Annotated in this window: 99 protein-coding genes and 2 pseudogenes (1 of these 101 cut by a window edge); 59 read left to right on the top strand and 42 right to left on the bottom strand. The window is 61.0% G+C overall.

Annotated elements, in window-relative coordinates; genetic code table 11:
* The first annotated feature begins 130 nt into the window (after positions 1-130).
* The 3 genes from NLM27_RS18405 (at position 131) to NLM27_RS18395 (ending at position 4,391) form a co-directional block, all read left to right on the top strand.
* Positions 131-1,828: a cyclic peptide export ABC transporter gene (locus tag NLM27_RS18405; protein WP_254144652.1), complete on the top strand. Its 1,698-nt coding sequence runs from the start codon at positions 131-133 to the stop codon at positions 1,826-1,828.
* Between the two features lie 180 nt (positions 1,829-2,008).
* Positions 2,009-3,070, top strand: a complete 1,062-nt coding sequence (locus NLM27_RS18400) for a GNAT family N-acetyltransferase (protein ID WP_254144651.1) — start codon at positions 2,009-2,011, stop codon at positions 3,068-3,070.
* Positions 3,071-3,092: 22 nt separating this feature from the next.
* Entirely contained in the window at positions 3,093-4,391 is a 1,299-nt protein-coding gene (locus NLM27_RS18395) for a lysine N(6)-hydroxylase/L-ornithine N(5)-oxygenase family protein (protein WP_254144650.1), read from the top strand.
* On the opposite strand, the gene NLM27_RS18390 is transcribed toward NLM27_RS18395, so the two are convergent.
* Positions 4,388-5,224 carry a 4'-phosphopantetheinyl transferase superfamily protein gene (locus NLM27_RS18390; protein ID WP_254144649.1) on the bottom strand — a complete coding sequence of 279 codons (837 nt, stop codon included), beginning with the start codon at positions 5,222-5,224 and terminating at the stop codon, positions 4,388-4,390. The genes NLM27_RS18395 and NLM27_RS18390 overlap by 4 nt on opposite strands.
* A 145-nt stretch (positions 5,225-5,369) precedes the next feature.
* Here NLM27_RS18390 and NLM27_RS18385 point away from each other — a divergent pair, with 145 nt between their 5' ends.
* On the top strand, positions 5,370-5,765 hold the full coding sequence (locus tag NLM27_RS18385; RefSeq protein ID WP_254144648.1) for a hypothetical protein: 396 nt from the start codon (positions 5,370-5,372) through the stop codon (positions 5,763-5,765).
* A 49-nt stretch (positions 5,766-5,814) separates the two neighbouring features.
* Here the strand turns inward: NLM27_RS18385 and NLM27_RS18380 are convergent, their stop codons facing one another.
* The 19 genes from NLM27_RS18380 to NLM27_RS18290 all read right to left on the bottom strand — a co-directional run bounded on the left by NLM27_RS18380 (position 5,815) and on the right by NLM27_RS18290 (position 26,490).
* Entirely contained in the window at positions 5,815-6,441 is a 627-nt protein-coding gene (locus tag NLM27_RS18380) for an NAD(P)H-dependent oxidoreductase (protein ID WP_254144647.1), read from the bottom strand.
* Positions 6,442-6,447: 6 nt separating this feature from the next.
* Positions 6,448-8,022, bottom strand: a complete 1,575-nt coding sequence (locus tag NLM27_RS18375) for an isochorismatase family protein (protein ID WP_254144646.1) — start codon at positions 8,020-8,022, stop codon at positions 6,448-6,450.
* Between the two features lie 9 nt (positions 8,023-8,031).
* Positions 8,032-8,880 (bottom strand): MBL fold metallo-hydrolase, encoded by an 849-nt coding sequence (locus tag NLM27_RS18370; RefSeq protein ID WP_254144645.1) that lies wholly within the window; start codon positions 8,878-8,880, stop codon positions 8,032-8,034.
* A gap of 32 nt (positions 8,881-8,912) precedes the next feature.
* Positions 8,913-9,803: an amidohydrolase gene (locus NLM27_RS18365; protein WP_254144644.1), complete on the bottom strand. Its 891-nt coding sequence runs from the start codon at positions 9,801-9,803 to the stop codon at positions 8,913-8,915.
* Positions 9,800-10,921 (bottom strand): VWA domain-containing protein, encoded by a 1,122-nt coding sequence (locus NLM27_RS18360; RefSeq protein WP_254144643.1) that lies wholly within the window; start codon positions 10,919-10,921, stop codon positions 9,800-9,802. Before NLM27_RS18360 ends, NLM27_RS18365 begins: the two co-directional genes overlap by 4 nt.
* On the bottom strand, positions 10,918-11,799 hold the full coding sequence (locus tag NLM27_RS18355; protein ID WP_254144642.1) for an AAA family ATPase: 882 nt from the start codon (positions 11,797-11,799) through the stop codon (positions 10,918-10,920). Before NLM27_RS18355 ends, NLM27_RS18360 begins: the two co-directional genes overlap by 4 nt.
* 10 nt (positions 11,800-11,809) lie before the next feature.
* Positions 11,810-12,832, bottom strand: coding sequence for a xanthine dehydrogenase family protein molybdopterin-binding subunit (locus NLM27_RS18350; protein WP_254144641.1), 1,023 nt, complete (start codon positions 12,830-12,832; stop codon positions 11,810-11,812).
* A 1-nt stretch (position 12,833) separates the two neighbouring features.
* Entirely contained in the window at positions 12,834-14,426 is a 1,593-nt protein-coding gene (locus tag NLM27_RS18345) for a xanthine dehydrogenase family protein molybdopterin-binding subunit (protein WP_254144640.1), read from the bottom strand.
* Between the two features lie 9 nt (positions 14,427-14,435).
* Entirely contained in the window at positions 14,436-14,912 is a 477-nt protein-coding gene (locus tag NLM27_RS18340; RefSeq protein WP_254144639.1) for a (2Fe-2S)-binding protein, read from the bottom strand.
* A gap of 12 nt (positions 14,913-14,924) precedes the next feature.
* Positions 14,925-15,743, bottom strand: a complete 819-nt coding sequence (locus tag NLM27_RS18335; protein ID WP_254144638.1) for a xanthine dehydrogenase family protein subunit M — start codon at positions 15,741-15,743, stop codon at positions 14,925-14,927.
* 2 nt (positions 15,744-15,745) lie between these two features.
* Positions 15,746-16,189 (bottom strand): SRPBCC family protein, encoded by a 444-nt coding sequence (locus NLM27_RS18330; RefSeq protein ID WP_254144637.1) that lies wholly within the window; start codon positions 16,187-16,189, stop codon positions 15,746-15,748.
* A 2-nt stretch (positions 16,190-16,191) separates the two neighbouring features.
* A complete protein-coding gene (locus tag NLM27_RS18325) occupies positions 16,192-16,629 on the bottom strand; it encodes an SRPBCC family protein (RefSeq protein WP_157331006.1) in 438 nt (145 codons plus the stop codon).
* Positions 16,630-16,639: 10 nt separating this feature from the next.
* Complete coding sequence (locus NLM27_RS18320) at positions 16,640-19,543, bottom strand: flotillin family protein (protein WP_254144636.1); 2,904 nt, start codon at positions 19,541-19,543, stop codon at positions 16,640-16,642.
* A 25-nt stretch (positions 19,544-19,568) separates the two neighbouring features.
* Entirely contained in the window at positions 19,569-20,402 is an 834-nt protein-coding gene (locus NLM27_RS18315; protein WP_254144635.1) for a phosphoenolpyruvate hydrolase family protein, read from the bottom strand.
* Positions 20,403-20,405: 3 nt separating this feature from the next.
* Positions 20,406-22,616, bottom strand: a complete 2,211-nt coding sequence (locus NLM27_RS18310) for an ABC transporter permease (protein ID WP_254144634.1) — start codon at positions 22,614-22,616, stop codon at positions 20,406-20,408.
* Positions 22,609-23,391 carry an ABC transporter ATP-binding protein gene (locus tag NLM27_RS18305; RefSeq protein ID WP_254144633.1) on the bottom strand — a complete coding sequence of 261 codons (783 nt, stop codon included), beginning with the start codon at positions 23,389-23,391 and terminating at the stop codon, positions 22,609-22,611. Before NLM27_RS18305 ends, NLM27_RS18310 begins: the two co-directional genes overlap by 8 nt.
* Entirely contained in the window at positions 23,384-24,460 is a 1,077-nt protein-coding gene (locus NLM27_RS18300; RefSeq protein ID WP_254144632.1) for a branched-chain amino acid ABC transporter permease, read from the bottom strand. The genes NLM27_RS18305 and NLM27_RS18300 overlap by 8 nt, the downstream gene beginning before the upstream one ends.
* A gap of 1 nt (position 24,461) precedes the next feature.
* Positions 24,462-25,472 (bottom strand): branched-chain amino acid ABC transporter permease, encoded by a 1,011-nt coding sequence (locus tag NLM27_RS18295; protein ID WP_254144631.1) that lies wholly within the window; start codon positions 25,470-25,472, stop codon positions 24,462-24,464.
* Positions 25,473-25,662: 190 nt separating this feature from the next.
* Positions 25,663-26,490: an AraC family transcriptional regulator gene (locus NLM27_RS18290; protein ID WP_254144630.1), complete on the bottom strand. Its 828-nt coding sequence runs from the start codon at positions 26,488-26,490 to the stop codon at positions 25,663-25,665.
* Here NLM27_RS18290 and NLM27_RS18285 point away from each other — a divergent pair.
* Positions 26,392-26,610 carry a hypothetical protein gene (locus NLM27_RS18285; protein ID WP_254149065.1) on the top strand — a complete coding sequence of 73 codons (219 nt, stop codon included), beginning with the start codon at positions 26,392-26,394 and terminating at the stop codon, positions 26,608-26,610. The genes NLM27_RS18290 and NLM27_RS18285 overlap by 99 nt on opposite strands.
* A gap of 4 nt (positions 26,611-26,614) precedes the next feature.
* Here NLM27_RS18285 and NLM27_RS18280 read toward each other — a convergent pair whose 3' ends face one another.
* The 3 genes from NLM27_RS18280 to NLM27_RS18270 all read right to left on the bottom strand — a co-directional run bounded on the left by NLM27_RS18280 (position 26,615) and on the right by NLM27_RS18270 (position 29,854).
* A complete protein-coding gene (locus NLM27_RS18280) occupies positions 26,615-27,865 on the bottom strand; it encodes an ABC transporter substrate-binding protein (RefSeq protein ID WP_254144629.1) in 1,251 nt (416 codons plus the stop codon).
* A 203-nt stretch (positions 27,866-28,068) separates the two neighbouring features.
* On the bottom strand, positions 28,069-28,803 hold the full coding sequence (locus NLM27_RS18275; protein ID WP_254144628.1) for an SDR family NAD(P)-dependent oxidoreductase: 735 nt from the start codon (positions 28,801-28,803) through the stop codon (positions 28,069-28,071).
* A 10-nt stretch (positions 28,804-28,813) separates the two neighbouring features.
* Positions 28,814-29,854 (bottom strand): LacI family DNA-binding transcriptional regulator, encoded by a 1,041-nt coding sequence (locus tag NLM27_RS18270; protein WP_254144627.1) that lies wholly within the window; start codon positions 29,852-29,854, stop codon positions 28,814-28,816.
* A gap of 191 nt (positions 29,855-30,045) precedes the next feature.
* On the opposite strand from NLM27_RS18270, the gene NLM27_RS18265 reads away from it, so the two are divergent.
* The 9 genes from NLM27_RS18265 (at position 30,046) to NLM27_RS18225 (ending at position 39,762) form a co-directional block, all read left to right on the top strand.
* Positions 30,046-31,347 carry a sugar ABC transporter substrate-binding protein gene (locus tag NLM27_RS18265; RefSeq protein ID WP_254144626.1) on the top strand — a complete coding sequence of 434 codons (1,302 nt, stop codon included), beginning with the start codon at positions 30,046-30,048 and terminating at the stop codon, positions 31,345-31,347.
* A gap of 63 nt (positions 31,348-31,410) precedes the next feature.
* Positions 31,411-32,298, top strand: coding sequence for a carbohydrate ABC transporter permease (locus NLM27_RS18260; RefSeq protein ID WP_254144625.1), 888 nt, complete (start codon positions 31,411-31,413; stop codon positions 32,296-32,298).
* A 4-nt stretch (positions 32,299-32,302) separates the two neighbouring features.
* Positions 32,303-33,130 (top strand): carbohydrate ABC transporter permease, encoded by an 828-nt coding sequence (locus tag NLM27_RS18255; RefSeq protein ID WP_254144624.1) that lies wholly within the window; start codon positions 32,303-32,305, stop codon positions 33,128-33,130.
* A 7-nt stretch (positions 33,131-33,137) separates the two neighbouring features.
* A complete protein-coding gene (locus tag NLM27_RS18250) occupies positions 33,138-34,142 on the top strand; it encodes a zinc-binding dehydrogenase (protein ID WP_254144623.1) in 1,005 nt (334 codons plus the stop codon).
* Between the two features lie 6 nt (positions 34,143-34,148).
* Entirely contained in the window at positions 34,149-35,222 is a 1,074-nt protein-coding gene (locus NLM27_RS18245) for an ABC transporter ATP-binding protein (RefSeq protein WP_254144622.1), read from the top strand.
* A complete protein-coding gene (locus tag NLM27_RS18240; protein ID WP_254144621.1) occupies positions 35,219-36,178 on the top strand; it encodes a PfkB family carbohydrate kinase in 960 nt (319 codons plus the stop codon). The genes NLM27_RS18245 and NLM27_RS18240 overlap by 4 nt, the downstream gene beginning before the upstream one ends.
* Positions 36,175-37,212 carry a tagatose 1,6-diphosphate aldolase gene (locus NLM27_RS18235; protein ID WP_254144620.1) on the top strand — a complete coding sequence of 346 codons (1,038 nt, stop codon included), beginning with the start codon at positions 36,175-36,177 and terminating at the stop codon, positions 37,210-37,212. Before NLM27_RS18240 ends, NLM27_RS18235 begins: the two co-directional genes overlap by 4 nt.
* Positions 37,213-37,251: 39 nt before the next feature.
* On the top strand, positions 37,252-38,376 hold the full coding sequence (locus tag NLM27_RS18230) for a mandelate racemase/muconate lactonizing enzyme family protein (protein ID WP_254144619.1): 1,125 nt from the start codon (positions 37,252-37,254) through the stop codon (positions 38,374-38,376).
* A 207-nt stretch (positions 38,377-38,583) separates the two neighbouring features.
* A complete protein-coding gene (locus NLM27_RS18225; RefSeq protein WP_254144618.1) occupies positions 38,584-39,762 on the top strand; it encodes an acyl-CoA dehydrogenase family protein in 1,179 nt (392 codons plus the stop codon).
* Here NLM27_RS18225 and NLM27_RS18220 read toward each other — a convergent pair.
* A complete protein-coding gene (locus NLM27_RS18220) occupies positions 39,759-40,907 on the bottom strand; it encodes a GlxA family transcriptional regulator (RefSeq protein WP_254144617.1) in 1,149 nt (382 codons plus the stop codon). The genes NLM27_RS18225 and NLM27_RS18220 overlap by 4 nt on opposite strands.
* Here NLM27_RS18220 and NLM27_RS18215 point away from each other — a divergent pair.
* Positions 40,906-41,733 carry a dienelactone hydrolase family protein gene (locus NLM27_RS18215; RefSeq protein ID WP_254144616.1) on the top strand — a complete coding sequence of 276 codons (828 nt, stop codon included), beginning with the start codon at positions 40,906-40,908 and terminating at the stop codon, positions 41,731-41,733. The genes NLM27_RS18220 and NLM27_RS18215 overlap by 2 nt on opposite strands.
* A 36-nt stretch (positions 41,734-41,769) precedes the next feature.
* Here the strand turns inward: NLM27_RS18215 and NLM27_RS18210 are convergent.
* Positions 41,770-42,606: pseudogene (locus NLM27_RS18210) on the bottom strand (carbamoyltransferase C-terminal domain-containing protein); the annotation flags it as partial.
* A gap of 1,117 nt (positions 42,607-43,723) precedes the next feature.
* On the opposite strand from NLM27_RS18210, the gene NLM27_RS18205 reads away from it, so the two are divergent.
* The gene (locus tag NLM27_RS18205; RefSeq protein ID WP_254144615.1) at positions 43,724-44,101 is read left to right on the top strand and encodes a hypothetical protein; all 378 of its coding nucleotides are present in this window, start codon (positions 43,724-43,726) and stop codon (positions 44,099-44,101) included.
* A 55-nt stretch (positions 44,102-44,156) separates the two neighbouring features.
* Complete coding sequence (locus tag NLM27_RS43590; RefSeq protein ID WP_256569989.1) at positions 44,157-44,282, top strand: hypothetical protein; 126 nt, start codon at positions 44,157-44,159, stop codon at positions 44,280-44,282.
* 2,068 nt (positions 44,283-46,350) lie between these two features.
* Here NLM27_RS43590 and NLM27_RS18195 read toward each other — a convergent pair.
* Positions 46,351-46,623, bottom strand: coding sequence for a DUF1488 family protein (locus NLM27_RS18195; protein ID WP_254144613.1), 273 nt, complete (start codon positions 46,621-46,623; stop codon positions 46,351-46,353).
* A gap of 1,046 nt (positions 46,624-47,669) precedes the next feature.
* Between NLM27_RS18195 and NLM27_RS18185 the strand changes: the two genes are divergently transcribed.
* The 3 genes from NLM27_RS18185 to NLM27_RS18175 all read left to right on the top strand — a co-directional run bounded on the left by NLM27_RS18185 (position 47,670) and on the right by NLM27_RS18175 (position 50,273).
* Positions 47,670-47,912 carry a hypothetical protein gene (locus tag NLM27_RS18185; protein ID WP_254144611.1) on the top strand — a complete coding sequence of 81 codons (243 nt, stop codon included), beginning with the start codon at positions 47,670-47,672 and terminating at the stop codon, positions 47,910-47,912.
* Between the two features lie 182 nt (positions 47,913-48,094).
* Positions 48,095-49,222 carry a serine/threonine protein kinase gene (locus NLM27_RS18180; protein WP_254144610.1) on the top strand — a complete coding sequence of 376 codons (1,128 nt, stop codon included), beginning with the start codon at positions 48,095-48,097 and terminating at the stop codon, positions 49,220-49,222.
* 61 nt (positions 49,223-49,283) lie between these two features.
* Positions 49,284-50,273, top strand: coding sequence for a nucleotidyltransferase family protein (locus NLM27_RS18175; protein WP_254144609.1), 990 nt, complete (start codon positions 49,284-49,286; stop codon positions 50,271-50,273).
* A 62-nt stretch (positions 50,274-50,335) separates the two neighbouring features.
* Here the strand turns inward: NLM27_RS18175 and NLM27_RS18170 are convergent, their stop codons facing one another.
* Positions 50,336-50,725 carry an H-NS family nucleoid-associated regulatory protein gene (locus NLM27_RS18170; protein WP_254148860.1) on the bottom strand — a complete coding sequence of 130 codons (390 nt, stop codon included), beginning with the start codon at positions 50,723-50,725 and terminating at the stop codon, positions 50,336-50,338.
* Between the two features lie 699 nt (positions 50,726-51,424).
* On the opposite strand from NLM27_RS18170, the gene NLM27_RS18165 reads away from it, so the two are divergent.
* Complete coding sequence (locus tag NLM27_RS18165; protein WP_254144608.1) at positions 51,425-51,793, top strand: H-NS family nucleoid-associated regulatory protein; 369 nt, start codon at positions 51,425-51,427, stop codon at positions 51,791-51,793.
* Positions 51,794-51,855: 62 nt separating this feature from the next.
* Here the strand turns inward: NLM27_RS18165 and NLM27_RS18160 are convergent, their stop codons facing one another.
* From NLM27_RS18160 to NLM27_RS18150, 3 genes are all read right to left on the bottom strand, one after another.
* Entirely contained in the window at positions 51,856-53,334 is a 1,479-nt protein-coding gene (locus tag NLM27_RS18160) for an exopolysaccharide biosynthesis polyprenyl glycosylphosphotransferase (RefSeq protein WP_254144607.1), read from the bottom strand.
* A gap of 154 nt (positions 53,335-53,488) precedes the next feature.
* The gene (locus tag NLM27_RS18155; protein WP_254144606.1) at positions 53,489-55,501 is read right to left on the bottom strand and encodes a hypothetical protein; all 2,013 of its coding nucleotides are present in this window, start codon (positions 55,499-55,501) and stop codon (positions 53,489-53,491) included.
* Positions 55,502-55,575: 74 nt separating this feature from the next.
* Positions 55,576-57,909 carry an AAA family ATPase gene (locus tag NLM27_RS18150; RefSeq protein WP_254148859.1) on the bottom strand — a complete coding sequence of 778 codons (2,334 nt, stop codon included), beginning with the start codon at positions 57,907-57,909 and terminating at the stop codon, positions 55,576-55,578.
* A gap of 346 nt (positions 57,910-58,255) precedes the next feature.
* Between NLM27_RS18150 and rfbC the strand changes: the two genes are divergently transcribed.
* From rfbC to NLM27_RS18110, 8 genes are all read left to right on the top strand, one after another.
* Positions 58,256-58,813: a dTDP-4-dehydrorhamnose 3,5-epimerase gene (gene rfbC / locus NLM27_RS18145; protein ID WP_254144605.1), complete on the top strand. Its 558-nt coding sequence runs from the start codon at positions 58,256-58,258 to the stop codon at positions 58,811-58,813.
* Between the two features lie 13 nt (positions 58,814-58,826).
* Complete coding sequence (gene rfbB, locus NLM27_RS18140) at positions 58,827-59,885, top strand: dTDP-glucose 4,6-dehydratase (protein WP_254144604.1); 1,059 nt, start codon at positions 58,827-58,829, stop codon at positions 59,883-59,885.
* A gap of 7 nt (positions 59,886-59,892) precedes the next feature.
* The gene (gene rfbD / locus NLM27_RS18135; RefSeq protein WP_254144603.1) at positions 59,893-60,882 is read left to right on the top strand and encodes a dTDP-4-dehydrorhamnose reductase; all 990 of its coding nucleotides are present in this window, start codon (positions 59,893-59,895) and stop codon (positions 60,880-60,882) included.
* Positions 60,791-61,678: a glucose-1-phosphate thymidylyltransferase RfbA gene (gene rfbA, locus NLM27_RS18130; RefSeq protein WP_254144602.1), complete on the top strand. Its 888-nt coding sequence runs from the start codon at positions 60,791-60,793 to the stop codon at positions 61,676-61,678. Before rfbD ends, rfbA begins: the two co-directional genes overlap by 92 nt.
* Positions 61,679-62,246: 568 nt before the next feature.
* Positions 62,247-62,567 (top strand): hypothetical protein, encoded by a 321-nt coding sequence (locus NLM27_RS18125; RefSeq protein ID WP_254144601.1) that lies wholly within the window; start codon positions 62,247-62,249, stop codon positions 62,565-62,567.
* Positions 62,545-64,758 carry a peptidase domain-containing ABC transporter gene (locus tag NLM27_RS18120; protein WP_254144600.1) on the top strand — a complete coding sequence of 738 codons (2,214 nt, stop codon included), beginning with the start codon at positions 62,545-62,547 and terminating at the stop codon, positions 64,756-64,758. Before NLM27_RS18125 ends, NLM27_RS18120 begins: the two co-directional genes overlap by 23 nt.
* A gap of 107 nt (positions 64,759-64,865) precedes the next feature.
* Positions 64,866-66,182, top strand: a complete 1,317-nt coding sequence (locus NLM27_RS18115; protein WP_254144599.1) for an HlyD family type I secretion periplasmic adaptor subunit — start codon at positions 64,866-64,868, stop codon at positions 66,180-66,182.
* A gap of 24 nt (positions 66,183-66,206) precedes the next feature.
* Entirely contained in the window at positions 66,207-67,379 is a 1,173-nt protein-coding gene (locus NLM27_RS18110) for a hypothetical protein (RefSeq protein ID WP_254148858.1), read from the top strand.
* Between the two features lie 16 nt (positions 67,380-67,395).
* Here NLM27_RS18110 and NLM27_RS18105 read toward each other — a convergent pair whose 3' ends face one another.
* The gene (locus NLM27_RS18105) at positions 67,396-68,283 is read right to left on the bottom strand and encodes a glycosyltransferase family 2 protein (RefSeq protein WP_254144598.1); all 888 of its coding nucleotides are present in this window, start codon (positions 68,281-68,283) and stop codon (positions 67,396-67,398) included.
* A gap of 183 nt (positions 68,284-68,466) precedes the next feature.
* Between NLM27_RS18105 and NLM27_RS18100 the strand changes: the two genes are divergently transcribed.
* The 10 genes from NLM27_RS18100 (at position 68,467) to NLM27_RS18055 (ending at position 79,299) form a co-directional block, all read left to right on the top strand.
* On the top strand, positions 68,467-69,261 hold the full coding sequence (locus NLM27_RS18100; RefSeq protein ID WP_254144597.1) for a WecB/TagA/CpsF family glycosyltransferase: 795 nt from the start codon (positions 68,467-68,469) through the stop codon (positions 69,259-69,261).
* 3 nt (positions 69,262-69,264) lie between these two features.
* Positions 69,265-70,389 (top strand): non-hydrolyzing UDP-N-acetylglucosamine 2-epimerase, encoded by a 1,125-nt coding sequence (gene wecB, locus NLM27_RS18095; RefSeq protein WP_254144596.1) that lies wholly within the window; start codon positions 69,265-69,267, stop codon positions 70,387-70,389.
* Positions 70,382-71,644: a UDP-N-acetyl-D-mannosamine dehydrogenase gene (gene wecC, locus NLM27_RS18090; protein WP_254144595.1), complete on the top strand. Its 1,263-nt coding sequence runs from the start codon at positions 70,382-70,384 to the stop codon at positions 71,642-71,644. Before wecB ends, wecC begins: the two co-directional genes overlap by 8 nt.
* Before the next feature lie 38 nt (positions 71,645-71,682).
* On the top strand, positions 71,683-72,744 hold the full coding sequence (locus NLM27_RS18085) for a Gfo/Idh/MocA family protein (RefSeq protein ID WP_254144594.1): 1,062 nt from the start codon (positions 71,683-71,685) through the stop codon (positions 72,742-72,744).
* Positions 72,745-72,794: 50 nt separating this feature from the next.
* Positions 72,795-74,270, top strand: coding sequence for an oligosaccharide flippase family protein (locus tag NLM27_RS18080; protein ID WP_254144593.1), 1,476 nt, complete (start codon positions 72,795-72,797; stop codon positions 74,268-74,270).
* A gap of 27 nt (positions 74,271-74,297) precedes the next feature.
* Positions 74,298-74,810 carry an acyltransferase gene (locus NLM27_RS18075; protein ID WP_254144592.1) on the top strand — a complete coding sequence of 171 codons (513 nt, stop codon included), beginning with the start codon at positions 74,298-74,300 and terminating at the stop codon, positions 74,808-74,810.
* 106 nt (positions 74,811-74,916) lie between these two features.
* On the top strand, positions 74,917-76,086 hold the full coding sequence (locus NLM27_RS18070) for a DegT/DnrJ/EryC1/StrS aminotransferase family protein (RefSeq protein ID WP_254144591.1): 1,170 nt from the start codon (positions 74,917-74,919) through the stop codon (positions 76,084-76,086).
* Positions 76,083-77,084 (top strand): NAD-dependent epimerase/dehydratase family protein, encoded by a 1,002-nt coding sequence (locus NLM27_RS18065; protein ID WP_254144590.1) that lies wholly within the window; start codon positions 76,083-76,085, stop codon positions 77,082-77,084. The genes NLM27_RS18070 and NLM27_RS18065 overlap by 4 nt, the downstream gene beginning before the upstream one ends.
* Positions 77,081-78,244 (top strand): DegT/DnrJ/EryC1/StrS aminotransferase family protein, encoded by a 1,164-nt coding sequence (locus NLM27_RS18060; RefSeq protein ID WP_254144589.1) that lies wholly within the window; start codon positions 77,081-77,083, stop codon positions 78,242-78,244. The genes NLM27_RS18065 and NLM27_RS18060 overlap by 4 nt, the downstream gene beginning before the upstream one ends.
* Before the next feature lie 23 nt (positions 78,245-78,267).
* Complete coding sequence (locus NLM27_RS18055) at positions 78,268-79,299, top strand: glycosyltransferase (RefSeq protein WP_254144588.1); 1,032 nt, start codon at positions 78,268-78,270, stop codon at positions 79,297-79,299.
* 123 nt (positions 79,300-79,422) lie between these two features.
* Here NLM27_RS18055 and NLM27_RS18050 read toward each other — a convergent pair whose 3' ends face one another.
* A complete protein-coding gene (locus NLM27_RS18050) occupies positions 79,423-80,520 on the bottom strand; it encodes an acyltransferase (protein ID WP_254144587.1) in 1,098 nt (365 codons plus the stop codon).
* A 491-nt stretch (positions 80,521-81,011) separates the two neighbouring features.
* Between NLM27_RS18050 and NLM27_RS18045 the strand changes: the two genes are divergently transcribed.
* From NLM27_RS18045 to NLM27_RS18030, 4 genes are all read left to right on the top strand, one after another.
* Entirely contained in the window at positions 81,012-81,956 is a 945-nt protein-coding gene (locus tag NLM27_RS18045) for a glycosyltransferase family 8 protein (RefSeq protein ID WP_309144751.1), read from the top strand.
* A 114-nt stretch (positions 81,957-82,070) separates the two neighbouring features.
* Positions 82,071-83,021 (top strand): glycosyltransferase family A protein, encoded by a 951-nt coding sequence (locus NLM27_RS18040; RefSeq protein WP_254144585.1) that lies wholly within the window; start codon positions 82,071-82,073, stop codon positions 83,019-83,021.
* Between the two features lie 97 nt (positions 83,022-83,118).
* On the top strand, positions 83,119-84,606 hold the full coding sequence (locus tag NLM27_RS18035; RefSeq protein ID WP_254144584.1) for an O-antigen ligase: 1,488 nt from the start codon (positions 83,119-83,121) through the stop codon (positions 84,604-84,606).
* Positions 84,603-85,583, top strand: a complete 981-nt coding sequence (locus NLM27_RS18030) for a glycosyltransferase (protein WP_254144583.1) — start codon at positions 84,603-84,605, stop codon at positions 85,581-85,583. Before NLM27_RS18035 ends, NLM27_RS18030 begins: the two co-directional genes overlap by 4 nt.
* Before the next feature lie 68 nt (positions 85,584-85,651).
* Here the strand turns inward: NLM27_RS18030 and NLM27_RS18025 are convergent, their stop codons facing one another.
* On the bottom strand, positions 85,652-86,434 hold the full coding sequence (locus NLM27_RS18025) for an FkbM family methyltransferase (protein WP_254144582.1): 783 nt from the start codon (positions 86,432-86,434) through the stop codon (positions 85,652-85,654).
* 83 nt (positions 86,435-86,517) lie between these two features.
* Between NLM27_RS18025 and NLM27_RS18020 the strand changes: the two genes are divergently transcribed.
* Genes NLM27_RS18020 through NLM27_RS18010 form a run of 3 tightly spaced genes read left to right on the top strand, consistent with a single transcriptional unit; the run spans position 86,518 to position 89,746 of the window.
* On the top strand, positions 86,518-87,642 hold the full coding sequence (locus NLM27_RS18020) for a glycosyltransferase family 2 protein (protein WP_254144581.1): 1,125 nt from the start codon (positions 86,518-86,520) through the stop codon (positions 87,640-87,642).
* 17 nt (positions 87,643-87,659) lie between these two features.
* Entirely contained in the window at positions 87,660-88,853 is a 1,194-nt protein-coding gene (locus tag NLM27_RS18015; protein WP_254144580.1) for a glycosyltransferase family 4 protein, read from the top strand.
* Complete coding sequence (locus tag NLM27_RS18010; protein WP_254144579.1) at positions 88,850-89,746, top strand: right-handed parallel beta-helix repeat-containing protein; 897 nt, start codon at positions 88,850-88,852, stop codon at positions 89,744-89,746. The genes NLM27_RS18015 and NLM27_RS18010 overlap by 4 nt, the downstream gene beginning before the upstream one ends.
* Before the next feature lie 79 nt (positions 89,747-89,825).
* Here NLM27_RS18010 and NLM27_RS18005 read toward each other — a convergent pair whose 3' ends face one another.
* Positions 89,826-90,983: a 2OG-Fe(II) oxygenase gene (locus NLM27_RS18005; RefSeq protein ID WP_254144578.1), complete on the bottom strand. Its 1,158-nt coding sequence runs from the start codon at positions 90,981-90,983 to the stop codon at positions 89,826-89,828.
* A 253-nt stretch (positions 90,984-91,236) separates the two neighbouring features.
* Here NLM27_RS18005 and NLM27_RS18000 point away from each other — a divergent pair, with 253 nt between their 5' ends.
* The 5 genes from NLM27_RS18000 to NLM27_RS17980 all read left to right on the top strand — a co-directional run bounded on the left by NLM27_RS18000 (position 91,237) and on the right by NLM27_RS17980 (position 100,295).
* A complete protein-coding gene (locus tag NLM27_RS18000) occupies positions 91,237-92,205 on the top strand; it encodes an FkbM family methyltransferase (protein ID WP_254144577.1) in 969 nt (322 codons plus the stop codon).
* Between the two features lie 749 nt (positions 92,206-92,954).
* On the top strand, positions 92,955-95,498 hold the full coding sequence (locus tag NLM27_RS17995; RefSeq protein WP_254144576.1) for an Ig-like domain-containing protein: 2,544 nt from the start codon (positions 92,955-92,957) through the stop codon (positions 95,496-95,498).
* A 93-nt stretch (positions 95,499-95,591) separates the two neighbouring features.
* Positions 95,592-97,526, top strand: a complete 1,935-nt coding sequence (locus tag NLM27_RS17990) for a type I secretion system permease/ATPase (RefSeq protein ID WP_254144575.1) — start codon at positions 95,592-95,594, stop codon at positions 97,524-97,526.
* Positions 97,523-98,836 carry an HlyD family type I secretion periplasmic adaptor subunit gene (locus NLM27_RS17985; RefSeq protein WP_254144574.1) on the top strand — a complete coding sequence of 438 codons (1,314 nt, stop codon included), beginning with the start codon at positions 97,523-97,525 and terminating at the stop codon, positions 98,834-98,836. The genes NLM27_RS17990 and NLM27_RS17985 overlap by 4 nt, the downstream gene beginning before the upstream one ends.
* Before the next feature lie 847 nt (positions 98,837-99,683).
* Positions 99,684-100,295 carry a transglutaminase-like cysteine peptidase gene (locus NLM27_RS17980; protein WP_254144573.1) on the top strand — a complete coding sequence of 204 codons (612 nt, stop codon included), beginning with the start codon at positions 99,684-99,686 and terminating at the stop codon, positions 100,293-100,295.
* A 49-nt stretch (positions 100,296-100,344) separates the two neighbouring features.
* Here the strand turns inward: NLM27_RS17980 and NLM27_RS17975 are convergent, their stop codons facing one another.
* The gene (locus tag NLM27_RS17975; protein WP_254144572.1) at positions 100,345-101,346 is read right to left on the bottom strand and encodes a methionyl-tRNA formyltransferase; all 1,002 of its coding nucleotides are present in this window, start codon (positions 101,344-101,346) and stop codon (positions 100,345-100,347) included.
* A gap of 1 nt (position 101,347) precedes the next feature.
* Positions 101,348-102,313: a hypothetical protein gene (locus NLM27_RS17970; RefSeq protein WP_254144571.1), complete on the bottom strand. Its 966-nt coding sequence runs from the start codon at positions 102,311-102,313 to the stop codon at positions 101,348-101,350.
* An 811-nt stretch (positions 102,314-103,124) separates the two neighbouring features.
* Between NLM27_RS17970 and NLM27_RS17965 the strand changes: the two genes are divergently transcribed.
* Positions 103,125-103,346, top strand: coding sequence for a hypothetical protein (locus NLM27_RS17965; protein WP_254144570.1), 222 nt, complete (start codon positions 103,125-103,127; stop codon positions 103,344-103,346).
* 54 nt (positions 103,347-103,400) lie between these two features.
* Here the strand turns inward: NLM27_RS17965 and NLM27_RS17960 are convergent, their stop codons facing one another.
* The gene (locus tag NLM27_RS17960; RefSeq protein WP_254144569.1) at positions 103,401-103,742 is read right to left on the bottom strand and encodes an H-NS family nucleoid-associated regulatory protein; all 342 of its coding nucleotides are present in this window, start codon (positions 103,740-103,742) and stop codon (positions 103,401-103,403) included.
* Between the two features lie 1,052 nt (positions 103,743-104,794).
* Between NLM27_RS17960 and NLM27_RS17955 the strand changes: the two genes are divergently transcribed.
* On the top strand, positions 104,795-105,481 hold the full coding sequence (locus tag NLM27_RS17955) for a response regulator transcription factor (protein WP_254144568.1): 687 nt from the start codon (positions 104,795-104,797) through the stop codon (positions 105,479-105,481).
* Positions 105,482-105,540: 59 nt separating this feature from the next.
* On the opposite strand, the gene NLM27_RS17950 is transcribed toward NLM27_RS17955, so the two are convergent.
* The gene (locus NLM27_RS17950) at positions 105,541-105,813 is read right to left on the bottom strand and encodes a hypothetical protein (protein WP_254144567.1); all 273 of its coding nucleotides are present in this window, start codon (positions 105,811-105,813) and stop codon (positions 105,541-105,543) included.
* 248 nt (positions 105,814-106,061) lie between these two features.
* Between NLM27_RS17950 and NLM27_RS17945 the strand changes: the two are divergent.
* From NLM27_RS17945 to NLM27_RS17920, 6 genes and pseudogenes are all read left to right on the top strand, one after another.
* Positions 106,062-106,406, top strand: a pseudogene (locus NLM27_RS17945) (hypothetical protein); the annotation flags it as partial.
* An 845-nt stretch (positions 106,407-107,251) separates the two neighbouring features.
* Positions 107,252-108,202, top strand: coding sequence for a PDR/VanB family oxidoreductase (locus NLM27_RS17940; protein WP_254144566.1), 951 nt, complete (start codon positions 107,252-107,254; stop codon positions 108,200-108,202).
* 17 nt (positions 108,203-108,219) lie between these two features.
* Entirely contained in the window at positions 108,220-109,560 is a 1,341-nt protein-coding gene (locus NLM27_RS17935) for a Rieske 2Fe-2S domain-containing protein (RefSeq protein ID WP_254144565.1), read from the top strand.
* Positions 109,557-110,033 carry an aromatic-ring-hydroxylating dioxygenase subunit beta gene (locus NLM27_RS17930; RefSeq protein WP_254144564.1) on the top strand — a complete coding sequence of 159 codons (477 nt, stop codon included), beginning with the start codon at positions 109,557-109,559 and terminating at the stop codon, positions 110,031-110,033. Before NLM27_RS17935 ends, NLM27_RS17930 begins: the two co-directional genes overlap by 4 nt.
* A gap of 7 nt (positions 110,034-110,040) precedes the next feature.
* Positions 110,041-111,657 (top strand): ATP-dependent acyl-CoA ligase, encoded by a 1,617-nt coding sequence (locus NLM27_RS17925; protein WP_254144563.1) that lies wholly within the window; start codon positions 110,041-110,043, stop codon positions 111,655-111,657.
* Positions 111,658-111,659: 2 nt separating this feature from the next.
* Positions 111,660-112,388, top strand: a complete 729-nt coding sequence (locus tag NLM27_RS17920) for an SDR family NAD(P)-dependent oxidoreductase (RefSeq protein ID WP_254144562.1) — start codon at positions 111,660-111,662, stop codon at positions 112,386-112,388.
* Positions 112,389-112,470: 82 nt separating this feature from the next.
* Here the strand turns inward: NLM27_RS17920 and NLM27_RS17915 are convergent, their stop codons facing one another.
* The 4 genes from NLM27_RS17915 to NLM27_RS17900 form a co-directional block, all read right to left on the bottom strand.
* Positions 112,471-112,953: a MarR family winged helix-turn-helix transcriptional regulator gene (locus NLM27_RS17915; protein WP_148773390.1), complete on the bottom strand. Its 483-nt coding sequence runs from the start codon at positions 112,951-112,953 to the stop codon at positions 112,471-112,473.
* Positions 112,953-113,447 (bottom strand): MarR family winged helix-turn-helix transcriptional regulator, encoded by a 495-nt coding sequence (locus NLM27_RS17910; RefSeq protein ID WP_254144561.1) that lies wholly within the window; start codon positions 113,445-113,447, stop codon positions 112,953-112,955. Before NLM27_RS17910 ends, NLM27_RS17915 begins: the two co-directional genes overlap by 1 nt.
* A 156-nt stretch (positions 113,448-113,603) precedes the next feature.
* Positions 113,604-115,169: an indolepyruvate oxidoreductase subunit beta family protein gene (locus NLM27_RS17905; protein ID WP_254144560.1), complete on the bottom strand. Its 1,566-nt coding sequence runs from the start codon at positions 115,167-115,169 to the stop codon at positions 113,604-113,606.
* On the bottom strand, positions 115,166-115,343 hold the 3' end of the coding sequence (locus tag NLM27_RS17900; protein WP_254144559.1) for an indolepyruvate ferredoxin oxidoreductase subunit alpha. Its footprint extends 1,982 nt past the window's final position; 178 of the gene's 2,160 nt are visible here — the last part of the coding sequence; the start codon falls outside the window, past its right edge; its stop codon occupies positions 115,166-115,168. Before NLM27_RS17900 ends, NLM27_RS17905 begins: the two co-directional genes overlap by 4 nt.

Raw genomic sequence — 115,343 nt, 5'->3', positions numbered from 1 at the left:
AAGGCGGAAAAATAAGCTCTGGAAGAGCGGTGCCGCCATCATGTATTCGCATCACATCGGCACGGCTTGTTCTGATCGCGACGGGCCGTATAGGTTCGCTTCAGGTCCCCCTTCCAGCGCGGCTCTCACAATGAACTCACGAAGCGGCCTGACGGCGCAGATCCTGCATCTCCTGCAGCCTTACTGGCCGCTCGTGCTCGGCGGCATCGTTCTGGGTCTGGTTGGCGGCGCCAGCGTCGCGGCGTTGCTCGCGGTCGTCAATCACGGGCTCTATGCCACGCAGGCCGACGTCGTAACGCTACTTCTCGCATTCGCTGGCCTGTGCCTCCTGATCCTGATCGGTTCCATCGGCGCCGATATCAGCGCCAATTATGTCGGACAGCGGATCATCGCCGAGCTCCGCAAGTCGCTGGCTGCCAGGATCCTGGCCGCGCCGATCGATCAGCTCGAAATCTACCGGACGCATCGCCTGATCCCGGTGCTCACGCAGGATGTCGATACGATCAGTGATTTCGCGTTCTTCTTTTCGTCCTTCTTCGTGTCGCTGGTGATCGCGCTCGGCTGCATGGTTTACCTGGCGGTGCTGTCCTGGCCGCTTTTCCTGATCACGGGAGCCGTCATCGTCCTCGGATCGCTGGCGCATGGATATGCAAGGACGCGAGGCGTCCGCGGCTTCAGTGCCGCGCGCGATTCGGAGGATCAGCTGCACAAGCAGTATCGCGCGATCGCCGAGGGCGCCAAGGAGCTGCGTCTCAATCGCGTCCGCCGTCGGCGCGTCTATGTCGAGCAACTCCAGCGCACCGTCGACCGGATCAGCTCGGTGCAGATCAGATCGATCAATCTGTTCGTGACGGCGCGGGCGTTCGGGACGATGCTGTTTTTTGTCGTGATCGGCGTGGCGCTGACCTTGCGTCCGTTCCTGTGGCCCGACAGCCCTGCCGCGGTGTCCAGTGGCTTCGTGCTGGTGCTGCTCTATATGCGCGGACCCATTGATCAGGTCATCGGCATCCTGCCGGCGCTTGGCCGCGCCCAGGTCGCGATGCGCCGTATTGCGGAGCTCTCGGAGCAGTTCTCGTCCCCCGAGCACGATCTGCTGGCCACTGCTCCCGGTGCGCCGGGCAAGCTCGCGATCGAATCCATCGAGCTTCGCGGCGTCACCTATGCCTTTCGCGCTGTGCCGGGCAGCGATCCCTTCGTCCTCGGGCCGGTCGATCTGCTCGTTCGGCAGGGCGATATCGTTTTCATCGTGGGGCAGAATGGAAGCGGAAAGACGACACTCATCAAGCTGTTGCTGGGTCTATATGCGCCGCACGGTGGCACGGTGCTTCGCGACGGCCTGCCCGTCCTGACGGAGACGCGGGACGATTACCGCCAGCTCTTCACGACCATCTTCTCCGACTACTATCTGTTCGAGGATCTCATACGTGGAGAAGGCGTGGTTCCGGATGTCGCGGAGCGCTACCTCCAGCGGTTGGAAGTCGCGCACAAGGTCTCGGTCGAGAACGGCGTGTTTACGACGACGGATCTGTCGACCGGACAGCGCAAGCGATTGGCGCTGATGAATGCCTGGCTCGAGGAAAGGCCCGTCCTCGTATTTGACGAGTGGGCCGCCGATCAGGATCCGGCCTTCCGGCACATCTTCTACACGGAGTTGCTGCCCGACCTGAAGCGTCTCGGAAAGACCATCATCGTGATCTCTCACGACGATCGCTATTTCGGGATTGCGGATCACCTCGTGCGGCTGCGCGAAGGCAAGATCGTCGCGAGCGAAGCGAAGGCAGATAACGTCGCGGGGTCTTCCGCAGTTCCAACCGACGCGTCGCTTTAGACATATTGTGGCGAAGCGCGGGTGTTTTTTTGTCGCACGCGGTCGACAACATGCGATCCCATCTTGCGACAGGTTGTCAGATTTGTAGAGAATCTAATCTGCGTGTGCGCGCATTTCTTGTCAGCCTGTACGCGAGTGATTTACACCACGCGTCAACGATGATCGAGATGCGAGGGCCGGATGAACAAGGCTTCGGATTCCGGGACCGGACCTCGTGCGTTCCCGGTCGGCCCATATTCCGCTCTGACCGTGTTCCAGGAAGGCGATCGTCTTCGCGTCGTTGCCAACGACGTGACGGCGCTGGAACTGCGCCTTCGAGAGCGGATCGATCACCTCGATGTCCTGAATGCGTCGGAAGACCGTGAGCTTGCGGCACGGGCCGTATCGGCATCCGCCGAGGCGCTGTTCGCCTGGCGGCCGGGCGTTGATCGGCTCGTGCTGCATTTCCCCGATGGAGTATCGCTTGCGCGGGAGTTGATGGAGAGTGGCCTCGTCATCATGTCCGAGGAGCAGCTGGTGCTGTTTCCCGAATTGGTCATGCAGCGCCCCGATAATTGGCTGGTGAATCCCGGGCGACCGCCATTGCCTCAATTTCATGTCATGACGGACGGTCGGCGGCATCCGCGACGCGCCGTAAAACCGACCGGAAAAGTGTATGGCCGGTTCATTCCCTGGCTGTCGGAGGCCATCTCGTTTCGCGTGGCCGACCTCGAGAACGATCTCCACTTGTTGCACCGCTGGATGAACGACCCCCGCGTCGATGCGTTCTGGAACGAAGCGGGCGATCTCGACAAGCATCGACGATATCTGGCCGGCATCCTGGCCGATCCTCATATGCTGCCGCTCATAGGCTGCTTCGGCGATGAGCCGTTTGGCTATTTCGAGCTTTATTGGGCGAAGGAAAATCGCATCGCGCCGTTTTATGATGCCGGCGACTATGACCGGGGCTGGCACGTGGTCGTGGGCGAGGATGCCTTTCGCGGCCGTCACTACATCAGCGCGTGGTTGCCCTCGCTGATGCACTACATGTTTCTCGACGATTGCCGTACGCAGCGGATTGTCGGGGAGCCGGCGGCGGCGCATTCCCAGCAGCTTCGCAATCTCGAACGCTCGGGGTTTGCGAAGATCAAGAATTTCGACTTTCCCCACAAGCGGGCGACCCTGGTGATGCTGTTGCGCGAACGCTTCTTCGGCGATCGGCTCTGGCTTCCGGCAGCCGCCGGTCCGGCGGTCTCGTCCTAAAGCGCGAGCGGAGCGCGGCTTCATGTCTCATCAACTTGCGATCGAGCAGGACGTCATTGGCGTCGGATTCGGGCCTTCCAATCTCGCGCTCGCCATCGCATTGGACGAATGCGCGAAGCGATCGCGCCTGAAATGCGCGCCGCTGTTCGTGGAGAAGCAGCCACACTTCACCTGGCACGGTGGCATGCTGCTTCCAGGCAGCGACATGCAGATATCGTTTCTCAAGGATCTGGTCTCGTTGCGCGATCCGACCAGTCCCTTCACCTTCGTGAATTATCTGCACAAGCGTGGCCGCTTGCTGGATTTCATCAACTGCCGGACGTTCCATCCGAGCCGGGTCGAGTTCAATGATTACCTCCAGTGGGTGGCGGGCCATTTCAAGTCGCAAGCGGCTTACGGCGAAACCATCATCGCCGTCGAGCCGGTGATGGCGGGGCAGACGGTAACGTCGTTGCGGGTGCATTCACGTTCGCTCATCGGCGGCGAGACCGTGCGCCTCGCACGAAATCTCGTGGTCGCGGTTGGAGGCCAGCCATACATTCCGCAGGTATTTGGCAAGGCTGCTGATGACCGCAGGCTGCTGCATTCCAGCCGCTATCTCGACCTGATCGATCGCCTCGTCCCGCGTGATAGGGCCGTGCGTGTGGCCGTCGTCGGCGGCGGACAGAGCGCAACCGAGGTGACGGTCGACCTCCATGGCAGACGTCCCGAGGCGCGCATCGACCTGATCTTTCGCGCCCATGCCCTGAAGCCGTCCGACGGCAGCCCCTTCGTCAACGAGATCTTCAACCCTGACTATACCGATTTTGTCTACGCGCAGCCTGCCGAGCGGCGGGACGCAATCGTCCGCAACTTCCGGAATACGAACTATGCCGTGGTCGATTCCGATCTGCTGGATCAGCTGTACCGGCTGCTCTATCAGCAGCGCGTCGGTGGCGATGAACGGATCGGATTGCGTCCCCGCAGCGAGATTACGAACGTGAATGCGGGACCGAACGGCATCGAAATCGCCCTGGTCGACAAATTCCGTGGCGAAAGCCTTCGTTCGACCTATGACGTCGTGATCCTGGCGACGGGATATGACAGGGAAACGCCGCACGGGTTCCTCGAGCCGGTCCGCCGCTACATTCGCGATGCGGCGCTGGATCGTAATTACAGGCTCGTCACCAGCCCGGCATTCCGGCCGCAGATCCACCTCCAGGGCTACTCGGAATCCTCTCACGGCCTGAGCGATACGCTGCTCTCGGTTCTTGCCGTGCGTTCCCAGGAGATTGCGGAGTCACTGCTCTCGACAATTTCACGCCGGGAACTCATCGCCTAGCTCGCGGTGATGACGCGCCATTGCGCGGCCGTACCAAGTGCATCCGGCACGGCCAGCACGGCCGGAGACGATCCCGCATCGACGATCAATGTATGCGGTGAAACCGCAAGACCGACGCCTGCGGCCTTGAGGATTGCCTCCTTCAACGTCCAGTAGCGGAGAAAGTGACGGGATCGCAGCGCTTCGGGCGTTCTCGCGAGGGTCTTGCGTTCCTCCGGCGACAAGGCGATTTCGACCATGGCGTCCAGATCGGTTATTTGCCTGAGCGGCTCGATATCCACCCCGATGGGCATGTATGCCGCTGCAACGGTGACTGCGCCTCTGGCGTGGCTCAAGCTGAAGTCGAGGCCTGCAGGGGCATCAACGAGTCGCGGTTTACCCAGCGGAGATGTCTCAATTCGCATCCGGTCGGCTGCCTGCCCCGTCACGGCTGCCAACAGGAGGCGCGCGCCAGCGTGTGCGGCAAGATAGCTCATTCGATCTTCCGCGTGGCGAAACCGCGCAAGATGCCTGGATTCGTCGGCGTTGAGCAGCATCTTGGCTTCGTCGACACGGAGCGTTGCTTTGCTGCCGAACGTCGCGCTACGCAAGTGATGTGTCGCGCCCAGCCACAAGAGGATCTCTGGCGGATTCTGGAACTCGACTGGACCTCGAATACGCGGATCCGACAGGGATCGCAGGCGCAATTGACTGAGCGGAGCCGCAGACTTGACGGCGATCGACCAAACGAAAGTCTCGCTTGCAAGCGGTGCCGGCAACGCACTTATAAATGGTCCGCATTCCGCCTCCAGCTGCCTCATCTCCATGCATTCGCGATATCCGATGGACACCATTTGGCGTGTTCCGATATCGATTTGGAGCTTCCTCGATCTAGAACTTGTCTAATCGAGATCAACCGGGGCGTGTACAATGAGACAACGCTAAACGGCTCTGCTAGAGGTCTTCTTAGAACAATCTTTGGAATGTTTGCAGGTTCGGGTGGAACTGACGGTGAGGAAAGCCTTCGCTCTCAAGCAAAGCCACAGTCATTTGCCGGAGCGGATTGCAGTCATACTGGTTCACAGCCCGCTTGCGGCGCTGATCGGCAGAGAGCCGTTGACGCGCATGAACTATCTCCTGGAGATTGCATCGCTCCATACCAAGGCCGAACTTCTTGCTCAGCCAGGGCTGGGACGTTCGGGCGTGCGCCGGATCGAGAAGTGGATGGCCTTTCATGGACATCGCATGCGCGACGTCGATGAGAGCCTCGATAGCGTCATCTGCCATTTTGCGTTCCGGCACCCTCCGGTTCGGAAGGCCCTTCGTCGTTCCCTGTCCTTGTCGGCGATCTCGCCTCTGCGCCGGGAAAAGCTCTTGCGCGAAACGGCCCCATGAGGATTCGATCGGGGCGCACGGAATAACCGTACAGCCGCTCGCAGCTTCATCAGAACCGCGCAGCCATTGCGGCGAGGCGCTTGGATGCCCTGTCGCGGGCATCTCTAATGGGTTGCGATGGTCCGGTGGTCGGCCCGATCGCGACGAAGCGAACGTCGTTGATGCCGATGAAGCGAAGTACTTCCCGCAAGTAGGGTGTTGCCATATCGATGCGGCCGCGGTTCATGCCGGTGGAAAAATCGCTGCCGCTGGCGAGAACCACCAGTGTCGGCCGGTCCTTCAGCAGAGGGACATATCCCTGCGACGGATCGAATCGAAAGGTGAGCCCGGGCTGGACGATGACGTCGATGAACTGCTTCAGCTTGTAGGGGATGTTGAAGTTCCACATCGGCGTCGAGATCAACACGCGATCGGCCAGTGAAAAGCGCAACGCCAAGCGCTCTGCCTCGGCAAAACTGTCGCGTTGAGGATCGCTGAAGCCCGTACCATTCATGCGGGCATATTTGGCTTCGAGGATGGGACCGGCGAAGTCAGGCATCCGCTCGCGCCAGAGGTCCACGACGTCGATGTCCCAATCGGGATGGACCTGACGAAAGCCTTCGATGAAGACCTGCGCGCCGGCACTCGATTCGGAGTCGGGGCGGGGCGAGCAGGAAAGGTGCAGGAGCTTCGGCACCGCGTATCATCCCAGCGCCTTGATGACCGTGTCCGTCCTGGTCACGACGGCGACGTTCTGCATGGCAAAGTTGATGGAGGCGTTGTGCCAGTCGGCATTCATGGTCGAGCAGCAGTCCTCGGGCACGATCATGAAGTAGCCTTTGTCGGCGCCGGTCCGCGCGGTGTGCTCGACCGACATGTTGGTCCAGGCACCGGTGTTGATGATCATGTCGCGCCCGGTGGCTTTCAGGATCGTCTCCAGCCGCGTGCCCTCCCACGCGCTCATGCGCATCTTCTCGACGACGAAATCGCCGGGCCGCGGCTCGAGGCCGGACACGGGCGCCGCGCCCCAGCTTCCGCGCACCATCGCCCTGCTGTCGACGAGGCCCTCGAACAGCGGCGCATTCAGCGTGACGCCGGGCGCGCCGGGTTCGACGATGAACCAGACGTGGATGATGGCGACGCCGCGGGCGCGCGCGGTCTCCGCGAGACGGCGGACGTTCTCGATCACATGCTGCTGGCGCGCATGTTGGGGGGCGCCGGAATCGGCAAATGCGCCGCCATCCATGACGACATCGTTCTGGAGGTCCTGGATGATCATGGCGCAGCGCTGGGGATCGAGCCGCATCTCGCCTTCGGCGAGGATCGGTGCCGTGGGCGCGGCGCTCGCGCTTGCGCCGCCGCTACTTCGCCGGCCGCTCATATACGGCTCATGCCGCGGGCCGACTTTGGTCGGGATCGCGTACAGCGAATGGGTCGAGGTCAGGTACAGCGTGCGGAAATCCGGACCGCCCCAGGCGAGGTTGGCGACGAGTTCGGGCACGCGGACCTTGCCGAGCAGCTCGCCGCGCGGCGAATAGACCCAGACGCCGCCGGGTGCGGTGACCCAGACATTGCCGTGCTGATCGCACTTCATGCCGTCGGGCAGACCGGGTTCGAGCTCGGAGCGGATGCCGCTTGCGAACACGCGGGGATTGGCGAGCGAGCCGTCCGCATCGACATCGAAGACGCGGATCAGCGCCTGCACGGTGTCATTGACATAGAGCAGCCTCTCGTCCGGTGAGAAGCACAGCCCGTTCGGCTGATCGAACAGGTTGCGGTCGACGACGAGCTTCGGCTCGCTGCCGGGCATGACGCGATAGACGCCCTGGAAGCCGAGCTGGCGCGGTCGCTCGACGCCATAGACCGGCATGCGGCCATACCAGGGATCGGAGAAATAGATCGCGCCGGATGAATGTACGCAGACATCGTTCGGGCTGTTGAGCTCCTGGCCCTGGAAGTGCGAGGCCAGCACCTCGCGTCGGCCGTCCGGGCGTTCGCGGATCAGCGACGATGTCGCATGCTCGCAGACGATCAGATTGAGCTCGGCATCGTAGGTCATGCCGTTGCACTTGTTCGAGGGACGCTTGACCTCCGCGACGCCGCGCCGCGAATCCCAGCGCCGCCGCACGTCGCCCGGCATGTCCGAGAACAGGAGATAGTGATCGACGGGATGCCAGATCGGGCCCTCCGTGAAGTTGAAGCCGGTGCCGACCTGTGCGACCGGCGCATAGGGGTCGATCAGGGTCTCGAATTCGGAGCGCAAGGTGACGTGCGTCATCGGTCGATCTCAGGCTGGGAACCAGTTACGCTCCGGCAGGGACTGCACGATCGGTCCGGGGACCTGGTCGTGCAGTCGTCCGACGACATTGCCGCCTTCGATCTTGGCGGGACGGTCGTGCACCGGCAGCAGATAACGCGAGTTGCTCAGCAGCTTCTTGATCGCCGCCTTCTCCGCGCGCTTGCTCGTGCCGTGGTTGCCGGTGGTGCGTGGCTCCCAATCGTGGATTTCATTGAAGGGCGTCACGATCTGGTCGTTGAAGTCGTAGATCACGTCGCCGCAAATCGTGGCGATGCCGTCGGCGGTTTCAACGATGATGTTCATGGAGCCCTCGGTGTGGGCATTGGCTGCGTCGCAATAGACGCCGGGCATCAGCTCAATCGGGCCGGTGATCTCCAGGTCGAGGAAGCGCAGCGCGCTCTTGGTGTGCAGGCGGTCGATCAGGTGCTTGATGTCGGGCGCCGGATATTGCGGATGCATCAGGCCGGAAACGGAATATTCGAGCTCCTTGCGATTGAGGACGACGGTCGTGTTCATCGGAAACAAATCGTCCTTGCCGGCATGGTCGATGTGCAGATGGGTATGGCAGACGAAGCGAACGTCGCCCATGCGCACGCCGTGGCGCGCAAGCTGGTTCTCGATCATGTTCTCGTGGTATTGCAGGCCGCGCATGCCCAGCGTCCCCATGATCTGATTGGAGCGATAGCCGGTGTCGACCACGACCGGATATTTGCCGCCAAGGATCAGGAAGCCCAGGGTGAGAACGCGGCGGGTGCGGCCGCAGTCGCGACCGAGCACCAGGAAGCTCGATTCCAGCTCGATATCGCCATAGTCCAGGATCTTGATCTCCAGCGCCATTCGCGTCCCCTCCTGCCTCATTTCTGTAATCGTTACTGCCCAAGCCGGTAGACACGGCTCGCGGTGGTCCTGAAGATCGCGTCCTGCTGCGCCGGGCTGAACGGTGCGGCCGCTGCGCGAAACGCATCGACGAGCTCGCGATAGCTGGTCCACAATTTCTCGATCGGGAAATTGGAGCCGAACAGGCAACGCTCAGCGCCGAAGATCGCAACGGTGTCGGCAAGCACGGCGGCGATGTGCGCAGGATCGTTGCTATGGATGAAGGTGCCGAGCCCGGAGAGTTTCGACACCACGTTCGGGCAGGCCGCAAGCCGCGCCATGCCGGCGCGCCAGGCGGCGCGGCCTGCCGGCGAGGGGTCCTCGAGCATCCCGGCATGCTGGAGGATGAAGGTCACCTTCGGGCAAGCGTCGGCCAGCTCCGCGGCCTCGGGCATCTGCGGGGTGAACACCTGCAAGTCGAAGCTCCAGCCATAGTCGGCGAGATGCGCGACGTTGCGGCGGATCATTGGATCGGCGCAGAGATCGGGCCGGGCCGCAAAGCGGTAGAGCGGGTTCTCGTGCCAGTGCAGTTGCATGCGTACGCCGCGCACGAGCGGATAGCGCTTGAGGCGATCGAGCTGCGGCCGGACGTCCTCGACGGAGAAATTGGCATAAGCGACGATCGCGTGCGGCCAGCCATGCTCGTCGGCGGTCTGTTGCACCCAGGCGGCCTCGTCCTCGAAGCGGTCGTTGGCCCAGTTGGTCTGCACATACACCGAGCGGGTGACGCCAGTGCCCTTGAGATCGTCGAGATACTCCTGGATCGGATAATCGCTCCGGATCGGCTCGTAGGGACCGAAGATCCGCGGCTGCATCGGGCCGATCAGCCAGGGCAGGTCGGCTTGCCGCCAGATGTGATGATGGCCGTCGACAATATCGGTCACGCCGCTCTCCTTCGTCCCAATGCCAGAATGTGCGCGACGATCGACGCGCTCGAACCGCCATCCGCGAGGTCGTCGACGAAGCGCTCGATGGCAATGAGCGCCTCCGTCTGCGGGCGGAAGGCGGGGCTGGTGGCGAGCGGCGACAGCCAGCTCAACCGCCAGGCCCGCCGCGACAATTTTGCGACGGCGTCACGAAGTGCGTCGGGTTCACCGCGCTCGAGTCCGTCGGAGACGATCACCACGGCAGCACCCCGCGCGTAGCCGCCAAACCGTGGCACGCCGAGGAAGGCTTGTAGCGCGTCGCCGATGCGGGTGCCGCCGTCCCAATCGCTGACGAGGTGGGCGGCCGCGTTCAACGCCTGCTCGCGACGCTTCACCCGCAACGGACGGGTGACGCGCGTCAGCCGCGTGCCGAAGGTGAAGACCTCGACATTGGGCGCCGCCTGCACCAGCGCATGCGCGAGCTTCATGTTCTCTTCGGTGCGACTCTTCATCGAGCCGGACACGTCGATCAGCAGCAGTATTTTGCGTGGCCGCTGCCGCCGCTTGAGGTGGCCGAGCCGCAGGATCTCGCCGTCGCTGCGGACGGTGTCGCGCAAGGTGCGGCGAAGGTCGGCAAACGGTCCGCGGCGGGCGCGCATGCGCCGGTGGCCGCGCCGTCGCGGCAAACGCCTCGGAGCTTCACGCGCCAGGCGCCGTAACGCGTCCAGGGTCGACGTCACGCCAAAGCGGCGCTCGACCAGGGCCTCTGTTCGGGTCGCGGTGAGGCCCGACTCGCTGGCGTCGTCGGAGAGAAGCGGCTCCTCGTCGCCGCGGCCCTCTTCCTGGAGCCGGACCGTCTCGTCGTCCTCGCCCTCGTCGTCACGTCCGATCGCCTCGCTGCCGCGGAAATGGAGATCGAACAGCCGGTCAAAGGTGGCGCGACGTTCGGGCGGCGGAGCCAGCGTCGCCAGGGCAGCTTGTCGGACATCTTCGATACTGCCCGGGCCGAGCAGCTCGATCGCCGCCAGGAACGTCGTCGTTTGCTCCGGCGCCACGGCAAAGCCGTTCGCGCGCAGAAGCGGGACGAAGGCGACGAAGATGCGTGCGGCGCGCGGGAGTTGCGGCTCGATGCTCATGCGGTCGCCTCCGCGAGCATCGCGTCGAGCCGCGGCGAGATGAAATGCAGGTCTTCCTCGTCCTTCAAGGCTACGCCGATCGAGCGCTTGAAGGCATCAGGCCAGCGTGCGCCGCCCTTGTGCAGCAGCGTCGCGGCCTCGGCCCAGTCGACGGCCTCGGCGATCCCCGGCGCTTTGCTCAACGGCTCGCGCCGCAATTTCTCTACGGCTGCGACGACGGCGCGGGCCGTGGCCTCGGCGACGCTGGAGGCGCGCATCATGATGATCCGCGCTTCGCGCTCGGCCGTGGGATAGTCGATCCAGTGATAGACGCAGCGGCGGCGCAAGGCTTCGTGCAGGTCGCGCGTCCGGTTCGAGGTGAGCACGACCACGGGGCGCTCCGCCGCGCGCACCGTGCCGCGCTCGGGAATCGAGATCTGGAAGTCGGAGAGGAATTCGAGCAGGAAGGCCTCGAACTCCTGGTCGGCGCGGTCGATTTCGTCGATCAGCAGCACGGTGGAATCGGGCGCACGGAGCGCCGCGAGCATCGGCCGCTCGATCAGGAACGTCTCGCCATAGATGTCGATGCTCTCGTCGCCGGCCTGGCGGATCGCCAGCATCTGGCGCGGGTAGTTCCACTCATAGAGTGCAGCAGACGCGTCGATGCCTTCGTAGCATTGCAGGCGGATGAGGCGGCGGCCGAGCACGGCGGCGATGGCCTTGGCCGCCTCCGTCTTGCCGACGCCGGGAGCACCCTCGAGCAGCAGCGGTTTTCCGAGCGCGAGACCGAGATAGGCGGCGGTCGCAAGGCCCTCGTCGGCGAGGTAATAGGCCGCGCGAAGTGCCTTCTCCAGCGCCTCCGGGCTGTCGATGCCGACGATGTTGCTGCGGACCGCCACGGCCGATCCTCTAGCGCCGCGCCTGCGGGCGGGCGCCGCCCTGCGCCTTGATCGCGCGCAACACCCTTTCGGGGGTGATCGGCAACTCGTCGATGCGCACGCCGACCGCGTTGAAGATCGCATTCGCAACGGCAGGGAGGACGGGGTTGGCGCACATCTCGCCGGGGCCTTTCCCCCCGAACGGACCATCAGGGGCAGGACGCTCCAGCACTGCAATATCGTGCGGACAGATGTCGCCGGGACCGGGCATGAGATACTCGACGAAGTCGCGGGGGCCGTGAACGGGGTCAGGATAGTACGGCTCCGGCGTCTCGTAGAGCGCATGGCTGACACCCATCCAGGCGCCACCGACGAGCTGCTGCTCGACGAGCCGCGGGTTGAGCGCACGGCCGAGCTCATAGGCGGAGTCCATCCGGACCATCGCGACCTCACCGGTCTCATCATCCACCTCGACCTCGGCGACGAGGCAGGCATGTGCATAGCAGGTCGCCGGTGACATCTCGCCGGTTTCAGGGTCAACGTTGGACAGCGGCACCAGGAAGATGCCGCGGCCGGAGATGGTCTTGCCTTGCTTGAATTGCGCGGCGATCGCGACATCCTTGGTCGAGATCGAGCGATGCGGCGCGCCCTTGACATGGATGTTGCCACGCCCGTCAGTGTCGAGATCGGCCGCGTTGACCTCCAATTCCTCGGCCGCGGCTTCCATCATCACGCCGCGCGCTTCGCGGGCGGCAGCCATCACGGCGTTGCCGACGCGGTGGGTGCCGCGCGAGGCGAACGAGCCCATGCAATGCGGACCGGTGTCGGAGTCCGCCGTGTCGACATAGACGTCCTCGACGGGCACGCCGAGCGTCTCGGCGCAAATCTGCCGCGTCACCGATTTCATGCCCTGGCCGAGATCGATCGATGACAGCGCCACCGTGAACTTCCCGCTGGGATTGGAGTGGACCAGCGCCTGGCTCGGATCGCCGCCGAGGTTCATGCCGATGGGATAGTTGATTGACGCCATGCCGCGTCCGCGATGCCTGGTCATGTCAGCGTCTCCTGGTGCCAAAGACGGAGGAGAAGCGGGTGGCGCCGTGCGATGGGGCGGCCGGGCGCGGCGGAGGAGGTGGCGGCGCCGGCGGCGGTGGTTCGCGCGGCGGCTCTCGCGTCGCGGTCACGGGCGCGCGGTCATAGCTCGTGCGCTGCTGTGCGGGTACAGCGGGCCGCGCACGCTGTTCCGTTGGCGTCGGCGGGATTGCGGCGCGGCTGCCGCCGCCATCCTTGCGGGAGGAGGCGCGCCTGAACTCGTCGCGGATCGGCCATTTGGCCTTTTCGGCCGCGACCTGGACGCATTCGATCAGCGCCGTGTTCTTGGCCTCGCGCCGGTGCGCCTTCATGTCGCCGTCGCGATAGGCGTTGAGGATGCGGAACTCCATCGGGTCCATGCCGACGAGGTTTGCGAGCTTGTCCATCTGGCATTCGATGGCAAAGTCCATCGCGGTGACGCCGAAGCCGCGCATGGCGGTGGCCGGTGTGCGGTTGGTGAAGACGCAGTAGACGTCGCCGTAGACGTTCGGGATGGTGTAAGGGCCGGGCAGATGCGCGGCGCACTTCACCGCGGCATAGCTCGACAGTCGCGTGTAGGCGCCGCTGTCGAAATAGGCGCGGATCTTGCGCGCGACGATGCGGCCGTCGCGCATCACGCCGTCCTTGATGTAGATGCGCTCGGCGCCGCGCGGTGGGCCATACTGCATCTCCTCCTCGCGCCCGAATACGTAGCGGACGGGACGCCCGGTCAGCATTGCGCCGAGAATCGCGAGCGGTTCGGTCAGGGTATCCACCTTGCCGCCAAAGCCGCCGCCGACGGTGCCGCCGATGAAATGGAAGGTGTTGGAGGGGACGTCCAGGATTTTGGCGCAGGTGTCGACCGAGAAGAACAGCGCCTGGGTCGAGGTGTAGACGACGTAGCGGCCATTGGTGTCGGGCGCGGCAATCGCGCCATTGGTCTCGGTCGGCGCGTGCTCGATCGGCGACATCTGGTAGCGCTGTTCGAGCACGTGGTCGGCGGTCGCAAGCGCGGCGTCGGCATCGCCGAAACGCAAGCGCTGGTGATCGTAGACGTCGTGATAGATGAAAGCGTTCTTCGGATAGGTCTCGTTGACCACGGGCGCGCCGGGCTTGAGCGCATCCTCGACGTCGAACACGGTCGGCAGCGGCTCGTAATCGATCTTGACCTTTGCGATGGCCTCGAACGCCTCCCGCTCGCTGTCGGCGACGATGGCGAGGATCGGTTCGCCCTTGTAGCGGACCTTGTCGACGGCGAGCGACGGCTCGTCGTCCTTGCCGAAGTTGATCAGGCTCAGGAGCGTGTTGAGATTGACCGGCACATCAGTGCCGCGGATGATCCGGCGAACGCCGGCCGAGCGTTCTGCATCCGCGGTATCGATACGGCGCAGCCTTGCATGGGCCTGGGTCGAGCGTACGACCTTCAGGTGCAGCATGCCTTGCAGCTTGTGGTCGTTGAAGTAACTGGACGTGCCCGTGATGTGGCCGAGCATGTCCTGGCGCTGCGTGCCCTTGCCAATCTCCTTGAGATTGTCGTCGCGCTCGTCGGCGAAGATGTCCTTGCGTAGTTCCAGCATGGTCTGACCTCAGGCGCTGGCCCGGCCGCCGGCGGCGGCGAGGATGGCATTGATGATCGGCTCGTAGCCGGTGCAGCGGCAGATGTTGCCGGAGATCGCCTCGATCACGTCGGTCCGGCTCGGCGAGGGATTGCGGTCGAGCAGCGCCTTTGCGGCCATCAGCATGCCCGGCGTGCAGTAGCCGCATTGGGCGGCAAAATTGTCGGCGAAGGCACGCTGGAGCGGATGCAGGTTCGGTCCCTGCTTGAGGCCGTCGAGCGTCTCGACGGAGCGGCCGGCGACGGTCTCGGCGAGCGTCAGACAGGAGAGGTGGATTTCCCCGTCGATCAGCACGCTGCAGGTGCCGCAGCCACCCTGGCCGCAGCCGAATTTCGGCGTCATGTCACCGATCAGCTCGCGCAAGGCGACCAGAAGATTGGTGCCGCCGTCGACGAAGATCGCGACGTCGCGGCCATTGTGACGGAACTGCAGAGGTGTCTTGGACATGGCGATCCCCGTCTATTCCTGACCGGATAGCAAACGGCGCAGATGCACGCCGACGATCTCGCGGCGGTACCAGGCGCTGCCGAGCGCATTGTCGGATGGCGATGTTCCCTCGATTGCGGCGGAGGCGGCTGCATTGATGTTCGCGGCATCGAGCGTGCGTCCTTCGAGTGCACGTTCCGCCCCTTTGGCGCGGATCTGTGTTGGCGCCATCGAGCCCAGCGCGATCCGGGCGCCGGCAATGCGCCCGCCGCTCATCGGCAGATGCGCGGCCAGCGTGATGACCGAGCCGCCTTTCGGCTTGATGCGGGCGATCTTGCGATAGCGAAAGGCCTCCGCGCTGGCCGGCCGCGTGCAGGAAACCGAGAGCACCAGCGCGCCGGACTGTCGCTCGCGCGATTGCAGGAACTCCTCGATCGCAATGTCGCGGGCGCCGAAGCCGCCTTGCACGGCGACCGTGGCGTCGAGCGCCAGCAGCGCGACCGTGAAATCGCCATAGGGGTTTGGGGCGAACAGGTTGCCCCCGACCGTGCCCATGTTGCGCACGGCGGGGCCTCCGATCGAACGGGCGGGTGCGTGCAGGAAGGCGAGGTCGCGTTCGGCGAGGACGCGCGCGAAGCTGACGCCGGCTCCCAGCGTGATGCGCGGGCCTGACGCGTCGATCCGGGTCAGCGCCTGGTCGCTGGCGCGAACGATGGTCGATACCGACACGTCGCCCTCGTTGAGCGCCCGCATCACCAGCGTGCCGCCGCCGAGATAGCGCGCGCTACGATCCGAGGATAATGCCCCGGCGGCTTCGCCGGCACTGGCAAATGTTTTCACCGTTACAGCCATGGCTAGGCGGCCTCCTTCAGGTGGCGGCGGATTGCCTCGAATCCGGCCTGGTAGATGTCTTCCGCGACCATATGGGTGATGCGGTCGCGATCCTCCGGCTTCGTGGTGAAGCGCGATTCCCAATGCCAGAAAGTGCGGTCGCCATCGGTCACCGGCAACAGGCGGACATGAGCGACGTAGTTGAACATCGGCACCGGCGTATCGAGCAGGCAATAGCTGAAGGATTGTTCGAGGTCGGAGAGCGCGAGCAATTGCTCGCGCAGCTCGGAGCCATCCCTGAGCTTGAAGCGCCTGACGCAGCCGATCTTGTCGGCGGATTGCGCGCGCTCGATCGAGGAGGTCGCAACCGCCGGATGCCAGCGGTCGTGGCCGTTGAAATCGCGCAGCACGTTCCACGCCGCGTCCGTCGGGGCGTCCAAAATCGTGCTTTTGACGATATGCGGCACGCTTAGCCTCCGAACACGCGCTTCAGGGCGTCGAAACCGCCCTGGAAGACGCCGCCGCCGATATTGTTGACGAGCTCGGTTTCCCGCTCGGGCGCGCAGTCGAACTCGGCGGTCCATTCCATGAAGGTCTGGTCGCCGTCGGTGACCGGCGTCAGCCGCAGCGTCGCGACGTAGTTCTCCACGCCCATCGGCGATTCCAGGATCGAGTAGGTGCAGAACATGTCGTAGTCGGAGAGGCCAAGGAGCTTCTCGCGGATGCGGTCGCCATTGCGCAGGCGAAAATCCCTGACGCAGCCGATCTTGTCGGAGGGCTCGCCGCCCTCGATGCGGCTTTCCGCGATCGCCGGATGCCAGTTCGGCATGCCATTGAAATCGCGTACCCGCGCCCAGACGCGGTCGTTGCGGGCGTTGACGACGGTGGAGACGTAGACGCGGGCCATGGTTAAGACCTCAGCTTTTCTTTCTGGGCCCGCGCTCGGCCGGCGGCTCGCCGCCCTCGGCTGCAGGCGAGGAGGCGGCCGGCTTGTCGCCGCCACCGCCGCTCTTGCGCGCCGAATCCTTGATCCCCTGCATGTCGCGGGCCTCGCGGATCAGGCCCGGCATTTTGGCGAGACTGCCACCCTCGACGCCGATGTCGGACAGGATCGAGTCGATCAGCGGCGCCTGGACGCGGTAGCGCAGCGCCGAGTCGATCACCTCGTCGGTGGCGCTGCGGCCGCCATTGCCGCCATGGCCGTTACCGTTGAGCCCGTCGACCTGGAGGATGCGGATGCCCTCGATCTTCTCCATCGGCTTGACGCTCTCGCGCACGATGCCCTCGATCCGGTCGAGCAGCTTTCTGCGGAACAGCGAGTAGCGCGCCTGGTCGGTGAGCACGTTCTCAGCCTCGTTGAGCATCCGCTGCGCCTCGGCCTCGACCGCCGCGCGCACGCGCTCGGCCTCGGCCGCGATGCGCGTCTCCTCGGCCTGTTTCTCGGCGAGCAGCACCTCGACGGTCTTGCGGCGTTTTGCAATTTCGCTCTCGCGTGCGGTGATGACGCGCTCGGCGGCTTCGGTCGCGCGTATCCGTGCTTCCTCTGCGGTGGCACGTGCGGCCGACTCCTCCAGCGACTTCTGATGGATGGCGATGGCCTTCTCCATCAGCACCGTCTCGACGTCCTTCTCGCGGTTGACCTCGAGCTTGCGCAGCTCGCGCTCGCGGCCGATGCGGGCCTCGTCGAGGCCGCGGTCCGAGGCGATGCGCGCGCGCTCGACCTCCTCGCGGGAGGCGATCTCGGCTTCCTGCAGGGACTGCACGCGGGCGACCTCGAGCTGCTCGATGGCGCGGCGGCGTTCGATACGCGCAGATTCAAGGGCCTGCTCGCGCGAGACGTCCGTGGTCTCGACCTCCTTGCGCGCGACGATCTCGGCCTGCCGGACCTGGCGGTCAGCGTCGATCCGCTCGGACTTCTTGGTCGACAGCGCGATGACGCGGTCCTCGTCGGCGATCTCGATCGCCTTCTTCTGCTCAATGTTGAGCACCTCGCGCTTCTTGGAGGAGTTGATGCGCTCGGCCTCGAGCGCAAGGTCGACCGTGATGCGCTGGCGCTCGATGGCGTCGCGCCGCTTCAATTCGGCCGCCTCCAGGACGCCGGTCCGCTCGATTTCGAGCGAACGCGTGTCGCGCTCGGCCTGGATGCGTTCGGCCGCAACCGCCTTCTCCTGGGCGATGCGGGCTGCCTCGATCGCTTCGCGCGAGGCGATATCGGCTTCCTCGACGGCGCGGTTACGGGCGATCTCCAGCGAGCGGACGCGCTCCTCCTGTGCGATGCGCGTCACCTCGGTGGTCTCGCGCGCGGTGATGCCAGCGACGTCGAGTGCCTGGTTGCGCTCGATCTCGAGTTGCCGCGTGTTCTGCTCGGCGGCGATGCGCTCGGCGGCGAGCGTTCGCTCGCGGGCGATGCGGGCGGCCTCGACCGCGCGCTGCGCCTCGATCTCGGCCTCCTGGATGGTTCGCACCTGCTGGATTTCCAGCGCGCGGGTGCGCTCGTCCGAGGAGATGCGCTCGACATTGACAATCAACGTCTGGGCGATGCGGGCCTTCTCGGTAGCCTCGCGCGCGGCGATCTCGGCCTCGTCGACCGCGCGCGTCCGCTCGATCTCGCGGCGTCTTGTCTCTTCCTCGTTGGCAATACGGGCATCGGTGACGACGCGGTCCTGCTGGATGCGGGCTTTCTCGATCGCCTCGCGGGCCGCAATCTCGGCTTCCTCGACAGTGCGCATCCGCTCGATCTCGCGCTGGCGGACCTCGCGTTCCGAGGCGATGCGGGTGGTGTCGATCGAACGCTGGTTGGCGATGCGGGTCTTCTCGATCTCCTCGCGCGCCAGCAGCTCCTTCTCCTCGATGGTGCGGGTCCGCTCGATCTCCTTTTGGCGGGTCTCGCGCTCGGAGGCAATTCGGGCCTCCGCGATCGCCTGGTCGTTGGCGATGCGGGCGCGCTCGATGGCTTCGCGGGCGGAAATCTGCGCCTGTTCGGCCTCGGTCTCGCGCAGCGCCCGTTCGCGGGCGACTTCCGTACGCTGGAGGGCGCGGCGCATCTCGATGTCGCGTTCCTGCTCGAGGCGTGCGGTTTCGCTCTCACGCTCGATCTCGAGCGCCTGCCGTTCGGCTTCCAGATTGCGGGTACGGATCTTGATCATCGAGTCCTGCTCGATGTCGTTGCGCAGCTTGCGCCTCGCCTCGATATCCTCCATCAGCCGGGTCAGGCCTTCAGCGTCGAACCGGTTCGAGGGGTTGAAGAATTCGAGGTCGGTCTGGTCGAGATCGGTGATCGCGACCGATTCCAGCTCGAGGCCGTTCTGGGCGAGGGCCTCGGCGGCATTGGTCTTGACCCGCGCGACATAATCGCCGCGCCGCTCGTGCATCTCCTCCATGGTCATTTCGGAGGCGACCGAACGGATCGCGGAGATGAACTTGCCGGCCAGCAGTGCATGCAGCTGCCCGGGCTCCATGGTGCGGCGGCCGAGCGTCGCCGCGGCGATCGAGACGGCCTCGTCGGTCGGCTGCACCCGGACATAGAAGTCGGCCTCGATGTCGACGCGCATGCGGTCGCGGGTGATCACGGCGTCCTGCCTGGAGCGGACGATGCCCATCGGTAGCACGTTCATGTTGACCGGCGTGTAGTCGTGGATGAAAGGCAGCACGAAGGCGCCGCCATTGATCACCACGCGTTCGCCGAGGAAGCCGGTCCGGACGAACGAGGTTTCCTTGGAGGAGCGGTGGTAGAGCCAGTTCACGATGTAGACGCCGACCACGATCACGACGATCGCGACGATCAGCCAGAGGATCAATTCACCGACCAACATCCCCGACATCTTTCCCTCCCTCGTACCTTCGGCGTTACCGCGCGCCGATCGCCTTGAATTGACGCACCTGTTCCGTCAGCGCCCGTTCCACGGGCAGCCGCTCCATCGAGGACGCGCCGTAGAAGCCGTGGCAATGGCGGGTGTTCTTCATGACGAAATCGGCATCGGCAGGGTCCGCGATCGGACCGCCATGCGCCAGCACCAGGATATCAGGATTGACGCTGAGCGCAGCGGAAGCCCATGTGTCGATCTGCGCGGGACAATCCTTGAGCTTCGGTGCTGTCTGCGCGCCGATGCTGCCGCCGGTCGTCAGCCCCATGTGACACACGATGATGTCGGCGCCGGCGATCGCCATCGCGGCGGCCTCCTTCTCGCTGAAGACGTAGGGCGTGGTCAGCATGTCCTTGTCGTGCGCCTTGGCGATCATGTCGATCTCCAGCGCATAGGACATGCCGGTCTCTTCGAGATTGGCACGGAACGTTCCGTCGATCAGGCCGACGGTCGGAAAGTTCTGGACGCCGGCAAATCCGAGCGCCTTCAACTGGTCGAGGAAGACATCCATGTCGCGGAACGGATCGGTGCCGTTGACGCCTGCCAGCACCGGCGTTCTGGTGACCACGGGCAGCACTTCATTCGCCATTTCGAGCACGATGGCGTTGGCATCGCCGTAGGCCATCAGACCGGCGAGCGATCCGCGGCCGGCCATCCGATAGCGGCCGGAATTGTAGATGACGATGAGATCGACGCCGCCGGCTTCCTCGCACTTGGCTGACAGGCCGGTGCCGGCGCCGCCGCCGACGATCGGCTCACCGCGCCTCGCCATGTCGCGAAACGTCTTCAGGAGCGCTGCGCGTTCAAACCTGGCCATCGGTCACCTCGCTAGTCTCCGCCGCGCCCCGGCGCGGCCAAACAGGGTCCGGAACGCGCTGACGATAGTGGTGGCGAACTCGGGATCGTTGATGTTCTTGGGGACGCGAATGAGCTGGCGATTGCCGGTCTGCCGCACGTTGCGCTCCAGCGCACGGAACAGCGCGGCGTCGGCGTCCGGATCCCAGAACGGTTGCCCTCGCGCATCGAGCGCGGAAACGCCGCCTTCGGGCAGGAAGAAGCGCACGGGACCATCCATCTGGTTGAGCCGCTCGCCGATCCAGCGGCCCATGCGCTCGTTCTCTTCGGCCGTCGTCCGCATCAACGTCACCTGCGGATTGTGGACGTGAAACTTGCGGCCGCGGTAGCGTTCGGGAATGGTCTCGGGCGCGCCGAAATTGACCATGTCGAGCGCGCCGACCGAGCCGACATAGGGCAGGCGGCTGCGGATGATGGTACCGAGACGATCTTCCGTCGCAGGGAACACGCCGCCCATGAGGAGGTCACAGATCTCGGTCGTGGTAAGGTCGATGACGCCGGCGAGCTGGCCGGATTCGATCAGCTTCTCCATCGAGCGGCCGCCGACGCCGGTGGCATGGAAGACCAGGCACTCGAAATCGTCGCGTAGGTCAGCCGTGATCTTCTGTACCGCGGGTGTGGTGACGCCGAACATGGTGATACCGACCGAAGGCAGGCCGCCGGCCCCTTGCGCCGTTGCGGCGCGGGCATCGAGCCGCGCCTTGACCATGCCGGCGATCGCATTCGCGCCGTTGGCCAGCACCGCGCGCGAGATCGAGTTCAGCCCCTGCACGTCGGTGACCGAGTACATCATCGTGATATCGGCCGGACCGACATAGGGCCCGACATCGCCGGAGGCGACGGAGGAGATGATCAGCTTGGGCACGCCGACGGGAAGCGCGCGCATGCCCGGGGCGACCAGCGACGCCGCGCCGGAGCCGCCCGCCGAAATCACGCCGGCGATATTGCCCTGGCGCCGCAGCCAGTTGGCGAAGGCATCGGCCATCGCGGTCACGGCGGCCCCGCGGTCCGGTCCGAACACGGCGGAACCGCCGCGGCCGTGGTTCAGCGCGATCTCCTGCGCGGAGACATCACATGACGACTGCTTGCCGCTGGTCGAGACATCGACCAGGCGCGTGCGCAGGCCGCCTTCCGCGATGATGTCGCGGATGAAGCGCAGCTCCTGGCCCTTGGTGTCGAGCGTGCCGACGACCAGCACGGCGGGCGGACCGGCCGTCTGCGCCGTCACCGGCCCGCGCTTGCGCTGGGCCGTCTCGTCAAGCCGCGCAACTTGCGTCGAGAGTGTGCGCGCTGCGGCCTCGATGCGGGCGATCGGCACCGGTTGCGACCATCGGGTCGGGAGCGTCGGATTGGAGATGTAGATGCGGATTGGTCCGTCGCGGCGGGGCAGCGGCGCCGGTTTGGCTTCGACGCCGGATGCGGCGACGTCGATATCCGGCTCGAGCTCGGCGTGAAGCCCGACGCCGAGCAGGCGCTGCTGGAGCACGCGGTCCGCGGCGAGGCGGCCGGAATCGATGATGCGGTTGATGCGGCCGTTGACCATGATCGCGACGTTGCGCGAGATCGCAGTCGCGACGCCAATGTTCTGCTCGATCACGAGCACGGACATGTCGCCGTCCTCACCTAACCGCAGCAGCATCTCCTCGACCTGCGCCACGATGACGGGCGCGAGGCCTTCGGTCGGCTCGTCCATGATCAAGAGATGCGGATTGGTGAGCAGCGCGCGCGAGATCGCCAGCATCTGCTGCTCGCCGCCGGAGAGCTGCCCGCCGCCGTGATCCTTGCGCTCGGCCAGGCGCGGAAAGGTCTCGTAGATGCGCTCGACGGTCCAGGCGCCCGGCCGCATGCCGCCGGCGAGCCGCAGATGCTCGTCGACGCTGAGCGAGCGCCAGAGGCGGCGGCCCTGCGGTACATAACCGACGCCGAGCCGGGCGATCTGCGCCGGCGGCCGCCGCGTGATGTCCTCGCCGCGGATGCGGATCGAGCCGCCGCTCACGCCCACCAGACCCATGATCGCCTTGCACAGGGTGGTCTTGCCCATGCCGTTGCGGCCGACGACGGAGAACACGCCGCTCTCCAGCGTCAGATCGACCCCTTGCAGGGCGTGGGAGTGGCCATAGTAGACGTCGAGGCCGCGGACCTCGAGCGCAGCGCTGGTGCGGCGGGCCTCATTCATGGCCGCCTCCGAGATAGAGCTCCTGCACCTCGGAATCGGACTGGATCTCCTGCGGCAGGCCTTCCTTGAAGATGCGGCCGTTGTGCATCATCGTGACGCTCTCGACGACGCGCAAGGCGACGTCCATGTCGTGCTCGATGATGATGTAGCCGATATGCGCCGGCAGCGAGGTCAGGATCTCGATCAGCTCGGCCCGTTCGGTCGGTGACAGGCCCGCAGCCGGCTCGTCGAACAGGACGAAGCGCGGGGCGCCGGCGAGCGCGAGCGCGATCTCGAGCTGACGCTGCTGGCCGTGTGCGAGCTCGGCCACACGCTGATCCTTCACGGCGGCGAGATGCACGGCCTGCACGAGATTGTCCGCCGCGTGCATCAGGGCATCGTTCTGTCCCGGGCGCAGGAACGAGAAGCGTCCGCGCGAGACGCCGCGGCAGGCGAGGTAGACGTTGTCCTGCACGGTGAGGCCGGGGAACAGCGCCGAGATCTGGTAGGTCCGGCGCAGCCCGCGGCGAATGCGTTCATAGGGCGGGAAATGCGTGACGTCCTCGCCGAAGAAGCGGATGGTGCCGGAGGAGGGCGGGAAGTCCCCGGTGATGCAGTTGAACAGCGTGGTCTTGCCGGCGCCGTTCGAGCCGAGCACGGCGCGCCGCTCGCCCGGACGCACGGTGATGGTGACGTCAGTCAGTGCCGCCAACGCACCGAACATGCGCGTCACGCCGCGGAGCTCCAGCGCGGCGCCGGCGCCGACCGCGGAGAGGCGTTGAGCGACGCTATCCATGGCGGCGCCCTCCACCGGAACGGTCGGCGCCGCGGCGCTCGCGCCAGCGCTGCCACAGTCCGATGACGCCGTCCGAGGACCAGAACACGATGGCGAGGAAGCCAAGTCCAATCAGCAGCCGGAAGCGGTTGCCGTCGAGGCCGAGCCTGACCAGGAAGTCGAGCGCAAAGGTGCGCAGCAGCACGAAGATGAGCGCGCCGATGAAGGGACCGATCGGGCGCGTGATGCCGCCGACGACGGCGATGATCAGCACGTCGATGCAGGCCCCGACGCTGACCGAGCCCGGCGAGATCTGGCGGTAGTCCCAGACCTGGAGCACGCCGGCCAGGGCGGCCACGAAGGAAGCGAAAGCGTAGGCGGCGATGCGGTGCGCGTTGACGTTGAAGCCGAGCGCGGCCATGCGCCGCGGATTGTCGCGCACCCCCTGGAGCGCAAGGCCGAAGGGGGCTCGCGAGAGATATTCGACCGCGAAATAGCAGAGCGCCGCGACCGCGAGCACGACGTAATAGAAAGGTATGTCGGCGCGCCAGTTCACCCCCCAGAAGTGCGGCGTGGCCACGGTGTTGATGCCGGTATGGCCGTTGAAGATCGCCCAGTTCTGGTTGGTGAAATAGTAGAAGGCCGCGCCGATCGCGAGCGTGATCATGATGGTGTAGATGCCCTCGGTGCGCACCGCGAGCGCACCGCCGAGCGTGCCGAAGGCCGTCGCCAGGGCCAGCGCCATCGGGACCGCGAGCCACCATGGCCAGCCGAGGCTGATATTGGCGTTGCCGCTGACGCCGAACACAGCGACCATATAGGCCGAGAAGCCGGCGATGGTGAGCTGCATCAGGCTGACCATGCCGCCATAACCGGCGAGGAACATCAGGCTCAGCGCCATGGTGCCGAGGATCAAGGTGGAGGCGAAGATCTCGATCAGGAAGAAGCCGTTGGCGATCAGCGGCATGATCAGGAGAATAGCCGCGACGATCCAGGCCGCGGGATTGTTCACCTCCGGCCACGTCCGTGCCGGGCGCTGCGCCATTGTGGCGGGGCGTACGGCAACGCGGGCATCGTGGGCGAGCGACATCTCAGCGCCTCGCCAATAGGCCTTGTGGCCGGATGGCCAGCACAAGCACCATGATCAGGAAGGTCACGACGATGGCGTAGGTCGGGATGTAGACCGAGCCGAGCTGTTCGGCGAGACCGATGATGAGCGCGCCGAGCGCAGCGCCGGGGATCGAGCCCATGCCGCCGACGATCACGACGACGAGCGAGGCCAGCAGGAAGCGGATGTCTTCGCCCGGAGATAATGACTGGAAGGTGCCGCCGACGACGCCGGCGATGCCCGCAAGCCCCGCGCCGAGGGCGAACACCAGCACGAAGACGAGCTGGATGCGCACGCCGGTCGCAGCCAGGATATCGCGATCGTCGACGCCGGCGCGGATGATCATGCCGATCCGGGTGCGGTTGAGCGCGAGCCACATCGCCACACCGATGACCACGGCCGCGGCGAAGATCACGAGCCGCACCAGCGGATATCTGAGATAGACCGGCTCACCCGAGGATTTGATTGCCGTGACCAGCGGCAGCTCCACGGGGCCGATCAGCCAGTTCGGCGTCTGGATCTGGTAGAAATCGCCGCCGCAGGCCCACAGCATGAGGTCGGCGAATACGATCGAAAGCCCGATCGTCACCATGGTCTGCCTGAGATCCTGTCCCTCCATGCGGCGGAACACGATGACCTGGAGCAGGACGCCGACCAGGGCGGTCAGGATGAAGGCGACGATGAAGCTGAGGATCCAGGAGCCGGTCGAGGCGCTGATGGCGTAGCCGACATAGCCGCCGAACAGATAGAGCGAACCGTGCGCGAGGTTGACGTTGCGCATCAGGCCGAAGATCAGCGTGAAGCCGCTGGCGACGAGGAAGTAGAGGCCTCCGAGCGTGATGCCGTTGAAGACGGCGTTGAGGAAGACGCGCTTGCGGCCGATCGCCTCTTCGAGGCCCGGCGGCCAGACCGCGAAGATCAGCCAAAGCAAGACGGCAACAGCAATGATCGCCATCAGCGCCCAGGCAGGATGGCGTTCGACAAAGCGGCTCATGTGTGCCGCCCGCTTGGCCAAGCCGCATCCCGAAGGCCCATCGAATGCAGGTCAGACAGCCTCGCAGCGGCTGCTAGCCTCTTCATGAACGTGCGCTCCCGTCGTCGCGACCATCTTGGGATCGCGTTGCCCACATCCTAGCGGGGCCGGGAGGGGAACGTTTGATCGTGAGTATCTTTTCGCGCAGCGGCTAGGTGCGCAAAACCTTGGCTGCGCGACGATAATCGGTCGGAGCCATCCCGACATTGGCGGCGAAGAAGCGGGTGAAGCCGCTTTGCGAGGAGAAGCCGAGATCGAAGCCGATATCGGCGATCGGCGCCTCGCTCGCCACCAGCGCTTCGAGCGCCTGTTCCATGATCAGCGTGTTGAGATAGAGGTTCGGCGTGACGCCGGTCTGGACGCGGAACAGTCGGTAGAAGTGCGGCCGCGACAGGCCGGATTCCCGCGCGATCGTATCGAGCTCCATCTCGGCCCCGGGACTTTCCGACATCAGCCTGATGCATTTGCGCACACGGAAATCGGTCACGGCACCACTGGCGCGCGCATCGCGCGCGACCTCAGCCTGCTGCCAGCTTTCGTCGTAGCAGATGTCGATCAGCCGCCGCAGCTCTGAATCAAGGCTGGAGAGTGATGGTGCGCCGCACACGAGTGCGGCGGTCCGCCTGATGTGCTTGTCGAGGGCAGGCGTACGCCTGAACTGGGTACGGCCGAAACGTAAACGGTCGGAGCCGGATGCATCCGGCGCAAACCATTCTGCATTAACGTACAGTACGAAGAAGATCGCACCGCCGTCGAGATCAGCCGGCAGGAAGTTGTGCGGCTCCCACGGGTTGACGGCGACGACGGAGGATTCGGTCAGATCATAATGCCCGTTGGAGACATCAATGCATGCGGGCATGCCGCCAACATGGAAGATCAGATGACCTTCACGATGGGCGTGGATATTGAAAGGGCGGTTCAACTGATAAACCGTCGCCCGGCCGAACCGGCCGTGGAAGACGGCGAGCGCACGGCTCATGCCTTCCCCTCCCGAATGTTCTTGTCTTTTCCGCCAGCGTTCAACAACGCCGACGAGATTGCAAGAGCGGAGAGCGACCGCGTCAGCAAGTCGCTCTCCGTTTGCGCGTTGTCGGCGTGATGCGTCAGTACTTCTTACATTCCGGTACGGTGCGGCTTGGCAACCCGATTTTCGAGAAGACGGCCGGATCGTAGCCGAGGGTCTGGTTCACGTTCGGGATCACCTTCACGACCTTGCTGAACAGTGCGCCCTTGCCGTCGTCGACGACTTCGGTCACGAAGTTCGTGCCGATCGCCTGGCGGTTGGAGTCGAGCTTGATCTTGCCGTTCGGCGCATCGATCTCGATCTTCGCCAGTGCTTCCTTGAACTTCGCCTGGTTGTTCGAAAGGTCGCCATTGACCTGGCGCAGCGCAAGGATCAGCGCCATGGTTGAATCATAGTAGTTGGTTGCGAGCAGCGACGGGCTCGGGAAGCGCTTATTGGGCGGGAAGGCGTCCTGATAGGCCTTCACGAACTTCTGCCAGCCCGGATCCTCCCAGGTGTCGGCCTGGCCACTCGCCGCAATAGTCCCGATCAGCGCATTCTTGGCGTTGCCTTTGGATGACAGGATGGTCTGGTCGATCATGATGGAACCGCCCATCAGATGCGCCTTGCCGCCGGCCTGCTGATACTGGTTGAGGAAGTTGACGGCATCGGCGCCGCCGAGGCCGAGATAGATGGCGTCGACGTCGTCGGGCAGGGCGGCGATGACGGAGGCGAAGTCCTTGGTGCCGAGCGGCACCCATTGTCGGTTGGTGACCTGTCCGCCGGCGCCGCAGAATTCGAGCACGAGGCCGAACACCTGGGTGTAGATGAAGGAATAGTCCTCGCCGACGGTTGCGATCTTGCGATACTTCTTTTCCTCATAGGCGTATTTGCCGAGGCCCACCTGCCACTGCGCGCCGTCCATGTTGTAGCGGAAGAAGTTCGGGGCAGGATCGACATAGGTGGTTTCCTGCGCGCCGGACGCCGCATTGATGAAGGTCAGCTCGGGGTGGGTTTTTGCAAAATTCTTCACCGCGATGCCCTCGTCGCCGGAGAGCGGCGAAAGCAGGATCTGCACCTTGTCCTGTTCGATCAGCTTGCGGACGGCGCGCACGGCGGAGTCCGGCGTCGCGTCGGTCGAGGCGACGATGAATTCGAGTTCCTTGTCGCCGATCTTCTTGCCGAGGACGTTGAGGGCCGTCTGGTGGCCGCGCATGCCGTCCTCGCCGAGCACCGTGTAGGTGCCTTCGAGCGTCGCGGTCACGCCGACCTTGATCTTCTCCTGGGCGATCGCCGCGCTTGAAAGAAACAGGCTGCTCAGCGCAAGCAGCCCCAAACTGCATTTCGACATTGTGCTCCTCCCTGTGTCGTCGATTTGTCACCGCGCCAGCCGGCGCGACGCCCGCAGCTCGAAAGGCTTGCGGATTTGACAGGGAGGCTAGCCGAAGTCGGATGCGGTGCATGCGTTGACGTCCCGTCCGGCTTGACGGGCAGTCTCATTTTGGATGTTGCGGCGCAAATGGTTCTGCGGTGCAGCAGGTGATGGCTGTGGGATCACCCTGCGAGGAATCCACCGTCCACGGCAACGACGGTGCCGGTCGCATATTGCGAGGCCGGCATACAGAGGAAGGCGACAGCCCCGGCGATGTCTTCGGGCTGCCCCCAGCGCTTGAATGCGGTGCGGTCGGCGATGCGCTGATAATGGGCGCGATCGGTGCGGCCGGCGGCGTTGATGGCGGTCTCGATATAGCCGGGCGCGACGGCATTGACGCGGATGCCCTCTTCGGCCCACTTCAGGGCCAGCGCCTTGGTCAGCATCACGACGCCGCCCTTGCTGGCGCAGTAAGCGGGAATCCGTGGCAGCGCCAGCGTCGCATTCATCGAGGCGATGTTGACGATCGAGCCCCTCGTCTGCGCGAGCAGCGGATGGAACGCCATGCAGGTCCGGAACGTGCCGGTGAGATTGACGTCGATCACCTTCATGAAGGTCTCGATCTCGAACTCCTTGTCGCGGGCGAGAATGCCGGCGCAGTTCACCAGCGCGTCGACGCGCTGGTGCTGCCGCGCAAAGGACGTGACGGCCGCATCGTCGGTGATATCCAGTGTCGCGAGGGTGAGCCCGGCGCGCGGCTGCAGCAGCGTGCGGGCAAGATCGGCCTCGTTGGCGCCGGTCGCCGTCACCGTTGCGCCGAGCTCGCACAACTGGTTGCTGATCGCAGCGCCTATGTCGCCGGCGCCGCCGATTACGACGGCATGAAAGCCGGGTGCGAGGGAGAAATTCGAGTTCATCGGTGGGGTCTCACTTCAGTTCTTTCGGCGGCGGCGCCGTCGACTCGCGAACCACGAGCGAGAAGTCGATCTCGCGGTGCATGATGGTCTGCTCGCCAGCAAGGCTCCGCACCAGATATTCCCCGGCGCGCTGCCAGGTCTCTCCGGTCGGAACATGGATCGTCGTCAGGCTCGGCCGCAGATGACGGCTCCAGTCGAGGTCGTCGAAACCGACGACTGAAAGGTCGCGCGGCACGGAGAACCCGTCGCGCTCCGCCTCGAGCAGCACGCCATAGGCGATGACGTCGTTGCCGCACACCACGGCGGTCGGACGTTCCTTGAGGTTGAGGAGATAGCGCGCCGCCTCGCGCGCGTCGTCCAGCGTATAGGGCACCTCGACATGCCATTGCGGCGGAAGCTCCAGACCGTTCTCGGCGAGCGCACGGCGAAAGCCGGCGACCCGGGCGCTGGCGCGATCGTTGTTGCGCTGGAGCGCCGAGACGATTCCGATGCGGCGGTGGCCAAGCTCGATCACATGCGCGGCGGCGCGATGGGCGGCGGCTTCGTTGTCGGTGCCGACGCAGGGGTAGGGCCTGTCAGGCTGATAGATACCGACATTGATGAACGGCACCGCATTGTCGGAAAGCAGCTTGCGCAATCCGTCGTGATGGCAATCGCCGCGCAGCACGAGGCCGTCGACGCCGCGGCTGATGAGATTTCGCGCCTGCTGCAATTCGACGTCGAGATCATAGCCGCTCGTGGTCAGGAACAGCATGTAACCGACCGAAGACAGATAGTGCTGCAGCGAGGCGATGCCGCGCGCGAACATCGTGTTGTCGATGGTCGGCACGATCGCGCCGAGGGTGCGCGAGCGGCGCGACGACAGGATCCGCGCCGGCGCGTGCGGGATGTAGCCGAGCGCGTCGATGGCCTGTTCGATGCGCGCGCGCAGGGAAGGGCTCACCGCGTCGGGATTGTTGAGGGCGCGTGAGACCGACGCCGTCGATACGCCGGCGCGGGCCGCCACGGCGCGGATGCCTTGTTTCACGGATTTGGCGTTGGTCAGCCTCATGTATGTAACGTTACATCTTGCGTGAAGAACGAGCGGTAGCGGCATTGACGCGAATCTGCCGCAGATTGCGCGGCTTGTCCATCGCTTGACACGGTGGATGTGAGGTCTATTTTGTAACCGTTTTCAATTGGTGCTCAAACACGTTCAAAAGGGTCTGCCAGTTTAAGGCGGCCAGCCGGGAGGAGAGTTCGATGAAGGCCAGGATGCTCGCGACGCATGTCGCGTTGCCCGTTCTCGCGTTTGCCGCCGCCAGCACGCAGGCCCACGCAGCCGATTTCGACTGGATGAAGTTCAAGGGCAAGACGGTCACCTTTCTCGCCAACAACAATCCGGTCGCCCAGGCGCTGCTGACCTACAAGGCCGATTTCGAGAAGCTGACCGGCATGACCCTGAAGGTCGATGGCTATCAGGAGCAGCAGATGCGCCAGCGTCTGGTCACCGTCATGAATGCGAACAGCGACGAGGTCGATGTCTTTATGACGCTGCCCTCGCGCGAGGGTGAGCAGTTCGCCGCGGCCGGCTGGTACGGCGATCTCACCGCGATGGCCAAGACCGAGGTGGCCAAGGATTACGATCCGGCGGGGCTGAGCCAGGCGCTGCTGAAGGCCGCCACCTTCGGCGGCAAGCTGACCAGCATGCCGATGAACATCGAGGGCCCGATCTTCTATTACCGCACCGACATCTTCAAGAAGTGCGGCCTCGAGGCGCCGAAGACCATCAAGGAGGTCGAAGCTGCGGCCGCGAAGATCAAGACCTGCGACAGCGCGGTGACGCCGTTCGTCTCGCGCGGCCTCAAGCCTGCGATCGCCTATACCTTCAGCAACATGCTGCACAATATCGGCGGCAGCTACATTGCAGGCGGCAAGTCGAATCTCTGCTCGGCGAAGGGCAAGGAAGCGCTCGACACCTACAGCCGGCTGCTGCGCGACTTCGGACCGCCCGGCGTCGTCAATTACAGCTTCCAGCAGATTTCCGCGCTCTATCGCAGCGGCCGCGCGGCAATGTCGTTCGAATCCTCGAATGAATTGCGTACGGTGATGGAGGGCGGCGCGCGCCTGAAGGACACCGGCCTGTTGCCGTTCCCGGCGGGCGAGGCCGGCCAGGTGCCGACCACGATCGGCTGGGGCATGGCGGTGTCCTCGCACAGCAAGCAGCCGGAAGCGGCGTGGTATTTCGTGCAATGGGCGACCAGTCCCGAGGTGCAGAAGAAGATGGCGCTGCAGGGCATCGCCCCGCCGCGTCCGTCGGTCGCCAAGGACCCTGAATATCGCAAGTGGATCGACGAGGAGCCGGTCCGCAAGGAATGGCAGGCCGCGCTCGACGTGCTCGCCACCAAGGGCTCCTCCGAGGTCGGCTATCCCATCGTTGCGAACCCGGAATCGCGCGAGTTCATCGGGCAGGCGGTGCAGGATCTCATCCTGAAGCAGAAGCCGATCGAGCAGGCCTGCGCGGATGCCGACAAGGCGCTGGATGCGCTGATCGCCCAGAAGTAACGACTCAAAGGGCCGGCTGGCTTGCTGTCAGCCGGCGCCTCCCACTCCCAGGGAAACACACGCATGTCCGATGCGGCTGCGACGCTCACGCAGGACCGGCAGAAGCTGGAAATGTCGGCCCTTTCGGCGCCGGCCGTGATCTTCACGGTCGCGATGATCGCGTTCCCCGTCGTCTATACGGTGTGGCTCGGCTTCCAGAATTTCTCCTCGACCGGAAAGCAGTCCTTTGCGGGTCTTGCCAATTATTCCAGGCTGGTCTCCGACTACGAGTTCTGGCACGGCCTATGGGTCACGATCGCCCTCTATGTGCTGTCGCTGGCGCTGCAGCTCGTCTTCGGCGTCTGGCTGGCGCTCGTGCTGTTCCACGCCAAGCGCCTGCCGGGCATCGTGCGCTCGCTGTTCATCTCGCCCTTCATGATGCCGCCGGTGGTCGCCAGCATGATGTGGCTGGTGATCCTCGATCCCTCGCTGGGCGCGGCCAATTACATCCTGCAATCGCTCGGCCTGCCGCCGTCGGACTGGCTGGCCTCGCCATCGCTGGTCATTCCGACCGTCGCGCTGATCGACAGCTGGCAATGGACCCCTTACGTCGCCCTGATCGTGCTTGGCGGTCTGCAATCGCTGCCGCCGAGCGTCTATGAGGCCGCGCAGATCGACGGCGCATCGCCGTTCAAGACCTTCCAGCGCATCACGCTGCCGCTGCTGATGCCGACGATCGTCACCGCGGCGATCCTGCGCAGCGTCGATCTCCTGCGCTTCTTCGACATCATCTACATCACCACCCAGGGCGGCCCGGGCAACGCCTCGAACACGCTCAACATCTACGGCTTCCGGGTCGGCTTCGAGTTCTTCAACATCGGCTATGCCAGCGCCCTGATGCTGACGCTGACGGCGATCGTGTTCGGCGCCGTGCTCGCCTTCAACCGCCTGCGCGGCGCGGTCGCCTGGTGACGCCATGAACGACGCTGCCAACACCGATCGCTGGATCCGCTGGCTCAACACCGTGCAGCTCGTGCTGGCCGGCGTGCTCATCATGGCGCCGACGGTCTGGATGGTGCTGTCCTCGTTCAAGCCGTCCTTCGAGGTCACCGCCTATCCGCCGACGCTGTTGTTCACGCCGACATTGGAAAACTATGTCGAGCTGACGAGGACCACGCCGTTCCTGAGCTACGCGCTCAACAGCCTCATCGTCACCGTCGGCTCGACTGCGCTCGGATTGCTGTTCGGTATCCCCGCCGCCTTCGCCGTCTCGTGGACGCGGATTTCGTGGCCGGCGATCCTGACGCTGGCGGCGCGCATGGCGCCCGGCACGCTGTTCCTGCTGCCATGGTACGTCATGTTCCGGCAGGTCGGCATGATCGGTTCCTACACCGCGCTGATCCTCAGCCACGCCGTCATCACGCTGCCGATCGTGATCTGGGTCCTGCTGCCGTCCTTTGACGGCATCCCACGCAGCGTGTTTGAGGCCGCGCAGGTGGATGGATGCAGCGTCACGCGCATTCTCTGGCGCATCGCGCTGCCGCTGGTGGCCTCAGGTGTGGCGGTGTCGGCGATCCTCGCCTTCGTGTTCTCGTGGAACTACTTCCTGTTTGCGCTGGTGCTCTCCAATGGTGACACCAAGACGCTGATCGCGGCGGCCTTCAATTTCATCGGCGAGGGCTCGACGCAATGGGGCGCCCTCATGGCCGCGGCGACGCTGATCGCATTGCCGCCGCTGGTGCTGGCGGCCCTGGTTCAGCGCTGGCTGGTCTCCGGACTGACGCTCGGCGCGGTGAAAGGCTAGGTCTCTGATGAATGTATCACCCCGTCCGAATTCGATCATGCAAGCCGCGGTCTTCCACGGCAACGATCGCATCACCATCGAGAGCGTGGCGATGCCCGAAATCGGCACCAGCGAGGTGCTCGTGCGCGTCTCGCGCACTGCGCTGTGCGGGTCCGACTTCAAGCTCTGGCACAAGGGCGCCGAGTTCACCGCCGGCCATGAGATCTTCGGTGTGGTCGAGCAGCCCGGTCATCGCCTGCATGGCCGTCGCTGCGCCGTCTACATCCCCTTGCACTGCGACCATTGCGCCGCCTGCAAGCGCGGCGACACCCAGATGTGCCTGGAGGTCTCCAGCCTGATCGGCTGGAACAGGCCGGGCGGTTATGCCGAATACGTGCCGGTGCCGGAAAACTGCCTGCTGCCCGTGCCCGATGACATCGAGGACAGCCTCGCGCCGCTGCTACTCGACACCATCGGCACGTCGGGCCACGCCGTGCGCTTCGTCGGCCGCGTGGTGCCGCCGGCCGAGGCCGGGCCGGTGCTCGTGATGGGGGCAGGGCCCGTCGGCCTCGGCGTCGTGCTGGCGCTCCGCGCGCTCGGTTACCACGACATCTACGTCGCTGATCCGAACGGGGCGCGTCTCCGGATCGCGCAATCCTTCGGTGCCAAGGCGCATCCCGTCGGCGACACTTCCAAGCGCTTCGCCCTCATCATGGAATGCTCAGGCGCGCATGCGGCGCGCAACCTCGGCATCGAGCTTGTCCTGCCGCGCGGAGCCCTGGTGCTGGTCGGCGAGAACGCGGCGCCCTGGACCATCGAGGAAGGCAAGGTGTTCCGCCGCAAGGATTTCTACATGATCCGAACCTTCTATTTCCCGTTCCAGGATTTCGAGCCGAATGTCGAGCTGTTGCGCAGATACAAAGACGAATACCGCGTCCTCGTCGACGGCGAGTTCGGCCTCGCGGCTCTTCCCGAGAATTTCGCCCGCTTCGCCAAGGGCGAACTGATCAAGCCGGTTCTGGCGCTGGATTGAGCGATCATGGCTTCGATCTCGATCCGCAATCTCGTCAAGCGCTACGGCAATTTCACCGTGATCCCCGATCTCAACCTGGAGATCGCGGACCATGAATTCGTCGTCTTCGTCGGCCCGTCCGGCTGCGGCAAGTCCACCCTGCTGCGCATCATCGCCGGCCTCGAGCCGATTTCGTCGGGAGACCTCTATATCGGCGACAAGCGCGTCAATGGCGTGCAGGCCGCCCAACGCGACATCGCGATGGTGTTCCAGGACTACGCGCTCTATCCGCATATGAAGGTCTACGACAACATGTCGTTTGCACTGGAGCTGCGTGGAGTGGCGAAGGCCGAGATCGACGCGCGTGTGAGGCGCGCGGCTGCGCTTCTGCACATCGAGCCCTATCTCGACCGCAAGCCGAAGGAGCTCTCCGGCGGCCAGCGCCAGCGCGTCGCCATGGGCCGTGCCATCGTACGCAATCCCAAGGCCTTCCTGTTCGATGAGCCATTGTCGAATCTCGACGCAAAACTGCGCGGGCAGGTGCGGGCCGAGATCAAGGCCCTATCGCAGGAGCTGAAGACCACCATGGTCTTCGTCACCCACGACCAGATCGAGGCCATGACCATGGCCGACCGGATCGTCGTGCTCCAGAGCGGCACCATCCAGCAATACGACACGCCGGAGACGGTCTACGAGCGGCCCGCCAACCAGTTCGTCGCCGGCTTCATCGGCTCGCCCGCGATGAACTTTTTTCCGGTCGAATGGCGTCAGGAACGTGCTGTCCTCGCGCAAGGTGGAACGGTGTTGCCGCTGGACGGCGCGACCGCAGCCCACCTGAGCAAGGCTGGCAACGCCGTGCTGGGCATTCGCCCGGAACATTTTGCCGTTGCTCCTGATGCCGCCGATGGCATCGCCATCAATGTCAAGCTGGTCGAGCCGCTCGGCTCGGATACCCTGATCCATTTCGATCTCGCCGGCGGCTCCGCCATCGCGCGGGTCGATCCGTCGCTGCGGCCGAAGGTCGGCGATCGCCTCAGCCTGCGTCCGCAGCCGGGCAAGACCCATTTGTTCGATGCTTCCAACGGACAGGTGTTGCGGTGAGCCTGGCAGCCAACATCGGTGATCTGTCAGCGCTGGCGGACGTTGCGTCCAAAGCCAGGCCTGCGCATGTGATTTGCCTGGGCCTGTCCGCGCTCGACCAGGTCTGGCGCGTCGATCGGCCGTTCGCGGGTGGAAGCGAGAAGATCAAGGCCGTCGAATACGGCACGCTTGGCGGCGGCATGGCTGCCAATGCGAGTGTGGCCGTGGCAAAGCTCGGCGCGTCCGTCGCGTTCTGGGGACGGGCAGGGAATGACGCCGCGGGCCACGAGATGAGGTCGGCCTTCGTGGCCGAGGGCGTCGACGTCGAGAATCTCCGCCTGTTTCCCGACGGCCGCTCGTCCGTCTCCGGAATCATCGTCGATAGTTCCGGAGAACGCCAGATCGTCAATTTCCGCGGCCTCTATCCCGAAGCCGCCGATTGGCTGCCGCTGAAAAGCGTCGCCCGCGCATCGTCCGTGCTGGCCGATCCGCGGTGGGTCGAGGGCGCCGCGACGCTGTTCCGCGAAGCGCGAGCGCGCGGCATCCCGACCGTGCTCGACGGCGACATGGCCGACGCCGAGGTGTTCGAGCGGCTGCTGCCGCTGACGGACCACGCCATCTTCTCCGAGCCCGCACTCACGTCCTTTGCCGGCTCGGCCAGCGACGGCTCTCTCGCAGCATTGGCGCGTTTCGGCTGCCGCGTTATCGCCGTCACGCGCGGCGAGGACGGCGTAAGCTGGTACGAGAATGGCGAGCTGCACCGGCAGGCGGCCTATGCCGTCGACGTCGTCGACACCACAGGCGCAGGCGATGTCTTCCATGGCGCGTATGCGCTGGCGATCGGCGCCGGCCTCGACGTGCGTGCCGCCATGGCATTTTCGGCGGCCACGGCCGCCATGAAATGCCGCCACGCCGGTGGCCGCAACGGAATCCCCGATATCAACGAGTGTCTTGCATTCATGAGGACGACGCCATGAGAACGATTGGAAAAAACCGCGGCCTGGCACGGCTTGCCGATGCGGACGGCCACTTTCGCATGGTCGCGCTGGACCAGCGGCCGCCGCTGTTCGACGCCATTGCCAGGGCGAAAGGCATCACTCGGGAGCAGGTCGAATATTCCGACGTCACGGCAGCAAAGCGCCTTCTCGTCGAGAACCTTGCGCCGCATTGCAGCTCGATGCTGTTCGATCCGAATTTTGCCGTGCCCGCGGCGATCGACTTGTTGCCGCCGCGCTGCGGCCTGATCATGACTCTGGAAGAGCACCGCGTCGAAGAGACTGCAGGCGGCCGCAAGTCCCGCGCCATCACCAATTGGAGCGTGGAGAAAATCCGCGCCATGGGCGGGGATGCCGTCAAGGTGCTGGCCTGGTATCGGCCGGATGCCGATGCAGCGGTGAATGAACATCAGAAGAAGTTCGTCCGCGAGATCGGCGAGGAATGCGCCCGCCACGACATTCCCTATGTCCTCGAGCTGCTGGTCTATCCGTTCCTCGGCAGCGCCAATCACACCGCCGACTATGTGGAATCGCCCGGCAAGCTGCCCGGCCTCGTCATCGATAGCGTGCGCGAGTTTGCCAAGGCGGAATACGGCGTCGATCTCCTCAAGCTGGAGAGCCCGCTTGCGGCCAACGGCCTGCCGGCCCGCGACGGCAGCGCGGAAGCCAAGGCCGCGCAGAAGGAGTTCGATGCGATCGGCGACATCTGCCGTGGGCGCAGCATCCCTTGGGTGCTGCTGTCGGGCGGCGCTGCCCCCGAGAAATTCGAGCGCGTTCTCGACTACTCCTATGCCGCAGGCGCAAGTGGCTTTCTCGCCGGCCGCACGATCTGGCTCGACGCCGTCCTGAAGAATTTCCCGGATCGCGCGGCGGTGGCGGCCAGCCTGCGCAAGGATGGCCTCGGCGTACTGGAGCGGCTCAACCAGCTCACCACCGCCAAGGGCACGCCGTGGAAGGCGCGCTTCCCGGGGTTCACCGATATCAAGCAGGAAGGTGACTTCGCGCGCGCCTATTGAAATGGTAGCGGTTCCGCGTGGTCTCGCAGGATCTGCAATATGACTGACAGCTTTACCATCCGCTCGATCCAGGCGTTCTGCTATCGCTATCCCCTGGCGACGCCGGTGGTGACGTCGTTCGGCAAGATGCTCAACCGTCCCGCCGTCTTCGTTCGCGCTGTCGACGAAGACGGCGTCGAGGGATGGGGCGAGGCCTGGTCCAACTTTCCTGCTCCAGGCGCGGAGCATCGCGCCCGCCTCGTCAACGAGGTGCTCGCGCCGGGTCTTGTTGGGTGTAAATTCGACGATCCGGCTCAGGCCTTCGAGACGCTGACTGAGGGTACCGGGGTGCTGGCGCTTCAATGCGGCGAACCGGGTCCGTTCGCGCAGGCAATTTCGGGCATCGACCTTGCACTGTGGGACCTCTCCGCACGCCGCCAACGGTTGCCGCTGTGGCGGCTGCTCGGCGGACAGTCGCGCACGATCAAGGTCTATGCCAGCGGTATCAATCCCGGCGGGGCCGCCCAGACGGCGGAAGCGGCGCTCAGGCGCGGCCATCGCGCGCTGAAGCTGAAGGTCGGCTTCGGTGCTGAGACCGACCTCGCCAATCTCGCCGCGCTGCGCGGGATTGTCGGCGCCGGCATGCTTGCCACCGATGCCAATCAGGGCTGGTCAGTTGCGCAGGCGATGGAGATGCTGCCGCGCCTTGCCGAGTTCGATCTGCGCTGGCTGGAGGAGCCGCTTCGAGCCGATCGGCCGCGCGAGGAGTGGCGCAAGCTGTACGCTGCAGCGAAGATGCCGATTGCTGCCGGCGAAAACATCTCGAGCGTCGAAGCCTTCAAGGACGTGCTGTCCGAAGGCGTGCTCGGCGTGGTTCAGCCCGACATCGCGAAATGGGGCGGCCTCAGCGCCTGCGCCGGGCTGGCGCGCGACATCCTGAAGGTGGGCAAGATGTTCTGTCCGCACTATCTCGGCGGCGGTCTCGGCTTGCTTGCGTCCGCGCATCTGCTGGCCGGCGTCGGAGGTGACGGCTGGCTGGAAGTCGATGCCAACGACAACCCGTTGCGCGATCTGTTTTGCGGCCCGGTCCTGAACGTGAGGGAAGGCACAGTCGAATTGGGCCAAGAGCCGGGGCTCGGGGTCACGCCTGATCTGTCGTCTATCGAGCGCTATCGTACCATTTAGGCTCTGGAGGCACATCGTCCTTGGTGGTCGACGCATCATCCACCCACGTCTCGCGCAAGAGCTCGGCGCCTTGACAACGTCTTCGGGGAAGGAATACTTTAGGCTTAAAACAATAATTGGCGCTGGCTGAATAGGCGGCTTCGATCGCAGGCACGTCACGAAACATGCCGGCCGTCCGGCAGACCCCCCGACCTTGTGGAGCGACAGATGAGCTCACCGGCAAAGACAATCTCGCGCGACTGGCTGGACTGGCCGTTCTTCGAGCCGCGTCATCGTGCAGTTTGCGAGGCGCTCGATCGCTTCGTCACGCAGGGGGGTCTTGAGGCGGTCGACCACAGCGACGTCGACGGCGCCTGCCGCAAGCTCGTACGCGCGCTCGGTGCGGCAGGGCTGCTCGACTGCGCGGTTGCGGCGCCGGACGGTGACGTCGCCAGCATCGATTCCCGCTCGATCTGTCTGTCGCGCGAAACGCTCGCCTTTGCCGATGGCCTTGCCGATTTCGCCTTTGCCATGCAGGGCCTCGGATCCGGCGCGATCGCGCTTGCCGGCTCGGCGGAGCTGCGAAACGCCGTGCTGCCGAAAGTCCGTTCAGGCGAATGGCTGGCGGCCTTCGCGCTTTCGGAGCGGGAGGCGGGCTCGGACGTGGCGGCGATGACGTGCACGGCGCGCGAGGACGGCGACAGCTACGTTCTGGAGGGCGAGAAGACCTGGATCTCGAATGGCGGGATCGCCGACGTCTACACGCTGTTCGCGCGAACCGGGGAGGCGCCGGGCGCGCGCGGCATCTCGGCCTTCGCAGTGTTTCCGGATGATCCCGGCTTTGGCGTGGCCGAGCGCATCGATATCATCGCGCCGCATCCGCTTGCCACCTTGCGTCTGGATAATTGCCGCATTCCGATCAGCCGCCGCATCGGGCCGTCAGACGGCGGATTCAAGATTGCGATGCAGACCCTCGACATCTTCCGGTCCTCGGTGGCCGCAGCGGCATTGGGATTTGCCAGACGAGCGCTGGAGGAAGCGCGAGTGCACGCGCAGACACGGCGCATGTTCGGGACGACGCTGTCGGACCTGCAGTTGACCCAGTCCGCACTCGGGGACATGGCGACTGAGACAGATGCCGCGGCGCTGCTGACCTACCGCGCCGCCTGGCGCCGCGACGTCCAGAAGCTTCCCACCACGCGTGAAGCGGCCATGGCAAAACTGGCCGCGACCGAAACCGCCCAGCGGGTCGTTGATCGCGCGGTGCAGATGTTTGGCGGTCGCGGCGTGCGCAAAGGCGAGATCGTCGAGAGCCTGTATCGCGAAGTCCGGGCGCTTCGCATCTACGAAGGGGCGACCGAGGTTCAGAAGCTGATTGTCGCGCGCGAGCTTCTCAAGTCGCGCTAGTCCAGGCTTCTGGCGCGCCCAACTTTCGCCTTGGCAAATCCTCGCGTGCGGTGTGCTTCATGCGTCCCGGAGGGCGCGGCGCCATGGTCCCGCTTGCGCACGGCACGCGAGGCCCGCGCACCGGGTGTCTTCTCTCGATGCAAGAGCCTGCGAAGCGTAGAGGGATCGGCATATCCAACCTTCTCCGCGATTTCGTCGAGGCTCAGCCGTGTGGTCTCCAGAAGCTCCATCGCCTTGTCGACGCGCAACTTCTGGACGAATCTCACCGGCGAAAGCCCCGTCGCGCGCTCGCATCGGCGCGCAAAGGTGCGCGCACCCAGTCCCACAGCCTTTGCAAGTTCGGAGATTGTAAAGGCCCGGTGCAGTCGCGCCCGCGCCCAGCGCTCCGCGCGCGAAACGCGATCGTCCGCGGCGGTGAGAAACGATAGCGCCATATAGCGCGATTGCGATTGCCTGCGGTCCAGCAGGAGAAACCGGGCGCAGCTGTCCGCGAGGTCTGGTCCGGCATGGCGGGCAATGATCGAAAGCATCAAGTCCAGTTGAGCCATTGCCGCACCGGCGGTCGTTACGCGCCCGTCGGTCATCACCATCGCATCCGTGTCGAGCGTCACCTTTGGAAAGAGCTGCCGAAACAAGGGCGCGAGCCACCAGGTCGTGGTTGCGCGACGGGCATCCAGCAGCCCGGCGCTCGCAACCAGGAAGACGGCCGAACAGGAGCTGGCGATCTCAGCTCCGGACCGAAAGGCTGCGCGGAGAGCCTTCCTGGCCCTTTCGGCATCCCGTCGTTGCAATCCTTCGCGAATGAGTTGCTCATCCATCCAGGCCAGCCCGGGGACGATCACGACGTCTGCAGGTCCATTGGCGCCTTGCTTCGAGGGCAGCCTTGCAAGCCGCGTTGCCCACCTTGCCCCGGAGCCGGACATTCTGACGTCAAAGCAGGGTGGTCGTCCCGCCTTTGCACGAATGCCGTTGGCCACGGCGATCAATTCGACGGTGATGGCGACACTGGCCGCGGAGGCTCCTTCCAGGACCAGAACGTCAAGGAGCGGCATGGCAAAATAGACCCGATTAATGTCATTTTTGACACTTGTCGAAGTCAATGCCCGGGAAATACCGTTTGCGCAACCTTTTCCGGAGGACGACATGAGTGATGCGCTGCTGAAGCCTGACGATCTGTCCGATTTCAACCAGCGGATACTCTCGTTGGAGGGCGCGGCAAAGCCGGTCTATGTTGCGGGCCAGGGACCCGCTGTCATCGTCATGACGGAGATGCCGGGCATCAGCCCGCACGTTGCGCGTTTCGCCCGCTGGGTTCGCGACGCCGGCTTCCGTGTCTACATGCCGTCGCTCTTCGGAAAGGATGGCGACGTCCCCGACGCGGAGACTGCAGCCGGCGTTTTCAGGCGCGCGTGCGTCAGCGCTGAATTTCGCGCGCTCGGCGGCGGATCATCGAGCCCCGTATCCAACTGGCTGCGGGCGCTCGCCAGGCTGGCTCATGACGAAAGCGGGGGGGCGGGCGTCGGAGCCATCGGCATGTGCTTCACCGGCAATTTTGCGCTGAACATGATGCTGGAGCCGGTCCTGCTGGCCCCCGTGCTGTCCCAGCCGTCGCTCCCGCTGGACAATCCCGCCGGCATCGAGAGCTCCGCTGACGATCTGACGCAAGTCCGTTCAAGGCTCGAACGAGAAGACCTGACCGTCCTAGCTTACCGATTTGCGGGCGATTCATTCTGCCGCGCCGAACGGTTCGCCGCCTATCAGGCCGCGCTCGGCGATCGCTTCGTCGGTCGCGTCTTGCCTGACGCGGCCGCGAACACCGGGCCCAAGCCGCCGTTCTTCGAGCAGTTCGTCAAGACGCCCCACAGCGTCGTCACGGTTCATCTCGTTGATGAGGCAGGGCAGCTCACGCTCGCAGCCCGGGACGAGATTCTCGCGTTCTTCCAAAGGCGCCTGAAAGCCGGATCGGCCTGATGCTCCGGCGGTGAGCCACGATGCCACGCCGGCAGTTCAGTCAAGCGTGAAGGCAGCGCTGTAGTCGCGTTTGAGCGCGGGATCCTGCTGCTCTTTTCTCAGTATGCAGTTGCCGACCACCAGCATGTCGAGCTCATTACCCATGAAGCAGCGGAAGGCATCCTCCGGCGTGCACACGATCGGTTCGCCGCGAACGTTCAAGCTGGTGTTGACCAGCACCGGGCATCCCGTGAGCGCCTTGAAACGCGACAGCAAGCGATGGAAGCGCAAATTGGTGTCGGCGCTCACCGTTTGGATGCGGGCGGAATAGTCGACATGCGTCACGGCGGGGATCGTCGAGCGCACCACGTTGAGCTTGTCGATGCCGAACAATGCCTGCTCGTCCGAGCTCATCATGTGACGCCGGTCGCTCCTGACGCCGGCAACCAGAAGCATGTACGGACTGTCGCCATCGAGCTCGAACCAATCCGCAACGTCCTCGCGCATAACCGCCGGCGCAAACGGCCGAAAACTCTCGCGAAACTTCACCTTGAGATTGAGGTTCTTCTGCATGGAGGGCGAGCGCGGATCGCCCAGGATCGAGCGTGCGCCGAGCGAGCGCGGACCGAATTCCATCCTGCCCTGAAACCAGCCGACCGCGAGCTGGTCGGCCAGGGCCGCCGCTGTCGCCTCGATCATTGCATCTTCACTGAGCACATCGAAGCGGCCGCCGGCGACACGCAGCCGCTGCTCGATCACCTCCTGCGAGAATTCAGGTCCGAGAAAGGCGCCGGACATGCCGTCGCCGGCCGCGATGCGGCGCGGTTGTTCTCTGAACTGATGGTAGGCCGCGAGTGCAGCCCCAATTGCACCATGAGTCGGTGATGCCACGGGCAACGCCTGGAGCTCTGCCGCCAGAGAGGAGAAATCGCATCTGTATGAGGCCATGATTCAATTGCACTCCTACTGACTGCGTGCCCCCTAACGAAGCGAGGTGAAAACTGCCGCGACGAACCAGTTCCCTCGATCCAAAAAGAGATGTGGGCGATAGATTTGCCAAACTGACTCTTGCGGCGGCCAAACTTCTACCCAGCGCCAAGGCTGCGACGCGTGGTGCGGGCAGCGACAAAAAAGAAGAGATAGGCGATGAGACGCTGTTGATCAGACTGCACAGTTGGTGCCCTAGACGAAGCACAGTACGTTTTGGGGGATTTGCGGGACGAAAAACTCACCTGCTTCCCGGCGCTTGCCCGAAAGCAGCTCTGGTCGGCGTCAAAAAGCTGGCAGCGCACCGATCTGCAGTTCGTCCGCACCATGGGGCGGCCAGATCAAGTAAATGGAGCGCGCCTTAATACATTCCGCCGTGTCGTGAGTGGAGAACTGCTCAAGGACGACGCTTGCGCGCAGTCCTTGATCGTCAGAGCTTAGAGACCGAGCCGCAAGTCCGTCGCGGGTCGAACTTGGTGCTAGCGCCGCATACAGAAAGTCCGATCGCTTCAGGCGCGGCTGCCACACCCGAAACGACGGTGTCTGGAAAAATCAGTTAGTTAAACAAGATAAATAAATTAAATCTTTTCAGGCTAATTTATTTAGATTATAGATGTGTCAATTGTGTCGGCAAAGGCGCAAGGATCTCGGAAGAGACGTCTCCGGCGTCCCCTGCTTAGCCCCCGGAGGCAGGAGACGTTTCTCCGGGTGCTTGAGGTGATGAGGACCGGAGCCACTGGGGCCCTTTCCGGAGGGGCTGGTGGGCTTCGTCGTGTGATTTCTTTGAAATGTCGCCTCCGGCCAATATCCGTCCGAGCAAATCTAGCTCGGGAGCGCCGCTGCAGCCGGGATGAGACAGCATACGAACCGGTCGCTAGCACGCCGTGGTGCTGTTGAAGGAGCGAGTAACCGAGCAAGAAGATCAGTCCCCACGGAGCGACGAATATAGCTTAAGGTATATTCTACATATTTTCGAATGGCTTAAGCTTTGAATTATATCGCTTCGTTAAATTAAGGTACCCCCATGTCGATGCGCTCATTGCCGAGCACACATCTTGCCACACTCAATGGACTGGATTTCGAGCAGGCCCAAACCTTTCTTTTCACTCCAAAGCTCGAAAACGCGCGCACCTTGACTCGTCATTCGGAGAAGAGAGTCAGGCGTGGGGCCAACCCACCGAGCCGACGGGGTGCCCTCCAGGAACGGCTGGACAAGGTCGAGCGTGAAATCGAAATGTACATTCAAATCGATGGATCTGAGAAAGCTCGGTTCAATCGCGAGTCTTATCTATGGACCGCGGAAGATCGAATTGAGTGGCAGGAAACACAACTTGGCAATGCAGAACGCCTTCAAGAGCTACTTAAAGAGCGCAGCGATCTGCAAGAGCAGCTTCGACAGTAAAGGCGTATGACTTTCCAAGCTCACGGCAGGGAATAAGCAGCCTCGAGAGGCTCGTATGAGCAATATCAAAGAATCCATTCTCCGCGCGATGCCCCAAATGCTGTTCTTTGCAGGGTACGCGGCAATATTTTTGTTCGCGGTGCATCTCTACGTCTCGCTGATGTGGGGCGCGAGAGAATGAGTGACGAAGGCGGACGCGGCGTTTCCTCGTTTTGACTGGCGAAAAACCTGTCGAGTGGGCCACTTCAGGGCCAATGGCAGGCCGTGATGATTCCTTCCGCAGCAAAGTTGGCTCGCGACCCAACGCTCGGTAGCTCGACGCAGCTGAAGGGCAAGCAAGAGCTGCTAGGATCGGCGAAACTCCACGGTGCGCCGCTGGAGCGACACCCTGGCCTCGAAGCCGGCAAGAAGCCAGGCCTGCGATTGCGTATGTCCGGCCCTAGCGCTCTCGTTTCCCCACCAGGCGTTGAACCTGTAAGCCGAGGCCGGTAACGGCCGCCCAAGAATGTCTTCAACTTCGGAGAATGTGAGCATCACCGCTGGTCTCGGCTCGCTCTCCAATCTTTTTCGCAATGGATCGTAGACGGACATAAGGCGGCCGCGCACGTAATCTCTCCTTAAATCTGGGTGTGGAGTGGATGTCCTTTGTTTCTGGTTGCGATCAGCCTCAACCGGGCGAGGCGCTGACAAGCCTCGGAATGCCTCTTGGGAGATGCCAGGTTTTGCCATCGCAAACTCTTGCTAAAATACTGCGTTTTAAATACCTAAATTTGGGGCCTTACCAAGATAAAAGCCAGAGAAATCGTCTTGCCGATTGGAAATAAAGGGCGAGCACAATTGACGTTGACGCCGGTGGTTAGAAGGATGCGCTGTCAGCATGCAGCGGTGTGGCGGAGAGGCGGCTCCGGCTTCAGGGGGGCTTTGAGGGCTAGACCGGAGCCGCTCCGCCAGCTCGGCGGCGAGCTGACAGGATTTCAAATATCCTTTGGCCGTTACGTTCCCACTGGGAACGTTAACGTGGAAAAGTTTTCAAGCCGTCGTTCGCGGTATTTGTCCCCTTGGCTGGCAATTTCGGAGACAGGGCGGCGTGTGCCGCGACGAAGTGGCCTTCATTTGAATCGGCGAACCGAGCGAAACGGTAATCGCGAGTCGTTCCTTCATCCCAGTCAAAGGTTTTCGCACTCGCGTTAACGAGCCGTAGATCCGGCAAGCGTCGATCGCGAGAAAAGATCGGGATTAGGCCCGTAGAGTTGAAGCAAGGATGTTTAATAGTGCTGACGATCTTATTTAATTAAAAAATTTAAGACTTAATTTGGACGAAATGCATCGCGCTCTCTATGGCGGGGCGGGGCTATTAAACCCGGAGTGCTGCATGTTCGACCGAATAGTAATCGCGTCAGCATTCGTGTTAGCGACGTCCGTTTCTTCGGAAGCGCGCCCTCTGCGCGCCGTTTCCCCGCCCGAATGCAACGTGAGTATGCCCTGCGATTTTTCATCTTTGGAGGCGCATACGCAAAGAGTTATTGGGCCGGCGCAGCGTTTACAGCGATATCCCGCTCGCAGCCTGCGGATGTCTGTCGCCAGCTCAGATATGTCTGGGACTAAGATCGTCGGTGGTCGCCCTGCCGGATGCCCTCGCTCATTCTGTGGGTGTGGTGCGGCGATACGGGTGTTTGGTCGCATCGTGCCGGAACTGAACCTCGCGGCCAATTGGCTGCGCTTTCCCCGCTCCTCGCCAGCACCGGGAATGGTTGCCGCGCGACGTGGGCACGTCTTCGTGCTGGAGCGGCACATCGGCGGTGACCTTTGGATGGCGTACGATGCTAACTCGGGCGGGCACACAACGAGAATCCATGCGCGCTCCCTCAAGGGGTACACCATCGTCAATCCTCATTCAGCTTAATGGCATTGCGTAGTGGTGCTCTCGTAGGCGAGGGGCTGGTGAGTTTCGGCTCATCGGCCTTCAAACTGTGTCTAGGGGAAAGCTGCATGATGAAGATCGAACGGCCGTACTGGCGAATGCAAGCAGCACGGTTCGGCTGCATCGCCAAGGAATCCCAGTAAAGGCTCCGGAATGCCAATGCGGCTTTCCTGTAGCAGGCGATATGTTCGACGATGATCGCTGCGAGCCGGCAGGGCAGCCCAAGGTCGTGCCGAGGTAACTCATCTCCGGAAGTCAGGAATCTTGCCACTGACGGAACGGTACGGGGCCTGTTTTCCCGGGCGGCTCGCCGCTTGATGGGGCGCGACTAGGGAAGGGGAGTGAGCTGGTAGGTTGAAACAGTGGGCGAAATTTGTCCCTTATCGTAGTTCTGACTGGCGATAGCCTCAATGGCGTCGCGGTGCCTTTGAAAGGTTGCGTGGAGGTCATTCTCATCGGCACCGTCGGCTATGGCGCGATCCGTCAATGCCCCCGACTCGACCTTGCAGAGTACCCGTTTGTCGCCATCGAGCATGACAAAGAGGATCTGCGAGAGTTCGTCGGTTGCAACTTTTCCAAGTGGGTCTGGCCGAAGTGGCATGGCAACAGCCTCCATTGATAACCGCACGACTCGATCCTATCCGCGTGGACGAGCTGGGCCCTTCCACGGATACCAGGAAGAGAGAATGCGATAAAACTCAGAAGCGCGATTCCAAAAGTGTATCCGCCCGAGCGCGCATGCTGCCGTCAGTTCGGCTCCATATATAGGCGCCGAAGATGTTCGGTGATCAGCATGACCGCGCGGCACCGAACATCTTCACAGTCGATCGACCGGCTCCTCGACCCAGGCCTCGCGAGCGAACCAATTGTGATTGGCGCGACAGACCGGACAATGAGTATTCCCGAAAAACACCACGCTTCGCAGAAACGTCTCACGATCGGATATGATGCCGGTGGGAATAACGCGATCGGTCTGGGGGCATTTGACCATAATCATACCCATGTAGATCGTCCCTGAATATTATTCACTGATGAAACGAAGGCAGGCCGGTAGTCGGAGTGCGAGTGCTAGCTATTTGGGGCCGCGTGCACTGAAACGCTTCCTGGTCCATAAGGAGGGCTGTCCATGATGGTGCCTTGCCAGATTGACCGGACCGCTGCTTGAGCGATTTCCTGAAAATTGCGGTCTTGGCTGGGCAGCTCGTGTGCGGTGATTATGCGATCGCCCTTGGATATCTCTGAAGCGCCTATGGAGGCCTTCAGACCGGATGCGGTCGCGGTGTCTAGGTCGCCGTACCCGGCGAAAACCATGATGGCGCACACGACAGACGTATCGACCGACCCGAGCACGAGCTCACTCCGTTTACGTAATGCTTGAATATTCACATTAAAAATTCGATTTGCAAATTGAATTTACCATGCGGTTCAATTTAACTTTCGCCAAGTTGGACAGTGATACTGTTGGATCTATTTGCCGCTGCGACAACAAGGCTCATGACCATCCGAACGCCTCTTTGTATCGCAGGAAATGCCGCAGGTTCAGCCATAAGAGCAAAATTTTTGTTCATTTTAAATTATAAATACCGTTGTTAATTTGGTCCGATGACGTAAGCTATTTTTCTAAATTCGTTCGGTTGGGAGGGAACGATGTTGGAATCAATTCAAAAGAAGCGCAGCTCCGGCTTTACTGTCCAGCAATTGGCAAAGATGCGCGAGGAACTAGTAAGTATCGGCGAAAAGGAACGCGTTCTTAGGGAGCGTAGCGCTTGTCGGGAACTCTATCGGTATCTCCTGGATGCTCATCGTCTAGCTGCGTGGCCAAATGCTCATGAAGAAGTGTTGGAGATTCCACCAACTGGAAGGGGCGAAAGCAATCAGCTCGCCGCCTGATCGGGGAGGCGGTTTCCAATAAAGCGAAGTGGTGTTTGCCCGCACCGAGCATTGGGCCTGCATCGCTAGCCAAACTGTTTTTCTAGTCTGAGGCGGCTGTTCGTCCGATCGAAGGCCGTGAGGGGTATACTGCGGGCCTCCTCGCCGCTGACTCGACCCAGTGACGAGACTGATCCGCTCATGTGGCTGAAGTCGTGTTGGAAAAATCTTCCGCAGACGTGTTGTTTAAGCCGGCGGTCGATGCAGTCTTTGCGCTGCTCGATGGCCGGCCGGTGCTGTTCAGTGGAGCAAGACAAAAGATCTATCAACTGGACCAGGTAGGTGGCTTTATCTGGTGCAAATTGGCGCAAGGCGCTTCTCTGGCTGCTGTGTATCACGAGCTGGGCAAGCTGGACGTTGTTGAGCACGTCGCGCGCCAGTTCGTGCGGCAGGCCATAGACACCTGGATCGACCAGGGGCTGCTGGACATCGACCGGCCAGTGTCGGCCAATTGCGCCTTCTCAGCGATGTTGGGGCGGCATCGTATCAGTGTCCGAGCTGAAAACTGGGACCTCCTGCAGCGGTTGGTCTCGCTATTTTGTGCTTCGGGCAACGAGGAAGGCCAAGGCGATATCGCGATCGTGGCGATGATGCTGGACGATCAGGTGCTCTTCGGCGGAATTGACGCGGGCATCCATAGATGCGGAGTCGAGGCACTTGCACCTACACTCAAAGCCCACCTCACCGATCGGCTCATCCGAAGTGATCGATGGGTCTTCGCTCTCCATGCTGCGTCTCTTGTGAAGGCCGGGGCTGGCTTGCTGTTGTGCGGCGAGCCGGGAGCCGGCAAGTCGACACTTTCACTGCAGTTGGTGGACGCGGGATTTCAATATGCCGGCGATGACGTTGCGCTGATCGAGAGTGATGGCACGGCCTGTGGAATCCCGTTTGCTCTCACCCTTAAGGAAGGGTCGTGGGAGTGGTTGTCGGTATTGCAAAGCAATTGGGACGGCGTCACGCATCGCCGAGCCGATGGCGCCGAGGTGCGATATTTGCCAATTTCGAACGCGCACAACGGAAGTCTTGCTGTGGGCTGGATCATTTTCTTGAACAGAGTCGCGCAAGGTTCGCCGGAGCTGACCGCCTTGGATCAGCTCGATTCGATGAAGCGGCTCATTGAGGGCGCATTTGCCGCCGACGGAAAGCTGTCTCAGGCCGGCTTTTCCGCGTTGAAGCGGATTGTTTCTGGTGCACGATCATTTCAGCTTACTTACTGCGAGGCAGTGGAAGCTCGGGAGCTATTGGCGGACTTGTGTAATGGGAAAGCATAGTGCGGCACTGATAAGCCTCTGTGATTGCTTGCGAGGCGCCCCGCCTGCGGATGTGGATTGGATGTCCGTAATCGGTCTCGCGAACGAGACCCTGACGACGCCTGCCCTTATTGACTTCGTTGACCAACACGCATCCGTGCTGCCTGAGGACGTCAGCGCATATGTCCGCCAGATCTATCGCCGAAATGTTCAACGCAACGAGCGGTTGGCGGATCAATTGGAGGAAGCTGTCGTTGCGATGAATGGTCGCGGAATTACGCCGGTGCTACTCAAGGGGGCGGCGACACTAGCTGCCACGCCCGAGCGGCGAGGTGTTCGACTGATGTCCGATCTGGATATTATGGTCATGCCGGACGAAGCTGAAGATGCAATTTCTGCTCTTCGCGCAATTGGCTATGAGATTCATGCTCAGGCTTCTCGCGAAAGCCGGAGATGGTTTGTCGAACTGATCCGATCGATCGATGTCGGCGCCATCGATCTGCAGCAGGCCGTTCCTGGCCCTGCGTACTGCTACCGCGACGCTGCTCTCAGCCATTGCGTCCCCATGTCGCTGGGGCGGGGAAGCGTGCGAATTCCGGCGCCCACGTACCGAGCACTCATGCTAATCATCCATGACCAGTTTCAAGATTATGGCTATTGGCTTGGCGACCTAGATCTGCGGCATTTGGTCGAATTGCGCGATCTGAACAGTTCCATCGGGGGGCTCGACTGGAAGGAACTGACCTCCCACATCTCTGGCGGATTGATGAAGAACGCGGTCGAAACGCAGCTGTTTGCTCTCGCTGAGCTGCTTGGAGTCGAGATCCCGCAGGCGCTGCGCTCCCGATTGATTCCGCGTTTGCAGTTCATTCGTCAATTGATGCAGGCGCGCTTTCCGGGCTCACGCGTGCCCTTCCTTGCGATGACAGTCCTGGATCTCAGAAATTACCGGCGAGAGGCGTCCCTTGGCTACGCGCAGAGCGCGCGCCGCGGGTCGTGGTCGATGCCAAAAGCGAACACCATGCATTTTCTATTGAAGATGGCCACCGCGGTTCGTGCGGGAAAGGTCTAGGGTGGTCGATGGTGACGTTGGCCTTAGAGGTGAGCGGTCGAACCTTCGCAGTGGTTGCAGCGCTAGGAATGCTCTCGACCGCCAGCACTCCGATCCGTCGGTTCGCCATTCTCGGGGATTCTGAACTCCTCCAGCGTATGGCCGGATTGGAGGGCGGCTACTAGCCAGCGAGGCTGCTTACCGCGTCCTGACCAAGTCTCTGTCGGCTGGAGCGGGTTGCAGTACTTCGGCATGACCTTGGGATACCTGCGGCGCGCCGGCGGCTGGCTTGTCCCTGTCTGAGCCGCCCCGCCTTCAGTTTCGCTGAACTGGTCCGACTGGTTGAGCTGCGCGAGGCGTTTTTCTAGCTCCCGCTTTTCGGCTGTGATCTTTTCGGCAAGAATCTTCGTTAGCTCCTCGTGGAGGAGCCAAAGTTCCTCAAAATCCATGGCTTCGAGATCCTGCCTGCGCATAGCATTCTCGTCACCGTTCGACTGACCGGTCATTCATCTATCATCCTCCAAATTGACTGAAGTCAGGGTTGAATTTGACGACGCAATAAATTCATTATATGGTATTTAATAATTATTACGATGATTATTTTATTAATAAGCGTCAGAAAGCTAGAGGCTAAAGGCGCATAGTGGAGGAATGATCTTGATCGAGTATCCTCTTGAACGTCTTCAGGATTCGGTAAGCCGGTTTATCGTTCCCTCGGCTGCATTATCAGACATCCAGGCCCTGAGGTCCCAAATCGAACTCCGACGGCGCGCGCTCAGGGATATCGAGGTCATCCGCTCCCGTTTGCGGCTGTGGGACGGTCGGGCAACTACAATGGTGTCTCGACGGGGGAAGGGAGGGTCCACTCGCGGTGGACATTTGGCGAGGCTGCGGCGTGGCAGGTCGTTCGCGCGGCCGAGTTAGTCTCGTCCCTTCAAGTGGGCCGTGTCGCTTGAACGGTTCCGCGGCTACATCTCAGACGTGCAATTAACGCCCCTCCGCGGTTTAATTGTGCGGATTGCTATTTTTCCGGCTTGATTAGTTCGCGCGGCGCAGTTATGTGGGCGCGAGTTTCAGCACGGTTCCACGTATTTTTTTGTGAAAATTCGACTCCCCGACTTGATTAATGTTGACCGGAACATTATCAGTTGAGCACAACTATACGGTGGACCATGTCAGCAAAGAAACTCGAATTAGAATCCATGTCCCTTGACGATCTCTGGTCGCTTCATGAGGAAATCAGCGGGATCTTGTCTGACAGGATCAAGGCGGAAAAGCACGAATTGGAGAAACGCCTGGCCGCACTTGGGGGCGGGATGGCTTCTTTGGCGGACTCAGGTGCGTCAGGCCTAACTCAGACCGGCAAGCCGAGGCGTAAATATCCGCGCGTGCTGCCGAAGTATCGGAACCCGCAGACTTCCGAAACCTGGTCAGGGCGTGGCAAGCGGCCTCGGTGGTTGGTTGCCGCGATGAAGTCCGGCAAGCGGATTGAAGAGTTTCGCATCGGGGATGCGGGGCAGAAGCTCCGTCAGCGGGCCTGACCCGATCGGCAATGCTCAACAGGATGGTAGGGGTAAGCGGCGCTGCTCGATTGATCGTGCGGCTAGTAGGCATTGCGCCCCCGCAACAGCTCCACCGGAGTTCGCAGCAGGATTGCGAGATCGAGCCGAAGGCTCCAATTATCGATGTACCAGAGATCGTATTGTACACGCGTCTCCACCGTGACTGCCGTGGGCGTCGGGCCGCGGCAGCCATGGACTTGGGCCCAGCCGGTCAATCCCGGCCTGACCCTGCGGCGAAGGGCGTAGCTCCGCACGAGCTTGTCAAATTCTCCGTCGTGAGCCAGGGCGTGGGGACGTGGGCCTATCAACGACATGCTGCCGTCGAGAACATTCAGCAGTTGTGGCAGTTCATCGATGCTTGTCCGGCGCAACCATTTGCCGATGCGGGTGATGCGTCGATCCGTGCGGTTGGCTTGAAGGATCATGGGTCCGTCCTCGAGCACATGCATCGTCCGGAATTTGCGGATCAAGAAGATCCGGCCGTTGAAGCCGCAGCGTTGCTGCCGAAAGAATATCGGACCGGTTGAGTCCAGCTTGATCGCAACCGCGACTAGAGCGAGCAGCGGGGCAAAGATCGCCAGGGCGAAGCCCGCGCCGATAAGATCAATCATTCGCTTGGTCGCGCATTCCAGCGGCGTGAGGGGGCCACGCTGCAGTTCTACACAAACGGCACTTCCAAGTTTCCGCGTAGGATGTCGAAGCAATTCGGATGTCGTGCCGACCGGCACGAACATGATCGGGAACGGCAATACTCGCAAATCGGCAACGAAGGCTCGCAGTTCGGGCCATCGCTCCGGGTCGGCTTCCACCACCACCTGGTCGAGCTGGCAATTGCGAATGTAGTCAATCACACGGGCCGTGAGCCGCCTTCGACAGGCAGGACCGAAGCCAACCGGAGGCAAGCTGAACCGTCCCTTGACGCAATAGCCCTGCATTGACAGGGTTTCGGACAACCCCGCGTTTTTCGACAGTGGTTGATCGCTGATCAGAACAATATTTGTGTTGGCGAACTTTCTGCCGCTCAGGCCCCTTCCGAGCAGCGCCTTGACTCCCCACCGCTCGGCCACAAGCAAGCCCAGGGCCAGGACGGCGAAAAGCAGGAAAAGCAGGCCTCCGTGCTGAGAAGTCCCCGGGCGGACTGCTAAGCCGTATACAGCCCAACCGAAGGCCGACAGTGACATCCAAGCTATAGAGACAGCGCGTATCTGGTTTCGGAGGACGAGGAGCTCGACTGGCTGATAAAGGCCGCGGGTCTTCAGCAGACAAACAAGACAAGCTGCACTGACCAGCGCCAAGCCAACAGCGTCACTCAAGTTGGCCGCGGCTTGCCCATTCTGAACCTGGTACAGGAATGTGGAAACGACGCTGGCAAATAGAATGATGGCAATATCCGCACAGAGCGCCACGTATTCGACCGCGTCATAACGAAGAGGCCATTTGTGCTGGCGGAATACTGGCGGCTCGGGACTGACCTGATCGGCAATCTCACGATCAGGGAAATGTCGGTTCACGAAATTCATCGCCGTGGCCCTGAAATTTAATTATTTAATTATTAATAATTAATTGAATTTATCAAGTGCAAAATCATGGTTCCAGACGGTTAATTTGGCCGTGCGCCGCCTTGTCGCGGGATCCACGATCGCCCGTCGAGCCAAAGATCGCTGGCTCAGGATCTTATCGCGAACCCGGCCTGGAATTCCGCGCGCGCACTTGGTCGAGGTATGTCGGATCCTGCTCTGAAATTAGGCCCTCGAGATAGGTCTTACCGTCGGACGAGGCTGACCGGTACGCGCTCGCAAGCGCCGGCCTGAGGGCAGGCCGATGCGTAACGACGAGGCTCACGTCGCGCTTGATCAAGTCGCGAAGTTCGGGCTCCCGTACCACAGCATCTGTAGCGAGCGCGACGGATACGCGTAACGGAACCAGATCCAAATCATTGGGCGCAGTATAATACGACATCTTGAGCATCGCTGCCGTGCTGGACTGGGGCGAATTGTGCTTGGACGCTGCCGCGAGCATGAGCCAAATGTCGCCGCGGAGAGGCGATGAGTGCAATGCGCGAGTAAGCGCATTCGAAGGCACTGGAAGAGCCGTCTTTTGCTCGTTCACAGGAGGGGCCGAAATTCCGTTGGAACTTGATCCCCCTCGGGTCGACAAGTCTTCACGCGATGCCGCAATCGAAGCCGGCTTCGATATCCCGTTCGGCCATGCTGCTGTGGTCGACACAGCTGTCGACAAAGGGGATTGACCACCGAGAGACCACTCGGGGAAGACCATCCATAGTGCCTGCATGATCAACGTGATCCCTAGCACCATCAGGGTAACGCGAGGCCAAGCGATGGCAAGCACCAACGCGAACTTCGGGCGAGACGCTGGAGCTGGACCGGCAGCCCGGTCGGAAGCCTCTTTCGATTCCAACGATAGGGCATCACGACCTGCGCCGGGGATGCTCTGGCCGAACGCCAGCCCGAAAAGCACGGCGACCGAAAGCGATGCGCCAAAACCCAGAATTCCATGATCGGCAAAGGCCAGTATCGTCAGCGCAATTGAAGCTGCCGCACCCAAGGCTGGATACACGTAATCGTAGGCCTGCGACAGAGAGCGCCTGATCAGAACACAGGCGCCGAGCGTTGCAACAACCAGGACGCCGAAGAGAAAGGCCCACCCCATGTCTATAACGATCGTGGCGGCAGCGGTTGGCCTCTCGCGCGAGGCGCCGCCTCCAACATCCCGGTAAATCGGCAAAAGGACCGTCGACGCGCCCGCACCGGATCCCGCCGGCCCGACGTCCTGCAGCATCCGCTCGGTTGCGGTCTGGCTGCTCGTCGACAACGCGATCGTCGGGTCGCTGTTCGTTCTGAGCGGCATGACGGTTAGAGTGGCGATGAAGATGATCGCGGCGGCGGCGAGAACGCCAGCGGAACCCCACAAACCCAAGAACCACCTGCGAATCGCGAACACCGAGAGCAGGAGTCCTGATCCGAGGAGGGCGGCAACAACGGCGGCCAAGTCGGCCCGGATGAGCAGCGCGGCCACACAGACAATCATTGTGATGATCGCGGCGGACAGAGCAGGGAGCGGGGCTGGGACAATTGTTCCTGGCCGACTGCGTCGCCGCAACTGATCGACCGCGCGCATCGCTGCCGCACAGGACAGCAAGACGCCGAGCACTGCGACGGTTGAACCATCGGGGCCAGCGGCACCAATCGTTTCCTTGCCGAACCACATAGCTGTAGCAATTGTGGTTACCGCCAGCAGGAGATGCAGGACTTGCGCTGCGCGAATTCGGTCAAGCGTGATGACCGCAGTGACGAAAGCAGCTGCGAGCACGGCGCAATACTGCACGAGCGAGAACATGGTCGCCCCAGTATCGACTGTGATTATTTCAGCGAGGGGCTCGTTCAAGGCCACCGATGCAGTTGCCCAGATGGGATTGCCGAGTGTGCCCATGGGCATCGGCACTGCCTGTAGCGCCATCAGAAACGCCGGAGCTGCAAGCGCAATGACGATGCCAGGCCGGAGCAGCTTGGCGACCCCGAGAGAGGTGGGTGGCGGAAAAATTGCCACCGTCAGCGCCGCTATTGCAAGTACGAAGGCTGCCAACACCCAGATCTGCAAGGTTTCCGGCATTGCGAGCGCCGCGGCGATCGCCACCAATTCGGCCAACATGACAAGCCGGACAATCATGAAACACCATCGTGTGGTGCGGCCACTCCGCTGATCCGCTGGCTGGAGAACGTGATGGCCGCTAGGAGACAGCCTCAAGAACCCGACAGACCGTAACGGATGTAGTGGCTGTCATGATAGTAGTAGCTCCGATGACCGTCATATCGAGCCATTGCTTTGGTATCCGTTTTGCTGAGAACCGCCCCGATCAACGATTCGTGGATGTTGGGGGCCGTGTGTAGTGCGTGCTGCACGACATCGATTTTGGTCCGGCCCCATTCAACGACAAGGATGTAGCAATCTATGAGAGATGAAGTGGCTCGAACATCGACCAACGGGGTCAGGGGAGGAAGGTCGACGATGACGTAGTCATATTCGGCCCGCAAACGGTCGAACAGCTTGCTTATCGCGTCGGCGCAGAGAATTTCGCTGGTGTGAAGCAGAGGTCCCCGCCGCACGGCGGGTAGAAATGCAAGATTGGTCGTCGGATCCCGCCAGATTGCATCGGCGAGCGACCGGCTGCCGTTTGCAACTTCGAGGATTCCGCAGCCCGCCTTGGGCGCGAGGATGGAAGTCAGTGAGGGATTCCTGAGGTCGCAATCGACGATGATGGCTCTCTTGCCGGTGTGTCCAATCAATTGCGCAAGCGAGGCTGCAATTGTGGTCTTTCCCTCATTGGGTAAGGCCGAGGTAATGCCGATGACCTGCGAGGAGATTTTCGCCGGATTGTGGTCGATGGCCAGCTTGATAGAACGAATTGCCTCGGTGTATCGAGAAAGGGGCATCCCGACCACGGTCCGATGGATCGCAGTTGGGGACGAAACTATTCGTTGCTGAACATCATCATCGGTTTTCTGGAGTCGAACTGGTGGCTTCGGAGATTTACGAGCCGGCAACAGCGGGACCAGAGATAGACAAGGCAATTCCAGCACGGTTTCCACTTGCGAAGAGGTCCGAAAAACGCGGTCCATGAGGTCTCTGAGGAGCGCTAGGCCGATGCCGACCGCGAGACCGCCGAACATGCCGAACGCCAGCACCAGCCTTGTTTTTGGCTTGCTCTTGGTCGGCGGCGGCGAAGCGGGAAAAAGCATCCGCGTTTCTGAGACGGGAAATGTCTCCTGCTGCGCGGAGCCCATATAACGCTGCAAAAAGGTCTCATACAAGGTACGTAAGCCCTTTGCCCGGCTTTCCAGATCCTTGATGGTTAGCTCAGCAGAATTGACCGAACGGGACTGCGAAACGGCCTTGGACAGCTGCTTTTCGATTTCTTCCTGGCGCTGTTTGGCGAGTTCGAATTCGCTTCGGCTGACTTCGGCAAGTCGTCGGACTTCGTCGAAAATGGAGACACGAAACTCCCGAATCCGGTTGCGAACATTGACGACTGCCAAGTGGTCGCGACCGACCCTCGCCGTCAACTCGGCCTCACGCCGGGAGAGCTCCAGGTACTGCTGACGCAGCCCCGTAATGATCGGACTGTTGAGCCCATCGCTCCCGATAGCATCCAGATCGACCAGCGAGGACGACTTCTTCGGATCGGAGGCAAGAAGGGTTTCATAGCGAGCCAACTTGGCTGTCGCCTCAGATGTCTGGGTGCGTGCGGCCGCCAACCGATTGTTGATTTCCGTGATCTGCTGCTCGGTGATTGGCTTTCCATCCAAGGAAACAATATTGTTCTGAGCCTTGTAGATGTCGACTGCACGTTGTGCGGCGAGAGCTTGGTCACCGAGCTCGCGCAGCCGCTCCTGCAGCCAGCTTGTTGCCCTGCGATTGGCGTCGAATTTTGCGTTGAGCTGGTCGGCAACGTAAGTATTGGCGACCGCGTTGACAATCTCCGCGGCGCGGACAGCGCTGCTCGAGCTGAAGCCGATCTCAATGATGTTGCTGTGCCCGACTCGTCCCGCTGAAAGTCGGCTGAGAAATGCGTCTACGATGGCATCTGATGGTTCACCTTGCGTATTGGACGGCGCGTCTTTCTTCGATCCAGTCGAGGCCAATGACCGAATTCGCTGCCAGAGCGACTGCATAGATGGCCCTGATGCACTGAAGTCCGGATCGCCGGTCAGTTTCAGCTGGTCAATTACCGCAACCGCAGTGGCCTTCGATCTCAAGAGCTGAAGCTGGGTCTCGATCTGATTGAGATCGAAGGCCGGCTCGGCGAGGAGCGATTGCTGCTGAACAAATTGAGGCCTTGGATTGGCCAATAGGATCTGAACCTGCGCCTCATAGGTTGGAGGCACCACTCGGAGATAGAGCAGGCTGGCTGCAATGGCGAGCGCAGCAGTGACAAGGATAACAAGATACTGGCGTCGTAGGAGGCCGATAGCGAAATTGATGATCTCGCTGATACCGCCGCCGCTTGTCTGGGCGGGTTGAGCGAGGTTCACCGGCAGCCGTAGTCTATCCGTGTGTTGAAGATTGTTTTGAAGCATCACGTACCTGTCGACGGTGGGTCACCTTTGCGGCCGCCCGCCCGCAGGCCGCATTTAAGGAAACTCGCGGGGCAGGCGATTATATATCTTATAAAAATCTTCTTGCCAAATTAAATAAATCATTTATTAATCGCGACAAGATTGAAAATGACGTCGTGGTTAGTTCGTCCGGCTTGATGCCGATAAATGATAGATTTTTCTGTGACTTAAGCCGTGACCAATATTTCTCGCCGAAAATAATGTGAACGTTGGGGAGCGAGTTGGGAGCGCGCGGATTAATTATTTCGTATTGCCGCTCGCTGTATCGAAACTCGATCCGGATTTAAACGGGGCAGGAGAGTGCCTAATGCTGGAATTGCGATCCTTGGCGATCCCCGATGTCAAAGTAGTTCGCCCAGATCGGTTCTCCGACGCCCGCGGATACTTCTCCGAGACCTTCCAGCGATCGACCTTTGCGGAGAAGGGGATTCTCCATGACTTCGTTCAGGATAATCAGTCCAGCTCGGATCGTATCGGCACGGTGCGCGGCTTGCATTTCCAGCGAGCGCCATTCGCCCAGGCGAAGCTGATACGGGTGTTGAGCGGCGCCATTCTCGACATCGCAGTGGATCTCCGGCGTTCATCGCCCAGCTTTGGTAAGCACATCGCCATCCAGCTGGATAGTGAAAGCGGCGAGCAGTTGTTCATTCCGAAGGGCTTCGCGCATGGTTTCTGTACGCTGCAACCCAAGACCGTCGTCCTGTACAAGGTAGACCAGGTCTACGCCCCGAGCCATGACGGTGGCGTCTATTGGGCTGATCCAGCACTAGAGATCAGGTGGCCCGTGACAGTCTCAGAGGCGCAGCTGTCGCCAAAGGACCAGCTCCTTCCTACGCTCAACCAGGTTGGTTACGTTTTCGACTAGTGGAGACGAGTAGATGCGCATCTTGGTGACCGGCGGGGCGGGCTTTATCGGTTCTGCGGTGTGTCGTCGTTTGGTGCTGCAGACTGGGGCCGCAGTGATCAACGTCGACAAGTTGACATACGCAGCCAATCTGGCTTCGCTCGCGAGCCTGGAGAGGCTGGAGCCCTATGCGTTCTTGCAGTCCGACATCTGCGATCGCGAGGTCATGGATATCGCGTTCGCCGAATACGAGCCGGATGCGATCATACATCTGGCCGCCGAAAGCCACGTCGATCGTTCAATCAACGGGCCCGACGCATTCGTCAACACCAATATCGTCGGCACCTACACGCTATTGGAGGCTGCCAGAACCTACTACGAACGTCTGCCGCTTCCGAGGCGGAAGCAATTTCGTTTCGTTCACGTATCGACAGACGAGGTCTACGGTTCACTGGGAGCAGACGACCTGTTTCGCGAGGACACGCCCTACAGACCGAGCTCACCGTACTCGGCGAGCAAGGCTGCATCGGACCACCTCGCACTTGCATGGTTTAAGACCTACGGTTTGCCGGTCATCGTATCGAACTGCTCGAACAACTACGGGCCATACCAGTTCCCAGAAAAGCTCATCCCGCTGACGATCCTCAATGCCATCGACCGGAAGCCTCTACCGGTCTACGGCGACGGCCGAAACATTCGCGATTGGCTTCACGTCGATGATCATGCCGCTGGCTTGATAAGACTGCTGCACGAAGGGAGGCCGGGCGAGAAGTATAATTTCGGCGGAAATGCCGAGCGATCCAACTTGGACGTTGTCTCCCGGGTTTGTGAGGTGCTGGATCGGCTATCTCCGGGCGCAATAACGAGACGATCTCTCATCACGTTCGTGCCGGATCGTCCAGGACATGATGCGCGCTATGCAATCGATGCGTCGAAGGCACATCGCGAACTCGGCTGGGAACCGACGAGGACCTTCGAACAGGGGTTGGCCGAAACTGTCGGTTGGTACCTCAAAAATCGTGCATGGTGGGAGCGCGCTCGCCGCGGTGTTTATGATGGCTCGCGTCTCGGTCTCCTGGCCTCCCAACACTGAGGTGAAGATGACAGATCGACCCCTCTTAATTGCCGGCCGGAATGGTCAGTTGGCAAAGTGTCTTCGTGATCTTGCTGCAAGGCGCGGTCTGCCTGCGGTCGCTCTCGGGCGCCCGGAACTCGATCTAGAGAACCGCGAGGGGATCGACAAGCTCATCGGGTCTATCGCGCCGTCTGCAATCATCAATGCGGCCGCATATACGGCGGTCGATCGGGCCGAGTCGGAAGCGGCGAGAGCGTTCAGTGTCAACCGCGATGGCGCGGCGGCGTTGGCGGACGTCGCGTGGCAAATGAATATTCCGCTGATCCATCTTTCCACCGACTATGTGTTCGACGGTGCGAAACCCGATGCATACGACGAAAGTGACATTCCCGCACCGTTGAGCGTCTATGGCGCGTCGAAGCTGGCCGGTGAAGCTGCTGTATTGGCAGCGCACCCGCTCGCGACCGTGATCAGATGCTCTTGGCTTTACAGCCCTTATGGCAGCAATTTCGTTCGAACGATGCTGCGGCTATGTGAGACGCAGGAAATTGTAAGGGTCGTCCACGACCAGCATGGCAATCCGACCTCTGTATTCGACCTCGCGGAGGCTGTCCTTCGGATCGCAGAACGGTCGGTAACGGACGATCGCAGGGCGACGGCCGGCATCTTTCATCTCGCGGGTCAAGGCGAGACGAACTGGCACGACTTCGCGCAGGCAATCTTCTGCGAGCGTTCCCGTCGTGGAGCGAAGATCCCGGTGCTCGAGGCGATTACGACTGAGGAGTTTCCGACCGCTGCGCGCCGGCCTCGGAACTCGCGCCTGGACTCATCCAAGGCCGAACGCGTGTTTGGGATTCGATTGGCACCTTGGCGCCATTCACTGAAGGCTTGTCTGGAGCAGATGGTGGGAGAAGGAGAAGTCGATGCTGAAGGGAATCGTGCTGGCCGGCGGCAGCGGAACGCGCCTCTATCCGATCACGCGCGTGGTCAGCAAACAGTTGCTCCCGATCTATGACAAGCCAATGATCTATTATCCCCTGTCGACGCTGATGTTGGCAGGAATTCGCGAAATCCTGATCATCACCACGCCCTCAGATCGGTGTCAGTTCGAGCGGTTGCTGGGTGACGGCAGCCAATGGGGCATTCGGCTCAGCTACGCGGAACAAATCCGTCCTGCCGGTCTCGCGGACGCCTTCATTATTGGTGCCGATTTCATCGGAAGCGATCGTGTGGCGATGGTGCTTGGGGACAATATATTCTTCGGCGATGGCCTGAGCGATTTGCTTGCCAGGGCGGCAGGACGCGAGGAAGGCGCAACGGTTTTTGCCTATCACGTGCGAGACCCAGAACGATATGGCGTGGTTGCGTTTGATGCGGCGGACCGCCCGGTATCGATCGAGGAGAAACCCAAACGGCCGGCTTCGAACTGGGCAATTACGGGGTTGTATTTTTTCGACAATCGCGTTGTCCGCTACGCTCGTCGCGTCGAGCCGTCCTCACGCGGCGAGCTCGAGATTACCGATCTTCAGATGCGTTACCTTTCGGCAGGTGCGCTCCACGTTGAGCGCATGGGGCGGGGGTTTGCCTGGCTGGACACCGGTACGGTCGAGTCTCTCATCGATGCAGGTACGTTCGTGCAGACCCTGGAAAAGCGGCAGGGAATGAAGATTGCCTGTCTCGAGGAAGTCGCCTTCAGGCTCGGCTTCATCAATCGTGATCAACTTCTTGCGCTGGCGCAACCGCTGGAAAAGAGTGGCTACGGAAAATATCTGAGCGACATCACGGCGCTGCCGCAATTCGCTTCGCAATAGCGCTTAGCCGGTCGGGAAGTTATTTTAAATGTGCGCGGGTAAATGTTTGACGGCCGTTTTAAATAGAATTAAAATGTTCGTCGATAATCTATTTAATTGGTATGGCCATGCTGGATCAAAAGGCGGGCGTCTTTGGCCGGGAAGCTGGGGCCGCTCTTCCGGGGGGAGCTATTCCCGTTCTTTGGCAGGAATCGCCGTTTTTCAATGCATTGGCGGGCTTCGATCCGCCCGGCCTTTGGGCTCCGCCGTTTGCTGATCCGCGAGCAGGCGGGTTGCGCAGGGGGCCTCCTCTCGCACTTCTCGTTGGTGGCGCCTCGGTCCTCGACCAGTTGTCTCGGGCCGGCTCGGACGATCCGTCGGACTTGGGCGGGGATATGCCACCGCCTTCTCCACGTCTTTCCAGTCGCGATTGCCCGCTTTGCTCTCGGGTTCAGCAAGCCTCGTGGCGTCCCAACTGTGTTCGCAGGCGGGACGGGAAGCCTGTTTCCGACCAGCACCTACAACTCAACGAGCTATGGCGTTGACGTCGTTTTTAGACCGCAGCTAGCGGCAGCATAGGAGACGCAGGATGCACGCCGAACTTTATACCGATGGAATCGAGGAAATTACCGTCAGCGGAACCATCGTCCGCATCGATCTGGTCAGTCTTTCACCGACGGAGCGTGACGCCAACAATGTCCCCAAGCGGGTGTTTTCTCAGCGGCTGATCTTCTCGGTCGAATCCTTCGCCAATTCAGTCGATGTGATGCAGAAGGCGCTGCAGGGACTGGTTGATGCCGGCGCGGTCCGGCGGAATCCGACAGCTGAGTCGCGCAGCGATGCGTCGGGAGTGCGTGATGCGCTGCCGCCCAACACACGGTCTCTGAATGTCTCTTCGAATTTCCGCTGAAATCGACGCCACTGGCGATGCAAGGGACCGGGTTGCGGATGCGCCCGGACTGGCTACGCAGACGGCATTGGAATGCCTGTCCAAGATCTCCGGACATCATGGCATCGATCTGCCGGTTGAACGCCTGAAGCATGCCTATGCCGTTGCCGGCCCGCCTTCGTTGAATCTTCTGTTGCGCATGGCGAAGGATGCAGGCCTGCGCGCGAAAAACACGAAACTGGACTGGGGTGCGCTGACGCGCCTCGGAGAAGCCTATCCGGCGCTGGTTCGGCTCGCCAATGGCAACTGGATCGTGGTTCTTGGTGCGGAACGGGGAGCTGAGGCTTCTGAGGCCGTCTGTGTCTTCGACCCGCTCGCCGACCGCAAGCACGAAGTCTTGGTTGTCGACCGTGACCGCTTCTGTGCCCAATGGGCAGGTGACACGATCCTGATCAAGCGCGAGCAGTCGACGCTGGATGGTCGGAGGAGTTTCGGTCTCCGGTGGTTCGTACCGGAACTGCTTCGTCAATGGCGACTGTTCAGGGACGTCGCGATTGCGGCCATCCTGCTCTATGCTTTGGGCCTGGTCGTTCCGATCTTTTTCCAGCTCGTCATCGACAAGGTTTTGGTGCACGAGAGCTTCACCACGCTCTACGTACTTGCGGCAGGAGCGGCCATAGCACTCGTCTTTGACGCGATCTTCGGCTTTCTGCGGCGCTACCTTCTGCTTTATGCGACCAACAAGGTCGACATTCGAGTTGCCACAAAAACGTTCGCGCATCTCCTCGGGCTGCCGGTCACTTTCTTCGAGCACATGGCCGCGGGGGTTCTGGTCAAGCACATGCAACAGGCGGCGCGGATCCGCGAGTTCCTGACCGGGCGGCTATTTTTGACGAGCCTCGATGCGCTTTCGTTATTCGTCTTCCTGCCGGTGCTTGCGCTCTACAGCGTCAAGTTGACCCTCATGGTTCTGGCCTTTACCGCCGCGAGCGGTGCTGTCGTTGGCCTGCTCATGGGTCCTTTTCGGCGACGTCTTTACGATCTTTACCAGGCGGAAGGTGCGCGGCAGGCTCTGCTCGTCGAAACAGTTCACGGCATGCGCACCGTGAAGTCGCTCGGGATGGAGCCGGTGCAGGGCAGGGTTTGGGATAGCCGCTGTGCACAGTCCGTGACCATGCGCTTCGGTGTCGAGAAGATTTCTGCAGGGGCCCAGGCGCTCACTGGATTTCTCGAGAAGATCATGACGCTTGGGATCATCGCTGTCGGAGCACTCGATGTCTTCGCCGGCGAAATGACTATCGGCGCGCTGGTCGCCTTTAACATGTTGGCTGGCCGGGTCTCCGGACCACTGGTCCAGCTCGTGACCATGGTGCACGAATATCAGGAAGTTGCTCTTGCCGTGAAGATGCTCGGCGAGGTCATGAATCAGACGCCCGAACGTGATGGTAGGAAAGACGGGCTGCGGCCCGACTTCGCCGGAAAAATCGAGTTCGACAGTGTTTCCTTTCGTTACGGAGCCGAAGGAGCGCCGGCACTTGATGATGTCTCCTTCGCCGTCGAGCCGGGTTCGATTTTCGGGATCGTGGGCCGGAGCGGCTCTGGCAAGACGACGCTCACGCGGCTGATTTCGGGCATGTATCCGGTGCAGCAGGGGCTCTTACGTATCGACGGCTATGATGCGAGGGAGCTCGACCTGGCGCACCTGCGCCGAAACCTCGGGATCGTCTTGCAGGATAATTTCCTGTTTCGTGGGACGGTCCGCGACAATATCGCCTGCGTAAAACGTGACGCGACCTTCGCCGAGGTCGTCGCTGCGGCCCAGCTCGCAGGAGCCGACGAGTTCATCGAGCGGTTACCGCGTGGCTTCGACACCATGCTCGAGGAAGACGCCGCTAACTTGTCCGGCGGGCAGAAGCAGCGCCTCGCGATTGCAAGGGCCCTGATCGTCAATCCGCGGATCTTGATTCTCGATGAAGCGACGAGTGCCCTCGACTCCGAAAGTGAAATGATCATCAGGCGCAATCTCCGCCGTTTGGCGGCAGGGCGTACCGTCATCATCGTCTCGCATCGGCTGTCGATGCTGACCGAAGCGAGCCAGATCCTGGTGATGGATCGCGGCCGGATCGTCGACGTGGATCGCCACGACCACCTCCTGTCGAAATGCACCATCTATCGGCATTTGTGGAACCAACAGATGAAGCAGATTGCATGAAGGAGCCAAGGCAATCACGCGCGGATGCGAAGCGGGACGGTCCGGTCATCGCCAGAACGGTCGAGCGACGGCGAAAGCTGTTCAGGTCGGCGCCGAGGCGGGCGCCAGTGATCGACGAATTCCAGTCCGATGCAACCGAGGTCGAGCAGAAAGCGCCGCCGCGGCTCGCTCGTCTCACCCTCTACGGGGTACTTGCACTGATTGCCTTCGCGGTCATCTGGGCATGCATATCGCAAGTGGAGATGATCGTCACGGCGCAGGGAAAACTGACCACGACACGTCCCAACCTGGTCGTGCAGCCGCTGGAAACGTCGGTCATACGCGAGATTCATGTCAAGGCCGGTGATCGCGTCAACCGTGGCGACGTTCTGGCGACCCTCGATCCGACCTTCTCACAGGCCGATTTCGATCAATTGCGCGGCAGAGTGGCTGGGTTGGATGCGTCGATCGATCGTCTGGGCGCCGAATTGAACGGGGCCGAGTATGCCGTCAAGGACCTGACAAATGCGGACCAGATCCTGCAGGGAAAGTTGTTCTTGCAGAGGAAGGCCGCCTATGAGGCGCAGCTCCAGAACTACGACGCCCAGATCGCTTCAGCTCGAGCCAATCTCAAGACAGCGCAAGACGAAGAGGGGGTTCTCCTACAACGGCTCGACACGATGCGTTCAATCGAAGCCATGCGCACCTCGTTGATGGACAAGGAGGTCGGTTCGAGGCTCAACTTTCTACTCTCTCGCGATGCGCGGCTCGAGGTTGAGAGCAATTTGGCGCGCGTTCGTGGCAGTATCGCCGATACTACGCATCGGCTGGAAAAGGCTCGCGCTGACCAGAAGGTTTTCACCGAGGAGTTTCGCCGCACCGCCTATCAGGAACTGGTGGAGACCGTGCCGAAGCGCAATAGCGCAACGGAGGAATTGAAGAAAGCCGAACTTCGCCGACAGTTAATCGTCCTGCAGGCGCCGGCAGATGCTGTGGTGCTGGACATCGCGAACCGGACAGTCGGCTCAGTGGTTCGCGAAGCGGAAACGCTGTTTGTCCTGGTTCCGCGTGACGTGCCGCTTCAGGCGGAGGTCAACGTCGAGGGACGGGATATCGGTCAGGTGGCGCTCGGGCAGGCGGTTCGTATCAAGTTCGAAGCGTTCCCTTTCCAGAAGTATGGAACTGCAACAGGAGAAGTCCGCGTCATCAGTCAGGACACGTTCTCACCGGATCCGAAGGCCGAAGGTGCGCGTCACGCGCCAGCTCCCTATTATCGCGTACTGGTCGACTTGTCGGACATGCACCTTCGGCTGCCGGCCGAGCGCATTCAACTGATCCCGGGTATGGCGGTGACGGCCGAACTGAAAGTCGGCAAGCGCACCGTGATTTCCTATTTCCTCTACCCATTGCTACGCGGATTGGATGAAAGCATCCGAGAATACTAACCCGACTTGGGATGGCGATTGACCATGATGATTAGTCCGAATTTTGGAGTGAAGCTCGTGGTGCCCACGACAGCGAGCAAGCTCTCGCAGAATTCTCCACTGGTGAACTATGCACTCGACGGTCTGGAACGTTGTTGGCTACCTGAGCACCGCCGGTGGTCGCATATTTACCATCTCGATGGACGCTCTTCGCCTAACGAGTCGGTACCGAGCAGTGACGTATTCTATACCCTCAACGTTCTGCTCGGGATGTCGCGCATCTGCGAAGTGCCAGATGGCATTGACCTGCCTGAAATATTCCATCGTAACGTTCTTCAACTCACGAAGCTTCCGGTGCGCAAATATACCTTCGGTATGGCGCTATGGAGCGGCGCCGAGCTTGGCCTCGAGATACCGGACCCCGTCAAATGCGAGCTGAGAGCCATTCTTGCCGATGAATCCCAGTGGAAGAGCTTCCGTGCCCAGGATCTTGGCATGCTGCTCACGGGGGTAGTGGCCCAGGCGAGGGCGGGGGAGAATGAGTGGTGGCACTACGCCAGGCCGCTTTATCGTTTCTTGAAGGAACGCTTCCACAGCGAGTCGGGATTGTTCTTCGATGCGCCGTTCGGCCTTCGGCGCCGCTTCTCGTCCTTTGCGACGCAGACATATCTCTCGATCGCCTGCTATCAATATGGCGAATTCGCCGGCGAGGCGTCCGCGCTCGTCATGGCCGATACTTGTGTGCGCAATCTTATTGCGCTTCAAGGCCCACAAGGGGAATGGCCCTGGTTTTTCGACGCGATGAGCGGCCGCGTTCTTGATTTCTACGAAGTCTACTCGGTCCATCAATATGGAATGGCTCCGGCACTGCTGGAATGGGCCGAGCGCTTTGGGCAGAGGGGATCGCGGGACGCCCTGGTCAAGGGCTTCAACTGGGTATTTGGCCATAACCAGCTTGGCCAGGCCATGCTCGTGCCCGAGCTGAACCTGACCCTCCGATCGCAGGTTCGCAAGGGTGAATTGACAACAAAGGCGCCGCGGATATTGCGCGCACTGAAGAACGCCTGGACCGGAAACGAGGCGAAGCTGATCGACGGTACTGACGTGGAAGTTAGGCTTGAATGCCGCAGCTACGAACTAGGTTGGATCCTGTGGTCATTTGGCCGGCGCACTGACTTGCCGGAGCTGACCCACAATTGTGCCTTTGGCGGTGCCTGACAGGATTGTTGTTTCGCTAACGATTCCAAGCGACCGCTCGCCGGCCTCGTAGATGTGTGAGCATCGTCATGGCGCGGTGGACCCGGACGGCACACAATACGGCGATAGCTTTGAGGCGGACGCCGGTACCATGTAGGCGATCGCTGGTGAGTACGGTCACAGCGCTTGGCGCGAGGGATGCGAAGACAAGCAACGCTTGCGCGATCCAACGCAATTGCCAACTAGGCTTTCCTTCCGCCATGTTTCGATAGTGCGCGATGTGTCGATCCCATTTGGCGTAGAGCTCTTTGAGAGAGCTCCGGGCCGGATGGAAGACGATCATTTCGGGGATGTATCGGAATCGAAGCCCCGCGCGCAGCGCCCGTTCCCCCCAATCCATATCTTCGGCGACGTCAATGCCTGCAAAGGGGCCGACGCGATCGAAGTCGCGGCGAAATACCGCCATGTTGCCCGTGCCGGAATAGCCGTGGCGCTCGATATAGAGCTTGAAGCGATACGCGAAGACGCTCTCGTATGCCGCAATGGCATCAAGCTCCGCATTTTCCGGCTGCCAGATGCGAACGTCGCCTCCGAGAACGGTGCCTGCCGGCGATAAGGAACACCATTTCATCACGCTGCTCAGCCAAGCCGGATGGGCTCTACAATCGGCATCGATGAAGGCCAGGATCTCGCCATTGGCGGCCGCGACGCCGGCATTGCGCGCCGGACCGGGGCCTGAACGCGGTTCGTACTGCAGCCGTACACCGGGATGACCGGCTACGACGTCCACCGGCGGCGCGGCCGAGCCGTTGTCCACCACGATGATCTCGAATGCGTCCCTACTCAGGGTCTGTGCGTCCAGGCTGCGCAAGCAGGCTTCCAGCGCATCAGGTTGGTTGAGATGGGGGATGATGACGGAAATCATCAGTTAAATCCTTCATTTAATTCTGGCTGGAGGTTTGTCTGCTCATTTGGCGTCGGCCTCGTGTTTTGCCGCAGCATTCGCTCGATTTAAAACTTGCAATTAAATGCCGCGTGCGTATTATCTCAATAATAATGTTAAATGCCAACTTTAAAATTGATCGAATTTTCTAGGAGTTAGGTTCCGATGCGCGCCTCATTTCTGGGATGCCCCGTTGACCTGCTGACGATGGCGGAAACAGTCGATCTGGCCTGCGGTGCCATGCGTAGCCGGCGACGAGTGCAACATGTGGCGCTCAACGTCGCCAAACTGGTCAATATGCGATCGGATCCCGTACTCGCGGCCGACGTTGCCAACAGCGATGTCGTCGGTATCGACGGGATGGGAATTCTTTGGGGCGCGCGAGCGCTGGGACTTCCGGCGGCATCGCGGGTCGCTGGCGTCGATCTCCTTGCCGAGTTGCTCGCGGCATGTGCGCAGGAAGGTTTTAAGCCCTATTTCCTGGGCGCCACTCCCGCGGTTCTGCACCAAGCCCTGCAGGTCGCATGCAAGAGGCATCCTTCACTTGCCTTTGCGGGCTGGCACGACGGTTACTTCAAGCGCGAGGAGGAGAATGACGTCGTCCGTGACATCCAAACCAGTGGGGCTGATTGCCTTTTCATCGGCATGCCGACGCCTCGGAAGGAGCGCTTTCTCGCCGCCCATCGCGACGATCTCGGCGTACCCTTCATCATGGGGGTGGGCGGGGCGTTCGACGTTCTAGCAGGCACCGTGCGGCGCGCGCCGGTGCAGCTTCAGAAGCTCGGTCTCGAATGGCTGTACCGCGTCTATCAAGAGCCGGGCCGGATGTGGTGGCGATACGCCAAGACGAACACGGTGTTTGCGGGCGTCCTAGCGCAAGCAGTCATCAGGCATTTGATTCAGCATGCGCTCGACGCGCCGGGCGCCGTGCCGCCGGGTCCGAGCCGGATCGGAGGTTGAGGCGTGCGCAAGCATTTTTTCATCCTTCTGGGAACACGGCCTGAGGCAATCAAGCTCTTTCCGATCATCAACCGGCTCAAGGCGGAGAAGAGCAAGGATATCTCCCTGACGATCTGTGCGACGGCACAGCATCGACAGTTGCTTGATCAGGTGCTGAAGCTGGCCAAGGTGGTCCCTGACTTCGACCTGAACGTCATGACAGCCAATCAGACGCTGGATCATCTGACCGCTCGGCTGCTCGGGCAGATCGGCGAGCTCCTCGAGAAGGTCAAGCCCACCAGGGTCATCGTCCAAGGCGACACGGCGACAGCCATGGCGGGTGCACTGGCATCCTATTATCACCGCATACCGGTCTCGCACGTCGAGGCGGGACTGCGCAGCGGCGACATCTTCGCGCCGTGGCCCGAAGAGGTGAACCGCAAGATCGTTGGTTCGATCGCCGATCAGCATTTTGCTCCCACAGAGCGTGCCGCGCGCGCGTTACGTTCTGAAAATGTTTCGGATGACCGCATCCACGTCACCGGCAACACGGTGGTGGATGCTCTCATTCTCGCGAAAGCCATGGTCGAATCCGATCCAGGTCTGTCGAGCCGCTGGGACGGCATCAAGCAGCGCCATGGTAATCGACGCATCATCCTGGTGACCTGCCACCGCCGGGAAAACTTCGGAGGCGGCGTCGTCAACATCGTGAACGCGCTGGAGACGATCCTGCGGAGGGAGGACGTTGCTGTGGTGCTTCCCGTGCATCCGAATCCGAACGTCCGCGACCTGTTTGCGTCCCGGCTGTCGGATCACCCGCGCGTCGTTCTTATTTCCCCTCAGGAATACACTGATTTCGTGAGCCTGCTGTCGCTGTCGCATTTGGTCCTGACGGATTCGGGCGGCGTCCAGGAGGAGGCTCCGACCTTCGGTAAACCAGTCCTGGTGATGCGCGATACCACCGAGCGCCCCGAAGGGGTGGAGGCGGGAACGGCACGGCTGGTTGGTGCGAACTACGACAGGATCGTTGGGGAGACCTTTCGCCTGCTCGACGATGACGAGACTTATGCTGCCATGGCGCGTTCGCACAATCCATTCGGTGATGGTCACGCGAGCGAGCGGATTGTGAAGGTTCTCCTCGATGCCTGAATTTCGAAAGATCAATGTCGTTGGACTTGGCTATATTGGGCTGCCCACTGCCGCATTGATTGCGAGCCGAGGGCTGCAGGTGGTCGGCATAGACACCAATGAGCGGATTGTTGAGACGGTTGCATCTGGCAAAATTCACATTGCCGAGCCCGATCTCGACGGTCTCGTCTCCAAGGTCGTGTCGAGTGGCGCTCTGACGACGTCCAGAACGGCACAGCCGGCCGACGTTTTCATCATCGCAGTACCGACGCCGATCGATCGCGAGAGCCGTCCCGACTTGTCGAGCGTGAATGCCGCAGTCGACAACATCGTGGATCTCCTCGCGCCTGGCAATCTTGTCATTCTCGAATCGACATCACCGATTGGGACGACCGAAGCCATCGCAAAGCGGATCGTCGAGCGCAGGCCGGATCTCCGCATCGGAGTGAACGGCAAGGAGGACGGAGCGATCTACGTCGCTTACTGCCCCGAGCGGGTGCTGCCGGGACGGATATTGACCGAGCTTATCAACAATGACAGGTGCATCGGCGGCATCACGCCGACCTGCACCCGGCTCGCTCAACGCTTCTATAAGATGTTCGTTCGCGGTGCTTGCGTCGGCACGACGGCGCGAGCGGCCGAGCTGGTCAAGCTGACGGAAAACGCCTTCCGCGATACCAACATCGCATTTGCCAATGAACTCTCGCTAATTTGCGACAGGTTCGACATCAATGTCTGGGAGGTGATCGATATCGCCAACCGCCACCCTCGCGTGAACGTATTGCGCCCCGGACCGGGAGTGGGTGGGCACTGTATCGCAGTCGACCCTTGGTTCATCATCGACTCTGCCCCCGATCTCGCACGCGTGATGCGAACGAGTCGGGAAGTGAATAACGCCAAGACGCTCAAGATCATCGAGCGCGCAGAGGCGCTGATCGACGATCACCCCTATGCGAGCGTCGCCTGTTGCGGACTGACATTCAAAGCCAACGTCGACGATGTGCGTGAAAGCCCGGCCATGGAGATCGCGACGCATCTCGCGGCGAAATATGGCGAACGAATCAAGGTTGTCGAACCGAATCTGCGACGTCTTCCTCCTCAGTTGGCCGATCATCGTGTCGCGTTCGTGAACATCGATGAAGCTCTGCGCAGTTGCGAAATCGCGGTTCTTCTCGTCGATCATGATGAATTCAAGATGGTGCCGTTGGCGGAACGCCGGCACCTGGACGTCATCGATACGCGCGGCATATGGCAGGATATGCCGGCGCGGACATAAGACATAGAGGCGTAACTCTCAAAAGGGTCGAGGTTAGCATGCAAGATGGCCAGCTGGGAATCGGGGTCGTGGGATATGGCTATTGGGGCCCCAATCTCGTCCGCAATTTTTCGACCAACCCCGCCGCGCGCGTCGTCGCCGTAAGCGATTTGGACCCAGGTAGGCTCGGTGCAATAAAGCAGCTTTACCCGGCGGTGCAGACGACCGCGCGCTATGAGGATCTGCTCAAGAATCCCTCAATCGAGGCAATCGCAATCGCGACGCCGGTGCACACACATTACGAGCTGGCGATGGCGGCTTTGAGGGCCGGCAAGCACGTATTGGTCGAGAAGCCCCTCGCACCGAGCGCGGAGCAGGCCATGCTCCTGATCGAAGAGGCCGACCGGCGCGGATTGACGCTGATGGTCGACCACACCTTCCTCTATACCCCAGCGGTTCAGAAAATTCGTGAGCTACTGCTGAAGAGAGAGCTCGGAGACATCTATTATTACGATAGCACACGCTCGAGCCTGGGCTTGTTTCAAAAAGACGTAAACGTGATCTGGGACTTGGCGGTGCACGATATCTCCATCATCCACCATATCTTCGATGAGGAGCCGGTTGCGGTCTCGGCTACTGGGTCGTGCCATGTTGCAGGCTCGCCGGAGAACATGGCGCATATCACTTTATTCTTTGCCAACGCATGCGTGGCCCACGTGAGCGTCAACTGGCTCTCGCCTGTCAAAGTGCGCCAGACGTTCATTGGCGGCAGCAAGAAGATGATCGTTTACGACGATCTCGAGCCGACCGAAAAGATCAAGGTTTACGACAAGGGAATCACGCTCGATGCGAGCAGCGAGGATGCACACCAATTGCGAATTGGATATCGCGCCGGCGACATGTGGGCTCCGCATATCTCGCCTCAGGAGGCGTTGCAGACGGAAGTCGGGCATTTTGTCGATTGTGTGCGCACCGGTAACCAGCCGATTTCCGGCGGCGTCTCCGCATTGCGTGTGATTGAGGTGCTGGAGGCGGCGTCGCGCTCGATTGCCGCGCAGGGCAAGCCAATCCCCCTCAAGCAACCGCATCTGGTTCGGGAGCGCGCCCGGGCGACGGCCTAAGTCGTGATGCGGGCAGGCACTGCTATCAGCCGAAAGACGACAGTTTCACGATGAATTCGGTCCAACGTTCCATTCTGTTTTCGGCGGCCGATCGCTATGGCAGCCTTGTCCTGTTCGTTGTGGCGACTGCGGTCCTTTCCCGCTTGTTGTCGCCAGCGGAATTCGGAGTCTATGCGGTCGTCAACGCCATCGCACTGGTGATTGCGGCCTCCTTCCAGGAGTTCGGAGGCGGAAATTATCTGATTCAGAAGCGCGACTTGACGGCGGAAGATGTCCGCTCGGCCTTCACCATCACGTTCGTCATTTCGGGCGCAATTGCTGGTCTTCTGTTCCTCGCCGCGGACGGTCTGTCGCAGTTGTTCGCGCAGGACAGCCTCAAGGGAGCCATCGAGGTCTCGGCCCTGAACTTTCTGCTCCTGCCGGTGTCCGGAACGATTTCTGCCTTGCTACGAAGAGACATGAAATTCGGAACGTTGGCCATTTGCAACTTGGTATCTGGTGTGGCGGCGGCTCTGGTCTCGATTGGACTTGCGATAGCAGGGTTGAGCTATATGGCCCCGGTCTGGGGTGGTCTGGCAGGAACCGTGACCCTGACTCTGGCGCTATTGGTAGGCCATCGAGATCCCAGCGCGCTGCGTCCCTCGCTTCTCGCCTACCGCGACGTTGTCAGTTTTGGCCTTTATTCCAGTGGGGTCAGCGTCATCAATATCTTCTACAACTTGGCGCCCCAGCTGTTTTTGGCTAAAATCCTCGACTTTGCATCCGTCGGTCTGTACAGCCGCGCGATCAATTTGACGCAGGTTTTTGACAGGCTTGTCACGCAGGTCCTGAACCCCGTCATCATGCCGGCGATTGTCGCAAGGCGCCAAGCCGGGGAGGACTTGAAGGTCGTTTACCTTGAGTCGATCCAACTGCTTTCCGTCGCGCAATGGCCTTTCCTGGTGTTCGTCGCCTTCATGGCCCGGCCGATCATTGCGATTTGGCTCGGTCCGACCTGGCTGGAGATCGTGCCGCTCGTGCGCCTGCTGTGTATTGCGAACATGGCACTTTTTGCGGCGTGCTTGAGTTATCCGGTCCTCGTCGCCGTTGGAAGCGTTCGGGATGCGTTGATCTCCTCCTTCATCTCGCTACCGCCGTCGCTTCTTGTCGTTCTGGGCGCATCCTTCTTTGGCGTGCAGGCAGTGGCCGGAGCCGCACTCTTGACGCTGCCTTTTCAGGCGGCGGTCGCGATTTACTTTATCAGCCGGCACCTACGCTTCGGGCTAAAGGATCTAGTGCAGGCGCTGATGAGGAGCGTACTCGTGACGGCGGCAACTGCATTCGGCCTCGCCGTCTGTACGGCGTTGATGGCGGCTGGATTGCTGACGCCCCTGGCTGGGCTCGCGTTGGCAACGTGCGCTGCGGCGTTTTGCTGGTGGCTGGGACTGCTACTGACTGGTCACCCCTTGCTGCATCAGCTTCATCAGGCGGTGGCGGGTCTTGCTCGCATTACGCCAAGGCTGCGACTATCGCGTTCGCCCCTGTAAAGCCTTGCAGTTATTCTGGAGACGAGGATGCCGATTACAAGTGATGTACAGCTTGGCCGCGATGTCAGGATCTTTCACCCGGATCTGGTCAATCTTTATGGCTGCACGGTCGGCGACGAGACCAGAATCGGCACTTTCGTCGAAATCCAGGCGGGTGCCACGATCGGAGCACGCTGCAAAATTTCGTCCCATAGCTTCATCTGCGAGGGAATCACGATTGAGGACGAGGTGTTTGTCGGCCATGGGGTGATGTTTACGAACGACAAGCATCCAAGGGCGACCACGGCGGATGGCCGGCCTCAAGGAGCCTCCGATTGGACGTTGCAGCGCACTCGTGTCTGCAGAGGAGCATCCATCGGCTCGAATGCAACAGTTCTGTGCGGTGTAACGATAGGCGCCGGCGCGTCCGTTGGTGCCGGGGCAGTAGTGACCAGGGACGTCCCGCCGGGCGCGATTGTCGCAGGAGTGCCTGCGCGACGGTTATTCGCTGAGGAAGAACCGGTTTTGCGGCGCGAGCGCATTGTTGGGCAAACGCCGTAAACCATTTAGAGCGGCGATCCGCGCACGCATACTTTTATCTTGATTTAATCGAATAATAAATTTAAATAATTTAAATCGCTCAAGCCCCCACCTGAAAGATTTGACCTTGATACCATTTCTGGATTTGAAGGCCCAATACACCCAAATCAAGCCTGAGATCGACGCCGCGGTGGCGCGGGTCATCGGAAGCGCGCATTTCGTGCTCGGTCCCGAGGTGACGGCGTTCGAGGAGCGCTTTGCCGAGTATTGCCAGACCGCTCATTGCCGTGCGGTGAACAGCGGTACGTCGGCACTGCACCTTGCGCTGCTCGCGGCCGGCATTGGCCCGGGCGATGAAGTCATCACGGTTTCGATGACCTTCGTTGCGACGACGGCGGCCATTCTCTACAGCGGTGCCAAACCGGTGTTCGTCGACGTCGATCCCGATACATGGACGATGAATCCTGCCTTGATTGAGGCTGCGATAACGCCACGGACGAAGGCGATCATGCCGGTTCACCTGCATGGACAGATGGCCGACATGGATCCAATCATGTCGATTGCCCGCCGTCATGGTCTGGTCGTCATCGAGGATGCGGCGCAGGCGCACGGTGCGGAATACAAGGGGCGCCGCGCCGGTTCGATCGGCGATCTCGGGTGCTTCAGCTTCTATCCCGGCAAAAATCTTGGCGCGTTTGGCGAGGGTGGGGCAGTCGTAACCAATCAGCCCGATCTCGTGCGCCGCGTGTCGCTGCTGCGGGACTGGGGTCAGGAGGCCAAGTACAAGCACGTTGTTGCCGGATACAATTACCGCATGGACGGCATCCAGGGCGCGGTGCTGAACGTCAAGATGAATCATATTGATTCCTGGACGGACGCGCGCCGTTCGCTCGCCGAGCGATACGATCGATTGTTGTCAGATATTCAATTGGCTTGCCCCCAGCCGCCCCGGTACAGCCGCCACGTCTATCACGTGTATGCCGTCAGGTTGTCGCGGCGCGACGACGCGCTCAGATCGCTGCGGGATGCCGGCATCGACGTCGGGATCCATTATCCGGTTCCGGTTCATCTGCAAAAGGCATACGCCGAGCTTGGCTATCAGCCTGGCGATCTCCCCGTCACGGAGATGCTCGCGAACGAGTTCCTCTCGCTTCCCATCTATCCGGAGCTGTTGCCGGAGCAGGTTGCCGAAGTCGTCTCCACTCTAAAGAGGGTGGCGCCGCTGGAGTTCGCACGGGGTGTTGACCGCGAGCGGGATCAAATTCCAGCAGAGCCCAGCAATAGGAGGGCGTCTTGATCGATCTCAAGGGCAAACGCATTTTGGTTACGGGCGGAGCGGGGTTTATCGGCTCCCATATCGTCGATCAGTTGTGCGACGAAGGCTGCATCGAAATCGTCGCCCTCGACAACATGGTGCGAGGACGGCCGGCGAATCTCAAGCGAGCGCTGGGACGCGGACCGGTGCGGCTGGTCCACGGCGATATACGCGATGGCAAGTTGATGGGAGCCCTGGTTAAGGCGGCCGATATCGTATTTCATCAGGCCGCGCTGCGTATCACGCACTGCGCCGCTGAACCCCGCCTGGCCAAGGAAGTCATGGTGGATGCCACGTTCGATCTGCTTGAGCTCTGCGTCAAGCACGACGTCGAGAAGGTGATCGCAGCGTCTTCCGCATCCGTGTACGGCATGGCGGAGGAGTTTCCTACAACTGAGCGACAGAATCCCTACGACAACCGAACTCTTTATGGCGCGGCAAAGGCGTTCAACGAAGGCCTGCTTCGTACTTTTAACGACATGTACGGCCTTGATTACGTGGCGTTCCGTTACTTCAACGTCTATGGCAGCCGCATGGACATTCACGGGCGCTACACCGAGGTGCTGATCCGCTGGATGGAGCGGCTCGAAGCCGGTTTGCCGCCGGTCATTTTTGGCGATGGCCAACAAACCATGGATTTCGTGCACGTGCGCGACATTGCCCGTGCAAATGTACTGGCAGCCCGGGCAAAGGTGACCGACGAAGTGTTCAACGTGGGTAGCGGTACCGAAACGAGCCTGGCGCAGCTTGCTCAAGCCCTTGCTTCCGTGATGGGCCACCCCAGACTGACGCCCGAGTTCGCGCCGGAGCGCTCGATTAATCCGGTGCCGCGCCGGCTGGCTTCGACTGGAAAAGCGGAACGTCTGCTGGGTTTCCGCACCACTGTCTCGCTTGAGCAGGGGCTTGCAGATCTCGTTAAGTGGTGGCGCGCTGAACGCGAGCTCACTGCTGTGGACCAGGGACAGGCGGCGGCATCATGATACCGATCGCAATGCCACTCCTTGCCGAGGAAGAGGCCGAGGCGGCGCGAGCAGCCGTCCTCTCCGGCTGGGTGTCACAGGGCCCGCAAGTGGCCGCCTTTGAGCGTGAATTTGCCGCTTTCGTCGGTGCGCCTTTTGCATGCGCTGTGTCCAACTGTACGACGGCCCTGCAGCTTGCTCTGGCGGCTCTGGACATCGGACCAGGCGACGAGGTCATCACAGCAAGCCATTCGTTCATAGCAACGGCCAATTCAGTCCGAAATCAGGGTGCCATTCCGATCTTTGTAGACGTCGATCCGGAGACCTACAACATAGACCCGGGCCGGCTAGCGGATGCGATTACTCCGCGCACCCGCGCGATCATCGCGGTTCACCAGATGGGAATGCCCTGCGATCTGGAAGCCCTGACCGCTTTGGCGGATCGGCATGGCGTCACCCTGATCGAGGACGCGGCCTGCGCTGCCGGCAGCGAGATCCAGATCAAGGAGAACTGGGAGCGGATCGGCAAGCCGCACGGACGGATCGCCTGTTTTTCTTTTCATCCCCGCAAGGTGATCACGACCGGCGAGGGCGGGATGCTGACCACTGCGGATGCCGAGCTTGACAGCAAGTTCAGGCTCCTGCGCCAGCACGGGATGAGCGTTCCCGACACGGTGCGGCATGGCTCTTCCCAGGTGATCTTCGAAGAGTACCTTGTTTCCGGTTACAACTACCGGATGACCGACATGCAGGCCGCGATCGGGCGTAAACAGCTGCAGCGGCTGCCGGAACTGGTGGCACGCCGCCGCGCTGTCGCGGCCAGATATACCGAACTGCTTGGCAACCTTGAAGGTTTGAGGCTGCCGGCTGAGCCCAAATGGGCCAGATCCAACTGGCAAAGCTATTGCGTTCGCCTCCCCAACCGTCTCGATCAGCGCTCGGTCATGCAGAATTTGCTTGACCAGGGGATCGCGACGCGTCGCGGCATCATGTGTTCGCATCGCGAACCGCCTTACGCGACGGCGGCGCGGCGCCATGACCTTCGCCACTCAGAACTCTCACAGGATCGTTCGATCCTTCTGCCAATTTACGCGCAGATGAGCGAGGACGATCAAGCGCGGGTCGCGAATGCTTTAATGGAAGAGCTTCGTCCTCGAGTGCAGTCGGTGATCGCGATTTGATTTGATGAACTGAATCAGACCAGATGGCCAAGATCGATATCTTTGTTCCCTGCTACAACTATGGGCGCTTCCTGCGAGCATGTGTAGACAGTGTTCTTGAGCAGTCGGTTCGCGACTTGAGAGTCCTCATCATCGACGATGCGTCGTCTGATGATTCCTTATCGGTAGCCAGGGAATTGGCGCAGGCCGATTCCCGCGTCAGCGTCATCGCGCACCCGGAGAACAGAGGTCACATCCGGACGTACAACGAGGGCATTGAATGGACTGCGGCCGACTATTGCTTGCTGCTGTCCGCGGATGACCTGCTGGTTGGCGGCGCACTCGAGCGGGCCGTGGAAATCATGGACGCGAATCCAGACATCGTTCTAACATACGGAGAATGTGTAGCATGGCATGATGATCTTCCGCTTCCGATCATCGAGCCAATTCAGAAATACACTTGGACGCGCCGTGACCTCCTGAGCGAAATGTGCGCCACCTCAATGAACACCGTTCCAACGCCGACGGCGATCGCTCGAACGCGCGTCCAAAAGGCCATTGGTGGCTACCGGCCGTCGCTCCCGCACGCCGGCGATTTGGAGATGTGGCTTCGTTTCGCGGCAAGTGGCTCGGTCGCGCGTATTAATGCGGTGCAGGCAATCTATCGAAAGCACTCTACCGCGATGTCCAACGCGTATTTTGCTGAAATGACGTCTGACTATCGCCAGTGTCAACTCGCGTTCGAAAGCTTCTTCAATGAATATGAGGATCGTCTTGGTGCCTCGCACGGCTTGAGAAAGCTGTCTAGTCGCGCGTTGGCCGAGCGAGTATTCCGCCACGGGATCGGCTTGCTGCGCCGGGGCCGCGTCAACGACGGCCTCCGCCTCATGCGCCAGGCTATGGCTATGGACCGCAGGCTGCGTTACCTTCCTCCACTCTGGCGAGTGCTGAAGATCCCGGGCGAGGACGGCCGTCGATGGGCTTTGTCCGTCATCAGAAGAATGCCGGGTATGCTGTCAGGGCGGTCGCCTGCAACATCGAAAATTTCGCTTCCGCCCGAACGGCATAGCGGCTGAGGATCGCGCCGATCTGACAAGACAGTCAAGCCGGTTAGCAATGCTCTCTGCGGTTCGGCCCGGAGATGGAATCGGACATGCGCCGAGCACAACCTGATCGGCAATCTCCGCGGGATCGGCAGATCATCCTGCGATTGGTGTTGGCTTGGTCCGTGCCTGCAACGAACGAAGTTGCTTGTGAGTGATCGCCGGCCTTTCAACGAAATGCCAGGACAACGCCGCAGGGACAACGGTCAGGCAAAATCCAAGCGCGAAAGTGCTAAACGGTGAAATGGTAGGCATTGCCGCGATCAGCGCTTGTTGTATGGGAAAAGCGTAAATATAGATGCCATACGAATAATCCGGAGCAGATCTGGTCCACGCGATCCATTCTCCATCGGGAACAAACGCGAGCCACATCGCCGCATATGCAATTGTAATGCTTGCGACGGGAGCAAAAAGGGGCGTTCCAACGCTCGCTATCATCACCGCGAGCAACCCAACAACTACGACGAACTTGAGCGGCAGTCTGTGTCGAAGATCGCTGTAAAGCCCGCCCAGTTGGAAGCACATGGTTAAACGGGCGAGTTCATAGGCCATCGCCAGCTTGCCTTCTGACGGATGGACGCCGCGAATATCGAGGAAAATGAGCGCTAGCGAGCTCGCCAGAATGCCGGCAACCAGGAACCTCATTCGTCTGCCTGGTACCTTAAGGAGGCCAGTCATGCCGATGGCGGCGACGCACACGTAGCAGAAGACCTCATAGCGAAGCGTCCAAAGAGACCCGTTTACGGCTTCATTGGGGTTGTCGACAAACACACCAGGTAGTTCGTATCTTACGGCGATAACACTGAGGCATCCCAACAGATACTGGAGCGTTCGATAGTCAACGATGTACTGAAAAAAGGGCAATGTGGAAAAACTGGCTCCCAACACCAATACAGTGGTGACCAACATCACGAATAGGCCCGGAACGATCCGGAGGAAGCGAGCCCAGAAGAATGATAGTGGGGAAGGATTTCGCTCCCAGCTCGCGAAGATCAGATAGCCGGAAATGACGAAAAAGAGGTTCACCGCATACCAACTCAGCGCCCGGCCGGTGAAGTAAAACGCCCAATCGTGCTGTACCGCGCCCGTAGGAAGCTCGTATCCGTGAGACAGGACGACCAAGCTTGCTGCGATTACTCGCAAGATATTGAAGTTATTTCTGTTACGCGCCTCGAATTTAGATTCGCGGTCCATGTCAAGCTCAGTACCCTTGAAGCGGTGCAGCGATCCTTGGGGCGGACCCGACTTGCATTCGGACGAACGGCCACGAAGGGGCTCTAACTCTATTCTCTTGATGAGCTTGCATCCCGGGCTCAGGCGGTTCATTCGGTTGATCGCACCGGCTTTACGTCAGCGCTTAAGCAGGTCGGCATTAGTTACCTTCGCAAATTAAAACAAAAATGGGCCCAAAAAACAAGGCTTTCATTTATTCTGACTTAATGCTAATTAAAGTGCGATTTTTGAATATTAACGGAAGTGGATTGGTTGGATTTAATTATCGAAGTATTGCGGCGTCCGGGGGGCTTGGAGTGAGCCAAGTCAGCTGGCGCTCAAGCTCAACATCGGGTGCGAGACCAGCGGTGGCTCGGAGCGCGGCAAATGATCATACCATGAGCATTGAAAAAATTTCCCGGTATTGCGGTCGATAGCAGTCATTCCTGGTCGGAAGCCACGTAGGTCATTGGATGAAACTGGAACAGATGCGATGTCCAATCGTGCTCGCTTGTGACAGGCGGTATGCCATGCCACTTGCGACGACCCTCCGATCGATTGTGGAAGCACGCAAAAGCAGCGAACCGTTCGAGTTTCATGTGCTCGTCGACGGTCTTTCCGAGCGCGTTCGAGGAAGGATATTCGATTCCCTTCCGCCTGGCTCCGCGTCGATCCGCTGGATCGAAGTGGACTTGGAGGCGTTCCGGGATTTCTCGACACTTAGCTACATTTCAAGAGCCACCTATGCCCGGCTCCTCATCCCGCGCATCTTCCCGGATACGGTCTCCAGGGTATTGTACCTAGACTCCGATCTCCTCGTGCTCGACGACCTACGGGCGCTGCTGGCAATAGATCTTGAGGGTAAAGTTCTTGGAGCGGTCTTGGACGGTCTAGATTCTGAGCTGAAAAATCAAACAATTCGGCTACCGGTCCCGCGGGTGCGAGATTACTTTAACGGCGGAGTACTTCTGATAGATCTTCGCCAATGGCGAAAGGCGAAGATCTCCGAAGCCGCGCTGGAATATCTCAAGCGTTGTCCTGAATCGCCCTTCTCGGATCAAGACGCACTGAATGTTGCGTGCGATGGTCTTTGGAAAAGACTCGACTCGCGATGGAACTATTTAGCTTACAACGAAAAACTCGACGTCTCCGAGTTAACAGGCGACCACAAACCCAGCATCGTGCATTTCACAACCTGGAAGAAGCCTTGGAAAGCTGAGGCTTCAAATGCGAACGCCGCGTTGTACGACTCCTTTCGAAGCCGCACGCGATTCCCGCGCAGCTCCATGAACAAGATGGAAGACGCCCTGCGAGTCGGTTGGTCCCGGATAAGGGCCTTCCAGGAGACAAGACGAGGCGAACCAGTTCTCTCACGCGATATGGTCGATCGTCAGGTTGGTCCAAGTAGCTTCAAATAGCTGAACAGTTCTTTGTTGATTTGTCGATCATGAGGTTGGCTAATGGCAGTACTCCCAGACAATCGTGACGCTGTAAGGAGTGACGCGCCTCAAGAACCTCTCGTCACGGTTCTGATGTCTGTCTACAACGCCGGGGAATATCTTCGGCCATCGCTCTTGAGCATCGTTAACCAGACATATCGGAATCTGGACATACTGATCATCGATGATGGCAGCACGGATGGCTGCTTCGAGTCAGTTCAAGATCTGTTGGCTGATGAGCGCGTACGCGTCATCCATCAAGAGAACGCCACGAAGCCTGTAGCCTTCAATCGGGCGCTGGATCATATCCGTGGTGAATTCTACGCAATCCAGGACGGCGATGACATCAGTCATCCGATGCGTATAGAGAAGCAGGCCCGAGCACTCGTCAGCAAGCCGCATCTGGCCGCGGTGTTCTGTGGTAACGAGCTTATCATTAACGGGACATTCATGGCTCCGGTGTTTGCGCTGAAGAGCGAGGATGTCTGTCGTGTCGAAATCAACGCGTTTCGCATGCCCGCGCACGATCCCACGGGCATGTTTCGAACGTCGATGGTCGGTCATATGCGGTATGAGCCTTCATTGAAGGTCTGTGAGACATTCGACTACATATTGAGAATCGGGGAGTCGTATCCGATGGTCGTCTTGGGCGAGTGCCTCTACGCCTACCGGATACTTCCAAATTCTTTGACGAGACGTGCGCCAGCCTGGCGCCAGCAGTTTGCGACCGAGGCATTCAGGCGAGCTTGCGATCGACGAGGTCTACGGTTTGAGCAGATATCCGAAGATAGCAAGAGCGCCAACAAGCTGTCCCGCCACAGTTTGCTGGACAACAATATCGCCGCTCACTTCATGACGAGCGTACTGGATCTCTGTCGAGAAAACCGCCGTTTGCTGGCGCTGAAGACGGGCTGGCAGTGTGCCTGCCTGCACCCGGCAGACCCACACTATTACAAGGCGCTGGTTTACGCTCTGATGCCTCCCAGAGCTGCGAGGCGTCTGCGTCGCGCCTTCCCGACGATTTCTTTGGAGGCTAAGAAATGAAGGGCTCATCATCGGCCTGCAGGGTCGAGGGCCAATTGCCGCGGCACCTCGCACTTGCGCGTAGTTTCTGAAGCCTTGGGCATTGGAGGTATTCGCGTTGGCCCGGAAAAGCGTGGAACTCAGTTCGGATTTTCAATTTGGCCATCTGCAGGATCGCCGGCCACGTCAGGCCGGGCGTGCCGCGGGCGGCTCGCTATCAGGGGACGAACTTTACCTAAAGCTCTTATTGGTAACAATTTTTCTGCCCGAGGGCCTTTCGTTCTTCGTCGGTGATTTTCGTCTCTCCGCCGCTCGGGTCATGATTCTATTTTCCAGCATCGTGGCACTGTCACGCTTGTCCCAGCGCATGAGCGCGCGGGAGTCCGTCTGTATTCCATCCGATATTCTGGCTCCGGCCGCAGGCGCTTGGATGATGCTGGCTGCCACCATCACCGATGGCCTCGCAGGCCTCAAGGGAGCTGGTATCGAGGTCATTGAGTTCGTGGGAGCTTATCTAACTTTTCGCTTCCTTCTTGGCTCGCCCGATAGTGCCGTGCGTGTGCTGCGCTTCTCCTGCAAGCTGATGATCGTCGTCGTTTGTATCGCGCTTATCGATCCCCTGTATGACAAGCTGTTCACCTATGAGTTCGTCAAGAGCATCACCGGCTATACGAAGCCCAGCTATGAGAGCGCATTGGCGTCGAGAGCCGAGTCGTTGTTTAGAGACGGGGTCATTCGCGCCATGGGGCCACTGGAGCATTCAATCCTGTTCGGCGCCGTTTGCGTCTGGTTTGGGGTCCTGGCTTTCAGCGTGTTCAGGTCCGGGCTATTCGGCTGGAGCGTCGCAGGCATCGCACTTGTCGGCATTTTGTTTTCGCAGGCGCGGAGTCCGCTGCTGGGCTACGTGATCGGAGTAGGTTTGGCGGTTTTTTACGGTGCAACGCCCGGGTTCACTGCGAGATGGAAAGTTGTCGGATCGTTTGTGACCGTCGCGCTCGTTGCCATCTTCTCCTTCTCTGGAAGTCCTATCGCAACGCTTGTGCGACTTAGCGGAGTAAGTGCGGAGTCAGGCTGGTATCGCCAGGCGATCTGGGACACGGCCGTTCCGGTGGTGCTTGGTTCGCCGCTATTCGGAATTGGTTTGAACGGCGACTGGAACTGGCAGTCACATGGCGGGCTCGTCAGCGCGAGCCTGGACAGCTTCTGGCTCAGTGCCGCGCTGATGTACGGGATTCCTGGAAGCCTCTTGGTTCTCTTGACAATCGTGAGCGCATTCTGGCTTGGCCCGATCGATAGATCGCCGCATCTTTCCCTTGAGGAAAGGCGGCTATCAGTAGCGCTCGGACTGCTTACGACGACCGCCGTTGTTCTGGGGTTCATTGTGCACTTCTGGGGCACTTGCTGGATCCTTCTTGCCGTCTTTGCCGGAATGCGGGCAAACCTCGCCGAAACCGCGATCATGCGGGATAGGGCCGCACGGGCGGCGGAAGCAGAGCCGATCGCGCTCTCAGAAGCCTTTGGTTTCGATGTTCTGGGCGCGCGCAACGCCCACGTGGGACGGAGGAGCCGTTGGCATAGTGTGCCCGTCCGAATGGAGAAGCCATGAAGGTTTCCATCGTAATGCGCACGTACAATCGTGCGCATATTATCGGGGAAGCAATCGAGAGCGCCCTGAGGCAGACGCATGGTGACTTCGAACTCATCGTCGTTGACGATGGATCTTCGGACGGCACGGCCGACGTCGTGAGACGATTTGGAAGCGAGAAGATCCGCTATGTCAGGCATGCGCAGAACCGCGGGGTCAGCGCGGCAGGCAACACGGGCATAGAGGCTGCCACGGGCGATGTGATTGCCCATTTGGATTCAGACGACTTCTGGAAGCCGGAGATGCTTGGCAGCCTTGTCGATGTCTTGGATCGCTATCCTCAGCTCGGCGCAGCCTTCTGTGATGTTGAAGTCGTTCGCGGGAAGGCCGTCTCATCGATCGTATCAAGCATGCGCGCATTTCCTAGCTTGCTTGCGTCGCATGCGCAGCCAAATTCCGACGTTTTTGTCTTCACAAGTCGCGAAATGTACGTCTGTTTGCTCGAGGAAATTCCGATAAAGCCGACTGCAATGCTGATCCGGCGCGACGTTCTCGCGACCTTGGGGGGCTACAAGGAATCGTGGCGCTCAGGAGAGGATTGGGAATTGTATCTCAGAATCTCGAAGCATTATGGATTCGGGTACGTCAATCGCAAGCTTGCGACGATGCGGGTCCTTGATGATTCGACGCTTTCGAGATTCCAGGAACAGGATAAGTCCTCGTTGTTGCAGATGGTCGTCGGCGAAAAGAAGGCTCTCCGAGGTGATCATGAAGCGCGACAGGCGGCAAATCGTGCGATCTCCCGTCACCACAAGGAACTGGGATGGATTTATCTTCATTCGGGCAGGCGGCTCAAGTCCATCTCCACCTACGCTCGGGGATTTGCCGAAACGGGACACCTCCCTCTCATCATGAGAAGCGCCCTGGCTCTCATGCCTCTAAGTCTCAATGCCGGCTTGAAGAAGATGCTGTTGTCCAGTGATCGTCGGCATGCTTGAGAGCGGCCGGAAATAAGGTTGTGATCAGACCGTCGTCTTCCGGAGACCGCCCGCCGATATGGCACTGGTTAAGGGGCGGCGGGTGCAAGACGTAAGTGATGATCGGTCAAGTACCATGTGAATGTAACCGGGCGCTGCGCCAATCCCGGCACGAATCGTCCCCTGTCGAAGGTGTACGGTCGATAGCCGAAATCCGAAACAAAATGCGAAATTTGGTGGGACGCGAAAGCGCACATCAATGCGGGACTGTGCTGCCTCATCGTATGTTGCGAACCCTGCAATATCTCCAACTCGCAACCCTGAGCGTGTACCTTGATCAGAGAGGGAGACATGGCGAAGGAGTCGAGGGTGCGGCATTCCACATGATGCTCCTTCACGACCAATTTGGCATTGTCGAAGCGGTACATGCGGCCAGGGTCGCTCAGCCAGTCCGTCGCTGCTTCGCGGCTTGTCGCCGCCATTCCATCGCACCCCCAATGACCATAGGACGGAACGAAGAAGGTGATGCTGCCGGGGGTGGCCCCCAGCGCGCATCCGAAGACCGAAACCGATGGATCTCGTCTGAAACGGGCTTTGAGCCGCTCGGCTGATCCGGGTTGGGGTTCGAAGGCGGCAATTTCCGATTGAGGTCTGTATCTCCTGAATGCGGAAACGCTTTGCCCCCGATTTGCCCCGATATCGATGATTAGCCCATCCGGCTTGACGGGCCAGATTGCGCCTTCGTACTCGGGCTTCGAGAAATACGCAGCGGTCAGGTCCATAAGCGCAAATCTCGCGCGCGCGACTCCTGGAACCTGCGCGTATGCGAAACGCGCATAAGGTTTCAGATTCATCAGATTCACCGTCATCATTTAAAGTTCTCCGTGCAAATTAAATAATTTAATATATAATTGCAATGGAAGAAATGATGCATGTACTTTCCGGATGGCTCGTAATGGCACTGATTTGCGGTAAATCGACCGATTTCATGAAGACTGGCGGTGGTGCAGTTATTTCGGAGGTAGCCGTTATCATCGTCGGCTTCCGCAACTCGGCGGATATTGCCGCTTGCCTGCATGCCTTGTCGCGTGTGACCTCGGGACCTGCCTTCGATGTGTTCATCTGCGAAAATGGCGGGACCGATGCCTTTCATCGGCTGATGGCCGACTTGTTGGACGAAGAAGGGCCGTGCTGTCGACGGGAGCCCTCCGGCGTTTCGATAGATCTTGCTGCCGGCCGCTTTACTTGGGTTGAGCGGCTCGGTTTCCGGGAAGGGGCTCCTAATGTCTGGATCGGATGTGCCAGCGACAACCTGGGTTATGCCGGAGGCATCAATGCGTGGCTGTCTCAGCTCAGTCGCATGGATGGCTGGCGGGGCATCTGGATATTGAACCCGGATACGGAGCCGACCGAATTGGCTCTTGCCGCGCTCTACGAGCGTGCCGAGTCCGGGCGCAAGGCGATGGTGGGCTGCACAATTCTGGACAGCGACGAAAGCGAGCACGTCAGATTTCGAGGTGGCCTGCAATGGCAAAAGATGGCGGCGCGGGATGTGGCGATCGGGCTTGGAGAGCGTCTCGATGTTTCCTACGACATCGCGGCTGTCGAACGGGCCATGGATAGTCCTTCCGGAGCATCGATGTATGTGACGCGCTGGTGCATCGAGGCGATCGGCCCGATGGATGAAAGCTACTTCCTGTTTTACGAGGATTTGGACTGGGGTATTCGCGCGAAACATCTGGGCTTGGGCTACGCGCGCGACTCCATCGTCGTTCACAAGCGAGGTACGACGACCGGGTCGGCAAGAAGTGCGGCCGCCATACCCAAGCTCTCCGTGTATCTACAGCATCGTAACGGCATCCGCTTCGTGCGCAGGCATTTTCCATGGACGTTGCCGCTTCGGGTGTTGATGTCGCTCTTCCACGCCGCTCGCTTTCTCAGGCGTCAAGCACCAAGAAATTGTTGGGCAGTCCTCCAGGGCGTGTTGGCCGGACTGAGAGGTGAAACGGGAAGGCCGAGTTGGCACCGCGAAGGCCTCGCGAGCGCCGCGGGCGTGCCATCGGAGCTTGGGCCAGCCTGACGTGTTTGGAGCTATTGATGAGCGCACAATTGGATGTGTTCCTGCCTCTGCCGCTGACGACAAAAGGTCCGAGCTATACGTGCGGAATGCTGGCCAGAGGCATGGCGGCGCCGGACTTCCAGATTGCGATTACGACGCCCCGCGCAAGAGGGCACCGGGTGTCTCCTGCGGAAGTCGTCCAGGTGCTCCCGCGCTGGGCCCGGTATATGCCGTATAAATGGGTGCGGTCCCTCGCAGGTGAGAAGATCGAGGGACGATTTCTATCCCAGGTAACGACGGCACAATCCGAAGGTGGTGTAGTTTACATTTGGCCGGACGCATCCCTGGATGCCATTCATGCGCTGAAGAGGAAGAACATCAAGATCTTTCGCGAGATGATCAATTGCCACAGAAGATCGGCCAAGATCATTCTCGACGATGCCTATCAGCGTCTGGGACTTGCCCCCGTTCATTCGATCACCGATGCCTCGGTTCGCGCCGAGCAGGCCGCTCTCGAGGCGGTAGACTACGTGTTCTGCTCGAACACCATGGTCGAGGCGTCGCTTCTCGAAAGCGGCTTGCCCGCCTCGAAACTCGTAAGTGCAAGCTATGGATGGGACCCGCAGCGATTCAGCGGGAGTGGAGAGCTCCTGGCGCCATGCGAGGGGGTGACGGCAGTGTTCGTCGGCTCCATTTGCGTCCGGAAAGGCTGCCATCTGCTGCTTGATTATTGGGCCCGGAGCAATGTGAAGGGGCGTCTGGTGCTGGCAGGTGTCCTCGAGCCGGCGATACGAGAGCGATGCGCGGATCTGTTGGCGAGGCCCAATGTCGTCGTCCTTGACTACGTGAACGACGTCGGTGCGCTCTATCGCGCTGCGGACTTCTTCGTCTTTCCTTCCTTGGAGGAAGGCGGGCCACAGGTCACGTATGAGGCCTGCGGATGTGGCTTGCCGGTCATCACGACCCCAATGGGAATGGGACGGATCGTGCGACACGATCAGGAAGGTTTTGTCCTCGATCCGTACGATCGCGAGGGGTGGGTGGACGCGATCCGTAGTCTTGCCGAAGATGGCGGTCGTCGAAAGCGGATGGGTGCGGCAGCCGCGCAACGCGCGGGCTCGTTTCACTGGGATGAGGTGGCCATCAGGCGACGCCAACAGATATTGGACCGTGTCGCACCCGCGCGGCCGTGCACGACGTCGAGCGGTGGTTTCGTCGGGGGAGGCACATGAGCCGTTCGTATGCGCTGTCGATAACGCTTCGCGTGGCAGTTTTTCCCGCTGTGTTCCAATTGCTTCTCTCGTCCTATTCGGAAGCAGAGACGATCACCTTGCGCGGCAGGACGATTGATCTGAGCGGATTTCCGAACGCGACCAACACTGGCGTTCCCCCGGGGACGACCTTGAAGGAGTCCGATGGGTTCGTGGTCAGCTCTTCAGGCGCGGTAATCGAGGGGCTGGATATCAAGGGAGGGGTCGTAATTGATGCTCCGAACGTAACCCTCAGGAATTGCAAGATTACGTATGATGGTTTTTACGTCGTTCTCATCAAGGGCGGGGTCAAAGGGACCGTGATCCAAAATTGCGAACTCGACAATCTCGGATCGGGCGGCCAGTGCATCGCCGGGCAAGGCTCATTTCTCAGAAACAACATCCGAAATTGCGCCGACGGAATTGCAGTTGGTGGGAACGACACGCTGATCGAGGGAAACTACATTCACGACATGCGGGGGACCGCCGCTTCCCACTTCGACGGAATCCAGGCCGACGGGAATTTTTCACACCTTACGATTCGACATAACACCATCATCAACGACAATATTCAGACATCCGCGATTATGGTCGACAACTACGCGGGGCCGATCGATGACGTGTTGATAGAGAACAATCTGCTGATCGGCGGTGGATACACGGTCTATCTCAATGAGATTGGCAAGGGCCAACTCGGCGGCGGCCCGGTGACGAACGTCACTTTCATAAACAATCAGCTCGCCGGATGGCACTGGGGTGGTCTCGACCTTCGGACCGAGCTTGGCAACATGCCCACCATTTCAGGCAACATCAACAAGACAACCGGCGCAACCATACCGGCTTGGAACAGGCCGGTGTCGAAGGCAATAAGGTAACGGAGCACTCAAGCGGAGCGCTCGTCAATGCGCCGTCGGAGCAACCCGGATATGGTGCGCTCTCGCGTACGGGCCGATACTAGGACGCCTGCGAAGCATCCAGGGTCTTTCTGTATGCATCGCGCAGCTGTTGGGAGGCCTCATCGTAGAGGAAGGATAGGAATACATATCGGCGATCACGTGTTACGGAGGTCACTTCGTGCAAGAGCGAGCAGGAGAACACTATTGCGTCTCCCGGTGGAGCACGGAAAGTCTGGTGGCCGAATTCGGGGAAGCGAAGATTACCGCCTTCGTAATCTTCGTTCAGGTTTATTGTCACCGCAAAGCGGCGATGAGCTACGACGGGCGATGTGTTATCGCGGTGCGGCCGAAAGTAGCCTCCGGTTGCCGCGTCGTAGCAGCCTACGAGATATCGCTCGATGCGCGTCGTGTTGAACTGAAAGGCGCGATAGACGATCGGCAAAAGGCGACGTTGGAGAAGATCTCGGGTTTGTTGGAGCGTAGGTTGATCAGAGATGTAGTAGTCGAGGCGTTTCCTGAAGTTCGTATCCGTGCGCTCGAGGATCTTTCCCTGGTTTTCGATCAAGCCAATTTCACGCCCGCCGGTCACGTCATAGAGATCGATCAACCGACGGCAGAAGGCGCGATCGAATACCTGGGGCACCACCAGCACCGGCGCGTTTTGCGCGAGCGGAGGTTTTGCCAGGAGTTCGGTAAGTCTCGACACGATACGTTCAACAAATGCGGCTGGCTCGGTTAGGGGTAATATCTCGATGATCTGCAGCGTCGGACTGAGTATGAACGCGGCTGGACGGATCGTTGCGGGAGGCCCAGCCGCAGGTTCTGTCACCCCGTATTTCTTCGCGATCATGCTGTTCTGGTCCCAAAGAAGAAGCTGCCCAGGGGGCCACTGGCGCGCGCGCTCCTGCTCGAAATCATTCGGATCGCTGCTGATGCCCAAAAGGAGCGCGTGCTCGTGGTCGAGCAAATTGTCGCGGCGCGCGAGTGTCGCAAGCACCTCGACCGCATCGGGCCGGGCGGCGGAGCCCATGAAGAACAGGACAATGTACCGGCCTGCCAATTCATCGAAGGCAACCGTACTGGCAGAACTGCGGTCGGTGGCCGCCGAGAACCACGGAGCCGGTTCGCCAACGCTGAGAGGTGAAGTTGTCGTCATGTCCTGCTGATCTTTCTGAATTCGCCTCTCCGTGGAGGGAGTACCTTCGAGTTTGACCAAACGCTCGATCCAGTTGGGGGATTTATTGATTTAATCTCGGCAGCGAACGTAGCTCGTCACGCGCCGCCATTGCGTATTTGAGGCCAACATGATGTCGCTTCTGTGGTGTCGTCCGGCCGGTCAAAAAGCCGGCGCGTTCGCGATCAGATCGCGGACGGTCTCTCCCCTTCTAAATCGTGTCCGATGGATGCGCCCATACCGATATTAGAGAATATTTCGCTCCTGTCCGTCTGCGTTGATTAAGGAAAATCTCATGCAACAGAAATCGTCAGGGTTTGTTTTCAGCAAGCTGTACGACAACAGAATTTCCGCGCCGCTCAAGTGCTCGATTGTAAGGTCGATCGCCCGCAGAAACAGATCGCGCGCGATGCTCAACCACTATTATGGCTTGCTTGACGATCGGGCCAAGTCTCGTTTCCACGCACGATACGCGAAGATATTTCGAGATCAGAGCGATGATCGCCTGGCGCCCGGTGACTGGACTGTTCACTTTGACGACAAGGCAATCCGGCTGCCGCTCAGATCGTCATTGTTGTGGCTTGACTGGGACAGCGCGGTCTCAATCGTCGGGCACGACGTGGAGATCAAGCAGACATATGTCGAGCTGGTCAAGTCGGATCAACGTCCCGCGCTTTTCCTGGACGTTGGAGCCAACTACGGAACACATTCGGTTCTCTTCCTGTCGGCCGGCATACCGACGGTCTCGTTCGAACCAAATCCGAGCTGCTTCTCGTATTTCCAAACGGTTTGCGAATTGAATGGCCTCGAAGGGTGGCGATGGGAGCAGGTTGCAGTTGGCGATCGCTCCGGCCAGGTCGACCTGGTTTATCCTGAGAATGAGACGTGGTTGGGCTCGGTATCTCTGGATGTCATGTCAAGCGTGAAGAGCACGGGCAAGGTGATAACGAAGCAGGTGCCGCTCAGGAGGATCGACGACTATCTGGACGATATTGGCCGCGACAACATGCTCATCAAGATCGACGTGGAAGGATTTGAGCGCGAAGTCATCCAAGGCGCTTCGCAGTTGCTCACGCGATATCGCCCAAAGATCATATTCGAAAGCAATACGACAAAGTCGCGGGGGGACTTTTTCCGGCTGCTTAGCGATTACGGATACTCCGTCTACCCGCTCCCGTATCGACCGTCTGCGGGTCTTGCCGCGCTGCGGCGAGATGCATTTTTGGAGAGTGCGGCGACCAATTTCATCGCGGTCGCGGGCTGATCGGCAACTGGCCGCCATTGGCGTCCTTGACCGTTGCGTCCGGTCCCCTGCGTCCGCGCGTCCTAAGGCTGGGGACGGGCGCGATTCCGAACATTTGCCGTTGTCCGGCCTGGTGTGTCCGGCGCGCCGATTATTTATTATTTAATTGCGATAGAATATTCGGGGGCGATATCCCGTCGCTTCCTGGGTTTCGGCGGTTCTCGGCCGCTGTACCGTCGTGCTTTTCCAGCTCCCATATAATGGGTGCTTGCTCGGCCTCCTTGTCGCACGTGCTCCAGTTCAATCCTGCGAGTTTCGTGATAAAAGAAGTGTGCTGAGAAAATGATTCTCGATGCGATCGCGCTATTCTTCGCTCTGCGGAATGTGCGGTGCCATCCGGGAACGCTACTGCGAGCGGCGTCTAGGTACCACTGGGGACGGAATTGAATTGTGGATTTGCGCGGTGCGGCCAGGGGGCTGAATGGCGCAGGTTGCGGCGCGTAGAACTGAAGAATCACGGCAATGTCTGATATTTAATGGCGTTGTGTCGCAAGACGCTGCCCTCGCGGGGCTGGGGATTTGGGCAGGGACGCAAACAAAGACCTCAGGCAGGCCCGCATGTCGTCTAAAAAAAGCCGTCCGCAACCGACCATTTCGCTCGCGTCGTGTAGGGCGGCGTGACACTTCGGATCGATTTCTTGGGGACATAAACTAATTAAATCGATCCGAAATCACGCCGCCATCAAACTAAACCACTATGGAGAACGATTTTGGCAACTACAGCATGGGCGGATGCAACGAATACGGGGGTGCAGGCCGGGGTGGCTCTCACCGCCTACAACGGCAATCTCGTCGTCAATACGCCGGGGGCGGTGATCAGCGGACTCGATATTAAAGGGACGGTGGTAATCAACGCTCCGAACGTCACGCTTGTGAACTGCAAGGTGGCGTCGTCATCCTACTACGTCGTCAATGTGGCTACCGGGGTGACGGGAGTTACGATCCAGAACTGCGACATCAACGGGATGGGCGGTGGCGGCCAGGGCATCGCCGGCGCTGGAACCTTTATCAGTAACAACATTCATGGAACGGCCGACGGCATCGGTGTCGGCGGCAGCAACACGGTCATCCAGAACAACTACATCCACGATATGCAGGGCACGTCCGGCTCGCATTTCGATGCAATTCAGGCCGACGGCGGGTTTTCGAACCTGACCATCAGCCACAACACCATCATCAACGAGCAGATCCAGACGTCGGCGATCATGCTCGACAACTATTGGGGGTCGATCAGCAACGTCAAAATCGACGACAATCTTCTGATCGGCGGCGGGTACACGGTCTACATCAATGAGATCGCCAGCGGCCAACCGGGCGGTGGCAAGGTCACCGGGGTGTCCTACACGAATAACCACGTCGGCGGTGGTTATTTCGGTGATCTCAATCTGAGAATGGAGCTCGGAAGCTCGATCGTCCAGAGCGGAAATGTCAATGACGGCCTTACTCTGAAGGCTACTCTCAATACGTCCGCAAACACCGGCAGCGGGTCGAGTGGCGGCTCCACTGCGCCCGGAGCGCCCGTCATCGCGTCGTTCTCGACCGATAGCGGCACCTCTGGTGACAAGATCACCAACGACAATACCGTCGAGCTCAAGGGCACCGCTGCTGCCGGCAGCACGGTCAAGTTCTACGACGGTACGACCCAGATTGGTTCGACGACTGCGAATTCGAGCGGAAATTGGGACTATATCACGAAGGTCCTGACGGACGCCAAGCATACGCTGACCGCAACGGCGACCAATTCATCGGGGAAGACCAGCGCGGCGTCGTCTGCGTTGGCAGTCACCGTTGACACCAAAGTGGCTGCGCCGACCATTGCCAGCAACAAGGTGAACAGCGCCAATCAGGTGGTAATGTCGGGCAATGCCGAAGCGAGCAGCGTCGTAAAGGTGTTCGACGGCGCGACCCAGATCGGGAGCGCGACGGCGAACAGCAGCGGCGTGTGGACCTATACGTCCGCCGCCCTTGCGGTCGGTGCGCACAGCCTCACGGCGAAGGCAACGGACGTGGCAGGCAACATCAGCGTGGCGTCCTCCGTAGTCACGGCCAGCGTCACCTCGACGTCCCCCACCGCGCCGACGTCGCCCACCACTCCGACGTCCCCGACCTCTCCGACGTCGCCCACTGCTGGCACGGTGATCGAGTCGGCCGGTGCGACACGTCTGGTTGAAAGTGGCGACAAGTTCTACCTCAATGGCAGCACCGGCACGGGTCCCACGCTGAAGCATGGCGGTGTGGCCTTCGTCGATGGGTCGGATGGCACCTGGGCTCCCATTGCCGCGGAAAAGACGGCGACGGGCTATCAGGTCGTCTGGAAGGAGGCGAGCACCGGCAAGTACACGGCCTGGAACACCGACAGCAACGGGAACTATGTTTCCCACGTAAGCGCCTTGAAGGATTCCGGATCGGGCGTGTGGGGTTCGAACTCTGGCCTTAAATCACTGGAGACGACCTTCCACCAGGATCTGAACGGTGACGGACAGATCGGTACTTCCACCACGTCCACACCGACGTCCCCCACCTCTCCGACCTCGCCGACTGCTGATAAGGTGGTCGAGTCGGCTGGTGCGACACGTCTCGTTGAGAGTGGCGACAAGTTCTACCTCAACGGCAGCACCGGGACAGGCCCCACGCTGAAGCATGGCGGTGTGGACTTCATCGATGGGTCAGATGGCACCTGGTCTCCCATTGCCGCGGAAAAGACGGCGACGGGCTATCAGGTCGTCTGGAAGGAGGCGAGCACCGGCAAGTACACGGCCTGGAACACCGACAGCAACGGAAACTATGTTTCCCACGTGAGCGCCTTGAAGGATTCCGGATGGGGCGTGTCGGGTTCGAACTCTGGCCTCAAGTCACTGGAGACGAGCTTCCATCAGGATCTCAACGGTGACGGGCAGGTCGCGACTTCCAGCGTAGCTGCGGCCACCAGTCAGGTCGCTGCGACTTCGAACTCGACAAGCAGCACGACCAAGATGAGCACGTCCGGCAACGACGTCCTTTCTGGCACGACCAAGGCCGACACATTCACGTTTGCCGCGAATTTCGGCAACGATGTCATCAAGGACTTCGTGGCGCGCGGACCTGCTCACGACACGATCGAGTTCAGCAAGAGCGTGTTCGACAGTTTTGCGAGTGTTCTCTCCCACGCGACCCAATCAGGCGGCGACGTCGTGATCGCGGCGGCGGGTGACACTCTCACGCTGAAGAACATGAAGGTCGGTTCGTTGAACAGCCACGACTTCCACTTCGCGTAAGGTGCGGGCATCCGCACCGAGTAGTACTCAACAACTGCCTTGGGGATCTCTTGGGGGATCTTCCGACAAAGGCATGGTTCAAGGGCGGCTACCATGATGGACTTTGGACGGCGGGGGGGATTCCCCCCGCCCACGAATCTCATTCGAATTCCACTTCTTCACATCTCAGAGCTCTGGGCGGCTGGACGGCAGTGGGCGGAAGACGCCGAACTGCGGACACCGCAACTGGTCGGCTGGGCGAAGCGCCCGATCGAAGCCCTGCGACAACGAATATTCACCGGTCGACACAGGCCGGCGGATCACTATGACGACTCGCAGTCGGAGCTGTCGGCCTTCCTGCGGTCTTGCCGCCGGATTTTCTGGGCACTCGCGGCCTTCAGCGGGATGAGCAATCTCCTCATGCTCACCGGTTCGTTCTTCATGCTGCAGGTCTACGATCGGGTGCTGCCCGGGCGCAGCATACCGACACTGATCGCCTTGATGGTCCTGGCGACGGTGCTCTACCTGTTTCAGGGTGGGCTCGACTTCATCAGGAGCAGGATCAGCGCCCGGGTCGGGCGGTATTTCGATGAAGTGCTCGGCGCTCGCATATTCGACGCGCTGGTTCGCCTGCCTCTTAAGACCAGGGCGGATGGCGACGGCTTGCAGCCGGTGCGGGACCTTGATCAGGTCCGCAGTTTCCTGTCGAGCGGTGGGCCGACGGCACTATTTGATCTGCCCTGGATGCCGATCTATCTCGGCGTCTGCTTCCTCTTTCACTTCTGGATCGGCGTCACTGCGCTGGTCGGCGCGCTGGTGCTGGTCGGCATTACGATCCTCACGGAAACTCGCACCCAAGGGCCGGCAAAGGCGTCCTCGCGTCTGGCCGTTTCGCGAACTGCCCTTGTGCTCGAGGGGCGGCGAAATGCCGAGGTCCTGCAGGCCATGGGCATGCGGCAGCAGGCGGGCTTGCGTTGGCGGGACGTCAACGCGAAGTACCTCGCGGCGCATGAGCGGGCCAGCGATGTCGCAAACGGGCTCGGTGGCGCTTCCAAGATCTTCCGGGCGATCCTGCAATCGCTGGTTCTGGCCGTCGGGGCCGTCCTCGTCATCAACCAGGAATCGACGGCCGGCATCATCATTGCCGGATCGATTCTCACCGCGCGCGCACTGGCGCCGGTCGAAATGGCCATTGCGAACTGGAAAGGTTTCGTCGCCGCGCGGCAATCGGGCTATCGGCTCGATCACTTGCTGAAGCTTCTGCCTCAAGAGGAGGAGCGGTTGGCGCTGCCTGCGCCTGTTGCAACCCTCACCGCCGAGCACCTCTATGTCGGCGCTCCGAACGCCGAGAGGGCCACCCTCAGCGAAGTGTCATTCCAGCTGCGGAGTGGGCAGGCGGTTGGAATCATTGGTCCGAGCGGATCCGGCAAGTCGACGCTGGCACGTGCGCTGGTTGGGGTGTGGCCGTGCACTCGAGGCCGGATCCGGCTCGACAACGCCGCCCTCGATCACTGGTCTTCGGACGCCCTCGGCAAGCACATCGGTTACCTGCCTCAGGATGTGGAATTGTTCGACGGCAGCATCGCAATGAACATTGCGCGGTTCGATCCCCAGGCAACGGCTGCCGCTGTTTTGGAGGCCTCGCACTCCGCGGGCGCGCACGATCTCATCCTTTCGCTTCCTGATGGCTACAGCACGAAGATCGGCGAGGGGGGATTAGCGCTATCCGCCGGCCAGCGGCAGCGCATCGGGCTTGCGCGCGCCTTTTATGGCAAACCCTTCCTGGTCGTGCTCGATGAGCCCTCGTCCAATCTCGATGCCGAGGGCGAGGAGGCTTTGACCGAGGCGATCCTGAACGTGCGCCGTCGGGGAGGAATTGTCGTCATTGTCGCCCACCGCCCGAAGGCGCTGGAAGGTGTTGACCATGTCCTGTGTCTCGGGGAAGGCAAGGTTCAGTCCTTCGGCAAGAGAGAAGAGGTCCTCAGGAAAGTGTTGCGAACTCCGGTACCGCTCAAAGTCGTCGCGGAAGCTCAGGGAGGCGGCCGATGAGCGGTCAGGTGGCGCCAGCGTTGCAATCGATCCAGCGTTACATGATCGTTGGAATGATCATGCTCGCTCTGGTGACGTTTGGGGTCGGTGGTTGGGCGACAACGACCCAATTGTCGGGCGCGGTGATCGCTCAAGGCACGGTTGTGGTGGATTCCAGCGTCAAGAAGGTCCAGCACGCCACGGGCGGAATCGTGGGAGAGTTGCGCGTGCGGCAAGGCGACCGGGTCAAGGCAGGCGACATCCTGATCCGCCTCGACGAGACTCAGACGCTCGCGAACGCGACAATCGTCACCAACAGCATCGATGAGCTGTTCGCACGGCAGGCTCGTCTCGAGGCCGAGCGCGATGGCGCCGACCAGGTCACGTTTCCCAAGGTGCTGCTCGACCGGGCCATGGAGAGCAACTCCGAGGCGAATCGTGCAATCACCGCGGAGCGTAAGCTGTTCGACCTGCGTCGTCAGGCGAGGAGCGGCCAGAAAGCGCAGTTGCAGGAGAAAAGCGCGCAGCTGGAAAACGAGATCAAGGGCTATATGGGCCAAACCGAGGCCAAGCAGAAGGAAGTCGAATTCATCCGCCAGGAGCTGGAGGGCGTGCGCAGCCTCTGGCAGAAGAATCTGGTGCCGATCACGCGGCTCAATGCCCTTGAGCGTGACTCCGCCCGCATCGAAGGCGAGCGCAGCCAGCTGGCCGGAATGATTGCTCAGTCGAAGGGCAAGATCTCGGAAATCGGACTCCAGATCATTCAGGTCGACCAGGACCTGCGGACCGAAGTCGGCAAGGACCTGATCGACACGCGCTCGAAACTCGCCGAACTGAGCGAGCGCAAGACTGCCGCTATTGATCAGCTGAACCGGGTCGATATCAGGGCTCCGCAATCCGGCCGTGTCCACGAGCTGAACGTCCACACCGTTGGCGGTGTCATCTCGCCCGGCGAGCAGATCATGCTGATCGTACCTGATGCAGATTCGCTCGCGATCGAGGTCAAGATCGCACCGCGCGATATCGACCAGGTCTATGTGGGGCAGATCGCGACGATGCGGTTCGCAGCGTTCAACCAGAAGACCACGCCCGAAATCGACGGGGAGGTCGGCATGGTCTCGGCAGATATTACGCAGGATCAGCGCGCCGGCACGAGCTACTACACGGGCCGCGTCATGCTGAAGCCGGAGGAGCTGGCGAAGCTCGGGTCGGCCAAGCTGCTGCCTGGCATGCCGGTCGAGGTCTTCATCAAGACGGCAGGTCGGACCGCGCTGTCGTACTTGCTCAAGCCGCTGCAGGATCAGGCGGGGCACGCGTTCAAGGAGCGTTGAACTGGTACCAGATAGCGGCGCTCGACTGAATGCATCCGGAGCTGGCGCCCGATCAGTGGGCGCCAGCTTTGCGGCCAGGCTCTGAAAGAGTGGCGGAGCGGCTGGTGGAGGTATCGGTAGCGGACGTGCCGCGCTGACGAAAGCGCGTCACGAGCCAAGACGGCGTGTGCGGTCTGGTTTGTTGAATCCACCACTGCATTTTGGCGACATCGGCGCGGCGCAAGAGACCCGGCGGGGCGATCGTGATGGATTCGCCCCACCTACGGCTCAGCCTTAGGAAATAGCGCGCCTTTTGCCGGATCGACCGTGGTCGATGCCTATTGCTTCTGGGGGAGACTACGGGGTGCTCGAGCGATCGTCCGCTCAGTACGTCCATTCGTTTGGCGTACAAAGTCATTGCGACCACGAACACGAGTATTGTGGCTTCCGCTCCCAGAATGACGAGTAGCTCAATCGGCATTTGAAATTGATCCTGCCCGAGGAAGCTCTGTCTGACGATTTGGCCAGGATGATTAATTAAACCAACAACAAATCATGCCGGCAACGGGATTCCTCCCAAGTCGTTGGGCTCTGGATGAAACAGTGCCGTGCTTCGGCGAATTTCAGCGAAAGCCGACTGCGGCTTCTCGTCCCACCTTTTGTTCGTCATCGGTGCAGTGTGGCTGACGTCACCGCCATCGCTTTCGCAAGCACATCCGCTCGCCAAATGGCAAAGATTTAATATTGCATATTAAATAGATATAATTAATATTAAATGTAGATTAAAGCAGTGATTTCTTGCGTTCGGGACGGCCGCACTGAGCGGTGAACCCCGACCTTCGTTTGGCGTTCGCAGGGGGATCGGCAGATGCAACGAACCTCGGGGCCGGCCATCGCGGTAGCCGTAGCTGTCATGATCGGAGGCGTTCAGTGGGCTCGTGCGGCGTTGTCGACCGTGCCAAGGTCCGCACCGGCTCTTGCGCACATCGAAATCGGACGCCCGACCCTTCCACCTCTCACCTACACGGTGTTTTGCCTGCGTTATGAGGCCGAATGTCGCCCGCGGCGCTCCTTCCGCGGCGGCCCGATCCGGCTGACTGAGCAGCGATGGGCGGACCTTCGGGAGATCAATCGCACGGTCAATCAGGCGATAGAGCCAGCCCGCAACGAGCTCGGTCTTGCCGGCGAGGCCTGGACCATCAACCCCGCCCGCGGCGATTGCAACGACTACGCGGTGAGCAAGCGTCACGAGTTGCTTCGGCGCGGCTGGCCGGCGCGCGTTCTCCTATTGAGTGAAGTCGTCGTGAGCTCCGGTGAGCATCATCTGGTGCTTCTCGTGCGTACCAGCAGTGGCGATCTCGTCCTCGACAATCTCACGTCACGGGTCAAGCCGTGGTCGCGGACGCCCTATCGCTGGGTTCGTGTGCAAAGCCCGGGTCGTGACAGGCTGTGGGCCGCCGTTGGACGAGAAGGGGTGTGAAGCACTCGCGCCGGGGTCCTGAGGCTACCCTCGGCCAGAACGGCTGGGCTTACTCCTGAGCGCATTTGAGCTGCTCGAGCGAAGCGAGCCTATCTTCAAGCGCAACGATCCGGCGGAGGAGATCGAGGCGGGAAAGCCCGAGGGTCGCTCGTGTCGATCCGATGACGGAAGCGGCAGCACATGGTCGCGCGGAGTTGGCCGGAAGGACGCTGAACATGCGGAGGACGCCGTCGCCCGTCAGCACATCCACCCAGCCTTCGGAAGGTGATCGTCCTACGATCCGGCCTGGTACGCGTCCGACATAGCGGGGAGCATCAAGCCGCGGCGAAGCGCTAGCGACGATGAGCCGCTGCCCGTCCAGGTGGGTGAAGGCACCAGGAAATGGCGGCGTTAAGCTGCGGATCAGTCGATCGATGGTATCGGTCGGCTGCCCCCAGTCTATCTCTCCATCGTCCGGAACACGGCCGCAGCCATAGGAGGCATGATCGGTATCTTGAGATGTGCCCTGGTAGCCGCTGATCGCTCGTACGACGACCCCGCCGAGCTCATGCTCCTGAATCGCGTTGAGGCGATCGTAGAGGGAGGTGACCGTGTCGTTGGCGCCGATCGAAATGGCCTGCTGAAACAGCAGATTGCCGCCATCCAGATCCGGGATGACAAGGTGAATGCTGATCCCGGCAGTCGGCTCGCCATTGATGATTGCCCAATTGACATTGGCGCGGCCGCGATAATGCGGCAGAAGCGAATAGTGCACGTTGATGAAGCGACACAACGCAAGAATCTGCGGCGGGATGATCCGATCGAACGAAGAGATCACAACAGCCGCCGGGCGCCGCTCTGCGATCACTTTCTGAAGCTGGTTCAATTCCTGCAGCTGCGCGACGGGGATGTCGCGGGCTTTCGCGAATGCCCTTAACTCGCTCGCCTCGGGTTGGTCCGGTTTTCGGAAGATCTGGACCACGCGGCATTGCGCAGCTAACGAGCGAAGCGCCGCGAAGCCTGTGGGGCCGTCTGCGAGGAGCACGACATCGGGCTGCAGCCGCTCCGTCATGTCACACCCTGCCATATGGTACGAGCTGGGCGAAACCATCCCGTGTGACGGCGCCGCCGCGGCGAACCCATTCGGCCGCGCGCAAGCCGCCAGTCTGCAGTCGTACGATCGGCTCGGGACCAATCTCCGACAGCAGAATGCCCATATGGCCCTGTCCGACTGATTGTGTGGGCCAGACCGCGAGGCCATTGGCGGTGAGCGCCGCTCGATCGACGTCGCCCCAGAATTGCGTCACAACGGCGCCGGCGGGCGCGCATGCGGCCAGATGCACGGCCTCTGCTTGGCCGACGCGCGGCGTGGCCGCCGGCTGCAAGGCGACAACGAAAGCGTCCCATGCGCCAGGATGGGCCGCCTCAACACTGTTGAACGTCTCGACGTTCGCCCCCAGGTTTGTCAGCCCGGTGTGCAGCGGGGCAAGGAAGTCATTGTCGCAGAGCAGACCGATTCTGCTGCCGAGGACCGCCAGACCGCAGTCGTGCAACTGCTTCACGGCGAGCGGGCCAAGGAATGAGAAGACATCGACGGCGGGGTGTCGCTCGTTGACGCCGACCACCGGGATCTTGCGCCGTGCGCACGCCTCGATATCCAAGTCCTCACGACGAAATTCCCAGGCCTCGAACATCAAGGCAATCACGGCATCGTCGCGCAGCTGGTCGATCAGCTCAGCCGTAAGAGGACGAAGGTGGCCACTGTTGGTTACGATGTCGACGTTGTGAAGCATCTCAGGTCTGATGTGCTCCACAATCTCGATGCGGTCAGCGACGCCCAGGGGGGCCGCGAGATCCAAAGTCTCCCGTCTGGCGTCGGACACGGTCCCATGGCGGCTAGGTCTTGTGAACGCGTAGACGTGCTTGGCTCCGGCCATCGCTGCGAGGACGGGGGTCACGGCATAAGCGCCAGTCGCGGCTTCGGTCAGCACAGTCATTCCGGACATGTTCAGTCCCGTTTCCGCGACGGCGAGCTTCATGAGTGTTCGTAGTCGAACAGGTGAGAAGCCCGGCCTGCGAGAAGCTTTCGTATCCGCATCGCCAGATCGCAATTGCGCGACTGTTGTTTCGGTCACGGTCATTAATCTGTCCCGCTGTTGCCCGTGGAAGAAGCCGGCTTCATGGTCGTGAAGCCTCCGGGGGGCGTTCGACGCCCTCCGCAAATCTGTGCGTAGGATCGGAAAGAAGATCGCGAACGCCCGTGATCGCCGATACGAATTCTCGGGACAGATCACTATCCACTGGACTCAGCGGATGCTGAGGGGCTGGCTCCAATCCCTCCGACATCTCGTGCTTCACCAGGCGATCGCTGTTCGTGGCAATCAGACGGGCCTCGAGGAGGGCTGTGCATTCGGCCGCGACCATGTCCAATAACTAACTCTTCGGGAAAAAAGACGTCATTAACGAAAATGTGCGGCCAAGATCTTGAGCTTGCGTAGTCCGTAAAGGCGTTGCTTCGGGCAAAGAGGTCGCTCAATAAGTGAGGCTGGAGATCGGCGCGCCATTCCGCGGCCTCCTGTTGCCGCCGCTTGTGTTGCTTTCATTCCAGGCTCAGGTCTGCTTGAATTAAATAATACTATTAAATTTAAAAAGATAAATGTCAAAATAAATAATCTGCGGAAGGGCGCGCTATATGACGTGCCGGCCGAGATGTCGCTAAGTGCGCTAGGACCGTTCGATGGTATGCCGATCGAAGGATAGACAATTTAAAGTGTTAAATTAACATATTTGATTGCGGATATAGTGGGCGCCAGTTATTTTGGGCTCGGCTGAACCGCTAGGATGATGTCAATGACCCACCTCGATACCGACAGTGAGGAGCGTCGTGAATTCTTGAAGAGCTGCGGGAAATTTGCCGCCGTTACGCCTCCGGCGATGGCTCTGCTGCTTTCGACCTCTCTGACCTCAACCGCTATCGCCGGTTCTGGCGGCAAGAATCTGCGGGGCAACAATGGCAAGGGCAACGGTGGCTACGACGGCAGCCCTAACGGGAAACAGGATCGTACTCGCTAAAGTGACGCCTGCGGCACACTCCTGACGCCGCCGCCCTAGCGACAGTCGGGGGGGTCAGCCGGTCCGGCGGCGCCTTTGTCCGGATGGGCGGTCGATTAGCAAATCATTCAGCTTCTTGCCGGCGCGAAGCTGCGCCTTCAGCCATCTGGGCTGCTTACCTCGGCCTGACCAGGTTTCGGATGGGTTCTTGGGGTTCCGGTACTTTGGCAGCACCGGAGGGTAGGGGCGGCGTGCGCGTTGCCCGTTATGGGCCTCCGGATTGCCCTCCAGCCGGCGAAGTCGCTGTTCGAGCTTAACTTTTTCGGCGGTCATCCTGCGACTCAGGACCGTAGTCACTTCGTCATACAGCCGCCATAGCTCCGCCGTCGTGACGGATGTCAAGTCGTCATTGTCCACGGAAGCCGTCCCCAACTACTTCCAGCCTCAAAACAGAAGGAGGAGGGAATATCAGGTCGAAGCCCGGTCCGGCAAGCACGATCCGCTGGCGGACAGGCCGCCAGAGCGCTGAAAAATGGCTTGGTGGCGCTACCGGTTCGGGGCGACGGTCCGACCGAGTGGGCGTCTTCCAAGGGCGATTCGCCGATTGGCTCGCCTTTGGCCAAACATACGCTGCTCGGCTTTCAATACGCGACTACGCAAATTTTGCAATTCGGTGAATTGGACGATCAGATTCTGACGAGTTTGACGCAGAACTGCCGAAGAATACATGTGACCACCTACTCATTACCGAACATCAATCGTGACCGCTGAGCGAAGTTTGCCGGGCTTGTGAAGACGCCGATCCAACTTCGCCGATTGGATAATCATCGGTCCTACAATGGAAACTGAAGCCTTTATCGTTCGAGAAGTGTCTCGCAGGCTACTTCTGTTGAACAGGCTACTTCTGTTGAAATCAGACGATTGAGAAATTCGCCCCTCATTTTGAGCCTCCTGGCCGATATGGCCAAAATCAAGGATCTCAGGCCATTTTTGTGCTTGATGAGCACCCCTCGTGCTTAATGAGCACTCCTCGTCTCCACGGACGAGGTACGTTTCGTGCCTCCTTCTGGTGGCGCGCCTCATTTTCGGCGAAACTTCGCTGAATGTTAGATTTGAATCGCGGATGTAACTATATATCGTTGGTAATAACTCTTGGTAGACGATGAGATGAATGTCGTTCATAATACATCGCTGCGAGAGTTCATCTGGTGCAACTATTTTAAATTGTTCGATGGATCTGAGTTTGCCGAAGAATTCATGGTTCGGCTTATCGAGCAGAGCCCGGATTCATACGGTACTGCATGCACTTGCCTAGTAAGTTAAGTTGGCGCGCCGATATGTATTGCGGCGGGTGCAGAGCTTTGACGTTGCGAACCGGGCTTTATGGTTGACGTGCGTCGCGTGTGTCAGTGGGGGTATTGCTGGAATAAACCGCCGCCGTGCGGGTTTTGATATCGGGCAGAGGAAACATGCGCCGCATCAGAATTGTCATCGCGGATCGACACCCGATCGTTTTGCAGGGGATCAGCAGCGTCCTTTCGACGCAGTCCGATCTTGCGATCGTGGCCTCCTGCGGAGATGCCGCAAGCTGCACCGAGGCAATACGGCTTCTTGCGCCTGACATTGCGCTTGTTGATACTGCAATTCCCGACATCAGTTCACCGGATCTTCTTGCAAACACTGCGGGCCAAGGTACCCGGGTAGTTTTCTTCGGAGATCCGGCCGGCGTTCGCGAGTTGCAAAGATCAGTCGGGGGCGGCTCCTGCGTCGTTCTCACCAAGGATGCCAAGCTGGAGACGTTGGTCGCGACCCTGCGGAAAGTTGCCCAGAGTCAACTGGCGTCGCGTCCGGCGAGCCCCGGGGAGGTTGGCGAGGAGGCTCAGGCGGGTGAAGTGAAGTCCCTGACGCAGCTTACCGGCCGCGAGCGACAGATCATGCGGCTTGTATCGGAGGGACTGTCGAACAAGGAAATCGGGCGTTGCCTGAATATTACGGACGGTACGATCAAAGTGCACCTTCATCACATCTTCCAGAAGTTGGATATCAGCAATCGGACTGTTCTCGCGGCGCTGGCGATTTCACGGAACGAACTGCATTTTGAGGCTCGAGGCGACAATCCCGGCCTGCTACGGCGAAATCCCGCCAGCGCGAAATGACGAGACCGTCAACCGCAGCAGCGATTTTCGGAAGGTGCGCAGCTACCTCGGTGTTTCAATCATTTTGAGCTGTCGGCATCGGCCATCGCGCTCAGATATTCAAGCATGTTGCGGCACGCCCCTTCGGCCTCGGCCAGCGTCTGGAACGGGGAGCCGCTGATCTTGATGGCTCCAGTATTCTCAAAAAGCGGTCGCCAACTCGCCAGGTAACCGGAACGTCCGTGAAAGCCAGGACCGGTGGGGCTCCCGAAGCTGATCACAAACGAGAAGCCATCGCTGCTTGCGCTCCAGATCTCGATGCCTTGGGCGGATCGGTGAAATTGCAGTGGCATGGCAATGATCCGATGCGGTCGCGGTTGAGTTCGGCGAAGTGCAAATTCAATTAAATAACATTAAATGCAGAACGCAAGGCGAATTTATCCCTTGTGCGCGGTGGTGCGGAAAATCCTGGGGTAATCCATGGAGCGTTGCCGACCGCCCCCGGCGGCGGCGTACTTCAGTACTCCCGCCATTCGGAAAGTGGTTGAATGCTTATTTAATTTATAATAATGTGAACCGAATATTAAATCGAGGAGGATGCATCGTGACCCGGGACGGCGATAGAGATGACGATCGGCGGGCATTTCTGAAAACCTGCGGAAGATTTGCAGCTGTTACGCCCCCCGTCATGACACTGCTCTTGTCCACTTCCTTGACCTCGAAGGCTATTGCCCGTTCGGGTGGCCTGAACAGTGCAGCGCAAAACGACCGGAGCCAGTCCTTCTTCGACAACGATCGGTCCTCTGCGGCAAGGTCCGGAGGCTCCGGTGGTGGATCTGGCGGCGGTGGAGGACCTGGCGGTGGCCGTGCCAGTACACCCCATACCGCAGGAACATCCAGCGGCGGCGGTGGCGGTGGATCCGTTGGTGGAGGGGGTGGCGGCGATGGGCCGTTTGCGACCGGCGGCGGCGGCTCTGGAAGCCCGACCGCATATGGTGGCGTCGATTGCGCAGATGAAGAGGACCGAAAGCGGAAGCCCGATTGCGACTTGGCTAGCACTCGGGTTTCGAGCGCAACCGTAATCAGGCAATAGCGGCGTTGGATCGTCGGGCTGACTTCATTGAGTGGCAGAAGAACAGGCGCCGCCTACGCATCATCGTAGTGCTGGAGCATCTGCGCGATTGATCTCCGTCGCTCTTCCTGCCCGATTGGAGAACAGGTTGCTCCTTCCTGCCGGTGGCACCCGTCATCCTGTTGAAGATCGCGCGTGCCTAGGCGAAAGATGGCCGCGCCAATTTCAAGCGGGCAGTCGAAGACTGGTGGCCAAGGTCGGATGCGAGGCTAACCGATTGATTTCACGTGGTCATCGATCTTCCGTGGCGCCTATGATGGATTGGAGCGAGAACTCCATCTTCTCAAATAGTTAGAAGCGCCGTGTGCACGACGAGTGCACCGGGAGATCACGAACAGTCTTGCGACGGCCACTATCAAGCAGACGTCTCGATGTATGGCGGGATCGGCACGATCCCGGCAATTTTGTTGCCCACTGATATCCTCCCTCAATGTCGAGCACAGGAAAGCGCTGATGCGCCGGACCTGGCGACCGGCGGCGAAAACGCTAGCACTCCCCCTGGCGCGCCCCCCACAGACATTGCTCAGCGGAAGACGCCCTGAGAACCCAGCCGCGGTCCATGGGGTGGGTCATCAGTGCCTGTCCCCGCGCTGACGATTGACAGGCAATTATTACATGTCTAAAAATATGCAAATTCATACAATTCGTGAGATGCCTGAATGGACCCGCATCCGCTCAAGCTCAAGGTCAGGTCGTATGTCGCGGAGACGCCGTTCATACGGAGCCTTGTGTTTGGCGTTGAGGACGGCGTCGTGCCGCAATGGCAGGCAGGCGCGCATCTCCGCGTCGCGCTCCCGAATGGCGGAGACCGGCCGTACTCGCTGATGGCTCTTCCGGGTCTGCCCGAGGACGCGCTGGCGCTCGGTGTGCTGCGCGAGGAGGCTTCGAGCGGCGGTTCGCAATTCATGCACGCGCTCAAGATCGGCGACGTCGTGAAGGCGAGTGCCCCGGTCAACAATTTTCAGCTGCACGAGGGGAGCGCGCCGGCGCTGCTGTTTGCCGGCGGCATCGGCATCACGCCGATCCTGTCGATGGCGGCGGAGCTCGCGGCGCGAGGGAGCCCTTATCGTTTGCACTATGCGGGCCGCACGCAAGGACTGCTGGCGTTCTTGCCGCAATTGCAGGAGATCTGCGCCAACGGCGTGTCCGTTCACTACGACAGCGACAAGTCCCGTCTGGACATTGCAGCAGCGCTTGGCGATGCCGCAACGAGCGCCCACGTCTATGTTTGCGGCCCTTCGGGCATGATAGACGCAGTGAAGGCCGGCGCGCTTGCCGCCGGTGTGTCAGCCGAGCGCATCCATTACGAGCTCTTCAAATCCGAGCAGCCATCCTCGCCCGACCGGCCGTTCGAGGTCGAGATCAAATCGACCGGGCAGGTCGTCGGCGTCGCGGCGGGGCAGACCATCATTCAGGCGCTGGAGGCGGCTGGCCTCGACGTGCTCTACGACTGCCAGCGCGGCGATTGCGGCATCTGCCAGTGCGGCGTGATCGAGGGGGTCCCTGATCATCGCGACGTCATCCTCAGTGACGAGGAGAGGGCGTCCAACAAGGTCATGCAGATTTGCGTGTCGCGCGCGAAGTCGGAACGTCTGGTGCTGGATCTGTAAGGGAGGTGAGAGCCGCGATGACGAAATACGGAGGGAATGCCGACGCGATTGCGGCGCTGGTGCGTGAGGCCGAGGTGCATCGCGACGTCTATGTCGACCCCGAGATCTTCGAGCTCGAGATGGAGCACCTGTTCCCGAACAGCTGGGTCTATGTCGGGCATGCGAGCCAGCTTGCAAAACCCGGCGATTTCATCACCGCTACTATCGGCCGGCAGCCGGTCATGGCCAGTCGCCACAGCGACGGCTCCGTCCATGTGTTCTACAACCGCTGCCCGCACAAGGGCGTGAAGATCGCCTCCGAGCCCTGCGGCAACACCGGAAAATTCTTCCGCTGCCCCTATCATGCCTGGTCCTTCAAGACCGACGGCTCGTTGCTCGCGATCCCCTTGAAGAAGGGGTACGAGGGCACCGGCTTCGGCGACACCCAGGCGAATGAGGGACTGTCGAAGGTCAGGAACGTCGTCATCTATCGCGATTTCATCTTCGCCCGCCTCAGCGATGACGGCGTCTCCTTCGAAGATTATTTCGGCGAGAGCCTCTCGACCATCGACAACATGGTCGACCGGTCGCCGGAGGGGAAGCTCACCGTCATGGCGACGCCGATCCGCTACATGCACACCTGCAATTGGAAGATGCTGGTCGAGAACCAGACCGACACCTGCCATCCGATGGTCGCGCATGAGAGCTCGGCCGGCACCGCAGTCAAGGTCTGGAAGCGCGAGCAGGGCGATTCCACGGAGACGCCGATGGCGGTCCAGCTCTACGGTCCGTTCATGAGCCCGTACGAGTTCTACGAGCAGAGCGGCATCCGGATCTGGCCGAATGGCCACGGCCACACCGGCGTCGCCAACTCCATCCATTCGAACTATTCGGATATCTCGGGCTATCTCGACCAGATGGTCGCGGCCTATGGCGAGCAGCGGGCCCACGAGATTCTGGGTGAGGTCCGGCACAACACGGTCTACTTCCCGAATATCATGGTGAAGGGCGCCGTTCAGATCCTGCGCAATTTCATCCCGATCGCGGTCGACAGGACTCTGGTCGAGAGTTGGGTCTATCGCCTGGTCGGCGCGCCCGACAAGCTCTACGAGCGGGCGCTGATGTACAACCGCTTCATCAACGCGCCGACGTCGATCGTCGGTCACGACGACCTCGAAATGTACGAGCGGGCGCAGGAAGGCCTGAAGTCCAACGGCAATCAGTGGGTCAATCTGCGGCGTCTCTACGACGGCCATGAAGAGCGGGACGTCACGGCGGTGATCAACGGTACGTCCGAGCGGCAGATGCGAAACCAGTTCCACGCCTGGGCAAAATTCATGACCATGGACATGGACAGGCGCGTCGAGGCGGCGGAATGATCAGTGAGAAGGACATCACGGACGTCATCTACCGGGAAGCCGAGCTTCTCGACACGATGGAGTGGCAGGCCTGGCTCGATTTGTTTCATCCCGAGGGGCGCTACTGGATGCCGCTCGAATGGCAGCAGCAGGATCCGGTGCTCCAGCCGTCCTTGATGTACGAGGACCTGCTGCTCCTGAAGGTGCGGGTCGAGCGGCTGGCCGGCGAGCGGACCTTCAGCCAGAAGCCGAAGAGCCGATGCCATCATCTGCTTCAGGCGCCACGGATCGTGGCGTGCGATGCTGAAGCTGGCGTGTTCAGGGCACGGACGTCCTACATCTATACCGAGACGCGCGGCGATATGCTCGAGCGTTATTCGGGATGGGCCTCGCACGAATTCGTAGAGGTCGGCGATGCCCTGAAGATCAAGCTCAAGCGGGTCGATCTCGTCAATTTCGACGCACCGTTCGGCAACATCCAGCTCTTCATGTGAGACGAATTTGACCGCAGCGACCACAGTCTACGCCCGCTTTCGCGAGACCGCCCTTCGCCGCGGCGAGGCGGCCTTCCTCAACGTTCTGCTGGAGACCGCTGACATCTATGGCATCACCGCAGGCGAAACGTCTTATCGCGCCATGCTCGACCAGATCGAGCGCTGGCGAGCGGCGTTTGCGAGCCAGGGCTATGGCGAAGGCCACCGTGTCGGGCTGCTGCTCCAGAACAGGCCTGTCTTCATCGAGCTATGGTTCGCGTTGAACGCGCTTGGTGTCTCTGTGGTCCCGATCAACCCGGATTTGCGTCTCAGCGAGCTCGAATACATCATCGCGCATTCCGAGATGAATGCAGCGTTCGTCCTCGCCGAGCGACGCGACGAGGTGGAGACGGCGGCGCGCCAGGCCGGCCGCCCGATCCCGGTGGTGACCGACAAGGGTGACGTCCCCGCGCCGTTCGGTGGCGCGCGACCGGCGAGCGCGAGCGACGGCTCCACCGAATGCGCGCTGCTTTATACGTCTGGAACGACCGGCCAACCCAAGGGCTGCGTGCTCACCAACACCTATTTCCTGCATTCCGGAAACTGGTATCGCGATGTCGGCGGGCTGATCGATCTCAAGCCTGACGGTGAGCGCATGATCACGCCGTTGCCGCTGTTCCACATGAACGCGATGGCGGTGTCGCTGATGGCGATGCTGTCGGTCGGCGGCTGCCTGACCATGCTCGATCGCTTCCATCCGCGCAGCTGGTGGGCTTCGGTGCGCGACAGCCGCACCACCTGCCTGCATTATCTCGGCGTGATGCCCTCGATGCTGATGAGCGCGCCGCCATCGGCCCAGGACCGCGCGCACAGTGTGCGCTTCGGGTTCGGAGCCGGCGTCGACAAGCTGCTGCACGCGTCGTTCGAGGAGCGATTCGGCTTTCCACTGCTGGAGGCCTGGGCGATGACGGAGACCGGCAGCGGCGGCGTCATCGCCGCCAATGTCGAGCCGCGGAAGATCGGCACCAGCTGTTTTGGACGTCCGGCCCCCGAAGTCGAGATTCGTATCGTCGACGACAGCGGCAATGATGCCCGAAGCGACACGCCCGGCGAGCTCCTGGTGCGGCGGGCCGGCGCGGACCCGCGCTACGGCTTCTTCCGCGAGTACCTGAAGAACGAGGCTGCCACCGCCGAGGCGTGGGCCGATGGCTGGCTGCATACCGGCGATATCGTGTCGCGCGACGCGGACGGCGACCTTCATTTCGTCGATCGCAAGAAGAACGTGATCCGCCGCTCCGGCGAGAACATCGCCGCGGTCGAGGTCGAGTCTGTCCTCAACCGCCATCCCGCGATCCGGCAGGCCGCGGTCGCGGCGACGCCGGATCAGATGCGCGGCGACGAGGTCGCGGCGGTCATCATCGCCGAGCAGGCCGGAGTGGATCGAGCGCTCGCTGAAGACATCGTGCGCTGGAGCCTGGAGCAGATGGCCTATTACAAGGCGCCGGGCTGGATTTGCTTCGTCGACAGCCTGCCGCTGACCGCAACCGAGAAGATCCAGCGCGGTGGCTTGAAGGATTTTGTAACCAAGCTGATGAGCGATGGCGCGTTCTTCGATCTGCGCGACCTCAAGAAGCGGCAGGTCTGATCATGAGCGAGATCCGCACCACACTCATCACCGGCGGCAATTCGGGGATCGGCGAGGCGCTGGCGAAGAAGCTCGTCGAGCGCGGGCAGCGTGTGGTCTCGGTCGGGCTGGAGAAGCCCGGCTGGACGCATGACCTGCTCACCGCCTATCGCGCGGATCTGACCTCCATCGAGGAGACGCGCGCGATCGCGCAGGAGATCTGCCGGGATCACGCCGTCGATGGCCTCGTGCACAATGCCGGCGTCATCCTGCCCAACCTGCTGCCCGATGCGAAGCCGGAAGACATTGTGATGCTGGCGCAGCTGCATCTGGGCGCGCCGATGCTCTTGACCCAGGCCGCGCTGGAGAGGATGCGTTCGCACCGTTTCGGGCGCATCGTGTTCGTCAGCTCGCGCGCCGCGATGGGCGCGGCGACGCGCTCGGCCTATTCGGCGACCAAGGCCGGCGTGCACGGCATGGCGCGGACCTGGGCGCTGGAGCTTGCCGCGAGCGGCATCACCGTGAATGTCGTGGCGCCGGGGCCGATCCTGACCGATAATTTCTGGGGCGTTATCCCGAAGGGCTCCGAGCAGCAGGAGCGGATGGCGCGCAACGTGCCGGTCGGGCGGCTCGGCTCGCGCGAGGATGTCGCGCACGCCATCTCGTTCTTCCTCGACGCGCACTCGGATTTCGTCACCGGCCAGGTGCTCTATGTCTGCGGCGGCACCAGCCTCGTCGGACTTGGCCCGTAAAGCATGATCCGGACCCGGAGGGCCGCGTTAGCGCAAAGTGTGAAGCGGTTTTCCGAAAAGATCATGCGCCAAACAAACAGAGTCAGATCTGATTCTGGCGGATGTTCTCGACCATCCTGGCCAGCACGCGCGCGCAGACCTCGATGTCGTCGGGCTCGATGCCTTCGATCAGCTTGTCGTAGTTGTTCGCCATGATCGGCCAGATCTTGCGCAGCAGTGCTTCGCCGTCCGGCGTCAGTCCCACGACGCGGCGGCGCTGGTCTTCCTCGGCGATCTCGCGCTTGACGAGGCCCGATGACACCATGGACTCGACCATGCGGCTCGCGGTCGACTGCTCGGTCACCGCGAGAACGGCGACCTCGTTGACGGTGAGGGTCTTGTAGATGAACAGCACCGACAGCGTCCGGAACACGACATTGTTGACGCCGTGTTCGCTGAGGTCGCGATTCTGATCGAGATTCCAGCGATTGGCGAGCCGGTTGAACAAATACGGGATGTAGGTTTGCAGCTGGTCCCTTGTCCTTGGCGGACCCGACTTCCATCTGCTCTTGGATTCTCTGGCCATTATCTCTTGCGACTTTGCTTCTTGGTCTCGGTATGAAGTTTTGAGGAAAGGGATTTCAGCACGGACAGCGCGACATCCAGCTCCCTGGATGAAACGTTCTCGAGCCGTTTGCCGAGATGCTTCTTGTGGACGTCGGCTGCCTTCCTGAACAGCGCTTCGCCCTTCGGCGTCAGGCGTACGATGAAGGACCGTCGGTCCTCGCTCGACATTTCCTTGCTGATGAGGTCGTCGGCGAGAAGACGCTGCACCAGGCCGGAGACATTGCCGCCGGTGACTTTCAGATTTTGCGACAGTTGCCCGAGCGCAAGACCATCCGGGTAACGATCGAGCTGGGCCAGCACGTCGAATTTTGCGAGCGACAGGCCGAACTCCGAATTGAGCATCGAATTCAGCGAGGCGAACAGCTCGCCATGCAGCGACAGCAATTGGAGCCAGAGCCGGGTTTCGATCTGCCCAGGGACGGGAACAATGTTCTCTTTGAGTGCTGCCGGCATCGCATGACCATCGAGTACAGAATGTCTCGTCGAGTTGAGGAGATTATCGCGGGTTTGTCGCTCCGATTAACAATCTGAGAAACGTAGTCAAGTCGCCTGATCCTGACGTCCTGCGGGGCGAACGGCAATCCAATCCTGCGTCCCGCTCCGATGGAATCATGCAAAAGTCTTGATGGTCTGGATCACGCCGTCGAGCGCCGTGCCGGCGCTGTCCTTCAGAGCAGCCTCGCGCAGGCGGCGCGCCCAGTCGGCGGCATCCTCGCGTCGCTCGACCAGCTTGATGGCCGCGAGCGTCCTGTCGAATTTCGACAGCCCACGGCTGTGGGTATCCGAATAGCCCTTCACGAGGCGGCGGCATTGCAGGATCTCAACACCGAGCTGGTAATTGGTGCCGACCGCGTCGGTCGCGGCCTTGAGCCATCTGTCCCTGTGAGCCGTCTCGATGACGTGACGCAGCGAGCGGCGGCGCAGGCCGCGCATCCCGCCCACGACATAGAGCGCCAGGAACCAGGGCAATGAATAGGTCCGCACACGCCGTCCCTTGTTGACGCGGCGATCGAGCCAGCCGAGCAGGCGCGGCCGCGCGCCGAGCCAGCGGCCGAAACCCGCGGGCAGCATGCCCATCACTTCCTCTATGCGCGGATGCATGAACTCGGTGGTCTGGAGCACCTGTCCATCCGACATCTCGAGCTCGCTCTCGATGCGCGCGCGGCGACCGGCGCGGGTCTTGAGGTCGGCGACGCGGATGACGTCGTCATAGGTCATGGCGTTGGCAAGGTACTTTGCCGCAGCTTCCGTGAAGGCATAGGCGCGCGAGCCACCACCGGCGCTTTGATCGGCCGCGTGCAGCGCTTTGAGGATGTCGAGATATTCGCCGCCATAGGCGATATCCTGGAAGTCGACGGCCTTCCTCAAGCCGGCGCGCGCCATGGTCAGCGCAGGCTCGGGCAGCTCCCGATTCAATCTGGCGACGAGCGCACCGAGATGCGGATCGGGCGTGGCGGAGGAGGGGATCTTGTCGCCCGGTTTGGCTTGCACGGGCGCTGCGATTTCGGCAGGGCCGGTCTTGACCCGCTCAAAGGCGGCCTCAAACGTCTCGACGCTGGCCTTCGCGCCTTTGCCACCGGCGCGGATCACGTCGAGATAGCTGTCGCGACTGAACGGCAGCACGCTGGCCGCTGCGAGCGCGCCGAACATCGCCGCCGAGATGACGCTGCCATGCGCGATCGCCAGCGCATTCAGGTCGAAGATGATCTCGGTCTTCGCGGCTATCCCGATCGCGCCGGTGACGGCGCCGCCGTCGGCGATGCCGTTGCCCGGCGCGATCTTCTCGCCGATCGCGAACGACCGGTGGTTGGACGCAATCAGCGTGGTGCGATCCGGGGTCACGAGGCCGCGCAGGATGGATCGGCCGGCCTCCATGAACTCCGCCGCCATCACGACGTCGACGTCGCCAGGGGTCGGCATCAGCGACAGGATCGGCTTGCGGCCGTCCAGCGGCGGCATCGCCTCGATGTAGTAGATCGTGGCGCCGGTGCGCTGGGCGACGCCGGGCACCGAGGTCGACTGCGCGACCCAGCCGTGGTTCTCGGCGAGCTGGACGATCCAGTCGGTCAAGACGCCGCCACCCTGGCCGCCCATCGCGACGATCGCGATCGAGATCGGCCGCTCGGTTGCTTCGCCAGCGGCGGGCAGGGCCAGCCGGACTGTCTCGTCCCTCATGCCAGTGCCTCGAGTGCCGGCCGCCGGCGGTCGCGCCGACGCTGGAGCCAGCCGATCACGGTCATGGCGACCTTCGACTTGAACTTGTCCCAGCCGGTCGGATTATGGATGACATCGGCCCGATAGAACGAAGGGCAGAGCACGGCGGCCTCGGAGACCTCGCCGCAATTGCCG

Source organism: Bradyrhizobium sp. CCGB12, assembly GCF_024199845.1.
Taxonomy (GTDB): domain Bacteria; phylum Pseudomonadota; class Alphaproteobacteria; order Rhizobiales; family Xanthobacteraceae; genus Bradyrhizobium.
This window is presented reverse-complemented; position numbering and strand designations above follow the sequence as displayed.

Coding starts and splice junctions, on each gene's coding strand:
- NLM27_RS18405 (WP_254144652.1), top strand. CDS start 131: ATGAACTCACGAAGCGGCCTGACGGCGCAGATCCTGCATCTCCTGCAG.
- NLM27_RS18400 (WP_254144651.1), top strand. CDS start 2,009: ATGAACAAGGCTTCGGATTCCGGGACCGGACCTCGTGCGTTCCCGGTC.
- NLM27_RS18395 (WP_254144650.1), top strand. CDS start 3,093: ATGTCTCATCAACTTGCGATCGAGCAGGACGTCATTGGCGTCGGATTC.
- NLM27_RS18390 (WP_254144649.1), bottom strand. CDS start 5,224: ATGGTGTCCATCGGATATCGCGAATGCATGGAGATGAGGCAGCTGGAG.
- NLM27_RS18375 (WP_254144646.1), bottom strand. CDS start 8,022: ATGACGCACGTCACCTTGCGCTCCGAATTCGAGACCCTGATCGACCCC.
- NLM27_RS18370 (WP_254144645.1), bottom strand. CDS start 8,880: ATGGCGCTGGAGATCAAGATCCTGGACTATGGCGATATCGAGCTGGAA.
- NLM27_RS18360 (WP_254144643.1), bottom strand. CDS start 10,921: ATGAGCATCGAGCCGCAACTCCCGCGCGCCGCACGCATCTTCGTCGCC.
- NLM27_RS18350 (WP_254144641.1), bottom strand. CDS start 12,832: ATGACCAGGCATCGCGGACGCGGCATGGCGTCAATCAACTATCCCATC.
- NLM27_RS18345 (WP_254144640.1), bottom strand. CDS start 14,426: ATGCTGGAACTACGCAAGGACATCTTCGCCGACGAGCGCGACGACAAT.
- NLM27_RS18340 (WP_254144639.1), bottom strand. CDS start 14,912: ATGTCCAAGACACCTCTGCAGTTCCGTCACAATGGCCGCGACGTCGCG.
- NLM27_RS18335 (WP_254144638.1), bottom strand. CDS start 15,743: ATGGCTGTAACGGTGAAAACATTTGCCAGTGCCGGCGAAGCCGCCGGG.
- NLM27_RS18325 (WP_157331006.1), bottom strand. CDS start 16,629: ATGGCCCGCGTCTACGTCTCCACCGTCGTCAACGCCCGCAACGACCGC.
- NLM27_RS18320 (WP_254144636.1), bottom strand. CDS start 19,543: ATGTCGGGGATGTTGGTCGGTGAATTGATCCTCTGGCTGATCGTCGCG.
- NLM27_RS18315 (WP_254144635.1), bottom strand. CDS start 20,402: ATGGCCAGGTTTGAACGCGCAGCGCTCCTGAAGACGTTTCGCGACATG.
- NLM27_RS18310 (WP_254144634.1), bottom strand. CDS start 22,616: ATGAATGAGGCCCGCCGCACCAGCGCTGCGCTCGAGGTCCGCGGCCTC.
- NLM27_RS18305 (WP_254144633.1), bottom strand. CDS start 23,391: ATGGATAGCGTCGCTCAACGCCTCTCCGCGGTCGGCGCCGGCGCCGCG.
- NLM27_RS18300 (WP_254144632.1), bottom strand. CDS start 24,460: ATGTCGCTCGCCCACGATGCCCGCGTTGCCGTACGCCCCGCCACAATG.
- NLM27_RS18295 (WP_254144631.1), bottom strand. CDS start 25,472: ATGAGCCGCTTTGTCGAACGCCATCCTGCCTGGGCGCTGATGGCGATC.
- NLM27_RS18285 (WP_254149065.1), top strand. CDS start 26,392: ATGACCTTCACGATGGGCGTGGATATTGAAAGGGCGGTTCAACTGATA.
- NLM27_RS18290 (WP_254144630.1), bottom strand. CDS start 26,490: ATGAGCCGTGCGCTCGCCGTCTTCCACGGCCGGTTCGGCCGGGCGACG.
- NLM27_RS18280 (WP_254144629.1), bottom strand. CDS start 27,865: ATGTCGAAATGCAGTTTGGGGCTGCTTGCGCTGAGCAGCCTGTTTCTT.
- NLM27_RS18275 (WP_254144628.1), bottom strand. CDS start 28,803: ATGAACTCGAATTTCTCCCTCGCACCCGGCTTTCATGCCGTCGTAATC.
- NLM27_RS18270 (WP_254144627.1), bottom strand. CDS start 29,854: ATGAGGCTGACCAACGCCAAATCCGTGAAACAAGGCATCCGCGCCGTG.
- NLM27_RS18265 (WP_254144626.1), top strand. CDS start 30,046: ATGAAGGCCAGGATGCTCGCGACGCATGTCGCGTTGCCCGTTCTCGCG.
- NLM27_RS18260 (WP_254144625.1), top strand. CDS start 31,411: ATGTCCGATGCGGCTGCGACGCTCACGCAGGACCGGCAGAAGCTGGAA.
- NLM27_RS18255 (WP_254144624.1), top strand. CDS start 32,303: ATGAACGACGCTGCCAACACCGATCGCTGGATCCGCTGGCTCAACACC.
- NLM27_RS18250 (WP_254144623.1), top strand. CDS start 33,138: ATGAATGTATCACCCCGTCCGAATTCGATCATGCAAGCCGCGGTCTTC.
- NLM27_RS18245 (WP_254144622.1), top strand. CDS start 34,149: ATGGCTTCGATCTCGATCCGCAATCTCGTCAAGCGCTACGGCAATTTC.
- NLM27_RS18235 (WP_254144620.1), top strand. CDS start 36,175: ATGAGAACGATTGGAAAAAACCGCGGCCTGGCACGGCTTGCCGATGCG.
- NLM27_RS18230 (WP_254144619.1), top strand. CDS start 37,252: ATGACTGACAGCTTTACCATCCGCTCGATCCAGGCGTTCTGCTATCGC.
- NLM27_RS18225 (WP_254144618.1), top strand. CDS start 38,584: ATGAGCTCACCGGCAAAGACAATCTCGCGCGACTGGCTGGACTGGCCG.
- NLM27_RS18215 (WP_254144616.1), top strand. CDS start 40,906: ATGAGTGATGCGCTGCTGAAGCCTGACGATCTGTCCGATTTCAACCAG.
- NLM27_RS18220 (WP_254144617.1), bottom strand. CDS start 40,907: ATGTCGTCCTCCGGAAAAGGTTGCGCAAACGGTATTTCCCGGGCATTG.
- NLM27_RS18205 (WP_254144615.1), top strand. CDS start 43,724: ATGTCGATGCGCTCATTGCCGAGCACACATCTTGCCACACTCAATGGA.
- NLM27_RS43590 (WP_256569989.1), top strand. CDS start 44,157: ATGAGCAATATCAAAGAATCCATTCTCCGCGCGATGCCCCAAATGCTG.
- NLM27_RS18195 (WP_254144613.1), bottom strand. CDS start 46,623: ATGCCACTTCGGCCAGACCCACTTGGAAAAGTTGCAACCGACGAACTC.
- NLM27_RS18185 (WP_254144611.1), top strand. CDS start 47,670: ATGTTGGAATCAATTCAAAAGAAGCGCAGCTCCGGCTTTACTGTCCAG.
- NLM27_RS18175 (WP_254144609.1), top strand. CDS start 49,284: ATGTCCGTAATCGGTCTCGCGAACGAGACCCTGACGACGCCTGCCCTT.
- NLM27_RS18170 (WP_254148860.1), bottom strand. CDS start 50,725: ATGCGCAGGCAGGATCTCGAAGCCATGGATTTTGAGGAACTTTGGCTC.
- NLM27_RS18165 (WP_254144608.1), top strand. CDS start 51,425: ATGTCAGCAAAGAAACTCGAATTAGAATCCATGTCCCTTGACGATCTC.
- NLM27_RS18160 (WP_254144607.1), bottom strand. CDS start 53,334: ATGAATTTCGTGAACCGACATTTCCCTGATCGTGAGATTGCCGATCAG.
- NLM27_RS18155 (WP_254144606.1), bottom strand. CDS start 55,501: ATGATTGTCCGGCTTGTCATGTTGGCCGAATTGGTGGCGATCGCCGCG.
- NLM27_RS18150 (WP_254148859.1), bottom strand. CDS start 57,909: ATGCTTCAAAACAATCTTCAACACACGGATAGACTACGGCTGCCGGTG.
- rfbC (WP_254144605.1), top strand. CDS start 58,256: ATGCTGGAATTGCGATCCTTGGCGATCCCCGATGTCAAAGTAGTTCGC.
- rfbB (WP_254144604.1), top strand. CDS start 58,827: ATGCGCATCTTGGTGACCGGCGGGGCGGGCTTTATCGGTTCTGCGGTG.
- rfbD (WP_254144603.1), top strand. CDS start 59,893: ATGACAGATCGACCCCTCTTAATTGCCGGCCGGAATGGTCAGTTGGCA.
- rfbA (WP_254144602.1), top strand. CDS start 60,791: ATGCTGAAGGGAATCGTGCTGGCCGGCGGCAGCGGAACGCGCCTCTAT.
- NLM27_RS18125 (WP_254144601.1), top strand. CDS start 62,247: ATGCACGCCGAACTTTATACCGATGGAATCGAGGAAATTACCGTCAGC.
- NLM27_RS18120 (WP_254144600.1), top strand. CDS start 62,545: ATGTCTCTTCGAATTTCCGCTGAAATCGACGCCACTGGCGATGCAAGG.
- NLM27_RS18110 (WP_254148858.1), top strand. CDS start 66,207: ATGATGATTAGTCCGAATTTTGGAGTGAAGCTCGTGGTGCCCACGACA.
- NLM27_RS18105 (WP_254144598.1), bottom strand. CDS start 68,283: ATGATTTCCGTCATCATCCCCCATCTCAACCAACCTGATGCGCTGGAA.
- NLM27_RS18100 (WP_254144597.1), top strand. CDS start 68,467: ATGCGCGCCTCATTTCTGGGATGCCCCGTTGACCTGCTGACGATGGCG.
- wecC (WP_254144595.1), top strand. CDS start 70,382: ATGCCTGAATTTCGAAAGATCAATGTCGTTGGACTTGGCTATATTGGG.
- NLM27_RS18085 (WP_254144594.1), top strand. CDS start 71,683: ATGCAAGATGGCCAGCTGGGAATCGGGGTCGTGGGATATGGCTATTGG.
- NLM27_RS18080 (WP_254144593.1), top strand. CDS start 72,795: ATGAATTCGGTCCAACGTTCCATTCTGTTTTCGGCGGCCGATCGCTAT.
- NLM27_RS18075 (WP_254144592.1), top strand. CDS start 74,298: ATGCCGATTACAAGTGATGTACAGCTTGGCCGCGATGTCAGGATCTTT.
- NLM27_RS18060 (WP_254144589.1), top strand. CDS start 77,081: ATGATACCGATCGCAATGCCACTCCTTGCCGAGGAAGAGGCCGAGGCG.
- NLM27_RS18055 (WP_254144588.1), top strand. CDS start 78,268: ATGGCCAAGATCGATATCTTTGTTCCCTGCTACAACTATGGGCGCTTC.
- NLM27_RS18050 (WP_254144587.1), bottom strand. CDS start 80,520: ATGGACCGCGAATCTAAATTCGAGGCGCGTAACAGAAATAACTTCAAT.
- NLM27_RS18045 (WP_309144751.1), top strand. CDS start 81,012: ATGAAACTGGAACAGATGCGATGTCCAATCGTGCTCGCTTGTGACAGG.
- NLM27_RS18040 (WP_254144585.1), top strand. CDS start 82,071: ATGTCTGTCTACAACGCCGGGGAATATCTTCGGCCATCGCTCTTGAGC.
- NLM27_RS18030 (WP_254144583.1), top strand. CDS start 84,603: ATGAAGGTTTCCATCGTAATGCGCACGTACAATCGTGCGCATATTATC.
- NLM27_RS18025 (WP_254144582.1), bottom strand. CDS start 86,434: ATGATGACGGTGAATCTGATGAATCTGAAACCTTATGCGCGTTTCGCA.
- NLM27_RS18020 (WP_254144581.1), top strand. CDS start 86,518: ATGGCACTGATTTGCGGTAAATCGACCGATTTCATGAAGACTGGCGGT.
- NLM27_RS18015 (WP_254144580.1), top strand. CDS start 87,660: ATGAGCGCACAATTGGATGTGTTCCTGCCTCTGCCGCTGACGACAAAA.
- NLM27_RS18010 (WP_254144579.1), top strand. CDS start 88,850: ATGAGCCGTTCGTATGCGCTGTCGATAACGCTTCGCGTGGCAGTTTTT.
- NLM27_RS18000 (WP_254144577.1), top strand. CDS start 91,237: ATGCAACAGAAATCGTCAGGGTTTGTTTTCAGCAAGCTGTACGACAAC.
- NLM27_RS17990 (WP_254144575.1), top strand. CDS start 95,592: ATGATGGACTTTGGACGGCGGGGGGGATTCCCCCCGCCCACGAATCTC.
- NLM27_RS17985 (WP_254144574.1), top strand. CDS start 97,523: ATGAGCGGTCAGGTGGCGCCAGCGTTGCAATCGATCCAGCGTTACATG.
- NLM27_RS17980 (WP_254144573.1), top strand. CDS start 99,684: ATGCAACGAACCTCGGGGCCGGCCATCGCGGTAGCCGTAGCTGTCATG.
- NLM27_RS17975 (WP_254144572.1), bottom strand. CDS start 101,346: ATGACGGAGCGGCTGCAGCCCGATGTCGTGCTCCTCGCAGACGGCCCC.
- NLM27_RS17970 (WP_254144571.1), bottom strand. CDS start 102,313: ATGAAGCTCGCCGTCGCGGAAACGGGACTGAACATGTCCGGAATGACT.
- NLM27_RS17965 (WP_254144570.1), top strand. CDS start 103,125: ATGACCCACCTCGATACCGACAGTGAGGAGCGTCGTGAATTCTTGAAG.
- NLM27_RS17955 (WP_254144568.1), top strand. CDS start 104,795: ATGCGCCGCATCAGAATTGTCATCGCGGATCGACACCCGATCGTTTTG.
- NLM27_RS17950 (WP_254144567.1), bottom strand. CDS start 105,813: ATGCCACTGCAATTTCACCGATCCGCCCAAGGCATCGAGATCTGGAGC.
- NLM27_RS17940 (WP_254144566.1), top strand. CDS start 107,252: ATGGACCCGCATCCGCTCAAGCTCAAGGTCAGGTCGTATGTCGCGGAG.
- NLM27_RS17935 (WP_254144565.1), top strand. CDS start 108,220: ATGACGAAATACGGAGGGAATGCCGACGCGATTGCGGCGCTGGTGCGT.
- NLM27_RS17930 (WP_254144564.1), top strand. CDS start 109,557: ATGATCAGTGAGAAGGACATCACGGACGTCATCTACCGGGAAGCCGAG.
- NLM27_RS17920 (WP_254144562.1), top strand. CDS start 111,660: ATGAGCGAGATCCGCACCACACTCATCACCGGCGGCAATTCGGGGATC.
- NLM27_RS17915 (WP_148773390.1), bottom strand. CDS start 112,953: ATGGCCAGAGAATCCAAGAGCAGATGGAAGTCGGGTCCGCCAAGGACA.
- NLM27_RS17910 (WP_254144561.1), bottom strand. CDS start 113,447: ATGCCGGCAGCACTCAAAGAGAACATTGTTCCCGTCCCTGGGCAGATC.
- NLM27_RS17905 (WP_254144560.1), bottom strand. CDS start 115,169: ATGAGGGACGAGACAGTCCGGCTGGCCCTGCCCGCCGCTGGCGAAGCA.